Origin of the sequence: Streptomyces sp. Y2F8-2, from assembly GCF_014905555.1 — a bacterium.
Classification (GTDB): domain Bacteria; phylum Actinomycetota; class Actinomycetes; order Streptomycetales; family Streptomycetaceae; genus Streptomyces; species Streptomyces cynarae.
Map to the genome: position 1 here is coordinate 908,658 of NZ_BNGS01000002.1, position 115,343 is coordinate 1,024,000.

The 115,343-nt window shown below is 71.4% G+C and carries 95 protein-coding genes (2 of these 95 cut by a window edge); 28 read left to right on the plus strand and 67 right to left on the minus strand.

Annotation, left to right across the window (positions count from 1 at the left end; translation table 11 throughout):
* Both SY2F82_RS09435 and SY2F82_RS09440 read left to right on the plus strand, forming a co-directional pair.
* Positions 1-631, plus strand: the final stretch of a protein-coding gene (locus SY2F82_RS09435; protein WP_200418501.1) for a sensor histidine kinase. It extends 1,091 nt beyond the left edge of the window; the window shows 631 of its 1,722 coding nt (coding positions 1,092-1,722); its start codon lies beyond the left edge, outside the window; it ends in the stop codon at positions 629-631.
* Positions 628-1,317: a response regulator gene (locus SY2F82_RS09440; protein ID WP_200418502.1), complete on the plus strand. Its 690-nt coding sequence runs from the start codon at positions 628-630 to the stop codon at positions 1,315-1,317. Before SY2F82_RS09435 ends, SY2F82_RS09440 begins: the two co-directional genes overlap by 4 nt.
* Before the next feature lie 16 nt (positions 1,318-1,333).
* Here the strand turns inward: SY2F82_RS09440 and SY2F82_RS09445 are convergent, their stop codons facing one another.
* From SY2F82_RS09445 to SY2F82_RS09455, 3 genes are all read right to left on the minus strand, one after another.
* Positions 1,334-2,395 (minus strand): ABC transporter substrate-binding protein, encoded by a 1,062-nt coding sequence (locus SY2F82_RS09445; RefSeq protein WP_200418503.1) that lies wholly within the window; start codon positions 2,393-2,395, stop codon positions 1,334-1,336.
* Positions 2,396-2,477: 82 nt separating this feature from the next.
* Positions 2,478-3,341, minus strand: coding sequence for an ABC transporter permease (locus SY2F82_RS09450; RefSeq protein ID WP_200418504.1), 864 nt, complete (start codon positions 3,339-3,341; stop codon positions 2,478-2,480).
* Positions 3,331-4,146 carry an ABC transporter ATP-binding protein gene (locus SY2F82_RS09455; RefSeq protein WP_200418505.1) on the minus strand — a complete coding sequence of 272 codons (816 nt, stop codon included), beginning with the start codon at positions 4,144-4,146 and terminating at the stop codon, positions 3,331-3,333. The genes SY2F82_RS09450 and SY2F82_RS09455 overlap by 11 nt, the downstream gene beginning before the upstream one ends.
* 161 nt (positions 4,147-4,307) lie before the next feature.
* Here SY2F82_RS09455 and SY2F82_RS09460 point away from each other — a divergent pair, with 161 nt between their 5' ends.
* Complete coding sequence (locus SY2F82_RS09460; protein WP_200418506.1) at positions 4,308-5,000, plus strand: response regulator; 693 nt, start codon at positions 4,308-4,310, stop codon at positions 4,998-5,000.
* A 68-nt stretch (positions 5,001-5,068) separates the two neighbouring features.
* Here the strand turns inward: SY2F82_RS09460 and SY2F82_RS09465 are convergent, their stop codons facing one another.
* The 6 genes from SY2F82_RS09465 to SY2F82_RS09490 form a co-directional block, all read right to left on the minus strand.
* A complete protein-coding gene (locus SY2F82_RS09465; protein ID WP_200418507.1) occupies positions 5,069-6,661 on the minus strand; it encodes a cation acetate symporter in 1,593 nt (530 codons plus the stop codon).
* Positions 6,658-7,221 carry a DUF485 domain-containing protein gene (locus SY2F82_RS09470; protein ID WP_200418508.1) on the minus strand — a complete coding sequence of 188 codons (564 nt, stop codon included), beginning with the start codon at positions 7,219-7,221 and terminating at the stop codon, positions 6,658-6,660. Before SY2F82_RS09470 ends, SY2F82_RS09465 begins: the two co-directional genes overlap by 4 nt.
* Positions 7,222-7,289: 68 nt before the next feature.
* On the minus strand, positions 7,290-7,973 hold the full coding sequence (locus tag SY2F82_RS09475) for a response regulator transcription factor (protein WP_200418509.1): 684 nt from the start codon (positions 7,971-7,973) through the stop codon (positions 7,290-7,292).
* On the minus strand, positions 7,970-9,121 hold the full coding sequence (locus SY2F82_RS09480) for a sensor histidine kinase (protein ID WP_200418510.1): 1,152 nt from the start codon (positions 9,119-9,121) through the stop codon (positions 7,970-7,972). Before SY2F82_RS09480 ends, SY2F82_RS09475 begins: the two co-directional genes overlap by 4 nt.
* Positions 9,118-9,642, minus strand: coding sequence for a CcdC protein domain-containing protein (locus tag SY2F82_RS09485; RefSeq protein ID WP_200418511.1), 525 nt, complete (start codon positions 9,640-9,642; stop codon positions 9,118-9,120). Before SY2F82_RS09485 ends, SY2F82_RS09480 begins: the two co-directional genes overlap by 4 nt.
* A gap of 247 nt (positions 9,643-9,889) precedes the next feature.
* Complete coding sequence (locus tag SY2F82_RS09490; protein ID WP_200418512.1) at positions 9,890-12,013, minus strand: type IIA DNA topoisomerase subunit B; 2,124 nt, start codon at positions 12,011-12,013, stop codon at positions 9,890-9,892.
* 439 nt (positions 12,014-12,452) lie between these two features.
* Between SY2F82_RS09490 and SY2F82_RS09495 the strand changes: the two genes are divergently transcribed.
* Positions 12,453-12,683 carry a hypothetical protein gene (locus SY2F82_RS09495; protein ID WP_109495566.1) on the plus strand — a complete coding sequence of 77 codons (231 nt, stop codon included), beginning with the start codon at positions 12,453-12,455 and terminating at the stop codon, positions 12,681-12,683.
* 204 nt (positions 12,684-12,887) lie between these two features.
* Here the strand turns inward: SY2F82_RS09495 and SY2F82_RS09500 are convergent, their stop codons facing one another.
* The 11 genes from SY2F82_RS09500 to SY2F82_RS09550 form a co-directional block, all read right to left on the minus strand.
* Positions 12,888-13,706, minus strand: coding sequence for a serine protease (locus SY2F82_RS09500; protein ID WP_200418513.1), 819 nt, complete (start codon positions 13,704-13,706; stop codon positions 12,888-12,890).
* A gap of 120 nt (positions 13,707-13,826) precedes the next feature.
* Positions 13,827-15,365, minus strand: coding sequence for an RNA polymerase sigma factor (locus SY2F82_RS09505; protein WP_268980376.1), 1,539 nt, complete (start codon positions 15,363-15,365; stop codon positions 13,827-13,829).
* Between the two features lie 607 nt (positions 15,366-15,972).
* Positions 15,973-16,860: a FadR/GntR family transcriptional regulator gene (locus SY2F82_RS09510; RefSeq protein ID WP_200418515.1), complete on the minus strand. Its 888-nt coding sequence runs from the start codon at positions 16,858-16,860 to the stop codon at positions 15,973-15,975.
* A 162-nt stretch (positions 16,861-17,022) separates the two neighbouring features.
* The gene (locus SY2F82_RS09515; RefSeq protein ID WP_200418516.1) at positions 17,023-18,762 is read right to left on the minus strand and encodes an ATP-binding cassette domain-containing protein; all 1,740 of its coding nucleotides are present in this window, start codon (positions 18,760-18,762) and stop codon (positions 17,023-17,025) included.
* A gap of 216 nt (positions 18,763-18,978) precedes the next feature.
* A complete protein-coding gene (locus SY2F82_RS09520) occupies positions 18,979-19,737 on the minus strand; it encodes an NUDIX domain-containing protein (RefSeq protein ID WP_200418517.1) in 759 nt (252 codons plus the stop codon).
* Between the two features lie 128 nt (positions 19,738-19,865).
* Positions 19,866-22,007, minus strand: a complete 2,142-nt coding sequence (locus SY2F82_RS09525) for a glycogen debranching N-terminal domain-containing protein (RefSeq protein ID WP_236041294.1) — start codon at positions 22,005-22,007, stop codon at positions 19,866-19,868.
* Positions 22,008-22,207: 200 nt separating this feature from the next.
* Entirely contained in the window at positions 22,208-23,749 is a 1,542-nt protein-coding gene (locus SY2F82_RS09530; protein ID WP_200418518.1) for a DUF4192 domain-containing protein, read from the minus strand.
* A gap of 205 nt (positions 23,750-23,954) precedes the next feature.
* Positions 23,955-26,711 (minus strand): bifunctional YncE family protein/alkaline phosphatase family protein, encoded by a 2,757-nt coding sequence (locus SY2F82_RS09535; protein ID WP_200418519.1) that lies wholly within the window; start codon positions 26,709-26,711, stop codon positions 23,955-23,957.
* A gap of 4 nt (positions 26,712-26,715) precedes the next feature.
* On the minus strand, positions 26,716-28,080 hold the full coding sequence (locus SY2F82_RS09540; RefSeq protein WP_200418520.1) for an ABC transporter permease: 1,365 nt from the start codon (positions 28,078-28,080) through the stop codon (positions 26,716-26,718).
* Positions 28,077-29,018, minus strand: coding sequence for an ABC transporter ATP-binding protein (locus SY2F82_RS09545; protein ID WP_200418521.1), 942 nt, complete (start codon positions 29,016-29,018; stop codon positions 28,077-28,079). The genes SY2F82_RS09540 and SY2F82_RS09545 overlap by 4 nt, the downstream gene beginning before the upstream one ends.
* Before the next feature lie 328 nt (positions 29,019-29,346).
* Positions 29,347-31,506, minus strand: a complete 2,160-nt coding sequence (locus SY2F82_RS09550) for a RecQ family ATP-dependent DNA helicase (protein WP_200418522.1) — start codon at positions 31,504-31,506, stop codon at positions 29,347-29,349.
* Positions 31,507-31,881: 375 nt separating this feature from the next.
* Here SY2F82_RS09550 and SY2F82_RS09555 point away from each other — a divergent pair, with 375 nt between their 5' ends.
* Positions 31,882-32,517, plus strand: coding sequence for a hypothetical protein (locus SY2F82_RS09555; protein ID WP_200418523.1), 636 nt, complete (start codon positions 31,882-31,884; stop codon positions 32,515-32,517).
* 455 nt (positions 32,518-32,972) lie between these two features.
* Here SY2F82_RS09555 and SY2F82_RS09560 read toward each other — a convergent pair whose 3' ends face one another.
* From SY2F82_RS09560 to SY2F82_RS09570, 3 genes are all read right to left on the minus strand, one after another.
* Positions 32,973-33,575: a hypothetical protein gene (locus tag SY2F82_RS09560; RefSeq protein ID WP_200418524.1), complete on the minus strand. Its 603-nt coding sequence runs from the start codon at positions 33,573-33,575 to the stop codon at positions 32,973-32,975.
* Positions 33,576-33,644: 69 nt separating this feature from the next.
* The gene (locus tag SY2F82_RS09565) at positions 33,645-34,346 is read right to left on the minus strand and encodes a ribonuclease HII (protein WP_200418525.1); all 702 of its coding nucleotides are present in this window, start codon (positions 34,344-34,346) and stop codon (positions 33,645-33,647) included.
* A 139-nt stretch (positions 34,347-34,485) separates the two neighbouring features.
* Positions 34,486-35,109 (minus strand): TetR/AcrR family transcriptional regulator, encoded by a 624-nt coding sequence (locus SY2F82_RS09570; protein WP_200418526.1) that lies wholly within the window; start codon positions 35,107-35,109, stop codon positions 34,486-34,488.
* 174 nt (positions 35,110-35,283) lie between these two features.
* Between SY2F82_RS09570 and SY2F82_RS09575 the strand changes: the two genes are divergently transcribed.
* Positions 35,284-36,831, plus strand: a complete 1,548-nt coding sequence (locus SY2F82_RS09575) for an MFS transporter (protein ID WP_200418527.1) — start codon at positions 35,284-35,286, stop codon at positions 36,829-36,831.
* A gap of 146 nt (positions 36,832-36,977) precedes the next feature.
* Here the strand turns inward: SY2F82_RS09575 and SY2F82_RS09580 are convergent, their stop codons facing one another.
* The 3 genes from SY2F82_RS09580 to SY2F82_RS09590 all read right to left on the minus strand — a co-directional run bounded on the left by SY2F82_RS09580 (position 36,978) and on the right by SY2F82_RS09590 (position 39,275).
* Positions 36,978-37,883, minus strand: coding sequence for an ADP-ribosylglycohydrolase family protein (locus SY2F82_RS09580; RefSeq protein WP_200418528.1), 906 nt, complete (start codon positions 37,881-37,883; stop codon positions 36,978-36,980).
* Positions 37,884-37,895: 12 nt separating this feature from the next.
* Positions 37,896-38,555, minus strand: a complete 660-nt coding sequence (locus SY2F82_RS09585; RefSeq protein WP_200418529.1) for a histidine phosphatase family protein — start codon at positions 38,553-38,555, stop codon at positions 37,896-37,898.
* Positions 38,556-38,669: 114 nt separating this feature from the next.
* On the minus strand, positions 38,670-39,275 hold the full coding sequence (locus SY2F82_RS09590; RefSeq protein WP_200418530.1) for a YdbC family protein: 606 nt from the start codon (positions 39,273-39,275) through the stop codon (positions 38,670-38,672).
* A 152-nt stretch (positions 39,276-39,427) separates the two neighbouring features.
* On the opposite strand from SY2F82_RS09590, the gene SY2F82_RS09595 reads away from it, so the two are divergent.
* A complete protein-coding gene (locus SY2F82_RS09595; RefSeq protein ID WP_236041295.1) occupies positions 39,428-39,958 on the plus strand; it encodes a TerD family protein in 531 nt (176 codons plus the stop codon).
* Positions 39,959-40,016: 58 nt separating this feature from the next.
* Here the strand turns inward: SY2F82_RS09595 and SY2F82_RS09600 are convergent, their stop codons facing one another.
* On the minus strand, positions 40,017-42,905 hold the full coding sequence (locus SY2F82_RS09600; protein WP_200418532.1) for a vitamin B12-dependent ribonucleotide reductase: 2,889 nt from the start codon (positions 42,903-42,905) through the stop codon (positions 40,017-40,019).
* 147 nt (positions 42,906-43,052) lie between these two features.
* The gene (nrdR, locus tag SY2F82_RS09605) at positions 43,053-43,613 is read right to left on the minus strand and encodes a transcriptional regulator NrdR (protein ID WP_200418533.1); all 561 of its coding nucleotides are present in this window, start codon (positions 43,611-43,613) and stop codon (positions 43,053-43,055) included.
* A 524-nt stretch (positions 43,614-44,137) separates the two neighbouring features.
* Here nrdR and lexA point away from each other — a divergent pair.
* Positions 44,138-44,917: a transcriptional repressor LexA gene (gene lexA / locus SY2F82_RS09610; RefSeq protein WP_200418534.1), complete on the plus strand. Its 780-nt coding sequence runs from the start codon at positions 44,138-44,140 to the stop codon at positions 44,915-44,917.
* A gap of 272 nt (positions 44,918-45,189) precedes the next feature.
* Here the strand turns inward: lexA and SY2F82_RS09615 are convergent, their stop codons facing one another.
* The 4 genes from SY2F82_RS09615 to SY2F82_RS09630 all read right to left on the minus strand — a co-directional run bounded on the left by SY2F82_RS09615 (position 45,190) and on the right by SY2F82_RS09630 (position 51,705).
* Positions 45,190-47,163, minus strand: a complete 1,974-nt coding sequence (locus SY2F82_RS09615; protein WP_200418535.1) for an ATP-dependent DNA helicase — start codon at positions 47,161-47,163, stop codon at positions 45,190-45,192.
* 144 nt (positions 47,164-47,307) lie between these two features.
* Complete coding sequence (locus SY2F82_RS09620) at positions 47,308-48,096, minus strand: GNAT family N-acetyltransferase (protein WP_200418536.1); 789 nt, start codon at positions 48,094-48,096, stop codon at positions 47,308-47,310.
* Positions 48,097-48,166: 70 nt separating this feature from the next.
* A complete protein-coding gene (locus SY2F82_RS09625; protein WP_236041327.1) occupies positions 48,167-50,050 on the minus strand; it encodes an IucA/IucC family siderophore biosynthesis protein in 1,884 nt (627 codons plus the stop codon).
* 311 nt (positions 50,051-50,361) lie between these two features.
* On the minus strand, positions 50,362-51,705 hold the full coding sequence (locus SY2F82_RS09630; protein WP_236041331.1) for a diaminobutyrate--2-oxoglutarate transaminase family protein: 1,344 nt from the start codon (positions 51,703-51,705) through the stop codon (positions 50,362-50,364).
* 423 nt (positions 51,706-52,128) lie between these two features.
* Here SY2F82_RS09630 and SY2F82_RS09635 point away from each other — a divergent pair, with 423 nt between their 5' ends.
* Positions 52,129-53,355, plus strand: a complete 1,227-nt coding sequence (locus SY2F82_RS09635) for a serine protease (protein ID WP_200418538.1) — start codon at positions 52,129-52,131, stop codon at positions 53,353-53,355.
* 99 nt (positions 53,356-53,454) lie between these two features.
* On the opposite strand, the gene hflX is transcribed toward SY2F82_RS09635, so the two are convergent.
* From hflX to miaA, 6 genes are all read right to left on the minus strand, one after another.
* Entirely contained in the window at positions 53,455-54,945 is a 1,491-nt protein-coding gene (gene hflX / locus SY2F82_RS09640; protein ID WP_200418539.1) for a GTPase HflX, read from the minus strand.
* A 176-nt stretch (positions 54,946-55,121) separates the two neighbouring features.
* Positions 55,122-56,624, minus strand: coding sequence for a M1 family metallopeptidase (locus SY2F82_RS09645; protein WP_200418540.1), 1,503 nt, complete (start codon positions 56,622-56,624; stop codon positions 55,122-55,124).
* Positions 56,625-56,869: 245 nt separating this feature from the next.
* Positions 56,870-59,053 carry a bifunctional (p)ppGpp synthetase/guanosine-3',5'-bis(diphosphate) 3'-pyrophosphohydrolase gene (locus tag SY2F82_RS09650; protein ID WP_200418541.1) on the minus strand — a complete coding sequence of 728 codons (2,184 nt, stop codon included), beginning with the start codon at positions 59,051-59,053 and terminating at the stop codon, positions 56,870-56,872.
* Positions 59,054-59,555: 502 nt separating this feature from the next.
* On the minus strand, positions 59,556-60,425 hold the full coding sequence (gene dapF, locus SY2F82_RS09655) for a diaminopimelate epimerase (RefSeq protein ID WP_200418542.1): 870 nt from the start codon (positions 60,423-60,425) through the stop codon (positions 59,556-59,558).
* A 110-nt stretch (positions 60,426-60,535) separates the two neighbouring features.
* The gene (locus SY2F82_RS09660) at positions 60,536-61,024 is read right to left on the minus strand and encodes a hypothetical protein (protein ID WP_200418651.1); all 489 of its coding nucleotides are present in this window, start codon (positions 61,022-61,024) and stop codon (positions 60,536-60,538) included.
* Between the two features lie 107 nt (positions 61,025-61,131).
* A complete protein-coding gene (miaA, locus tag SY2F82_RS09665; protein WP_200418543.1) occupies positions 61,132-62,070 on the minus strand; it encodes a tRNA (adenosine(37)-N6)-dimethylallyltransferase MiaA in 939 nt (312 codons plus the stop codon).
* A 278-nt stretch (positions 62,071-62,348) separates the two neighbouring features.
* On the opposite strand from miaA, the gene SY2F82_RS09670 reads away from it, so the two are divergent.
* Complete coding sequence (locus SY2F82_RS09670) at positions 62,349-62,531, plus strand: gliding motility protein (RefSeq protein ID WP_308437754.1); 183 nt, start codon at positions 62,349-62,351, stop codon at positions 62,529-62,531.
* Between the two features lie 25 nt (positions 62,532-62,556).
* On the plus strand, positions 62,557-62,808 hold the full coding sequence (locus tag SY2F82_RS09675) for an antitoxin (protein WP_200418545.1): 252 nt from the start codon (positions 62,557-62,559) through the stop codon (positions 62,806-62,808).
* 122 nt (positions 62,809-62,930) lie between these two features.
* On the opposite strand, the gene SY2F82_RS09680 is transcribed toward SY2F82_RS09675, so the two are convergent.
* From SY2F82_RS09680 to SY2F82_RS09720, 9 genes are all read right to left on the minus strand, one after another.
* A complete protein-coding gene (locus tag SY2F82_RS09680) occupies positions 62,931-63,641 on the minus strand; it encodes a class III extradiol dioxygenase subunit B-like domain-containing protein (RefSeq protein ID WP_200418546.1) in 711 nt (236 codons plus the stop codon).
* A 50-nt stretch (positions 63,642-63,691) separates the two neighbouring features.
* Positions 63,692-65,221, minus strand: a complete 1,530-nt coding sequence (miaB, locus tag SY2F82_RS09685) for a tRNA (N6-isopentenyl adenosine(37)-C2)-methylthiotransferase MiaB (protein WP_200418547.1) — start codon at positions 65,219-65,221, stop codon at positions 63,692-63,694.
* A 106-nt stretch (positions 65,222-65,327) separates the two neighbouring features.
* Positions 65,328-66,143 carry a carbohydrate ABC transporter permease gene (locus SY2F82_RS09690; RefSeq protein WP_236041296.1) on the minus strand — a complete coding sequence of 272 codons (816 nt, stop codon included), beginning with the start codon at positions 66,141-66,143 and terminating at the stop codon, positions 65,328-65,330.
* 11 nt (positions 66,144-66,154) lie between these two features.
* Complete coding sequence (locus tag SY2F82_RS09695) at positions 66,155-67,111, minus strand: carbohydrate ABC transporter permease (RefSeq protein ID WP_200418548.1); 957 nt, start codon at positions 67,109-67,111, stop codon at positions 66,155-66,157.
* Entirely contained in the window at positions 67,083-68,213 is a 1,131-nt protein-coding gene (locus SY2F82_RS09700; RefSeq protein ID WP_236041297.1) for a sugar ABC transporter substrate-binding protein, read from the minus strand. Before SY2F82_RS09700 ends, SY2F82_RS09695 begins: the two co-directional genes overlap by 29 nt.
* 330 nt (positions 68,214-68,543) lie before the next feature.
* Positions 68,544-69,308, minus strand: a complete 765-nt coding sequence (locus SY2F82_RS09705; RefSeq protein ID WP_236041298.1) for an alpha/beta fold hydrolase — start codon at positions 69,306-69,308, stop codon at positions 68,544-68,546.
* Between the two features lie 194 nt (positions 69,309-69,502).
* Complete coding sequence (locus tag SY2F82_RS09710; protein ID WP_200418550.1) at positions 69,503-72,250, minus strand: LuxR family transcriptional regulator; 2,748 nt, start codon at positions 72,248-72,250, stop codon at positions 69,503-69,505.
* 230 nt (positions 72,251-72,480) lie between these two features.
* Entirely contained in the window at positions 72,481-73,500 is a 1,020-nt protein-coding gene (locus SY2F82_RS09715) for a helix-turn-helix domain-containing protein (RefSeq protein WP_200418551.1), read from the minus strand.
* A 539-nt stretch (positions 73,501-74,039) separates the two neighbouring features.
* The gene (locus tag SY2F82_RS09720) at positions 74,040-75,032 is read right to left on the minus strand and encodes a helix-turn-helix domain-containing protein (protein WP_200418552.1); all 993 of its coding nucleotides are present in this window, start codon (positions 75,030-75,032) and stop codon (positions 74,040-74,042) included.
* A gap of 196 nt (positions 75,033-75,228) precedes the next feature.
* On the opposite strand from SY2F82_RS09720, the gene SY2F82_RS09725 reads away from it, so the two are divergent.
* Positions 75,229-77,997: an AAA family ATPase gene (locus tag SY2F82_RS09725; protein WP_200418553.1), complete on the plus strand. Its 2,769-nt coding sequence runs from the start codon at positions 75,229-75,231 to the stop codon at positions 77,995-77,997.
* Between the two features lie 42 nt (positions 77,998-78,039).
* Here the strand turns inward: SY2F82_RS09725 and SY2F82_RS09730 are convergent, their stop codons facing one another.
* From SY2F82_RS09730 to SY2F82_RS09740, 3 genes are all read right to left on the minus strand, one after another.
* Positions 78,040-78,654, minus strand: a complete 615-nt coding sequence (locus SY2F82_RS09730; RefSeq protein WP_200418554.1) for an FMN reductase — start codon at positions 78,652-78,654, stop codon at positions 78,040-78,042.
* Positions 78,651-79,736: an LLM class flavin-dependent oxidoreductase gene (locus tag SY2F82_RS09735; RefSeq protein WP_200418555.1), complete on the minus strand. Its 1,086-nt coding sequence runs from the start codon at positions 79,734-79,736 to the stop codon at positions 78,651-78,653. Before SY2F82_RS09735 ends, SY2F82_RS09730 begins: the two co-directional genes overlap by 4 nt.
* A gap of 223 nt (positions 79,737-79,959) precedes the next feature.
* On the minus strand, positions 79,960-80,796 hold the full coding sequence (locus SY2F82_RS09740) for an alpha/beta fold hydrolase (RefSeq protein ID WP_200418556.1): 837 nt from the start codon (positions 80,794-80,796) through the stop codon (positions 79,960-79,962).
* 267 nt (positions 80,797-81,063) lie between these two features.
* On the opposite strand from SY2F82_RS09740, the gene SY2F82_RS09745 reads away from it, so the two are divergent.
* Positions 81,064-81,858 (plus strand): SGNH/GDSL hydrolase family protein, encoded by a 795-nt coding sequence (locus SY2F82_RS09745; RefSeq protein WP_200418557.1) that lies wholly within the window; start codon positions 81,064-81,066, stop codon positions 81,856-81,858.
* Between the two features lie 102 nt (positions 81,859-81,960).
* Positions 81,961-82,191, plus strand: a complete 231-nt coding sequence (locus SY2F82_RS09750) for a hypothetical protein (protein ID WP_200418558.1) — start codon at positions 81,961-81,963, stop codon at positions 82,189-82,191.
* Positions 82,192-82,203: 12 nt separating this feature from the next.
* On the opposite strand, the gene tatA is transcribed toward SY2F82_RS09750, so the two are convergent.
* From tatA to SY2F82_RS09770, 4 genes are all read right to left on the minus strand, one after another.
* The gene (gene tatA / locus SY2F82_RS09755) at positions 82,204-82,461 is read right to left on the minus strand and encodes a Sec-independent protein translocase subunit TatA (protein ID WP_200418559.1); all 258 of its coding nucleotides are present in this window, start codon (positions 82,459-82,461) and stop codon (positions 82,204-82,206) included.
* A 156-nt stretch (positions 82,462-82,617) separates the two neighbouring features.
* On the minus strand, positions 82,618-85,179 hold the full coding sequence (gene mgtA, locus SY2F82_RS09760) for a magnesium-translocating P-type ATPase (RefSeq protein WP_236041299.1): 2,562 nt from the start codon (positions 85,177-85,179) through the stop codon (positions 82,618-82,620).
* A complete protein-coding gene (locus SY2F82_RS09765) occupies positions 85,169-85,525 on the minus strand; it encodes a metalloregulator ArsR/SmtB family transcription factor (RefSeq protein WP_200418561.1) in 357 nt (118 codons plus the stop codon). The genes mgtA and SY2F82_RS09765 overlap by 11 nt, the downstream gene beginning before the upstream one ends.
* A 107-nt stretch (positions 85,526-85,632) precedes the next feature.
* Positions 85,633-86,037, minus strand: coding sequence for a MazG nucleotide pyrophosphohydrolase domain-containing protein (locus SY2F82_RS09770; RefSeq protein WP_200418562.1), 405 nt, complete (start codon positions 86,035-86,037; stop codon positions 85,633-85,635).
* Between the two features lie 95 nt (positions 86,038-86,132).
* On the opposite strand from SY2F82_RS09770, the gene SY2F82_RS09775 reads away from it, so the two are divergent.
* Complete coding sequence (locus tag SY2F82_RS09775; RefSeq protein WP_200418563.1) at positions 86,133-87,131, plus strand: TAXI family TRAP transporter solute-binding subunit; 999 nt, start codon at positions 86,133-86,135, stop codon at positions 87,129-87,131.
* A 120-nt stretch (positions 87,132-87,251) separates the two neighbouring features.
* On the opposite strand, the gene SY2F82_RS09780 is transcribed toward SY2F82_RS09775, so the two are convergent.
* A complete protein-coding gene (locus SY2F82_RS09780) occupies positions 87,252-88,673 on the minus strand; it encodes a HAMP domain-containing sensor histidine kinase (protein WP_200418564.1) in 1,422 nt (473 codons plus the stop codon).
* Positions 88,674-88,682: 9 nt separating this feature from the next.
* On the minus strand, positions 88,683-89,369 hold the full coding sequence (locus SY2F82_RS09785; RefSeq protein WP_103843240.1) for a response regulator transcription factor: 687 nt from the start codon (positions 89,367-89,369) through the stop codon (positions 88,683-88,685).
* A 360-nt stretch (positions 89,370-89,729) separates the two neighbouring features.
* Between SY2F82_RS09785 and SY2F82_RS09790 the strand changes: the two genes are divergently transcribed.
* The 8 genes from SY2F82_RS09790 (at position 89,730) to SY2F82_RS09820 (ending at position 96,270) form a co-directional block, all read left to right on the plus strand.
* On the plus strand, positions 89,730-90,506 hold the full coding sequence (locus SY2F82_RS09790; RefSeq protein ID WP_200418565.1) for an amino acid ABC transporter ATP-binding protein: 777 nt from the start codon (positions 89,730-89,732) through the stop codon (positions 90,504-90,506).
* Between the two features lie 139 nt (positions 90,507-90,645).
* Entirely contained in the window at positions 90,646-91,485 is an 840-nt protein-coding gene (locus SY2F82_RS09795) for a glutamate ABC transporter substrate-binding protein (RefSeq protein WP_200418566.1), read from the plus strand.
* Positions 91,486-91,561: 76 nt separating this feature from the next.
* Positions 91,562-92,227 (plus strand): amino acid ABC transporter permease, encoded by a 666-nt coding sequence (locus tag SY2F82_RS09800; RefSeq protein WP_200418567.1) that lies wholly within the window; start codon positions 91,562-91,564, stop codon positions 92,225-92,227.
* Entirely contained in the window at positions 92,224-93,108 is an 885-nt protein-coding gene (locus tag SY2F82_RS09805; RefSeq protein WP_200418568.1) for an amino acid ABC transporter permease, read from the plus strand. The genes SY2F82_RS09800 and SY2F82_RS09805 overlap by 4 nt, the downstream gene beginning before the upstream one ends.
* A gap of 192 nt (positions 93,109-93,300) precedes the next feature.
* Positions 93,301-94,983 carry an FAD-dependent monooxygenase gene (locus tag SY2F82_RS09810; protein ID WP_200418569.1) on the plus strand — a complete coding sequence of 561 codons (1,683 nt, stop codon included), beginning with the start codon at positions 93,301-93,303 and terminating at the stop codon, positions 94,981-94,983.
* A 189-nt stretch (positions 94,984-95,172) separates the two neighbouring features.
* Positions 95,173-95,259, plus strand: a complete 87-nt coding sequence (locus SY2F82_RS39845) for a putative leader peptide (protein WP_315986099.1) — start codon at positions 95,173-95,175, stop codon at positions 95,257-95,259.
* A 70-nt stretch (positions 95,260-95,329) separates the two neighbouring features.
* Entirely contained in the window at positions 95,330-95,872 is a 543-nt protein-coding gene (locus SY2F82_RS09815) for a cysteine dioxygenase (RefSeq protein WP_200418570.1), read from the plus strand.
* Entirely contained in the window at positions 95,869-96,270 is a 402-nt protein-coding gene (locus SY2F82_RS09820) for a rhodanese-like domain-containing protein (protein WP_200418571.1), read from the plus strand. Before SY2F82_RS09815 ends, SY2F82_RS09820 begins: the two co-directional genes overlap by 4 nt.
* 108 nt (positions 96,271-96,378) lie before the next feature.
* Here the strand turns inward: SY2F82_RS09820 and recX are convergent, their stop codons facing one another.
* Positions 96,379-97,137, minus strand: coding sequence for a recombination regulator RecX (gene recX, locus SY2F82_RS09825; RefSeq protein ID WP_200418572.1), 759 nt, complete (start codon positions 97,135-97,137; stop codon positions 96,379-96,381).
* A gap of 3 nt (positions 97,138-97,140) precedes the next feature.
* Positions 97,141-98,271 (minus strand): recombinase RecA, encoded by a 1,131-nt coding sequence (recA, locus tag SY2F82_RS09830; RefSeq protein WP_200418573.1) that lies wholly within the window; start codon positions 98,269-98,271, stop codon positions 97,141-97,143.
* Positions 98,272-98,669: 398 nt separating this feature from the next.
* On the opposite strand from recA, the gene SY2F82_RS09835 reads away from it, so the two are divergent.
* On the plus strand, positions 98,670-99,404 hold the full coding sequence (locus tag SY2F82_RS09835) for a hypothetical protein (protein WP_200418654.1): 735 nt from the start codon (positions 98,670-98,672) through the stop codon (positions 99,402-99,404).
* A gap of 10 nt (positions 99,405-99,414) precedes the next feature.
* Here the strand turns inward: SY2F82_RS09835 and SY2F82_RS09840 are convergent, their stop codons facing one another.
* Together SY2F82_RS09840 and SY2F82_RS09845 are read right to left on the minus strand one after the other, a co-directional pair.
* The gene (locus SY2F82_RS09840; protein WP_200418574.1) at positions 99,415-100,629 is read right to left on the minus strand and encodes an AI-2E family transporter; all 1,215 of its coding nucleotides are present in this window, start codon (positions 100,627-100,629) and stop codon (positions 99,415-99,417) included.
* A gap of 59 nt (positions 100,630-100,688) precedes the next feature.
* Positions 100,689-100,883, minus strand: coding sequence for a DUF3046 domain-containing protein (locus SY2F82_RS09845; protein ID WP_200418575.1), 195 nt, complete (start codon positions 100,881-100,883; stop codon positions 100,689-100,691).
* A gap of 79 nt (positions 100,884-100,962) precedes the next feature.
* On the opposite strand from SY2F82_RS09845, the gene SY2F82_RS09850 reads away from it, so the two are divergent.
* The 4 genes from SY2F82_RS09850 to SY2F82_RS09865 all read left to right on the plus strand — a co-directional run bounded on the left by SY2F82_RS09850 (position 100,963) and on the right by SY2F82_RS09865 (position 108,805).
* Complete coding sequence (locus tag SY2F82_RS09850; RefSeq protein WP_200418576.1) at positions 100,963-101,907, plus strand: hypothetical protein; 945 nt, start codon at positions 100,963-100,965, stop codon at positions 101,905-101,907.
* A gap of 267 nt (positions 101,908-102,174) precedes the next feature.
* The gene (locus SY2F82_RS09855; RefSeq protein ID WP_200418577.1) at positions 102,175-107,127 is read left to right on the plus strand and encodes an ATP-dependent helicase; all 4,953 of its coding nucleotides are present in this window, start codon (positions 102,175-102,177) and stop codon (positions 107,125-107,127) included.
* A gap of 24 nt (positions 107,128-107,151) precedes the next feature.
* On the plus strand, positions 107,152-107,994 hold the full coding sequence (locus SY2F82_RS09860) for an Fpg/Nei family DNA glycosylase (RefSeq protein WP_200418578.1): 843 nt from the start codon (positions 107,152-107,154) through the stop codon (positions 107,992-107,994).
* A gap of 49 nt (positions 107,995-108,043) precedes the next feature.
* On the plus strand, positions 108,044-108,805 hold the full coding sequence (locus SY2F82_RS09865; RefSeq protein WP_200418579.1) for an SDR family NAD(P)-dependent oxidoreductase: 762 nt from the start codon (positions 108,044-108,046) through the stop codon (positions 108,803-108,805).
* 592 nt (positions 108,806-109,397) lie between these two features.
* Here SY2F82_RS09865 and SY2F82_RS09870 read toward each other — a convergent pair.
* From SY2F82_RS09870 to SY2F82_RS09900, 7 genes are all read right to left on the minus strand, one after another.
* Positions 109,398-109,868, minus strand: a complete 471-nt coding sequence (locus SY2F82_RS09870) for a Dps family protein (RefSeq protein WP_200418655.1) — start codon at positions 109,866-109,868, stop codon at positions 109,398-109,400.
* A gap of 200 nt (positions 109,869-110,068) precedes the next feature.
* Entirely contained in the window at positions 110,069-110,446 is a 378-nt protein-coding gene (locus tag SY2F82_RS09875; RefSeq protein ID WP_103845022.1) for a helix-turn-helix domain-containing protein, read from the minus strand.
* Between the two features lie 109 nt (positions 110,447-110,555).
* Complete coding sequence (locus tag SY2F82_RS09880) at positions 110,556-111,101, minus strand: CinA family protein (protein WP_200418580.1); 546 nt, start codon at positions 111,099-111,101, stop codon at positions 110,556-110,558.
* Positions 111,098-111,925, minus strand: coding sequence for a CDP-diacylglycerol--glycerol-3-phosphate 3-phosphatidyltransferase (gene pgsA, locus SY2F82_RS09885; RefSeq protein WP_200418581.1), 828 nt, complete (start codon positions 111,923-111,925; stop codon positions 111,098-111,100). The genes SY2F82_RS09880 and pgsA overlap by 4 nt, the downstream gene beginning before the upstream one ends.
* Positions 111,922-113,403, minus strand: a complete 1,482-nt coding sequence (gene rimO, locus SY2F82_RS09890; protein WP_200418582.1) for a 30S ribosomal protein S12 methylthiotransferase RimO — start codon at positions 113,401-113,403, stop codon at positions 111,922-111,924. The genes pgsA and rimO overlap by 4 nt, the downstream gene beginning before the upstream one ends.
* A 107-nt stretch (positions 113,404-113,510) precedes the next feature.
* Entirely contained in the window at positions 113,511-114,380 is an 870-nt protein-coding gene (locus SY2F82_RS09895; protein ID WP_200418583.1) for a helix-turn-helix domain-containing protein, read from the minus strand.
* 290 nt (positions 114,381-114,670) lie between these two features.
* Positions 114,671-115,343, minus strand: partial view of a DNA translocase FtsK gene (locus tag SY2F82_RS09900; RefSeq protein WP_200418584.1) — the 3' end only. 2,030 nt of this gene lie beyond the right edge of the window; the window shows 673 of its 2,703 coding nt (coding positions 2,031-2,703); the start codon falls outside the window, past its right edge — the gene reads right to left on this strand; the stop codon is at positions 114,671-114,673.

Below are 115,343 nucleotides of genomic sequence, written 5' to 3' on the forward strand. Positions count from 1 at the left end.
CGTGGAGTTCGTCGGCGAGGTGGTGGGCGACCACAGGGCCACGGCGGAACAGGTCACCGAGAAGATCCACGATCCGCTGCTCGCGGCCCTGTTGGTGGGCAAGGCGACGGTCGCCGCCGAGCGCGGGGTGGCCCTGTGGATCGCCGACCGGACACTGCTGCCGGACCGGTTGATCGACCCCAGAGGTCTGGTCACGATCGTAGGGAACCTGGTCGACAACGCACTCGACGCCGTGGCGGGCACTCCGCACGCGCGCGTGGAGGTCGAACTGCGTGCGGAGGGGCGCACGGCTGTCCTCAGGGTGCGTGACACAGGTCCCGGAATACCCGCCGAGCGCCGGGAGCTGGTCTTCACGGACGGATGGTCCACCAAGCAGCCCCCGGCGCACGGCAAGCGCGGCATCGGGCTGTCCCTGGTGCGCCGTCTCGCCGAACGCCAGGGAGGCAGCGCCCGGGTGACCGAGGCGGAGGGAGGAGGCGCGGAGTTCGTCGTCGTCCTCCCCGAGGCTCTCGAGGAACCGGAGCCGGCCGCCGCAGACCGCGGGGCCCTGGTCCCCGCCCGTCAGGCACCGGCGGACACGGCGCCGGCCCCGGACACGCCCGCCCCGATCCCCGAGGAGGAGTCGCGATGACCCGGCCGATCGACGTACTGGTCGTGGACGACGACCCCCGGGTCGCCCGGGTCAACGCCGCGTATGTGGAGAAGGTCGCCGGCTTCCGGGTGGCCGGCCAGGCGCACAACGCGGCCGACGCGCTGCGGCAGATGGAGACGCTGCCCCACCTCGACCTGGTCCTGATGGACCACTACCTGCCCGACGACACGGGACTCGCGGTCGTGCAGGAGATGCGCCGACGCGGCCACCAGACCGATGTGATCATGGTGACGGCGGCCCGCGACATCCAGACCGTCCAGGCCGCGATGCGGCACGGCGCGCTCCAGTACCTGGTCAAGCCGTTCGCCTTCGCGGGCCTGCGCGCCAAGCTGGAGGCGTACGCCGAGTTGCGGCGCACCCTCGACGGCGGCGGTGAGGCCGAACAGGCAGAGGTCGACCGGATCTTCGGCGCCCTGTCGGCGGGTTCGGAGCCGGGGCTGCCCAAGGGGCACTCTGCGACGACGGCGGATCTGGTACGCCGTGCCCTGCTGGACGCCTCGGGGCCGCTGTCCGCCCAGGAGATCGCCGAGCGGACCGGGCTGAGCCGCCAGACCGCCCAGCGCTATCTGAAGCTCCTGGAGCGCACGGGACGGGCCACGCTGACCCTGAAATACGGCGACGCGGGCCGCCCCGAACACCGCTACGTGTGGGCGACCCGCGCCTGAGGCACGGCCGTCGGGCTCAGCCCGCGGCCTTCTTCACGAACTCCGTGGTGTACGTCTTGCCGAGGTCGATCGTGGCGTTCTTGATGTTGGGGTTGAACGCCTTGAGGACCTTCTCGACGGTCTGCGGGCCGTCCTCGGGCATCACGCCGTCCTTGGTGAACATCGGCAGCGTGCTCTTGATGGCACTCGCGTAGAGCGTCTCGTTGCCCTTCGAGTAGTCGGCCGGCATCTTGGCGGCGATCTCGTTCGCGGAGTGTGTGGACATCCACTTGAGGGTCTTGACGAACGCGTTGGCGAGCTTCTGGACGGTGTCCTTGTGACTGTTGACCCAGTCCGTCTGCATGTACAGGCTCGACGACGGGTACGGGCCGCCCAGTGCCTCCTGCGACCCCTGCGGTGTCCGCATGTCGACGAGCACTTGGCCGAGGTTCTTCTGCAGGACCGTGGCGACGGTCGGGTCCGTGGTCATGCCGGCGTCGATGGAGCCCTGCTGGAGGGCGGAGATGAACGTCGGACCGGCGCCGACGGCGACCGGGCTGAACTCGCTGACCTGCACACCGTTCTTGACCGCGAGGTACTTGGTGAGGAAGTCGGTCGAGGAACCGAGGCCGGTGACGCCGAGCTTCCTGCCCTTGAAGTCCTTGGGCGAGGTGATGTCCTTGGCGCGCTTGTTGGAGACGATCTCCACCTCGCCGGGCGCGTGCGAGAACTGCACCACGGACTCGACGTCCTTGCCCTTGGTCTGCAGGTCGAGCGTGTGGTCGTAGAAGCCGACGGCCCCCTGGACCTGGCCGGAGACGAGGGCCGTCTCGGCCTGCACGCCGGCCGGCTCGCTCAGCAGTTCCACGTCGAGCCCCTCGGCGTCGAAGTAGCCGAGCCGCTGGGTGAGCATGGCGGGCAGGTAAATGACCTTGTCGAGGCCACCCACCATGATCTTGACCTTCTCGCCCTTGCCGTCGCCCTTGCTGCCGGAGTCCGACGAGGCGGTGGTGGCCGCGTCGTTGGCGCAGGCGGTGAGCGAGGTGGCGGCGAGCAGGCCGGCCGCGGCGAGGGCGGCGATTCTGGCGGACTTGCGCATGGCGGTTCACGTCCTTGTGAGAGGGCGGTGCGGGAGGAAACTGCAGGGGGACGGGGTCGTTGACCAGAGCCTTCGGGGGACGTCAGTGCCCGGAGTCCGACGGCTTCCAGCGGAAGATGCGGCGCTCGGCGAAGGTGAGCAGCCCCTCGGCCACCAGCGCGACGACCGCGAGGATGACCATCGCGGCGTAGACACCGGCCGCGTTGAAGGTGCCCTGGGACTGGGCGACGAGCAGGCCGATGCCCTTCGTCGCACCGATGTACTCGCCGACGATGGCGCCGATGAGCGCGAAGCCGAAGCTGACATGGAGGCTGGTGAAGATCCACGAGGTGGCCGACGGGATGACGACCTGGAGTGTCACCCGGCGGTCGCTGGCGCCCAGGATGCGGGCGTTGGCGACGAGGTTGCGGTCGACCTCGCGGGCGCCCTGGAAGGCGTTGAAGAAGACCGGGAAGAAGACCAGGACGACGGCGGAGGCGATCTTGGAGGACGGTCCGAGCCCGAACCAGATCACGAAGATCGGGGCGAGGACGATCCTGGGAATGGAGTTGAGCACCTTGATGTAGGGACCGAGGATGTCGGCGAGGAAGGCGATCCGCCCGAGCGCGATACCGAAGACGACACCGGCTATGACGCCGATGATCCAGCCGAGCAGCGCCTCGTGGAGCGTGACCCAGATCTGTTCGCCGAGCGCTCCCTGCGCGGTGCCGTGCATCACCCAGGTGGAGATCTGGTCCCAGATCTTCGACGGCATCGAGAAGTTGAACGGGTCGATGACCTTGCTCCGGGAGAGCGCCTCCCAGAGGCCGAGCACGGCGACCAGGAGCAGCACGCGGACGAGCAGGACGACGGCCTTGCGTCTGCGGGCGGCACGCGCGCGTGAGTGGGCGCGGTCGGGCTTGGAGGTGTCGACGGGCGTGGGCGCGGAGATGACCTCAGGCGACATGGGCGGCGCCCCTCTCGCGCGTGATGCGGACCTCTTCCCCCAGGGACTCCCAGATCTCGCGGTAGATCTCGATGAACCGCGGCTCCAGGCGCACCGACTCGACCTTGCGCGGCCGGGGCAGGTCGATGTCGAAGACCTGCTTCACGGTGGCGGGTCCGGCGGTCATCACGACGACCTTGTCGGCCAGCGCGATCGACTCCTCCAAATCGTGGGTGACGAAGACGACGGAGGCGCCCGTGCCCTCCCACAGCTCCAGCAACTCGTCCGACATCAGCGCCCGGGTCTGCACGTCGAGCGCCGAGAACGGCTCGTCCATCAGCAGGATCTCGGGGTCGTTGACGAAGGTGGCGGCGAGGGCGACACGCTTGCGCTGGCCGCCGGAGAGCTGGTGCGGGTAGCGGTCCTCGAAGGCCGCGAGCCCCACCCGGGCCAGCCACTCACGGGCCTTCTGCCTGGCCTCCGTCTTGGGCACGCCGCGGAAGCGCGGACCCGCCATGACGTTGGACAGGACCGTGCGCCAGGGGAACGTGGCGTCCTGCTGGAAGACGAAACCGACCTTGTCGCCGACTCCCGAGACCGGCTCGCCGGCCACCATGACCTCACCCTCGGTGGGCTCCTCCAAGCCGCTGACCAGGGTCAGGGTCGTCGACTTGCCGCATCCGGTGGGTCCGACGACGGCGACGAACTCGCCGCGCCCGACGGTCAGGTCCAGGTTCCTGACAGCCGTGTGCAGACCCCCTGACGGGGTCCGGAAGGTCTTGCTCGCGCCCCGTAGCTCGATGGCGGGGCTGGTGTCTGCGCTCATGGCCCGGGACGGTAGGTGTGGCGCGGGCCACGGCAGGAGTCTTCTGGGCGCAACCTCGACTTCTGCTTGCAAGAGTCTGTTGTGCTCTTTTTGCTCGCGCTACAACTGCGGAGCCGAAACACGGGCGTAACGCCCGCATGGCCTTGGGAGAAAGAGGCCCGATGATTGACGTCCTGGTCGTGGACGACGACTTCCGTGTCGCCGAGATAAACGCCAAGTACGTGGGAAAGGTTCCCGGTTTCCGGGTCGCCGCCCGCGCGCACAGCGCCGCCCAGGCGCTCGCCGCGGTGGAACGCGCCCCGATCGACCTGGTCCTGCTCGACCACTACCTGCCCGACCAGACGGGGCTCGAACTGGTGCACCGCATGCGCGAACGCGGCCACGGCACCGACGTCATCATGATCACCGCGGCCGGCGACGTGGCGACCGTCCAGGCCGCCATGCGTCTGGGCGCCCTGCACTACCTGGTCAAACCGTTCACGTTCGCGGCCCTGCGCACCCGCCTCGACTCCTACGCCGCGCTGCGCCGCACCGTCGACCGCGTAGGCGGCCGGGGCGTGGCCGGCCAGGAGCAGGTGGACCGGATCTTCGGTGCCCTGCGGACCACCCCCGTGGTCTCCTCACCGAGGCTGCCCAGCGGCCACTCCGAACCGACGACGGACCTCATCTGCGAGGTGCTGCACCGAGCCGGCCAGCCGCTCTCCGCGCACGAGGTGGCGGCCAGGACGGGCCTGAGCCGCTCCACCGCACAGCGTTATCTGCGGCACCTTGAACAGGCGGGCCGGCTGCGCCTGTCCCTGAAGTACGGCGACACGGGGCGGCCCGAGCACCGGTACGCATGGGTGGCGCCTTAGCAGTCCTTGCAGCTCCGAACACGATGGGCGCCCCGGCCCGCGGGTACGTCGGCGGGGGCGCCCGTCGATCACACCGCTCCGGCGCCCGTCAGTGACCGCACCTCGGTCTCCGCGTACTTGGTCTCGTCCGGCCCCTCAGGCGAGGTGACCGTGCCGAGCCAGCCCGCGAGGAAGCCGAGCGGGACGGAGACGAGGCCCGGGTTCTGCAGGGGGAAGTACTGGAAGTCGACTGCCGGGAACAGCGATCCGGGGCTTCCCGAGACGACCGGGGACAGCAGCACGAGCCCCAGTGCGGGCACGAGGCCGCCGTAGACCGCCCAGACGGCCCCGCGTGTGGTGAAGCCGCGCCAGAAGAGCGTGTAGATCAGTACCGGGAGGTTCGCCGACGCCGAGACCGCGAAGGCGAGTCCCACCAGGAACGCCACATTGAGGTCGCGGACCAGCAGGCCGAGGGCGATCGCGACCACGCCGACACCGACAGCGGCGGCCCGCGCCACCTTGACCTCGCTGCGGGCCTTGCGGCCACGGCGCCGCAGTGAGGGATAGAGGTCGTGGGCGACGGCGGCCGAGGCGGCGAGGGTGATGCCGGCGACGACGGCGAGGATCGTGGCGAAGGCGATCGCGGCGACCATGGCGAACAGCACCGTCCCCCCGGTGGTGTCCGCACCGCCGCCCAGTCGCTGCGCCAGCAGCGGTACCGCCGTGTTCCCGGCCTCGTTCGACGCGCGCACGGCGTCCGGTCCGACGACGGCGGCCGCGCCGAAACCCAGCACGATCGTCATCAGGTAGAAACCGCCGATGAGCCAGACCGACCAGACGACCGAACGGCGGGCGGCACGCGCGGTCGGCACGGTGTAGAAGCGGGAGAGGATGTGCGGCAGCCCGGCAGTGCCCAGCACCAGCGCCAGGCCCAGGCTGACGAAGTCGATCCGGGCGGTCCAGTCCCCGCCGTACTTCAGCCCCGGGGCGAGGAACGCGTCCCCGTGCCCGCTGCGCTCCGCCGCCGTGCGGAGCAACGCGTCGACGTCCCCGTGGAACCGCGCCAGCAGCGCAGCGGTCAGCGCGACCGTGCCGCCCAGCAGCAGGACCGCCTTGACGATCTGGATCCAGGTGGTGGCCCGCATTCCGCCCAGCGCCACGTAGATCACCATGAGCGCGCCGACGACGACCACCGTCCAGGCGCGCGCCGCCGTGCTCGTCCCCCCGAAGAGCAGCGCGACGAGGCTGCCCGCGCCCACCATCTGCGCCACCAGGTACAGCACGGACACCGTCACGGAGGACGTCCCCACCGCGATCCGCACCCTCCGCTCGCTCATCCGTGCCGCGACGACGTCGGCAAGCGTGAACCGCCCGCAGTTGCGCACCAGTTCGGCGACGAAGAAGAGCACCACCAGCCAGGCGACGAGGAAGCCCACCACATACAGAATCCCGTCGTACCCGAAGAGTGCGATGAGCCCCGTGACGCCGAGGAAGGAGGCCGCCGACATGTAGTCGCCCGCGATGGCAAAACCATTCTCCATCGGAGAGAACAGCCGCCCGCCCGCGTAGAACTCCTCCGCCGATCCGTGCCGGTCACGGCTCACCCAGGTGGTGATCGCCAGGGTGATCGCGACGAACACGCCGAACAGGAGCAGCGCCGGCATCTGATGGTGACCGCTCACCGCTCGCCACCCCTGAGCGGGCGAGTCAACTCCTGGGTGTCCCAGCGCAGATCGAGCGCGGCGCGGTCCCTGCGCAACCGCGCGTGCCGTGCGTACGCCCACGTCAACAGGAACGTCGTCAGGAACTGCCCGAGCCCTGCCAGCATCGCCACGTTCACGGCTCCCGCCACCGGCCGCGCCATCAGCCCCGGAGCCGCCTGTGCGGTCACCACATAGCCCACGTACCAGGTGAAGAAGACCACAAGACCCGGAACCACGAACCTCCGGTACCGGCTGCGCACCTCCCGGAACGCCGCGCTGCGCTGCACCTGCAGATAGACGTCGGCCACGCGGTCGGCGCCTTCGCCCTCCCGGCGCGCGGAGGGCACGACCGGGGCGGGGGCACCCGTCCCGTCCAGCTCGCCCCAGCCGGACGCCAGCGCGTCGTACCAGGGGTCGTCGTACTCCGCCCGCCCGGCCGCTCCCGCGCCCGCCGAGGCCGGATCACAGCCGTGGTACTTCTCAACCGAACTCTCGGGACCGTCCCCGCCTCCGCGGGAACGATCATGGTTTGACCTCATGCCCAAGCATGGACAGAGCGGGAAGATCCCAGACCTTCTTCTCCCCGCGCTTCACCCCATCAGGTGACTCACTGCGAGGGGGGCCGGACCAGCCCCGTCGCATACGCGTAACCCACCGCCCGCGCACGGTCCTTGAGCCCTGTCTTGGCGAAGAGATTGTTGATGTGGGTCTTCACAGTGGCCGTGGAAACGTGCAGCCTGCGCGCGATCTCCTGGTTGGTCAGCCCCTCGGCGATCAGTACGAGTACCTCGGTCTCCCGTGCGGTGAGCCCGTCCGGCGGCCGGGAGGCCGCTACGGGTTCCCGCTCCGGCTCCGCCAGCCGCTCCAGCAGGCGCCGTTGGATGCTCGGCGACAGCCCCGCCTCCCCGGACAGCACGCTCCGCACGGCCCGTACGATCTCGTCGCCGCCCGCGTCCTTGGTGAGATAGCCACGCGCCCCGGCTCTGATGGCCGGGAACAGCGACTCGTCGTCCCCGAAGGTGGTCAGCACGACGACCTGGGTTCCGGGGTGCTCCGCACGGATGCGCCGCGTCGCCTCGACGCCGTCGCAGCGCGGCATGCGCAGGTCCATCAGCACCACGTCCGGGGCGAGCTCGGCGACGAGCCGGACCGCCTCCTCGCCGTCCCCGGCGGCGCCGACGACCTCGATCCCGGGCAGCAGACCGAGCAGCATCACGATGCCCTCGCGCACCACCGTCTGATCGTCCGCCACCACCACCCGGGCGGGCTCCGCGCTCTCCTCCCCCGTCATACGGGCACCTTCAACGTCACCACGAATCCCTCCTCACCGGCCCCTGCATGCAGTGAGCCGCCCAGCAGCTCGGCACGCTCCCGCATGCCCAGCAGACCGTACCCGGCCCCCGACCCGGCCAGCCCGCCCGGCGAACCGCCCGAATCGCGGACGTCCAGCGTCACTTCGTGCTCGGCGTACTCCAGCCGTATGCGCACCTTGGCGCCCGGAGCGTGCTTGCGGACGTTGGTCAGGGCCTCCTGAGCGACCCTGCGGACGGCCTGGGAGGCCTCGGCGGGCAGCGGTCGACGCTCACCCGAGAAGGTGATGTCGGCACCGTCCGACGCGGAGACGAGCTCGCTGAGGAAGTCCTCGAGCGGGGACATCTCCCCGCGCAGCGCGGAGAGCGCCTGCCGGGTCTCGGCAAGCCCGTCCCGGGCCATCCCCCGCGCCGCCACGACCCGCTCCAGGATCGTCTCCCGTTCGGCCCCCGCCTCGATCAGCAACCGGGCCGCCTCCAGATGCACCAGCTGCGCCGAGAGGCTGTGCGCCAGTACGTCGTGGATCTCCCGTGCGATCCGCGTCCGCTCCGCCAGGGCCGCCGACTCCGCCTCGGCCGCCCGCGCGGCCCTCTCCTGGGCGAGCAGCCGCAGGGCGCTGCCGCGTGCCTCGGCATCGAGGCGCAGGACATAGCCGGCGAGCGCGATCCCGACGACGGTGACCGCCGTGTTCAGCCAGGCGTCGTCGGTGGCGGCCGCGTACGCCCCCAGACCGAGGCCGGCGGCGGGTGCGGCGGCCGCGAGGGGCAGCCGCTCCAGGGCGCCGATGGCACAGCCGCACCACAGGACCATGGCGGGCACGCGCAGATCCGCCACGTACGCCGTCGCACCCATCCCGAGGAGCGCGACGAGCAGGGCGACCGAGGGCAACAGCCGGTGGTGGAAGGTGGCCCGGAAGAAGGCCCACGCCCCTGCCGCGCACACCAGGACTCCGAACGCCGCCGCGGCGATGCCCCACGAACGCAGGCTGCCATCCGTGAACGTCGTCCACAGGAGCATGCCGAGGGCGACGAGCCGTGCGATCCGGGCGAGCCCGCGCCGGGCGGCGGAGACACCGGCGCGGGACAGGGCCTCTCGGGAGGGCCAGCGTGTCCACACGTACTCCGTCACATGGACCCCTTCCTCGAGGGCGAGGTCACGCGGTCACCGTACGCCGGACCCCGCAGTTGGGCGGTGGAGAGGGAACGCGACCGCCAGACCAGGATCCCGCTGCGCACCAGCAGGGTGGCGGCGAGAGCGAGGAACAGGGCGGAGCTGTCCTGGTGGACGCCGAGGACCGCGCCGATGGCGAAGAGACCGACGCGCAGGCCTATGCCGACGATCCACACCGCGACGCTTGCCTTGGTGCCGCGGCTCCAGACCGTGCCGTCCGGCTCGGTCCATATGCGGGTGGTCCAGGCCCAACCGGCGCCCGTGGCCAGCCCGATGAGCAGCTCGGCCGCGATGAGGAGGGCGGACTCGGCGTGGTGGTGGGGGTCGAGCACGTCGGGCTCGCGCACGGCCAGGAAGGCCAGGACGGCAGGCATGACCCACCAACGGCGGTCGGCCGAGATCCGGCGCGCTCGGAACTGACGCACGAGGATCAGGACGACTGCGGCGGTGATCAGCAGGGCGTCGGTGGGCCCGGACATCGTGGCCTCCGTGGGCGAGGAAGGGCGCTGTCGCGGCGGGTGCCGTCGACGCCTTCGACGCTACGGAAGCCGGCGGGGCGGTGGATCGGAGCCGGGGTGGATGGTGGGTGGATCCTCGGGCCTGCCCCGGCTCCACCCAGGGGTGGAGAGCCCGGGCAGGCACCGGTCAGAAAACGGATGCGGCCGGGAGGGACGCGAAGGCGCCTCTCCCGGCCCGCCGGGCCACTTGCCCCAGACGCCGCAGCGGCTACGCGTCGATGCGGGACCTGTCCAGTGTCGCCGCGGAGCTGGAGATGAACTCCTTGCGCGGTGCCACGTCGTTGCCCATCAGGAGGTCGAAGACCTGTTCGGCGGCTTCCAGGTCGGAGAGGTTGATCCGGCGCAGGGTGCGATGGCGCGGGTCCATCGTCGTCTCGGCCAGCTGGTCGGCGTCCATCTCGCCGAGGCCCTTGTAGCGCTGGATGGAGTCCTTGTACCGGATGCCCTTGCTCTGGAACTCCAGGAGCTTGTCGCGCAGTTCGCGGTCCGAGTACGTGTAGACGTACTTGTCCTGGCCCTTCTTCGGCTGGATCAGCTCGATGCGGTGCAGCGGCGGCACCGCGGCGAACACCCGGCCCGCCTCGACCATGGGCCGCATGTAGCGGTGGAACAGGGTCAGCAGCAGGGTGCGGATGTGGGAACCGTCCACGTCGGCGTCGGTCATCATGATGATCTTGCCGTAGCGGGCCGCGTCGAGGTCGAAGGTCCGGCCGGACCCCGCTCCTATGACCTGGATGATCGCTCCGCACTCGGCGTTCTTCAGCATGTCCGTGACGGACGACTTCTGGACGTTCAGGATCTTGCCACGGATCGGCAGGAGCGCCTGGAACTCGGAGTTCCGCGCGAGCTTCGCCGTACCGAGCGCGGAGTCGCCCTCGACGATGAACAGCTCGCTGCGGTCGACGTCGTCGCTGCGGCAGTCGGCGAGCTTGGCGGGCAGCGAGGAGGACTCCAAGGCCGTCTTGCGGCGCTGGGCGTCCTTGTGCTGGCGCGCCGCGATACGCGTGCGGGCGGCGGCGACGGCCTTCTCCAGGACGACCCTGGCCTGCTGGGCGGCATCACGCTTGGTGGACGTCAGGAATGCCTTGAGCTCCTTGGAGACCACGTTCGCCACGATGCGGCGCGCCGCGGACGTCCCGAGGACCTCCTTGGTCTGCCCCTCGAACTGCGGCTCGGCCAGACGCACCGTGACGACCGCGGTGAGCCCCTCGAGCGCGTCGTCCTTGACGATGTCGTCCTCGGCGACGCGCAGCATCTTCTTGGCGCGCAGGACCTCGTTCATCGTCCGGGTGACGGCCTGCTCGAAGCCGGCGACGTGGGTGCCGCCCTTGGGGGTGGCGATGATGTTCACGAACGACCTGAGCGTCGTGTCGTAACCGGTGCCCCAGCGCAGCGCGACGTCGACGCCGAGCTCCCGGGTGACCTCGGTGGGCGTCATCTGGCCGTGGTCGTCGAGGACGGGGACCGTCTCCTTGAAGGTGCCCTGTCCGGAGAAACGGAGGACGTCGCACACCGGCTTGTCGCTCGCCAGGTACTCGCAGAACTCGCTGATGCCACCGTCGAAGCGGAAGGACTCCTCGCCCTTGCTGCCGCCCTCTCCGAGCCCGTATTCGTCGCGGACGACGATGGTGAGCCCGGGTACCAGGAACGCGGTCTGGCGGGCGCGCTGGTGCAGCGTCTCCAGGGAGAGCTTGGCGTCCTTGAGGAAGATCTGGCGGTCGGCCCAGTAGCGCACCCGCGTGCCGGTGCGGGTCTTGGGGATCTTCTTGGTCTTGTGCAGGCCGCCCTTGGCCTCGAACTTCGCGTCCGGGCCGTCGGCGGCGAAGACGCCCGGCACGCCGCGCCGGAAGCTGATCAGGTGGGTGTGGCCGCCACGGTCGACCTCGACGTCCAGACGCGCGGAGAGGGCGTTCACCACGGACGCCCCGACGCCGTGCAGACCGCCGGACGCCGCGTAGGAGCCACCGCCGAACTTGCCGCCGGCGTGCAGCTTGGTCATGACGACCTCGACGCCGGACAGGCGGGTCTTGGGCTCGACGTCGACCGGGATGCCCCGGCCGTTGTCCCGTACCTCCACCGAGGCGTCGTCGTGCAGGATCACCTCGATGTGGTCGCAGTAGCCGCCCAGTGCCTCGTCGACGGAGTTGTCGATGATCTCCCAGAGGCAGTGCATCAGGCCCCGGCTGTCGGTGGAGCCGATATACATGCCGGGGCGCTTGCGCACGGCCTCGAGGCCTTCGAGGACGAGAAGGTGCCGCGCGGTGTAGTTGGAACCGTCCCGGTCTGCTCCGGTCAGCAGCGCAGTGGACGGCACGGACGTCTCGGCGGTCACGCGGTTCGCTCCTCGCTGAATTTCAGATGGGACCCCCTGGGGTGAGGGTCGGCTTCGGTCGCCGCTCCGAGGGTACCGAGGCCTGGTAGAGCCGTTGTAACGCATCCCTCGTCGGCACCTCAGAGTAATCCAGAGTCGTACGGACGTTCGATCCCTCGTGGGGGTGAAGTACATATCACGTTCCCTTCGAGGCATGAACCATTTAGCCTCGGGGCACGTCCTCATCCACAACCGGCAACCCGCCGGGAGGACGGACAACCGACACACAGCGCGAACCCGTACGACACAAAAGACGTAATACGGCACATTCGCCGCCAACCGGCAGCAGACAGCCGGCTCGGAAAGATTTTTTCGAGGAGAAGCCGCGAGCGGGAACGTTTTCGGCCTGGTTGGATGTTGACCCTGGTACGACAGCTCGTCGAGCTAGAGAAGAGGCGACGTGACTACTGTTCTGACCCCCGCGAGCCCGCTGACGGCCGCTGACCGCTGCGACCGTTGCGGCGCCCAGGCGTACCTGCGCGTCGTCCTCCTGAGCGGCGGAGAACTGCTCTTCTGCGCCCACCACGGCCGCAAGTTCGAGCCGGAACTCAAGAAGATCGCCGCTGAGATACAGGACGAGACGGAACGGCTCACCTCCGTTCCCGCGAGCGCGTCCGAAGAGGAACGCTGACCTTTCGCGTCCCCGACGAGCCGACACCGGCAGCGCCGCCGGTGAACGGGCGGCCACCCCATCCGGGGAGTGGCCGCCCGTACTCGTAGGACGCGAAGGGCCGGCGCCCTCGTGACGCGCACCGACCGCACGCCCCGTGCCGGCGACAGCCCGCACCGGCGTGCCTTTTCCCGCGGCGCGAGGCTGCGCCCGGTGGCGCCGCCCTCAGCGGCCGCCTCCCAGCGCCTTGACGGCCTCCGAGACCCGTGTGTAGACACCAGGGCGCCCCGGCTGCCCACAGCCGCTCCCCCAGGACACCACCCCGATCAGGCGCCCATTGGCGACCAGCGGCCCTCCACTGTCCCCCTGACAGGCGTCATGGCCGCCTTCGGGCGCTCCGGCGCACAGCATGGAGGACGCGACGTATCTGCCGTCCAGACCACCCGGATACGCCCTTTCACAGGTCACATCCGTCAGGACCTGAAGGCTGGCGGCCCGCAGGCTGCTCGTGTAGGTGGCATTCCCCGTGACGTCCCCCCAGCCGTACACCGTCGCCGGCGTGCCTGGCGTATAGGCCGGATCCCCGGCGGGCGCCATGGGGATGACCGAGCTGGCGGGCAGCGGGGTGGCGAGGGTGAGCACACCGAAGTCCCCGGTGTTCGTATAGCTGTTGTACTGCGGATTGACCCATGTCGACGTCACGGGGATCTCCTTGCCCTGGCTGGACGTGAGGTCCGTGCGATCCGCGATCACCTTCAGATCCCGCACCCGCCCGGGCGGCGCTCCGAGGACGGCCGCGCTCAGACAGTGGGCGGCGGTCAGGACCATGGAGCGGCCCACCACCACGCCTCCGCAGAACTGCCCCGCCCGGGTACCTCCGAACCGGTCACGGCTGGACAGGGCGACCGTCCACGGGCTCTGTGAGATGTCGACCGGAGACCCTCCGATGACAACGCTGTCTGCCGTCGCCGGCGCGGGTGCCGTCAGCTGTATCAGGGCTGCTGCGGCCGCCAGCGCCAGGGATCGGACGTAGGGGCGAGGCATGCGCTCTCCTCACTGTCGGATGGTCGTAGAACACCCACAGTGATTCAGCTCGCCGCATCCCGCACACGCAAAGGGGCCGCCTCCCGTAGGAGACGGCCCCTGATGACGTACGGCCGAGGGCTAGTCGAGGTAGTCGCGCAGTACCTGCGAGCGCGACGGGTGACGCAGCTTCGACATCGTCTTGGACTCGATCTGGCGGATGCGCTCACGGGTGACGCCGTACACCTTGCCGATCTCGTCGAGGGTCTTCGGCTGACCGTCGGTGAGACCGAAACGCATGGAGACCACGCCCGCCTCACGCTCGGAGAGCGTGTCGAGCACGGAGTGCAGCTGTTCCTGCAGCAGCGTGAAGCTGACCGCGTCGGCCGGGACGACCGCCTCGGAGTCCTCGATGAGGTCACCGAACTCGCTGTCGCCGTCCTCGCCGAGCGGGGTGTGCAGCGAGATCGGCTCCCGGCCGTACTTCTGGACCTCGATGACCTTCTCCGGGGTCATGTCGAGCTCCTTGGCCAGCTCCTCCGGGGTGGGCTCCCGGCCCAGGTCCTGGAGCATCTGCCGCTGCACGCGCGCGAGCTTGTTGATGACCTCGACCATGTGCACCGGGATACGGATGGTGCGGGCCTGGTCGGCCATGGCGCGGGTGATCGCCTGACGGATCCACCAGGTGGCGTACGTGGAGAACTTGTAGCCCTTGGTGTAGTCGAACTTCTCGACCGCGCGGATCAGACCGAGGTTGCCCTCCTGGATGAGGTCCAGGAAGAGCATGCCGCGCCCTGTGTAGCGCTTGGCCAGGGAGACCACCAGACGGAGGTTGGCCTCCAGGAGGTGGTTCTTGGCGCGGCGGCCGTCCTCCGCGATGATCTCGAGCTCACGCTTGAGCTTGGGGGCGAGCTTGTCGGCGTTGGCCAGCTTGTCCTCGGCGAAGAGGCCGGCCTCGATGCGCTTGGCGAGCTCGACCTCCTGCTCGGCGTTGAGCAGGGGGACCTTGCCGATCTGCTTCAGGTAGTCCTTGACCGGGTCGGCGGTGGCGCCGGCCGCGGCGACCTGCTGCGCGGGCGCGTCGTCCTCGTCCTCGTCGGAGAGCACGAAGCCTGCGTTCTCCGCGCCCTCGGGCTCCTCGCCGGCCTTGACGGGGGTGTCCTCGAGGACGTCCTCGTCGAGCAGCTCGACGTCGTCCTTCTTGGCGGCGGTCGTCTTCTTGGCCGCCGTCTTCTTGGCGACGGCCTTCTTCGCGACCGTCTTCTTCACTGCCGCCGCCTTCTTGGCCGCGGTCTTCTTGACGGGCGCGTCCTCAGCCGGATCGTCGGCGACCGGCACCGCCGGGGCGGCGGGAGCGGTGGCCTTCTTCGTGGTCACCGCCTTCGCCGGGACGGCCTTGGTGGCGGTGCGCTTGGCCGGACTCTTCGCTGCGACGCTCTTGCGGGTGCGCTTGGGCTCTGCGGCACTGACCATCAGCGTCACACCCTCTTCCTCGAGGATCTGGTTGAGGCTGCGCAGTACGTTCTTCCACTGAGTGGCCGGAATCTGGTCAGCTTCGAAGGCCCGACGCACATCGTCGCCGGCGATCTGCCCCTCAGCCTTTCCCCGCTCAATGAGAGCCATGACAGAGACGGACTCGGCGATCTCCGGCGGGAGCGTACGGGATGTGCTGGCCGACACGAACAACCTCTCGGAACGTTGGAAAACGGCTTCCGGCCCCATCCACAACGGACAGGAGCCGACCGCCGGCTTGGGGATGGGCCGACGGCGCGGGCGGGGGCCGGGAAGATGCACAGCGCCGCGAACGGCGTCCGTATTCCCTCCTCGGCTGTCACCTCTTAGGTCATCGCGCAGCCCCGCAGAGCGTTACGCCCAATCTACGTGGCCCGGATCACACCCCGTAACCGTTCAAAAACGTCCAGATACGGGCAGAGGTGATCGGTCGACGCCACTGCCGACGCTCGGCCGTCGACGGTTCTCCACCACCGCGTATCCCGGAAGCCGCGTTTGACACAGGGAATCCGTATCCGGCACCGGGAATCCGTCGCCGCCGGCTCCGAGGACTCCGGTCGCCACCGGATCACTCGAGACCGGCGCCGGATCCCCGACGGCTGAGTCACCCCGGCTCGGGGCGGGGTCGCCGGTCTCCGTCGGGCTCCGCCGGGTCCCGGGAGGATCCGACGGAGTCCGACGGCGGGCGTACGGCTCTCCGCGGCCGGCGGCCGCGCCGGCCGGGTGCCGCCCGATGCGGGCACCCACCCCTGGTCGCATCGCCGACGGTGTGCGGTCAGTGCTCGCGCGGCGCGGGCACCACGCGCTCGACCTCGGGGTGGACGGTGAGCAGTTGCCGCATGGCGCCCTCGGCGGCCGCGCCGTCACCCGCGGCGAGGGCGTCCACGATGCGGGCGTGCTGCGACAGTGCCGTCTCGGTCGGGCGCTCGCACCCGGTGACCGGGCCGCCGGAGACCTGGAGGGCGGCAGAGACGATCCCCGAGAGGTGCTCCAGCATGCGGTTGCCGGCGACCTGGATGAGCAGCGAGTGGAACTCCGCGTCGGCACGCGAGAAGGTCAGTGAGTCGCCCTGCCCCATGGCGTGGCCCATGATCTCGACCATGTCGCCGAGCCGCTGCTGCACCTCCTCGCGCCCGTGCCCGGCGGCCAGGCGCGCGGCGAGCGGCTCGATGGTCCAGCGCAGTTCGCTCAGCTCGCGGCGCTGGTCGTCGCGCTGCGGCCCGAAGGCACGCCACTCGATGATGTCCGGGTCCAGGAGGTTCCAGTCGCTGACGGGGCGTACGCGTGTGCCGACGTTCGGGCGGGCGCTGACCAGGCCCTTGGCCTCCAGGACGCGCAGCGATTCACGGACCACGGTCCGGGAGACCTCGAAACGCTGCCCGATCTCCTCGGGCACCAGTGGGCGGTCGGCACCCAGGTCCCCGGAGACGATCATCTGGCCCAGCTGCTGGACGAGTTGGCCGTGCAGTCCGCGTCCGCGGCTGCCCGCGGCGCGTCGGCCGACGCGGCCCAGTTCCGGCTCCCCGCCCTCCCACGAGGGGGCGCCGACGCGGTCGGCGGCGGGCGCCTCGGCGTAGGGGTAGCGGTCGAGTTCGCCCGGTCCGGCCAGGCCGGAGTCTGCTGAGCGGGCGGCGGTCATCATGGTGTGCGCAAGGGTACTCACGGATCCTTTGTCGGCGCCCTCTCCAACTCCCTTGAGGTCTTTGGTGAAAAGCACACGAAAGGGTGATCGCTCACAGCGTCGCAATTGACGCCTTATCGGAAAGAAATGGGCGCTTTTCAGGGGAGTTGCGACACAGGGGGACCGGATCGGCACGGACTGTAGTCATCGGACTCTGCTGCGCAGGGTTGTGATCAGGTAGGCGCACAGCAGGGCGGACAGGGACAAGGTCAGCGCCCCGCCCACAGGTTGGGCGATCATGCGCGCCGCCACGGCCAGGTACCTGTCCCCGCCGAAGGGCCAGCGCAGCAGCGTCAGGGCGGGCATCCGCTCGGCGAGGCCCGTCGCGGTCCGCACGGACGGCCCCGCCAGCGCCTTCTCGACCAGGGGTACGACGACGACGGGCACCGCGAGGACGGCGGCGAGCCCCGCGGTCGTGGACCGGAAGATACCGGCGGCCAGCACACCGGCCCAGGCGCATCCTGCGACCAGCCCGCACCAACTGGCCGCGAGCGGAAGCCAGTCGGCGGGAACCTGGGCGGCCTCCCGCCCGTAGAGGATGTGGAGCGACACCAGGTCGCAGACGGCGGCGAGGGTGGCCAGGGCCAGCGCCGTGGCCCCGGCGACGAGGAGTTTGGCGGCGAGCAGCCCCAGGCGGCGGGAGACGGTCCCGCGGGCCGCCGCCAGGGCGGGATGTCGGAACTCGTCGCCGAAGGCGTGGGCACCCAGCAGTCCGGCGCCGAGCGCCGCGGGCGGCAGCGGGAGCTGTTGCGGCCAGGCGGCCAGCAGGCGGTGCTGCGGAGTGTGCCCGGCCCGGGCGAGAAAGACGGAGAGCAGAACCGAGGTGACGAGGACGGCGGCCGCGGTGGCGTAGCCGGTGCCGATCCCGGCGGCACGGCGCAGTTCGTAGCGCAGCGGACGCAGCGGGCTCGGGACGGACCGGACGTCGACGGGCGGTGACAGCGGGGGCAGGTCGCCCGGTTCGGGCGTCCCGGCGGACAGGGCCGCGGCGGTCTCGACACCGACGGTCGGCCCCATGTCACCGATCTCGTCGGCAAGTTGGTGAACGAGAATGCCGTGCCGGAAGGCGGCCTCGCCGATGTCGGCACACGTACTGCCGTACACCGACAGCCGGTTGCCGTCCTCCTGCACGATCTCCACCGAACGCTGCGCGGTTCTGGCCTCCTTGGCGAGCAGGGCGCCCAGGCGGGCGGCGTGCGGGCTGCGAACGGCCACGCGGGGGCGCAGCCGGGTACGGGCGAAGTCCGCGGCCGGCTGGTCGGCGACGAGACGGCCCCGGTCGAGGGTGACGACGTGATCGGCGGTGCGCGCCGCCTCCTTCGGGTCGGCCGTGGTGAACAGGACGGTGCCGCCCTGGGCGGCGTGCGCGCGCAGGGCGCCGTGCAGCCAGCGCCCCTCACGGGCGGAGAGACCGGCCGCGGGGTCGTCGAGGACGAGCGCGTGCGGGTCGGCGAGCAGGGCGCAGGCGAGGCCCAGGCGACGGTCCATGCCGCGCGAGAGGTTGCCCAGGCGCTCGTCGCGCAGGCGGACGAGTCCCACGGCCTCGAGGACCTCGTCGGCGCGCCGGGCCGGCACGCCCGCGGCTGCGCACAGCATGCGCAGTTGCCCGCGGACCGTGCGCGCGGGATGACCGGGGACATCGCCGAGCAGCACGCCCACTTCACGGGCGGGGTGGGCGATGCGGTGCAGCGGGCGGCCCCGGAAGTAGGTGATGCCGCGGCCCGATTGAAGTTCGAGCATGAGCCGGAGCGCCGTCGTCTTGCCCGCACCCGAGGCTCCCAGAAGCGCGGTGACATGGCCCGCGTGAGCCTCGAAGGACACGTCGTCGACGGCGGGCGGAAGGTCCTTGCGGGGGGTGCCGGTCAATCCGATCGCCTGGATCACTCGAAGCAAGATAGCGCGATATGCCCAATTTGTCGGGAACCTTGCGGACAGACAGGCTCTTCCATTGATCAGACATAACGCGATCGGACATATGTCCGGAGCTGGTGTCGGCGACCGGAGGTCCACGACCGACACCCACGACGCCGGGGAGCTCGCAGACGGCGGCCGGCTTCCCGCAGCCGTCGTGGGTCGCGTTCACCCCCGTGACGCCGCCGGTCAGACCTCAGGACGCAGCATCGGCGGGTTGAGCAGCGTGGCGCCGCCCGCGCGGAAGAGCTGTGCGGGGCGGCCGCCCTGGCGGGTCGTCGTACCGCCCGTGGGGACGAGGAAGCCGGGCGTACCCGTCACCTTGCGGTGGAAGTTGCGCGGATCGAGCGCCACACCCCACACGGCCTCGTAGACCCTGCGCAGCTCGCCGACGGTGAACTCGGGAGGGCAGAAGGCAGTGGCCAGCGAGGAGTACTCGATCTTGGACCGAGCGCGCTCGACACCGTCCGCGAGGATCTGCGCGTGATCGAAGGCGAGCGGAGCCACAGGTTCGCCGGCGCGGCCGTACCCGCCCTGCTGCAGCAGCTCCTCGACCGGCGCCCAGCGTACGTTGCTGGCGTCACCGCCGGGCCGGGGCGCGGGCAGGTCGGGGGCGAGCGCGAGATGGGCGACGCTCACCACCCTCATCCGCGGATCGCGCTTCGGGTCGCCGTACGTGGCCAGCTGCTCAAGGTGGGCGCCGTTGTCCTGAGCCGGCGCGGACGGGTCGTGGGCCCGCAGCCCCGTCTCCTCGGCCAGCTCGCGTGCGGCGGCCTGCGCCAGGTCCTCGTCAGCCCGGACGAAGCCGCCTGGCAGTGCCCACCGGCCCTGGAAGGGCGGCTCACCCCTGCGCACCGCCAGCGCACACAGGGCGTGGCGGCGCACGGTCAGCACGACCAGATCCACGGTGACGGCGAAGGGCGGGAAGGCTGACGGGTCGTAGGGCATGCCGCGATCATAGTCGTCTGCCTGACGATAAACACTCCCTTCCGCGACCGCGGCGGCTGATCCACTTCTGTCCGACACAGGTCTCATCGGCACTCGGCCTCCGTGCTGCCGCGCTACGTCATCCGAGATCACACCCCCAGCTGCAGCCCGTCGGCGGCCTCCTCCACCATGGCGAGGCCGAGCCGGCCCACGCGCACGGAGAAGGGGGCGCCGGCCAGCCTCAGTCCGGTCAGGACGATCTCACCGAGCGGGGCGCTGCGCACCGGACACAGGGTCACCGTCCCGGCGGGCGCGTCGGGACGGATTCCGACGAGCGCGGTGAGCAGCAGCACCCCGGCGGCGGCCGCCGTGGCGGCGGGCCGGCAGGCCGCCGGGTGCGGAAGCGGCGCGCTCCCCTCCGTCCTCGGCTCGCCGGCGAACATCTCGGGCAGCCGGTATCCGAACGCCTCCGCCGCCGTCAGCATCCCCCCGAGCAGGCCGCCCGCCTCCTTCTCGTATCCGGCGGCGGCCAGTCCCGCGACGGCGACTGCCGTCTCCTGGACGCGCACCGCTCCTCCGCGGTGTCCGAACGGGTTGTACGCCGCCTCCCTGGCCGCCAGGCCGCGCAGTCCCCAGCCGGAGTCCATGGCGGGGCCGCCGAGCAACCGCGCGAGCTGCTCGGTGCGCACCTTGTCCAGCAGGCCGGGCGCCAGGGTGCCGCAGCCGAGCAGCCCGGTGTCGAGGAGGTGGGCGGCGCCCGCGCCGAGGTGCGGTACGAGGCGTCCGTCGCGGATGCGGGCGGCCGCCGGTCTGCCCCCCGACCGGTCCTCGATCCAGAAGTCCTCGCAGAACGCGTCGCGCAGCTCCTCGGCCCATTCGCGCAGCTCGGCCCCGCCCGGTCGCCCGTATGCGTCGAGCAGGTCGGCGCCGACCACCGCGGCGCGGTGGGCGTACGCCTGGGTCTCGCAACGCAGCGGCCCGGTCGGCTGCGGGTCGGGGAGGTAGACGCCGTCACCGACGGTGGTGCGCAACCACCGCAGACAGTGCTCGGCCGCCGGCAGCAGCTCCTCCGTCGCCTGCTCGGGAAGCCCCCAGCGCCAGGCTTCCGCGAGGAGCACGGGGAACAGCAGGGTGGCCTCGGTGCCCGTGCAGCCCGGTGGCAGATGCGCGCCCGCGTCCCGGCGGGGCCCCGGGATCATGCCCGAGCGGAGGCCCGGGCCGCCGATCTGGGTACGGGCGAGGATCCGCAGCGTGCCCGCGGCCAGCCGGGTGCCGAGCGGCAGCGTCATCCGGGCCGCCGCCAGGGATTCCGCGGGCGCCGGGCCGCAGCGCCACGGCGCTCCGGCCGCCAGCTGGATGTCGGAAGGGTGCGCGGGGTCCCGGAGCAGCAGGGCCCTGAGGTCCTCGACACAGGTGTCCAGCAGCGGCTGGACGCGGGGGTCGTCCCCGGTGGCCCGCGCCTGTGCGAGCGGGCTCGCCGCGCCGTGTCCCACCGCTCTGACCGGAGCCGCGCCGTCCGGCCGCAGCCGCAGTTCCACGGTCCGCGTCCCGCCGGGCGGCAGTTCCAGCTCCCAGCGCAGGAGCCCCGCCGAGGCGAGGGCGTCCGTGGGGGGCGGCGCGGCCGTGACCGCGCAGTCGCCCTTCTGACAGGACCAGCGCAGCCCGGAATCATGGACGGTGGCGGGGACTTCGGATCCGGTACTGCCCGAGGCGATCTCTCCCAGTTCGGCGAAGTCGGTGCCGAGGGACACCTCCAACGGCAGCCGCAGCGGGCGCGGGGCCGCGCTGTGCAGGGTGATCCGCTCGGTGCCGTCGGCGAACCGAACGCGCTCCACGACGACGTCCGGATCCGGTCCCGCGTCGGGGGACGCGTGCACCGTCCCCACGAAGCGGGCCCGGTCGGCCGCGACCATGCGGGCCTGAACGGGAAGCGGCTCCCGTCCGGCCACCCGCACCTGGCAGCGGGAGAGCACGCGCCGGCCCGCTCGGTAGAACCCCTCCAGGCCCTGTCCCGTCAGCTGTCCCTGATCCGTGGAGATCACCAGGCCGGGCAGGGCGACGCAGATCAGCGCGGTGTGGGCGGGCGGCAGGTCGGCGACTCGGCGCGGCGCAGCGGGCAGAGGCGGAGGGCATGCCCGGGGCCGGTCGACGTGCGGCGGGACGGGTGCCGGTGTGCCGCCCGGCATCCTGGACGCGGCCGGTGGGGCGCCCCGGGAAGGCCGGGGCTCCGAGGGGCCGTGGCGGGGACGCCGGTTGCCGTCGGAGGCGGAGAACGGTGCGGGCAGGGGCATGGGGCGGCTTTCTCTGCGCTCGGTACGCCTGGGGTGCGCCCGGAGCCGGGTGGGCGGCTCCGGAGAGGGTCGTGAGCGGTGCGGCGGCGCGACCCGAGCACGGGTTCCGCCACTCAGGTGAACGGATCGCGCCTGCCAGGGGTCACGCCCGTGGGAGGGGAAGCCGACCGAACGGCGGTACGCCGCGCGGCAGGACGGGTTCATGTGCCGCCCTCCTCCGTACACCGGCCGGGACGGCGGCGGGCACCGGACCGGTCGGTCGTCTCCTCCGTCGCCCGCTGCCCTTCGCCACCAGGTGGGAGGTCGGCGGGACGCCGATGACGGGCCCTGGCCGCCTCGGCGGGACCACGGGTCGGCCGGCTGCCGCCGCTCGCCGGGCGGACCGTGCGCCTCCGCCGGGGAGCGCCAGGGGCACGGGAGGGCTGCCGCGGGGTGGGCGCCCCGGACGCGGCGGGAGGCGGGGTACCGGCCGAGAGCTCGGCCGTGTCATCCGGCATCGTGGCGGGCGCCCCGTGCTTCGCTTCGCGGCCCGCCCGTTCCGCACGCAGGCAGCGGCGGACGGTCTCCGGGTCGAGGCCCTCGTTGCAGGCCTGGTGCAGGAGCCGGGCGAAGAGGTAGTCCGGGTCCGCGCCCAGGGCCATGGCGAGGGCTTCCCGCGCCTCCAGCTCGTCGCCGGTCGACCAGGCCACCCACCCGGCGAGCGTCAGCGGCGCCGCGGCGTGCTCGCCGTACGAGCCGACACAGCGACGGGCCAGGGCGCGCCACAGCCGCAGCGCCGCGGCGGCCTCCGCGCCCTCCATCCACTCCGCCGCACGGTCGCGGGTCATGCGGTCCTGGAGGCCGACGATCAGGGCCGCGGCCTCGTCGTGCCCGAGCAGCTCGTCGTCTCGCCGGTCCGCCGCCGGGGCTGCGGACGCCGGCGGGGCTGCGGCGAGCCGTGCCATGACCCGCTCGGCGAGTGCGAGCGTCTCGGCGGCGACCCCGTCGCGGGTGCCGTCGTCCAGGATTCTCCGGACGAGCGCCATGCTCGCGGCGTCCAGCGCCGCTTCCTGATCGAGAGCGGCCGCCGTCTCCCAGGGACTGAGCCTCGCCCGGAACTCCTTGAGCGTGCCGCGCACCTGAAGGCCCGCGTAGGTCGCGGCGGCGGCCAGGACGGAGGTGCCGGGCAGGCCCAGCGGCTGCCCCTCGGAGGGACAGCAGCCGGGGCTGGGGCACACGTACGACCAGAAGCGGCCGTCGGAGAGGCACAGGGCCTCCACCACCGGCGCGTCGAGGCTGCCGCAGGCCGTGCGCAGCGACTGGGCCAGCGGCCGGAGGCGCTCCATGACATCGCGTCCGGTCTCACCGCTCGACGGTTCCTGGACCAGATAGGCGACCATGCTTTCCGGCCGGGCACCTCTGCGCTCGCTCCCTGTCACCAGGCCGCGCGCCAACTGCTGTGCCGCGGACGGCCAGTCGCCGGGCTGGGCAGGGATGCCGAGCCGTGCGCGCCCGCCGAACCTCCCGCGCCCGTCCCGGTCGTGCAGTGCCACCAGCACGATGCTGTCCTCCGGGCGGTACCCGAGCAGGTACGGCAGGGCGTCGGCCAGTTCGGCCGGGGTGCGCAGCGTGACCTGGGTTTCGGCCGGGCCTCCAGCCGGGCGGCCGTGTCCTGTGTACGCGGTGGGCTCGCCGCCGTGGTGTGCGGATCCGTGCATGTCTCCGATGCCGGAGGGGCCGGCCGCTTCGTCGTGGTTCGTCATGCCGCGACCATCTCGCGGTTCTTGGAATTCCGGTTGGCCTGTGGACAACCATGACCATGGGCACGCCAGGAGTTGTCCACAGGCAGCCCGGCTCGCTCGCACGATGTCCGACCGATCGGGTTGCCTGGACGCCATGGACCACAAGGGAAGGGGCCCCGAGCCGGCGTTGATGCCGGCCCGGGGCCCCTCGGTGCGGACAGCTGTGTCAGCCGTCGGACTCCGACGACGGGATGTAGGCGCCGGGCACGTCGTTCGGCGCGTAGATCTTGCTGTCACCGGGGTACGGCTTCGACCAGTTGTGCGTCTCGTACCACGTGAGACGGTTCATCTGCTCGGGGTTGGCGAAGTCGGGCACCGCCTTGGTGCCGGTCAGCCGCTGCCGCGACTCCCAGGCCTTCCACTGCGCCGCGACCTTCTGCTCGGCCGGCGGCACCGTCACCGACGTCTGCGCGGGCGCCGCCTTGGCGTCCTGCGGGGCCGGGGTGTCCGGGCCGCAGGAGGGCTGGGTGCTCAGGCCGAGGGTCAGCGAGGTCCGGTTCGGCTGCGCCTTGAACGGCGTGTAGTTCGGCTTCTGGGTGAACGCCCCGAACATCGGGGTGGCCGCGCTGTCCATCTGGTTCATCGGGTGGATCCCGAGGATCTGCTCGATGGTGCGGACCATTGTGATCTGCGAGTAGTAGTGGTTGTCGACGGTGCCGTGCTTGGCCCAGGGGCTGATGACCTGGACCGGGGCACGGTGGCCGTCGACGTGGTCGAGGCCGGCCTGGGAGTCGTCCTCGACGACGAAGATCGCCGAGTCCTTCCAGTACTTGCTGTGCGTGATCTCGTCGACCATCTTGCCGACCGCGAGGTCGTTGTCCGCGACCTCGGCGGCCGGGCTCGGCGGACCACCCGTGTGGTCGTTGGAGAACCAGAACATGTTCAGGTTCGCCGGACCGTTCTTCTCGAAGTCCTGCTTCCAGATCTGTTCCTTGTAGACGTCCGGAACGCTGAGGTCGAACAGCGGGAAGCCGGGCACCGACACCTTGTTGAGCGAGGGGATCGCCGAACCCGTCTGAATGGGGTAGGCGGTCTTCTGCCCGGTCGCCTCCATGTTCTTGGCGTCGCAGTACAGGTTCTGCCAGGTGGCGCCGGACGGCTTGCTCTCGATCGACTGGAACTCGCCGTAGTCCTTGACGGACTTGCCGGCCGCCTGGGCACCGGTCCAGATGAAGCCGGTCTTCTGGTGGCCGAGAACGTCGTCCTCGGTGTCGTAGCTGCGCGTGTACTCACCGGCCGACGACTCGGTGTACTCCGGGTTGTCGGACTGCATCAGCCAGTTGTGGCCCTCGGCGGAGTTGGTGCCGACGTCGTAGAAGTTGTCGTACAGCCCGAACTGCTGCGCGAGCGCATGCTGGTTCGGCGTCACATTCTCGCCGAACTGCGTGAGCGTCGGGTCGCCGTTGCCCTGCTTCATGTCACCGAAGACCTGGTCATAGGTCCGGTTCTCCTTGACGAGCAGGAAGACGTGCTTGATCGTCGAGGGGTCGCCGAGCCGCACCGGAACCGGCACCGGCTTCGCGTGGCTGTTGCCCTTCGTCGACTTCACCGAGCCGGGGGTCCAGCCGTTCTGCTTGAAGACCTTCGCCGTCTCGGACCTGATGACGCTGTCGTCCGGCAGCGTGAACTGCGTCAGGCTCGACGTGGTGTCGTGGGTGCCGTGCCCGGCCTTGGTGGTGGGGCGGCGGGCGTCGATGCCACGGGTGTTGGAGACGACGACCTGCTTGCCCACGGTGGCGATCTCTGCGGGGAAGTAGTCCGTCGGGAGGAGTCCGACGAAACCGGCCGGCTGCTGCGGGGCGGTGTAGCGGTAGACGGCGACCGCGTTGGCGCGGCCGAGCGTCACCAGCAGGTGACCGTCGTCGGTGAGCGTCACCGCGTTGGGCTCGTAGCCGACCGATGCCTCCGGCCACGGCTGCGTGGAGATGGTCTGGACGACCTTGTCGTTGGCGGTGTTGATGACCGACACGTTGTTGTCGGCGGTGTTGGTGACGAACACCGCCCCTTTCTTGGCGTACACCGCGGTCGGGTGCAGACCGACGTCGATGGACCCGACGGCGGCGGACGGGTCGGCCACGTTGATGACGCTGACCGTGCCGGTGGTGGCGGCACCGGTGTTCGGGTTGGCCGGCACCTGGGTGCCGTAGGAGTTCATCGTGGTGTCGCCGGCCTTGGCCGGACGCCCGCCCTCGTTGCTGACGTAGAGCTTGTCGCCGACCAGGGCGATGCCACGGGGGGCGTTGCCGACGGCCCAGCTCTGCTTGATGGTCCCCGTCGCCGCGTCGATGGCGACCACCCGGTTCTGGCCGTTGACCGCGGAGTACACGGTGGAGCCGTCGGCCGAGAACACCGCCGCACCCACCAGCGCGTGCTTGGAGCCGTCGGCCGGTATGGAGATGGTCGTCGGGTTGGAGAGGGTGCCGTCCGCGTTCACGGTGAACTTGGTGTAGCCGTCGCTCTGGCCCAGCCACAACTGCTTGCCGTCGGGCGAGTACGTCGGACCCTCCTGGCCGACGGAGCCGCTGCTGATGCGAAGGTCGTCCGCCTTGTTGCTGCCGACCTTCTGCTTCACCTGCCCGGTCTTGAGGTCCATGATGACCAGCGCCGCATCGCCGTCGGCGATCGAGGCCGCGAGACGGGTGCCGTCCGGACTGACCGAGGACGACATGATCTTGCCGTCGTTGATGACGGTGCGGCTGCCGTACGGGGCGATGTACTGGTCGGCGGAGACGACCTGGCCGTTGGCGGTGACCTGGCCGACCTGCTGGGTGCCGAACTGGTGGGTCTGGGCGACAGCGGTGCCCGTGACGGCGAGGGCGACAGCGATGCCCGACGTCACCAGCACAGTCCGGCGGCCGACACGTCTACCGAAAAGGCTGAGCTGCTCCTTCTCGTTGATTCGACGCTGCCGTGTTACCTGCATGGAACTATCCCTTCGAGGAGGTGTCGAGCAGCTCGACGTTGCCGTCGAACTGCCATAGGGGATTCGGGGCGTCCCCGGTGGGGGTACGGACCAGGAAGTAGCCGTTCACTTCCTTCGGTCCGTCGCCGTCGGCCACGAACCGCCCGTCTGAGGCGACGTCAAGTTGGTAGATGGCCGTCCCTGCGGCCGTGACGCCGGGAAGGTGCCAGGTGACGACGCAACGCCAGTCGTTGCCCGCACCCTGGGGGGCGACCTGGCCGTCGCCCTTGTTGCACGCCGCCGTGGCCTTCAGTTGCGCCTCGGTGACGGCCGGCCGGTGGAGCTGCTCGGTCTGCATGCGGTAGAGGTGGGCGAACGCCGTAGCGACCGACCGCTGGACCTTGTCCTGCTCGATCCCGGAGCCCATCGACGGGGTCGCCACCACCACCGCCGCGACGGTGAGGGCGGTCAGTCCGACCAGCGGCAGCAGTCCGGCGGTGACCGCGCGGCGCCCGGAACCGTCATAGGCCGGGTTGGTGAAGTCGCGCCGCAGGAACAGCAGGTACGCCAGCCCTGTCGCGAGCACGGCCCACACCAGGCTGACCCCGATGCCGATCAGGAGCGGACCGACCTGCGCCGGGTTGGTGAACAGACCGTTCCAGGAGATGAAGGCGTAGCCGGGCAGGGCGAGGCGCACGGCGACGGGCAGCGGCAGCATCTGGGCGACCTGCATCGCGAGCGCGACGATCGGGGGCAGCAGCAGCCCCATCGGCGACCGCCCCAGGGCGACCGAGCCGAGCAGTCCGATCGCGGCGAGGGCCAGGGTCGGGGCGAGGGCGCAGACCCAGGCGAGCAGGACCTTGCCCGCGGCGTCCCCCGGCGCGAGCAGGTGGCCGTCGAGGCCGACGAGCGGCTGGTTGCCGACCGCCACGATCCCGCCGACCGTGCTGGAACAGGCCAGCCCGGCCACGAGCAGCAGGATGACGGTGAGGCTGGCCAGCGCCTTCGCCGCGAAGATCCGCCTGGGCGACCGGACGGCCACGAGCAGGTGGCGCCAGGTGCCGAGCCGGTCCTCGGAGGCGAACACGTCGCCGGCGACCACCGAGGTCAGCAGCGGCAGCGCCCAGGTACCAGCGAAGCCGAGCATCACCAGCGGTCCCGCCCACCCGGTGGCGTGCATCCAGCGACCGAAGAGGGTGTCGGCGGGAAGCGTGCTTTGCCGGCTCACCCCGGCGACGAAGAGCGCCGGCGCGATCCAGCAGGCGAGGACCAGCAGGCGGATCCGCCATTGCGAGACCAGCTTGACCAGCTCGAAGCGGTAGCCGCGCACCACCGAGACGCGGGGGGCACGGGCCACGACGACGTTGTCATCGACGATGGTGGCGGTCATCGGGCGGCCTCCTGCTGCTCGGTGAGGGCGAGGAACGCGGCTTCGAGCGGCGACACCAACGGGGCGAGTTCGCGTACCGCGACGCCTGCGTGCACGAGCCCCACCACCAGTTCGTCGAGGGCGGGGACCAGCGCGCGCACCACGACCACCTCCGCGTCGTGCCGTGCTCCGGCGTCCTCGACGACCCGTATCCCGGCGGTGTCGGCAGCCAGCCGGCGGGCGGCCTGCGGGTCGGAGGTCCGCAGCCGGTAGTCGAGTTCACGGTTTGCGGCGGCCAGCTTGCCCAGCGGACCGGAGAAGACGACCCGTCCGGTGGCGATGATGGTGACCTCGGAGCACAGTGCCTCCAGGTCGTCCATGCGGTGGCTCGAGAGCACGACGCTGGTTCCGTCCGCCGCGAGCCGGGTGAGGACGCCGTGAACGTGTCTTTTGCCGGCGGGGTCCAGGCCGTTGGAAGGTTCGTCGAGCACGAGCAGCCGGGGCTTGGTGAGCAGGGCGGCGGCGAGCCCGAGCCGCTGACGCATGCCGAGGGAGAAGCCGCGGGCCCGGTCGTCGGCGACATCGGTGAGTCCGACCTGGTCGAGTACGTCGTCGATCGCCGTCGTCCGGGCGTCGTGGCCGCGCAGAGCGGCCAGTGCGGCGAGGTTCTGCCTGGCGGTGAGCGAGGGGTAGAGACCCGGCCCGTCCACGAAGCCGGCGACACCGTCGGGAGCGGCGAACGCCCGCCCGACCGGCGTACCCAGGATCTCGAGGCGGCCGCTGTCGGCGACGGCCAGGCCCAGCAGGAGGCCGAGCAATGTCGTCTTGCCGGCGCCGTTGGGTCCGACCAGTCCGTGGATCTGACCCTGTGTCACATCCAGGTCGATTCCGTCGAGTGCGACGACGTCACCGAAACACTTGGTGATGCCGCGAGCCCGGACTGCGAGGAGTCTGCCCATGGGTCCCTTCTTTCGAGTCCGCAGGGACCCTAGGACGACACACAACCCAGACGCGGACGGCTGGCTGAACGTTCGCGGAACGAATCGTCAAGGCGTCGGCAAGTCGTGTGCGGGAGCAGCCGGCGTCGAGCCGGGCTCGGGCAACGCCTGGACGCACCGCGTCCGTACGAAGTACGGTGGCGCGCTTCAATGCGCCGTCGGCGCGAATCAGGCGCCCGCGGAGCACTCCAGTTCACTCTCCGTCAGACACGCTGAAGCAGACTCTGCCGGAAGCTGAGCGTGCTGCGACCGGGCGCAGCCGGGGAGAGTGGACGCGGGCCGGGGAAGCTCAGCCTGCGACAGCGAGGACCAACGGAAGGACCTGTTCGCTGCCTGCCCGGCGGAGGAGGCGGGCGGCGACTGCGAGAGTCCAGCCGGAATCGGTGTAGTCGTCCACGAGCAGGACGGGGCCGGGAGAGCCGGCCAGGGCACCGGCCAGTTCCTCAGGGACGGTCAAGGCGCCGGACAGCGCCCTCAGCCGCTGGGCGGAGTTGCTGCGGCGTGCCGCGTGCGCGCCACTCGGCCCGGTGTAGGACAGGGTGCCCAGGAAGGGGAGGCGGCCGATGTCCGCGATGCCCTGGGCGAGGGAACCCACCAGTTGCGGGCGGCTCAAGGACGGCACGGCGACGACTCCCACCGGCCGGGCGGAGGCATCCGGGGCGTTCGGCGCCCAGCCGCCCGCAGAGCGCGCCCAGTCGGCCAGGACCGCCACCGCCGCCCGCAGGACGTCGTCGGGGACCGGCCCGTCGGGCGCGTTCTCGGCCAGCAGCGGACGCAGACGGTTGCCCCAGCCGATGTCCGAGAGCCGCCCCAGGGCACGCCCGGTGGAGCACTGCTCCGTGGCCGGGATGCGCCCCTTGAGGTCGATGCCCAGTGCGGGCATCCCCGTCGGCCACATGCGGCGCGGCTCGACCTCCGCCCCCGGGCGGTCCAGTTCCTTGACCGCCCCGGTCAACGTCTCCGTCGAGACAGCGGAATCCGCCCAGGGCCCTGCGCAGTTGTCGCACCGCCCGCACGGGGCCGCCCCCTCGTCGTCCAGCTGCCGGCGCAGGAACTCCATCCGGCACTGGGACGTGCTCACGTAATCGCGCATGGCCTGCTGCTCTGCAGCCCGCTGCCGCGCCACCCAGGCGTACCGCTCGGAGTCGTAGACCCACTGCTCGCCGGTGGAGACCCAGCCTCCCTTCACCCGCTTGACCGCCCCGTCCACGTCGAGCACCTTCAGCATCGTCTCCAGCCGACTGCGCCGTAGATCCACCGACGCCTCCAGTGCGGGCACGGACAGCGGCCGTCCCGCACCGGCGAGGGCGGAGAGGGTCTGTCGGACCTGCGCCTCGGGCGGGAAGGCCGTATCGGCGAAGTAGCGCCAGATGGCCTCGTCCTCCTTGCCCGGCAGCAGCAGTACATCGGCGTGGGCCACGCCGCGCCCCGCGCGTCCCACCTGCTGGTAGTAGGCGATCGGCGAGGACGGCGAGCCGAGGTGCACCACGAAGCCCAGGTCCGGCTTGTCGAAGCCCATGCCCAGCGCCGACGTCGCCACCAGCGCCTTGACCCGGTTCTCCAGCAGGTCGGCCTCGGCCTGCAGCCGGTCGGCGTTCTCCGTGCGTCCCGTGTAGGAGGCCACGCGGAAGCCGCGCTGCCGCAGGAAGGCGGTCGCCTCCTCGGCCGCGGCCACTGTCAGCGTGTAGATGATCCCGGAGCCCGGCAGCTCGTCGAGATGCTCGGCCAGCCAGGCCAGGCGGTGCGCGGCGTCCGGCAGCTGGACCACTCCGAGCCTCAGGCTCTCCCTCTCGAGCGGGCCGCGCAGCACCAGGGCCTCACCGGCGCCGGTACCCAACTGCTCGGCCACGTCCGCGGTGACCCGCGCGTTGGCCGTCGCCGTGGTGGCCAGCACCGGCACGCCGGGGGCGAGCTCGGCGAGCATCGCCCGCAACCGGCGGTAGTCCGGCCGGAAGTCGTGCCCCCAGTCGGAGATGCAGTGCGCCTCGTCGACCACCAGCAGACCGGTCGTGGCCGCGAGCTTGGGCAGCACCTGATCGCGGAAATCAACAGAATTGAGACGCTCCGGGCTCACGAGGAGAACGTCGGTCTCGCCCCGCTCGATCTCCTCGTGGATGGTGTCCCACTCCTCCAGGTTGGCCGAGTTGATGGTGCGCGCCCGGATACCGGCCCGCGCCGCCGACTCCACCTGGTTGCGCATGAGCGCCAGCAGCGGCGAGACGATCACCGTCGGGCCGGAGCCGCGCCGGCGCAGCAGAGCGGTGGCAACGAAGTACACCGCCGACTTGCCCCAGCCGGTGCGCTGCACCACCAGGGCACGCCTGCGCTCCCGCACCAGAGCCGCCACCGCCTGCCACTGGTCCTCCCGCAACCGGGCCGAGCCCCCCGGGTCCCCGACGAGCTCGGCGAGGATGGCGTCGGCTTCAGCGCGGAGCTCGAGTTCGTCCATGCCCCCATGCAACCCGATGGCACTGACAATCGGCCACCTCACCCAGCGTGACCAGCGGCTCGCGAACGGTCCACGGACCACGCACCGAAAGGCGCTCGCCGGAGGGAGAGGGTGTTGCCGCTGGTCCTCCCGTGCGGGAGTGACCCGCCCCTTCGCTGGGAACACACTGAGCAGAGAGGTAGAGGGGATATAGGCCACACATCACCAAGAACCGGTCGGCGGGCCCAATTGCTCATTGCCGCAACCCAGTTCGACGGGAAGAATTGAGGTCCGCTCCCCGCACGGCTCGTCCGTGATCCGGCAGGGCTCTGCCGCGGTGTGCGACCCCAGTCCCACCCCGCCCGCACTGTGGGCGCGTCAGCCGAAGGGAGGATCGTGACCTTCGGATTCGCTCCGTCCTCGGCGGCATCCCTGGCAGGTTCCGCCGCCCCGTCCGCCGTTTCCGCCCATCCCGTGGCCCGGCTGCTCGAGCCGGCGGAATGGGCAGCCGCCGAGATCCCCCTGCTGCGCAACCCCCGGGAAGTCGTCAGCGGGCTGCACGCCCGGCACCGGCCACGACCCTCCACGGCCGTGGTGGCCGTCCTGGATCCTGAGGAACGACTCTGCGCGAGCGCGTCGTTCACCCGGCGTCCCGCCCCTGCGGACGGATGGGTGTTCCGTAACGCGCTGCTTGCCCAGTTGCGCCGGGTCATCCCCCACGACCTGCGACGCCGGACGCCGGTGCGGACGGCGGTGCTGCTCTACTGCCGTGAGGGCGACACACGGTGGACGGAGGAGGACGGCGCGTGGATGTGGGGCCTGCGCGACGCGTGCACGTTGCACGGGCTGCGCTGTGGTGCGTACATCACGCTGACGCGCGGTGGCTGGCAGGTTCTCGGTGAGGACCGCGGAGGCCGCCGCCCCAACGCCGAGTCGACTCCCGAGGAGTTCGATCCGGCGGGCATACCGCTGCACCAGCCTCGCACCGGGGGCGCTTCCTCGGACCTGATGCGCCGGGCCGCCGCCCGCTGAGCGGCACGGCACCGTGGCAGCACCGCCGGGAGCGGCGACTACGACGGCGGAAGGCCTCCGCACCACCAGCTCGCGCGTCCTCACCTGGAGGCGGCGGCCGCTCGCGGCGCCCGTGTCCGCGAGCGGCCGCGCACCGGAAGAGCAGGAAGTCGCCCACCCCAGTAGCCTGAGGAAACCGTTCGCTCTACGACGGCACTGCCCCATCGGCATCGTCATTGCCCACCCCCGTGCCTCACCGCCCTGACGGCATGCGTCAACGCCGACCGATATGCGTCAGTGAGTGACCACCGACACCGGGAACCCGACCGCAGCAAGGCATGGCGAAGAGAGCGCCGGGTCGGGGATCCGTCGGCGCTGCACTCACCGGCCGCGGTGGCCGAAGCCCGAACCGGCTGCCCGGCTCGGTCCCCGGCGCGAAGGGCGGGACGCGAGCGGACCGGGCCGAGCCGGACCGCTCAGACGCCCGCGCCCAGCACCGAGTTGATCTGCTTCGGGTCGCCGCAGACGATCAGCAGGGCCCCGGACCGGCTGAGCGCCAGCGGAAGCGTGGCGGCGACAGTGGCGTCGGCACCCCCGTTGACGGCGACCACGACCACCGGTCGGGCGGCGGCACGGGAGGCCGCCGAGGCGTCGGCGTAGAAGACGTCGTCACCGGCGTCGTGCTGCGCCCAGTAGGCGGCCTCACCGAAGGACAGTTCGTGCGCGGCCCACGGGTGCGGCTCGCCGGTGGTGATCACCAGCACGTCGCCAGGGGCGCGACCGGACTCCAGCAGCAGGTCGACGGCTTCCTCGGCGGCATCCAGCGCACCCTCGGCGGAGGCCGGGATCAGCTGGATCTGCGGAGTGGAGGCGGAAACGGACGGTCCGGGCTTGGCCGGCTCGCGCGGGGTGCGCTGGGCCGGCATCGGCCGGATGGGCCCCGGACGTCCGGGGCGGGCAGGGGCCGCGGGGCGGGGGCCCGGTACGGGACGGGGGGTCGGCGCGGTACGGCCGCCGGCCGTGGCGCGGGGACCCTGGGCACTCTCGTGAATCTGAGGCTCCTCGGGAATGAGAGGCATGAGCTGATTTTTATCAAACGCCGAAGCGACCGGCGTCGGCGGGTGGCACGTCAGTGCGACCGGAACCGGTCAGAAGTCGAAGCCGAGCTGGCCCTCGATTTCCGGAACGCTTCCGTCCGCCCAGCTGCGGACCTTCTTGAGGTGCCGCCACTGGGGCAGCGCATCAAGATACGCCCACGACAAGCGGTGGTACGGGGTGGGGCCCCGTTCCTCCAGTGCGGCCTTGTGCACCGGTGACGGATAACCGGCGTTGGCCGCAAAACCGAAGTCTGCATGGTCGATACCCAGTTCGGCCATCATTTTGTCGCGGTGAACCTTGGCTATCACCGAGGCCGCCGCGACCGCCACGCACGACCGGTCGCCCTTGATCACCGTACGGACGTTCCAGGGCGCGCCCAGGTAGTCGTACTTCCCGTCGAGGATGACCGCGTCGGGGCGGACGGGCAGCGCCTCGAGGGCGCGTACCGCCGCGAGCCGCAGGGCGGCCGTCATCCCGAGGTCGTCGATCTCCTCGGGGGAGGCATGGCCGAGGGCGTAGGCCGTGACCCACGTCCGCAGCAGCTCGGCGAGTTCGGTGCGCCGCTTGACGGTCAGCAGCTTGGAGTCGGTGAGGCCCTCGGGCGGTCGGCGCAGACCCGTGACCGCCGCGCAGACGGTGACGGGACCGGCCCACGCACCGCGCCCCACCTCGTCGACACCGGCGATGACCTTCGCTCCGGTCGTTGCGCGGAGGGAGCGCTCGACGGTGTGGGTAGGTGGTTCGTACGGCATGGCGCACTTAGCGTACGCCGCCGGGATCACCGTGCGACACCCCGGTTTCCCGGGGCATCGCCACACGCGCCGACGGCCGCCCGGAAGGACGGCGGCAGCGCCCCCGCAGCCGGGCCGTCGCGGCGTCCCGGGAGCCGGATCAGTCCCCCGCCGGACGCAGCAGCGGGATCATCAGCCGGTCGACCATCTCCTCGATGTCCTGGTCATTCCATTCGCAAGCGCTAATCTTCGTGCGGTACATCATCATCGCCGGCATGACGTCGAAGACATATCCGTTCGCGGCGTCGGGCCGCACCTCTCCCCGTTCGATTCCATGCGTGATGACCTGGCGCAGGAGCCTGACGCTCGGCTCGATGACACCCTCATAGATCACGCCCTGGAAGCGCTCCGCCTCCTGGGTGTCGCATTCGTGAATGACTGAGCGCAGGGCGAATCCGGGGCGTGAGTACATGGCGTCGCGGGCCTGTCGGCACAGGGCCAGCAGGTCCTCCCGCAGGGTCCCGAGGTCGGGCGCCTCGTCGAAGCGCGGCAGTCCGGCCTGGAGCGCGTCCGCGACGAGGTCCTCCTTGGACGGCCAGCGGCGGTAGACCGCCGCCTTGCCGGTCTGCGCACCGGCGGCGACGCCCTCCATCGTCAGACCCTTCCAGCCGACCGTGCTGAGCTGCTCGAGCGCGGCGTCGAGGATCGCGCGTTCGAGCACGGCACCACGCCGGCGGAGCGAGGCCGGTCGGGGAGAGGCGGCCGTCCAGGACGAAGTACCCATCTGTGTGTCTCCGTTGAGCAGCGGAAGCGGGGATTCCGAGGATAGGGCGAGCATCCGGGCGGCGCAGCACGGCAACGAAGCCAGTGAACGCTTGCGTTCACTGACGGGGACTCACTACCGTGTGGCGGGAAAGTGAACGCGATCGTTCACTAACGCATTCGTGGGGGACCCATCGTGACAACCTCTCCATTGATCGAAGACCAGAAGCCCAAAGCCGCCCGCCGGGAGGGGCGTCCCGGCATCGCGCTCACCGTCATCGCGGCCTGCCAACTCATGGTGGTACTCGACGCGACGATTGTGAACATCGCGCTCCCGCACATTCAAGACGCGCTGAAGTTCAGCACGACCGACCTGACATGGGTCGTCAGCGCCTACACCCTCACCTTCGGTGGCCTGCTGCTTCTCGGCGGGCGGGCCGGTGACATCCTCGGCCGGCGCCGGGTGTTCATGACGGGCATCCTGCTGTTCACCTTCGCCTCGCTGCTCGGCGGACTCGCCCAGGAGCCCTGGCAGTTGCTGGCCGCGCGCGCCCTGCAGGGCGTGGGTGGCGCGATCGCGTCGCCCACCTCGCTCGCGCTGATCACCACCACGTTCGCGGAAGGCCCGGAGCGCAACCGGGCGTTCGGCGTGTTCGCCGCGGTCTCGGCCGGAGGCGGCGCGATCGGTCTGCTGACCGGCGGCATGCTCACGGAGTGGCTCGACTGGCGCTGGGTCCTCTTCGTCAACGTGCCCATCGGCGTGCTGATCGCCGTGCTCACACCCATGTACATAGGCGAGTCCGAACGCCATCCGGGCCGCTTCGACATCGCGGGCGCCCTCACGTCGACTGCGGGCATGGCGTCGCTGGTGTACGGCTTCATCCGCGCCTCCGAGGACGGCTGGCGGGACAGCGTCACGATCGGGTCCTTCGCGGCGGCCGTGGTGCTGCTGCTGGCGTTCGCCCTCATCGAGAGGCGGGCCAGGGAGCCGATCACGCCGCTGCGGATGTTCGCCGACCGCAACCGCTCGGGCACGTACGTGATCATGCTGAGCCTGGCCGCGGCGATGTTCGGCATGTTCTTCTACATCGTGCTCTTCGTGCAGAACGTGCTGGGGTACACGCCGATCTCGGCGGGCGTGGCCTTCCTGCCGGTGACCGTGGCGATCGTGATCGGCGCCGGCCTGTCGCAGCGGTTCCTGCCGGTGCTCGGCCCCAAGCCGTTCATGATGGTCGGCGCGACGCTCGTGACGATCGGGCTCGGCTGGCAGACGTTGATCAAGCCCGACAGCTCGTACGCGGGCGGTGTGCTCGGCCCCATGCTGGTGTTCGGCTTCGGGATGGGCCTGAACTTCGTGACGCTGACGCTCACCGCGGTCTCGGGCGTCGCCCAGCACGAGGCGGGGGCGGCCTCCGGTCTGCTCAACGCCACACAGCAGGTGGGCGGTTCGCTCGGTCTGTCGATCCTGACCACGGTGTTCGGGACGGCGAGCAGGGACGAGGCGAGCAAGCAGCTGCCGAAGTTCCTGGCGAACGGCACGGCGGAGCAGAAGGCGGAGTTCGCCAAGACGCACCAGTTGCCGGCTCCGTGGGGGAACGAGGTGCTCGCCCACGGCATATCGACGGCCTTCGTGCCGGCCGCCGCGATGGCGATCCTGGCCCTCGTCACGGCCTCGGTGGTCATCCGGGTACGCAAGAGCGACCTGGAGGCCCTGGCGGGCACGGCGGGCCCGGCCGCCGGCTGAACGTCCCCACCGTCGTTGTCCTCCCCTCCACACCCGGAGGACAACGACGGCCGGGCGCCCGGAGCGGCGACAGTGAGGGAGCCGGTCCGGCCGCCGGGCAGCGGGCCGGTCCCGATGGCGGGATTCCGCTCAGCGGTCCCCGCCGGCTACGAAAGCGACGGCGCCCACTCCGGCAGCCGCTCCGTGCGCTCCAGCCACTCCCCCGGCGGAGCCCCCGCCTTCCCGGAGGCCACCACTCCGCCGACGATCGCGCACGTCGTGTCCATGTCGCCGCCCACCTGGGCGGTGGTCCAGAACGCCTTCGGGTAGTCACCGAGGGCGCGCGCCGCCGACCACAGCGCGAACGGCACCGTGTCGTGCGCCGTCGTACGCCGCCCGCAGCCGAGCACGGCCGCGACCGTCGTCGCGTCGCCGTAGTCCAGCATGTCCCGCGCCCGCCGCAGCCCCGCCGCGACGGCGCTCCTCGGTATCAGCGCGATCACCCCGTCGAGCAGGGCGTCGGCACTCGGCGGCCCCGCCGGATCAGCGGCGAGGGCGGCCGCCGCAGCCACGGCCATGGCACCGGCCACGGCCTCCCGGTGCTGGTGCGTCGTGTACGCGGAGATCTCCGCCTGATGGGTCGCCTGCTCCGGGTCGTCGGCGTACCAGGCACCGAGCGGCGCGATCCGCATCGCCGCCCCGTTGCCCCACGATCCCTGCCCCTTGAAGAGCGCCGCGGCCAGCTCGCGCCAGTCGCCGCCCTCCCGGACGAGCCTCAGCAGGCGGCCCACCGCCGGCCCGTACCCGCGGTCGAAGTCGTGGTGCTCGGCGAAGGAGCGGGCCAGCTCGTCCTGGTCGATGCGCTGGTGCGTGGCCAGCACGGACACCACCGAACAGGCCATCTCGGTGTCGTCCGTCCACTGCCACACACCCGGCGGCAGCTCGCGGCGCTGGAGGAGCGGGTAGTTCGCGGGAACGAAGAACTGTGAGCCCAGCGCGTCCCCCACCGCGAGTCCGCGCAGACAGGCGAGCGCGCGTTCCAGGCGCCCGAGGGGAGAGAAGTCAGAGGTCATCGCCCTGCCACTCTAACCGTTGACCCAGTACGGATCCGGGTCGCGCCAACGGTCGAAGGGCCGGTCGAGCCTGTACTTGCCGTTCTCCTGCAGCAGGAGCATGCGCGTCTCGCCGTTCCCGGGGTTGGACAGCGACTCGAATTCCGCGACCGTCCAGTGGAACCAGCGCATGCAGAACAGCCGCATGGCGAGCCCGTGGGTCACCAGGAGCACGTTCGGCGGGTGGTCGGGCTCCTCGAAGCTGCGGAACAGGCTCTCCAGGAAGCCGCCCACCCGGTCGTACACGTCGGCGCCGGACTCACCCTGCGCGAAGCGGTAGAAGAAGTGCCCGTAGGCGTCGCGGTACGCCTTCTGCAGCCGTACGTCCTCGCGGTCCTGCCAGTTCCCCCAGTCCTGCTCACGCAGCCGGGGCTCCTCACGCACCCGGACGAGATCGGGGTCGAGGTGGAAGGCGCGGAGCGTCTCATGGGTGCGGCGGTACGGGGAGACGTACACGCTGACGCGTTCCCTGCCGAAGACCTCCCGCAACCGCTTGCCCGTCTCCTCCGCCTGCCGCCAGCCCCTCTCGGTGAGCGGCAGCGCGTGGTCGGGCTCGCGCTCGTACACGGAGTCATCGGCGTTCCCCACCGACTCGCCGTGCCGGACAAGGACGATGCGCCGTGGTCGTGCCATGCCAAAACCCTAGATCGAGTGACGGCCGAACGGGCACCCGAGGGCCTCCATAAGGCGCAGGTCACACCTGATCCGCACCCGGAGGTCCGTCCGGATTCCAAACGGTGGGGGGCGTCAGACCGTCCACGTCGACTCCAGCTCCACGATGTCCCCGGTGAGCGCCGCGACGTCCGCCTCCGTCTGTGCCCGCAGCGCCAGCCGCTCCACGCGCTCCTCCCGGTACTTGCCGTGCTCCGCCGCCGACTGCCACATGGACAGGATCAGGAACTCATGGCCCGGCGCCTCCCCGAAGAGTCCGCGGATCATGCCGGGTGAACCCGCCATGGCCGGGTTCCATACCTTCTCCTGCATCAGCGCGAAGTGCTCGGCGCGCTCCTCGTGGACCCGGCAGTGCGCGACACGCACCAGGTCGGCGTCGGTGAAGCGGGGCTCGAAGCCGGTTTTCACATCGAAGCGGTGGTCGAAGAGCCGGACCTGCTGATCCTTGAACGTGCCCGCCTGCGCGGCTGCCAGCCTGTCGTGCGAGCGCGCCATGAACGAGTCGTAGAAGGCGCGGCTCTCCCAGAACGCGAAGATGTGCGCCACGCCGGGCCTGACCCGGCTGAAACCCCCGCCCTGTCCCCGGAAGCCCGGCTCCCCCAGAAGCCCCGCCCACTTTCGCTGCCCCCGTTCGAAACCGCGGCGGTCGACCACGGTGCAGCGAATCCACTTGACCAGCACCGCGCCATCGTAAGGCCAGCTTGCGTGGCGTTGGTCACGCTCACGCGGAGTGCACCCGAGCGAGCGCCCCGCGCGCGAGGCACAATGGACAACTGGCCCTCATGGAACGGTAGTTCCCACAAGGGCGGATGACAACGGGGAGGGAATGGGAGATGACCGGTCTCAACAAGGGCATCCGCAAGGTCGAACTGGCTGTGAAGTGGGACCCGAGTCCCTCCGACCAGCCGCCCACCGACCTCGACATCGTGGCCGCGACCTATCTGGCGGATGATCCCTATGGGGCCCCCGCCTATGTGGTGCACTTCGACAGCCGCTCCCCCGACGGCACGATCTACCTCAACCGCGACAGCCTGGACGGCAAGGGCTTCGGCTGGGACGAGGTCATGACCGTGGAGCTGTACCGGCTCGACAGCCGGTACGCGCGCGTCGTGGTCGGCGTCACCATCCAGCAACGAACCGGGCACAGGACGTTCGTCGGCGTCCTGAACCCGGCGCTGCGGGTCCGCGAGGACTACACCGTGCTCGCCGAGGACGACTTCGGGGGCGTCCTCGGCGCCACATCGGCGAGGGTCGCGGAGTTCGTGCGCGACTCCTCCGGGGAGTGGACGTTCCACCCGGGCGTCCACGGCTTCGACACGGACCCGGAGGGCTTCGCCCGGGTCATGGGCCGGCCGCTCTCCTAGAGCCTGTGCACGCCGAAGGGCGGCACGACCACCGGTCGTGCCGCCCTTCGGGTGTCGGTCAGCTGCAGCCGCTCGTCGAGCCGCAGCCCTCGCAGATGTAGCAGGAGCCCGCCCGCTGCATCTTCGTGCCGCAGGAGAAGCACAGCGGGGCGTCCGCCTGGATGCCCAGCTGCATCTCCACCAGCTCGGCGCTGGTGTGCGCCTGCTGCGGGGCCGGCTTGGCCGCGGCGGACTCCGTCCTCGGCGTGGCGACCGCCTTCAGCTCCTGGGTCCGCGGGGCCGACTGGGCCAGGCCCTCGACGTCGACCTCCTCGTCGTCGATCGGCTCGTAGGAGCCGGTCTCCAGGTGGCGCTGACGCTCCTCGGCGGAGTGGATGCCGAGCGCCGAGCGCGTCTCGAAGGGCAGGAAGTCCAGCGCCAGACGGCGGAAGATGTAGTCGACGATCGACTGCGCCATCCGCACGTCCGGGTCGTCCGTCATACCGGCCGGCTCGAAGCGCATGTTGGTGAACTTGGAGACGTACGTCTCCAGCGGCACGCCGTACTGCAGGCCCACCGAGACGGCGATGGAGAAGGCGTCCATCATGCCCGCGAGGGTCGAGCCCTGCTTGGACATCTTCAGGAAGACCTCGCCGAGACCGTCGTCCGGGTAGGAGTTGGCGGTCATGTAGCCCTCGGCGCCGCCGACGGTGAAGGAGGTGGTGATGCCGGGACGGCCCTTCGGGAGGCGCTTGCGGACCGGGCGGTACTCGACGACCTTCTCGACCGTCGGCTCCGCGGCGGGCTGCTCGGCCGGCTTCTCGGCGCTCTCCTTCTTCTTGGCGGAGAGGGGCTGGCCGACCTTGCAGTTGTCGCGGTAGATCGCGAGCGCCTTGATGCCCAGCTTCCAGGCCTCGAAGTAGATCTCCTCGACGTCCTCGACGGTGGCCGACTCGGGCATGTTGACCGTCTTGGAGATGGCGCCGGAGATCCACGGCTGGATCGCGGCCATCATGCGGACGTGGCCCATCGGGGAGATGGCGCGCTCGCCCATGGCGCAGTCGAAGACCTCGTAGTGCTCCGGCTTGAGGCCCGGCGCGTCGATCACATTGCCGTGCTCGGCGATGTGGGCGACGATCGCCTCGATCTGCTCCTCCTGGTAGCCGAGGCGGCGCAGCGCCTGCGGCACGGTGCCGTTGACGATCTGCATCGAGCCGCCGCCGACCAGCTTCTTGAACTTGACCAGCGCCAGGTCCGGCTCGACACCGGTGGTGTCGCAGCCCATGGCGAGACCGATGGTGCCGGTCGGGGCGAGGACGGACGCCTGGGAGTTGCGGAATCCGTTCTTCTCGCCGATCCGCAGCACGTCCTGCCAGGCCTCGGTGGCCGCGGCCCACACCGGGGTGTCCAGGTCGTCCATGCGGACGGCGGTGGCGTTGGCGTCGGAGTGCTGCTTCATGACGCGCAGGTGCGCCTGCTCGTTGCGGGCGTAGCCGTCGTACGGGCCGACGACCGCGGCGAGTTCGGCGGAGCGGCGGTAGGCGGTGCCGGTCATCAGGGAGGTGATGGCACCGGCGAGGGCGCGGCCGCCGTCGGAGTCGTAGGCGTGGCCGGTCGCCATGAGCAGGGCGCCGAGGTTGGCGTAGCCGATGCCGAGCTGGCGGAAGGCGCGGGTGTTCTCGCCGATCTTCTGGGTCGGGAAGTCCGCGAAGCAGATCGAGATGTCCATCGCGGTGATGACCAGCTCGACGACCTTCGAGAAGCGCTCGACGTCGAAGGACTGGTTGCCCTTGCCGTCGTCCTTCAGGAACTTCATCAGGTTCAGCGAGGCGAGGTTGCAGGACGTGTTGTCCAGGTGCATGTACTCGCTGCACGGGTTCGAGCCGTTGATACGGCCGGACTCCGGGCACGTGTGCCAGTGGTTGATCGTGTCGTCGTACTGGATGCCCGGGTCGGCGCAGGCCCAGGCGGCCTCGGCCATCTTGCGGAACAGGGTCTTGGCGTCGACCTCCTCGATGACCTCGCCGGTCATACGGGCGCGCAGGCCGAACTTCTCGCCGTTCTCGACGGCCTTCATGAAGGTGTCGTTGACGCGGACCGAGTTGTTGGCGTTCTGGTACTGGACGGAGGTGATGTCCTCGCCGCCGAGGTCCATGTCGAAGCCCGCGTCGCGCAGGGCGCGGATCTTCTCCTCCTCCTTCACCTTGGTCTCGATGAAGTCCTCGACGTCCGGGTGGTCGACGTCCAGGATGACCATCTTGGCGGCGCGGCGGGTGGCGCCGCCCGACTTGATCGTTCCTGCGGAGGCGTCGGCGCCGCGCATGAAGGAGACCGGGCCGGAGGCGTTGCCGCCGGAGGAGAGCAGTTCCTTGGAGGAACGGATGCGGGAGAGGTTCAGGCCGGCGCCGGAGCCGCCCTTGAAGATCATGCCCTCTTCCTTGTACCAGTCGAGGATCGACTCCATGGAGTCGTCGACGGACAGGATGAAGCAGGCGGAGACCTGCTGGGGCTGGGCCGTGCCGACGTTGAACCAGACGGGGCTGTTGAAGCTGAAGATCTGGTGCAGGAGGGCGTACGCCAGCTCGTGCTCGAAGATCTCCGCGTCGGCGGGCGAGGCGAAGTACTTGTGGTCCTCGCCGGCCTTCCGGTAGGTCTTCACGATGCGGTCGATCAGCTGCTTGAGGCTGGTCTCGCGCTGGGGGGTGCCGACGGCACCGCGGAAGTACTTGCTGGTGACGATGTTGACCGCGTTCACCGACCAGAACTCGGGGAACTCGACGCCACGCTGCTCGAAGTTGACCGAGCCGTCGCGCCAGTTGGTCATGACGACGTCACGGCGCGCCCACTCGACCTCGTCGTACGGGTGCACGCCCGGGGTCGTGTGGATGCGCTCGATACGCAGCCCCTTGGTCGCCTTGGCGCCCTTCGCTCGGGAACCTCGTGCCGGACCGCTCGCCGTCTCTGTCATGCCGCCTCCCTGTACGGGCGAAAACGCCCTGAAGTGCCCTTTTCTTCCCATGGCACGGTGTTGTGTCTGCTTGTCACGCGCGTCCTGCGGGCGCGCGTGACGGGTCTGTGTGCGCCGCCGACGGGGCCGACCGGGTCGGCCCGTCCGTCAGTCGGCGGCGGTGGCGGGCAGGAGGGCGTCGGCCGCCCCTCCGGACCCGCGATCGGTTCCCTGGCGCTCCGCGTCAGTGATCTCGTGGTCGTCTTCGTCCACGGCGGTGCGCTCCCGCTGCTGCCTGAGTTCCGCGATGGCGGCCTCGAAGTCCTCCAGCGAGTCGAACGCCCGGTAGACGGACGCGAACCGCAGGTAGGCGACGAGGTCGAGCTCCTGCAAGGGGCCGAGTATGGCCAGACCCACGTCGTGGGTGGTCAGCTCGGCGCTCCCGGTGGCCCGCACGGCCTCCTCGACCCGCTGGCCGAGCTGGGCGAGTGCGTCCTCGGTGACAGGCCGCCCCTGGCATGCCTTGCGCACGCCGTTGATGACCTTGGTACGACTGAAGGGCTCGGTGACTCCGGACCGCTTGACCACCATCAGCGAACAGGTCTCCACGGTCGTGAATCGACGGGAGCAGTCGGGGCACTGGCGGCGCCTGCGGATCGACGTGCCGTCGTCGGTCGTACGACTGTCGACGACGCGGCTGTCGGGGTGCCTGCAGAAGGGGCAGTGCATGGCTCCATCCCTCCTTTTCAGCACGACGCATAGACCTCATGGGTCTCACCGGCCCCACGAAGCAGCCACAAGCATAGGCGATCTCGGTGACCACGAAGACCGGGGGGACCACAACTTGTGGGTCACTACTGCAATCCAACCACTACATCTAGCGATTGGCTCGTACATTCGGCGGCGACACGCAAACCGAGGCCGTCTTGGCATGTGCCGCACGGTCATACCCATTCGGGCCATGCACGGATACGGTGGACGCCACATGGAGAAGCGGGGCTGATACCCGGCCTGCGGTGCGTCGGATGGCAGACTGGGCGCCGTCCGTGGCGGCCCACAAGGCCCTCGCCCCGGCGGTGAAGAGTACAGCAGGGGACACTTCCGCCCAGCGGAAGCGGCGTCGGCTCAATACACCCGGAGACCTGATCACGTCAGGCAATTCCCGGTTTTTCACTCGAACGTGTGTTTGGCGCAACCTTTCGAAAGCAACTACCGTTGTGCTGCACGGGAGACCATCGAGAGGGGCCGACGACGTGACCACCACCGCAGACAGTGCCACCATCACTGCCCAGGACCGCTCCCAGGGCCGACTCGAGCCGGTGCATGCCATGAACGAAGCCACGAGCCCTGAGGGGCCGAAGAGGTCCCTGCCCGGCCGACCTCCAGGCATCCGGGCGGACAGCTCCGGGCTGACCGAGCGGCAGCGCCGGGTGATCGAGGTCATCCGGGACTCGGTACAGCGGCGCGGCTACCCGCCGTCGATGCGGGAGATCGGCCAGGCCGTCGGCCTCTCCAGCACCTCATCGGTCGCTCACCAGCTGATGGCACTGGAGCGCAAGGGTTTCCTGCGCCGTGACCCGCACCGTCCGCGCGCCTACGAGGTGCGCGGCTCCGACCAGGCGTCCTCCGTGCAGCCCACCGACACCGCGGGCAAGCCCGCCGCGTCGTACGTCCCCCTGGTCGGCCGGATCGCGGCCGGTGGCCCGATCCTCGCCGAGGAGTCGGTCGAGGACGTCTTCCCGCTCCCGAGGCAGCTCGTCGGTGACGGTGAGCTCTTCGTCCTGAAGGTCGTCGGCGACTCCATGATCGAGGCAGCGATCTGTGACGGCGACTGGGTAACGGTCCGCCGCCAGCCCGTCGCGGAGAACGGTGACATCGTCGCCGCGATGCTCGACGGCGAGGCCACCGTGAAGCGGTTCAAGCGCGAGGACGGCCACGTCTGGCTGCTGCCGCACAACTCCGCGTACCAGCCGATCCCGGGCGACGAGGCGACGATCCTCGGCAAGGTGGTGGCGGTACTGCGGCGGGTGTGACCCTCCGCGGCGGGCGCACGGACGCCCGCCCCTGATCCGGGCCCCGGGACCCCTGCGCCGGTTCCGGGGCCCCATGCTGTCCGCGGCCGGGCACGCCGCGCACTCCGCCTTCCCTTCACCACCACTGCGCCGGCGCGCACCGCATTCATCCCTCCCCGCCTCCCCGCCTCCCCGCCGCCGCGACGGCGCGACGGCCCGGGGCCCCGCCGCCACTGCGCCGACGCATGGCCCGGCCCTCGCCGGCGCTGGGGGCGACGCACGCGGACGGGGAGCTACGCTCCCTGAGCCTTCGCCGCGGCGTCGATCGCCGCCAGGGACTTCCGGACCTGGTTGCGGTCCGTCGTGTACCAGAAGTCGGGCAGGGACGCCTTCAGATAGCCGCCGTAGCGGGCCGTGGCGAGCCGCTGGTCCAGGACGGCGACGACACCTCTGTCGCCTGACGCCCGTACGAGTCGGCCGGCGCCCTGTGCCATCAACAGCGCGGCGTGCGTGGCCGCGACGGCCATGAAGCCATTGCCCCCGGCTTCCTCGACGGCCTTCTGCCGGGCGCTCATCACCGGGTCGTCGGGGCGCGGGAAGGGGATCTTGTCCATGACGACCAGCTGGCAGCTGGGCCCGGGGACGTCGACGCCCTGCCAGAGCGACAGTGTGCCGAACAGGCACGTCCTCGGGTCCGCCGCGAAGTTCTTGATCAGCTCCCCCAGGGTCTCCTCGCCCTGGAGAAGGATCGGGAACTCGGGGATACGGGTGCGCAGCTCCTCCGCGGCGAGCTGAGCGGCCCGCATCGACGAGAACAAGCCCAGGGCGCGGCCACCGGCCGCCTGGATCAGCTCCGTCAGCTCGTCCAGCATGTCCGTGCGCTCGCCGTCCCGCGCGGGGCGTGACAGGTGCTTCGCGACATACAGGATGCCCTGCTTCGGATAGTCGAAGGGGGATCCGACATCCACCCCCTTCCACTTCGGCACGTCGTCGCCCTCCGTGCCCTCGGGGGCCAGTCCCAGGGACGCCCCGACGCCGTTGAAGTCGCCGCCCAGCTTCAGGGTGGCGGAGGTGAGGACGACCGAGCGGTCCGCGAACAGCTTCTCCCGCAGCAGTCCCGACACCGACATGGGGGCCACACGCAGGGAGGCACCGAAGCGGTCATGGCGCTCGTACCAGACGACGTCCCACTCGGAGCCGTTGGTGACCCGCTCCGCCACGTCGTGCACGCTCTCCACGGAGGCCAGCGCCTGCTTGCGCACCGCGTCCTCGTCCTGGACGGACTTGTCGCGGGTGGCGCCGATCGCGGAGATCACCGTGCGGCAGGCGTCGCGCAGCGCCATCAGTGCGTAGGCGAGGTCCTCCGGAATCTCCTCCAGACGGCCGGGCAGGGCCAGCTCCATCAGCCGCTCGAAGCCCTCGGCCGCGGTCTGGAGCTGGTCGGCGGCCTTCTCGTTGACGAGTTTCGCCGCGCGGCGCACCGCACGGTTGACCTGGCCGGGGGTGAGCTCTCCGGTGGCGACGCCCGTCACCCGGGAGACCAGCTCGTGGGCCTCGTCGACGATCAACACCTCGTGCTGCGGGAGGACCGGGGCGCCCTCGATGGCGTCGATCGCGAGCAGCGCGTGGTTGGTGACGACGACCTCGGCGAGCTTGGCCCGCTCACGGGCCGTCTCGGCGAAGCACTCGGCGCCGTACGCGCACTTCGAGGCGCCCAGGCACTCCCGGGACGACACGGACACCTGGGCCCAGGCGCGGTCGGAGACGCCGGGGGTGAGGTCGTCGCGGTCGCCGCTCTCCGTCTCCTGGGACCAGTCGCGCAGCCGCAGCAGGTCCTGGCCCAGCTTGCTGGTGGGCGCCGCGGCCTCGAACTGGTCGAAGAGGCCGTCCTCCTCGTCCTGCGGCACGCCCTCGTGCAGTCGGTGCAGGCACAGGTAGTTCGACCGGCCCTTGAGCATGGCGAACTCCGGGCGGCGGCGCAGCAGCGGGTGCAGCGCCTCCACCGTGCGCGGCAGGTCCCGCTCGACGAGCTGCCGCTGCAGCGCCAGGGTGGCGGTCGCCACGACCACGCGCTCCCCGTGCGCGAGCGCGGGCACCAGATAGCCCAGCGACTTTCCGGTGCCGGTGCCGGCCTGGACCAGCAGATGGGAGCCGTCGTCGATCGCCTCCGCGACGGCCTGGGCCATGGCCACCTGGCCGGGGCGCTCCGTGCCGCCGACGGCTGCGACGGCTGCATGGAGGAGTTCGGGGAGTGAGGGCTTCGTCATAGCGCGACCACCCTACGGTGCGGCACTGACAAACGGGCGCCGCATCCCTCGGCGCATGGAAGGCTCATGTGTGGTGCGGGGGTGCCGGGGTGGTGTGATGCGGGACGAGCATCGTTACTCACAGTGATGACGCTGCGGAGGACGCTAAAGCAGATGGCGCAGGGCCCGGTCCCGGACCATCAGGGCGGCCCGCTTGTCGGGCAGGTCGATCTCGGCGGAGAACCGGAAGCCGGCGCTCAGGAACGCGGCGACGGAGGGCGTGTTGCGCAGATCGGGTTCGGCGACGACGCGAGCGCAGGAGGGACGCCGGTCGAGGACGAGGTCGGCGACGCAGCGGAGCAGTGCGGAGCCGAGGCCGCGCCCGCGGTCGGCGACACCGCCGATGAGGAGGTGGACTCCGGTGTCATGGGGACGGGCGGGGTAGTTGCGGGCCAGGGGGTCGAGGTCCGCGCGGTAGATCTCCCAGTAGCTCATGGGGGTGCCGTCCAGCACGCCGAGGCAGGGGACACTGCGTCCGTCACCGGCCAGTTGGGCGCGCAGGTGCCGCTCGGTGACCGATGCGTCTCCGGCGAGTTCCCAGAAGACCGCCACGGCGGGGTCGTTCATCCAGCGAACGATCAGCGGGAGATCGCGGCCGAGGTGGACCGGCACGAGGTGGAAGACACCCACGGGGGTGGACGTGGCTCCCCAGTCGGCGACATGGTCCAGGAGGTCGTCGTCCGGCGGAGGCTCCGACGTGCCCTGCTCCTCCTGGACGCGGAGCGCCAGGAACTCACCGGGCAGCCGTAGATCGAGGGTTTCCTCGCAGTCGGGGCCGGAGTCCGGACCGGTGCCGGAGGGAGCGCCGGCTCCCGGGCCCGGGGCGGTGACGGGCTCCACGGAGGCGGTGCCGGTGTCGGTGCCGGTGCCGGTGCTCGCGTCGGTGGGAGACACGGCGACGCTCCTCTCAGAAGACGGGACGGGTCATGTTCCTCGGGGATCAGGGCGGTGCGTGACGGCCAGGTCAGGGATGGAGGGGGTTGGTGATGGTGACGTAGACGGACTGGGTGTCGACCGGGCCGACGAGTTCGTCCAGGCCGTGCAGCCGGGTCAGCAGATTGGCCTTGCACCTGAGGACGGGTGAGTCGAGCAGACGCGCCGGCAGGGTCGTGCGCAGCCGGCCCGGACCGGTGGCGGCGTCGGCGAGGAAGCCGCGGAAGGCGGCGAGCAGCAGCCGTTCGTCGGCGAGGCGTTGGGAGCCGAACGCTCCGATGAGACCGAGGACGTTGTTGATGCCGAGGTAGTAGGCGAAGCGCTCGTCGGTGACCTCGTCGGAGACGAACGTGTCGCTGAGCTCGCCGATGCCGGGCAGTCGTGCGTCGAGTTCGGCGCGGCGGGACGCGCGGAAGTAGTACCCCTGGTTGTCGCGGTAGCGGCCGCCCGCGGGCCAGCCCTCGGCGTCCAGCAGGAGCACGGTGTTCTGCTGGTGTGCCTCCAGGGCAATGCCGGCCTCGCTGTCCAGCCAGAGCACCGGGCGGACCACGTGGTGGAGGTAGCGCAGGAACCACTCGGTGGCGACGGCCCCGCGGGAGCGGCCGGTGCGCCCGGCGAGACGGGTGACGATCTCGGCGAGCCGGGAGCACATGACGGGACGCCGCTGTCCGTCGGGGTGCGGGCGGGGCCTGGGCGAGACGAGTCCGGCGACGCAGGAGGCGTCGTCGACGGGGGCGAAGGGGTTGTGGCGGATCACCACGTCCAGTCCGGCCACGGGGTTGCCGTCCTGGCCGTCGACGGCGACCCAGGCGGGGTCGCGGACGATGTCGAAGCCGGGGTGCGCTGCGCGCCACTGCGTGCCGAGGCCGCCGCGCAGCAGGCGGTGCACCTCGACGCCCCGGTGGAGTTCCTTGCGGAGGTTCTCCCGCCGGGAGTTGGTGATGCGCAGGCCCAGCGACAGCTTGAGCATCGCGGGGGCGCCCGAGCGGTGGACGGTGCGGACGGAGGAGGTCGGGTGCCAGGGCGTGCCGTGGGGGCCGAGGTCCCTCAGGAGTCCGGCGTCCAGCAGGGCGGCCGCCTCGGGGCGGTGCCGGATCTCGCGCGCCTGCCAGGGGTGCAGCGGCAGTGCGGTGAAGCCCTGAGGCAGCGGGAGGTCCGGGCCGGCGAGCCGTTCGGTGAGCCGGTCGGCGGGCAGGGGCCGGCCGCCTTCCGTCCATGCCGAGTCGGCCGCACACACCGAGGGCGCGACCGCGAACCAGTGCAGCGGGAAGGAGCCGCGCAGCTCGGGTGAGTAGAGCCGGGCCTCGGTGTCCGAGAGGCCCTCGCGGCTCTTGGCCGTGGGGTGCATCGGGTGCCCGAGCAGCAGGGCCTGTTCGGCGGAGAGGAAGAGGTCCGCACCGTCCGCGGGACGCTCACAGCGGTCGGCGAGGAAGGTGGCGGTGCGGCGTGCGGAGTCGGCGACGCGGGCCAGCAGGTCGGTGACGTGGTTCGGCACGGCGCCCGGCTCCGGTGCGGCCCCGGCGGGGGCTGGGGCCGGTGCGGCCCCGGCGGGGGCGGTGGCCGCTGCGGCCCCGGAGCCCGCCGTCTCCCGTGCCAGCAGTGCCGCCACCGTCACCGCGTCCACGGGCGGGGCCTGCTCCGGTGCGCCGGCCAGGCGGGGCAGGCCGAAGCGGTGCCAGCCGGTGGGGGACCAGTGGTGGACCGGGACGAGGAGGGCCGTGCCGCCGGCGCGGAGCGGGATGCGCAGGGTGCCGTCGGCGGGAGCGGCGAGGTCGTGCTCGCGGACCCAGCAGCGCAGCAGGTTCTCCACGGTCGCGGCCTGGGCCGCCGTGTGCGGGTCCGGGTGGTCCAGAGGGTCGGCGGCGGTGCCGTGCGGCTCGTCGGCCTCCGGTGATGGCGGCTGCTGCGCAGGCAGCGTGTGGAGTCCCGTGGGCACGGTGGCCCGCGCGCGGACGGCGCTCCGCGCGGGGGCGGGGCCGTGACCGCCGGAGGCGGGGCGGCCCCCGTCGTGGGCGGGACCCTCGGGTGCGGGAGTCGCGTGGGCGGGGGTGGAGTTCAAGGGCGTACCTCGTGAGGTCGTTCCGGCTCGTACGGCGACGGGCCAGGCGCGGGTGCGGGTGCGGGTGCGGTGACCCCGGGACCGGTGGAGGACGGACCGGGTCGACGGAGGTCGTGTCCGGCCGCCGGCCGGTCCTCGTGCCCGTGCCGGCGAACGGCGGGGCGGGCTCAGGGATGGACCACCGACCCTGCGGCCACCGCGGCCACCGCGTCGGCGAGCCGGTCCAGAACCGCGTCCGTCTGTTCGTCGGTGATCGTCAGCGGCGGCAGCAGGCGGACCACACTCGCGTGCCGCCCGCCCAGCTCCACGATCAGACCGCGCCGCAGGCACTCCCGCTGCACGGCCGCGGCCAGCGCGGGCGCGGCGGGGCGTGGTCGGATGCCCCCGGTCAGGAAGGCCGGGGAGTCCTGGGGCGCCGGGTCGGATGCGGACTCGGGGTTCACCAGCTCGATGCCGATCATCAGCCCCCGGCCGCGTACGTCCCCGACGCACGGGAACTCGGCGGCGAGGCCCCGGAGTCGGTCCAGCATGCGGGCGCCGAGCGTGGCAGCGCGCTCGGCGAGGCGGTTCTCGCGGACGTAAGCGAGGGTCGCGGTGCCGGCGGCCATGGCGAGCTGGTTGCCACGGAACGTGCCGGCGTGGGCGCCGGGTTTCCACACGTCGAGGTCGTCGCGGTAGACGACGACGGCGAGCGGCAGGCTGCCGCCGATCGCCTTGGACAGGACCATCACGTCGGGCACCACCCCGCTGTGTTCGACCGCCCAGAAGCGTCCGGTGCGGCCCACGCCCGTCTGCACCTCGTCCGCGATCAGCGGGATGGCCCGGGCCTCGGTGATCCGCCGCATACGGCGCAGCCACGCGTCCGGCGCCGGGTGCACCCCGCCCTCGCCCTGGACCGGTTCGAGGATCATCCCGGCGGGCAGGGGCACCCCCGACTTGGTGTCGTCGAGGAGGGACTCCGTCCAGCGGGCGGACAGTTCGGCGCCGCGCTCGCCGCCGACCCCGAACGGGCAGCGGTAGTCCTGGGGGAACGGCAGACGGGTGACGCGGACGTCGCCCGCGCCCCCGGACGCCTCGAGCGCCCCCGCGGTCATGCCGTGGTAGGCGCCGGTGAAGGCCAGGATGCCCCTTCGCCCGGTGGCCGTGCGCACCAGTTTCAGTGCCGCCTCGACGGCGTCCGTCCCGGCCGGTCCGCAGAACTGCACGCGCGCGCGGTCGGCGAGTGCGGGCGGCAGGGTGCGGAACAGCTCCGTGGTGAAGGCGTCCTTCACGGGCGTGGCCAGATCCAGGACGTGCAGCGGCGCACCCGAGTCGAGGACCTTCCGGATCGCCTCCAGGACCACCGGGTGGTTGTGGCCGAGGGCCAGCGTGCCCGCGCCGGAGAGACAGTCCAGGTAGCGGCGTCCGTCGGCGCCCTCGATGGTGAGCCCGCGCGCCCGCACGGGCACGATCGGCAGGGCACGCGCGTAGGTGCGCGCCGCGGACTCGCGCGCCGACTGCCGCCGCAGAATGCCTTCGTGCGCCCCGCGCGCACGCTCGGGCTCTGAGGCCCCCTCGCGCCCCTCTTCGGCTCCCGCGCGCCCCTTCGACGCGCCCTCCACCGGCACCACCGCAGTCTCCGTCACGGTCACGGCGTCAGTTCCTCCCGCTGTTCAGAGGCGATGGTCGAGGGCCCGGGCCGGGACGGCAGGCCCCCGCACCTACAACGACCCGAGCGGCGCGGGGAAGCGGGCGGGCGGAAGATCTTCGGGCTCCGGACGATCGGCCGGATCAGGCGGCTTGTAGCCGAACCGTTGCCGTTCCGCGGGAACTCCCTCACAGCGAGCGCATAGTGTGTGATGCCGTTCAGCGGAAGAGGATGATCATCCGTTGCCTACCGCCGTCTCGGCGGCAGGCCACTGCCCGACACCGTTCCTTCCAGGGGGAGTTCCACCATGCGACCGATACGACCGCTCTTCGCCGTCCGCTCGGAAGGCGGTGCGCGCCGCAGAACCTCCCCGGTGCCGGCGGCGGTCGGCCTCGCCGTGGCGCTGGCGCTGACCGCGACCGCGTGCGACGCGGGCGGTGGCGGCGATGCGCATGCGGGGGCGAGCGCGTCCGCGTCCTCCGCGGGCGACGGCAAGATCAAGATCCCGGACGACATCAAGCAGAAGCTCAAGAAGCACGGGATCGACATCGACAAGTGGAAGAACGGCGCCTGGAAGAACTGGAACAGGGACGACTGGCTGCGCGAGGCCGACGACTACATCAACCCGATCATCAAGGGTCTGTGGAACCCGGACCGGATGCGCAAGGCCAATGACCCCGCCAAGAAGGTCGACTCGGGCGACCTCTCGGGCGACCAGGGCGTCACGGACCCGACCCCGGCACCGGTGAAGGCGCAGGCGGTGCCGACCGCGTACCACGACAACGCGCCCACGGCGGGGAAGGTGTTCTTCGACTCCCCCAAGGGCACGATGGTCTGTTCGGCAACCGTGGTGGAGGACCCGGCGCACCCCGGGAAGTCCAACCTCGTGTGGACGGCGGGCCACTGCGTGCACGCGGGCAGGAACGGCGGCTGGTACCGCAACATCGCGTTCGTGCCGGCGTACAACAACTCCGGGCTGACGGCGGCCGAGTTGAGGAACGCGACGCGGCAGGAGATCGCCCCGTACGGTGTCTGGTGGGGTGACTGGGCGCAGACCTCCGAGCAGTGGATCGAGCAGGGCGGCGAGACGGGCGGCCAGGGCGCGTCGTACGACTTCGCCGTCATCCACGTGACGCCGGAGCAGGGCAACGGCGGCAAGTCCCTGGAGGAGACCGTCGGCTCGGCGCTCCCGGTGAACTTCGACGCGCCGGCCATTCCGAAGGTCGACAGCATCACCGCGACCGGCTACCCGGCCGCGCCTCCGTACGACGGCCAGACGCTGTACCGGTGCCAGGACAAGCCGGGCCGGCTGTCGCTCGCGCGGACGGACCCGACGATGTACCGCATCGGCTGCACCATGACGGGCGGTGCGTCCGGCGGCGGCTGGGTGGAGACGGGGGCGGACGGCAAGCCCGCCCTGGTCTCCAACACGTCGATCGGCCCGGTGACCACCGGCTGGCTGGCCGGGCCGCGGCTGAGCACGGTGGCCAAGGGCGTCTACGAGGGGGTCAGCAGGAAGTTCGCGGACCAGTGACGCGCCCCGCCTCGCCGTCGTCCGTCCCCGGACACCCGTGAAGAAGGCGAAGCCCGCTCCCTGTCGCAGGGAGCGGGCTTCGCACCTTCGCGCCGAGGGTCAGAGCGCGGGCGCCGGCGCGTACGGCGCCAGTTCCGCCGCCAGTTCCTCGTGCACCCGAGCCTTGAGCACGGTGCCCTCCGGGGTGTGCTCCTCGGAGATCACCTCGCCGTCGGAGTGGGCGCGCGCGACCAGTCGGCCGTGCGTGTAGGGCACCAGGGCCTCGATCTCGACCGACGGCCTCGGCAGCTCGTCGTCGATGAGCGCGAGCAGTTCCTCGATGCCCTGGCCGGTGCGGGCCGAGACCGCGATGGCGCGGTTCTCGATCCGCAGCAGCCGCTGGAGCACCAGCGGGTCCGCCGCGTCCGCCTTGTTGATCACGACGATCTCCGGTACGTCGGTGGCGCCGACGTCCGTGATCACCTCGCGCACGGCGGCCAGCTGCTCCTCCGGGTTCGGGTGCGAACCGTCGACCACGTGCAGGATCAGGTCGGAGTCGCCGACCTCCTCCATCGTGGAGCGGAACGCCTCGACCAGGTGGTGCGGCAGGTGCCGTACGAAGCCGACGGTGTCCGCCAGCGTGTACAGCCGCCCGCTCGGGGTCTGGGCCCGGCGCACGGTCGGGTCGAGGGTCGCGAACAGTGCGTTCTCGACCAGGACGCCCGCGCCGGTGAGGCGGTTGAGCAGGGAGGACTTGCCGGCGTTGGTGTAGCCCGCGATGGCGACCGAGGGCACCTTGTGGCGCCTGCGCTCCTGGCGCTTGATCTCGCGGCCGGTCTTCATCTCCGCGATCTCCCGGCGCATCTTCGCCATCTTCTCGCGGATCCGCCGCCGGTCCGTCTCGATCTTGGTCTCACCGGGGCCGCGGGTCGCGAGGCCGCCGCTGCCGCCGCCCATCTGCCGGGACAGCGACTGACCCCAGCCGCGCAGCCTCGGCAGCATGTACTGCATCTGGGCGAGCGCGACCTGCGCCTTGCCCTCGCGGGACTTGGCGTGCTGGGCGAAGATGTCCAGGATCAGGGCCGTACGGTCGATGACCTTGACCTTGACGACGTCCTCGAGGTGGATCAGCTGGGCCGGGCTCAGCTCACCGTCGCAGATGACGGTGTCCGCGCCCGTCTCGAGGACGATGTCGCGCAGCTCGTTCGCCTTGCCGGAGCCGATGTAGGTGGCCGCGTCGGGCGTGTCACGGCGCTGGATCACACCGTCGAGCACGAGGGCACCCGCGGTCTCCGCGAGGGCGGCCAGCTCGGCGAGGGAGTTCTCCGCGTCCTGTGCGGTCCCCGACGTCCACACCCCGACGAGCACGACGCGCTCCAGCCGCAGCTGCCGGTACTCGACCTCGGTGACGTCCTCGAGCTCGGTGGACAGGCCCGCGACACGGCGCAGGGCCGCGCGCTCGGAGCGGTCGAACTGGTCGCCGTCCCGCTCTCCGTCGATCTCGTGGCTCCAGGCGACGTCCTCTTCCATCAGGGCATCGGCCCGAAGACCTTCGGCGTAGGCGTGTGCGAGGCGCTTGGCGTCCTGGGAAGGGGAAGAAGAGGAGGTCATTGGGTCCTTACGTCGATGGGAATCCGGTTGCGGTGACGGAGTGGCGGCCGTGCAGGGCCCGTCACAGACGTCGTCAGCGGTCACAACGCTCGAGTGCCCCGGAAGATTCCCGGTCACCCGCCCCGGGAGGGCCGCGCCGCCGACCTGATGATGGTCCCACGGCACGGCCCGTCCCGTCATCCGACTTGTTCGGCGCCCTGGGCGTTCTCGGCGGGCTGGCTCCTCCAGTCCGGGTGGCCGGGCATCGGCGGGGTCTTCTCGCCGTGGAGCCACCCCTGGAAGAAGGCGCTCAGATCACGTCCGGCGGTGTCGGACGCCAGGCGTTCGAAGTCGGCCGTGGTCGCCGTGGAGTCGTGGTGCAGTGCCACCCAGGCCTGCTCCAGGCGTTGGAATGCGGTGGCGCCGATCTCCTGGCGCAGGGCGTACAGCACCAGGGCGGCTCCGTCGTAGACGTTGGGCCGGAAGAGGCTGATCTTCTGGCCGGGCTTCGGGGGCTTGGGCGCAGCGGGCGGGCCGTCGGAGGCGCGCCAGCCGTCGGAGAGGGTGTACGCCGCCTTCATCCGCGCCTGAAGGGACCGGTGCGCCGTCTCGTCCGCGTACAGGGCCTCGTACCAGGTGGCGTGTCCCTCGTTGAGCCACAGGTCGGACCAGGTGCGCGGGCTGACGCTGTCGCCGAACCACTGGTGGGACAGCTCGTGCACCATGATCGACTCGATGTACCACGCGGGGAGGGCGGGCTCGGTGAAGATGCGTTTCTCGAAGAGGGACAGCGTCTGCGTCTCCAGCTCGAAGCCGGTCTTGGCCCGGGCGATCAGCACCCCGTACGTCTCGAAGGGGTAGGGGCCGACCTTCTTCTCCAGCCAGGCGATCTGGTCGGGCGTCTTCTCCAGCCAGCGTCCGAGCTCCGCCTGATCCTCGGCCGGGACCACGTCGCGGACGGGAAGGCCGTGGGGTCCCGTGCGGTGCAGGACGGCGGTGCGGCCGATGGACACCTGGGCGAGTTCCGTGGCCATGGGGTGCTGGGTGCGGTAGGTCCAGGTGGTGCTTCTTCCGCTTCGCCGCGTGCTCACCGGGACGCCGTTCGCCACGGCCGTGTAGTCGTCCGGCGCGGTCACGTGGATCGTGAACATCGCCTTGTCGGACGGGTGGTCGTTGCACGGGAAGACCAGGTGGGCGGCGTCGGCCTGGTTGGCCATGGCGAGCCCGTCGTCGGTGCGCACCCAGCCGCCCTGCCGGTCCTTGCCGGAGACGGGGTCGCTGGTGTGCCGCACGGTGATGCGCAGCAGGCTCCCCTTGGGGAGCGGGACGCCCGGAGTGATCACCAGGTCCTCCCCCGTGCCGGTGAAGTCCGCGCGCAGTCCGTTGACGTCGACGGACTCGACCGTGCCGTGCGCGAAGTCGAGGTTGACGTGCTCCAGCCGCTGGGTGGTGCGGGCGTTGATGGTGGTGACGGCGGCGAGCGGCTTGCTGTTGTCGCCGGTGTAGGTGAAGGAGAGGTCGTACGACCGGACGTCGTATCCGGGGTTGCCGAGCGTGGGGTAGAGACGGTCGCCGACGCCGAGGGGGACGGCGGGCGAAGGGGCGCTCGCGGCGATCAGACAACCGGAGACGGCACAGGCGAGCACGGCCGCCTGGGCACGGTGGACACGTGGCGTGACGGAACGAAGGCTGAGCGGCATGGACCACCGCTATCAGCGCGCACTCCCCGGACGTGTCCGACGCGCATCCGTCCCACCCGAACGGGTTCAGCCGGGGGACGGCTGACGGAGCAGGGGGCCGACTCGCGGGATCCGGCGGCGGCCGTACGGGGAGGATCAGGCAGCGGCCGTGCGGGAGGCCGGCCGGGGCGGCTGTAGGGGGACGCGGGCCGGCGGCCGAACGGGGACGGCCGGCCCGCACCGGACAGGCAGCCGGGGGGGCACTGTCAGTGCACGGTCGTCGCCGGGTGCTGGGCTCTGCTCACGTCGTACACCCCCGGCACGTTCCGCATCGCTCTCATCAGGGACGGCAGATGGGAGGCGTCCGGGAGCTGGAGTGTGTACGTGTGGCGTACGCGCTGCTGGCTCGGGGGCTCGACCGTGGCCGAGACGATGGCGACGCCTTCCAGGGCGATGGCCTCGGTGAGGTCCGCGAGCAGGTGCGGGCGGCCGAAGGACTCCGCGACGAGCGTGACCCGGCACTCGGTGGTGTCCCCCCAGCGCACCCCGACCTCCTCGCGCCCGGCGCTCTTCATGCGCTCCACTCCGGCGCACTCGACGCGGTGCACGGTCACCACGCCCCCGCGCACGGCGAAGCCGGTGACCTCGTCCGGCGGCACCGGCGTACAGCAGCCCGCGAGGCGCGCGGTAGCGCCGGGCAGGTCCACGACGGCGTTGGCGTCGCGCACGCCGGGCGTGTCCGTGGTGGGGCGCGCGGGCAGGGCCGGCGGGCGTGCGGCGGTCCCGAGGCCGGTGGCGTGCGCTCCGGCGACGTCCAGCGCGCCCCGGGCGCCCGGCGCCGACGCGCCACCGAAGGTCTCGGCGGACACCGGATGCGCCGCCAGCCATCGCTGGATCGCGATCCGCGCGGCCGGCGTGTGGGCGTGCTCCAGCCACTCCCGGGACGGCTCGGAGGCCGGGTCCTGGCCCATGAGGAGCTGCACGGTGTCGCCGTCCTTCAGGACCGTGCTCAGCGTCGCCAGCCGGCCGTTGACCCGGGCGCCGATACAGGCGTGCGCGTCCTCCCCGTACTGTGCGTACGCCGCGTCCACGCAACTGGCGCCCTCCGGAAGCCCCAGCGCGCCCCCGTCGGGGCGGAACACGGTGATCTCCCGGTCCTGGGCGAGGTCCTCGCGCAGCGACGACCAGAACGTGTCGGTGTCCGGCGCCGCCTGCTGCCACTGAAGCAGCCGGGAGAGCCAGCCGGGCCGGGTGGGGTCGGCGCGCTCGCCGTCGGCCGGATCGTCGGAGGCGGGGGCGTAGGGATTGCCGAGCGCGATCACTCCGGCCTCGGCGACCTTGTGCATCTGGTGGGTGCGGATGAGGACTTCGGCGACCTCGCCGTCCTCCCGCGTGACCGCGGTGTGCAGCGACTGGTACAGGTTGAACTTGGGGACGGCGATGAAGTCCTTGAACTCCGAGACCACCGGAGTCATGCAGGTGTGCAGTTCACCGAGGACCGCGTAGCAGTCGGCGTCCTCGTTCACGAGCACCAGCAGGCGCCCGAAGTCCGCGCCGCGCAACCGGCCCCGCTTGCGGGAGACGCGGTGGACGGAGACGAAGTGCCGTGGCCGGATGAGGACTTCGGCCGGGATCCCGGCCTCGCGCAGCACCGTGCGCACCTGGTCGGCCGTCTCGGCGAGCGGATCGTCGCCGTGCGCCGCGTTCTCGGCGATGAGTTCCCTGGTGTGCTCGTACTCCTCCGGGTGCAGGACCGCGAAGACGAGGTCCTCGAGTTCGGTCTTGAGCGCCTGGACGCCGAGGCGCTCGGCGAGCGGGATGAGCACGTCCCGGGTGACCTTGGCGATGCGTTCCTGCTTCTCCCGGCGCATCACGCCGAGCGTGCGCATGTTGTGCAGCCGGTCGGCGAGTTTGATCGACATCACGCGGACGTCGTTGCCGGCCGCGACGAGCATCTTGCGGAAGGTCTCGGGCTCGGCGGCCGCTCCGTAGTCGACCTTCTCGAGTTTGGTGACACCGTCGACGAGGTAGCGCACCTCCTCGCCGAACTCCTCGCGCACCTGCTCGAGCGTCACATCGGTGTCCTCGACGGTGTCGTGGAGCAGGGAGGCGGTCAAGGTCGTCGTCTCGGCCCCGAGTTCGGCGAGGATCAAGGTCACGGCGAGGGGGTGTGTGATGTACGGCTCGCCGCTCTTGCGCATCTGTCCCCGGTGCGAGGACTCGGCCAACAGGTAGGCGCGGCGCAGTGGTTCGAGGTCGGCGTCGGGGTGGTGGGCGCGGTGGGCCTCGACGACGTGACCGATGGCGTCGGGCAACCGGTCGCGGGTGGCGGGGCCGAGCAGTGCGGCCCGGCCCAGCCGGCGCAGGTCGAGCCGGGCGCGGCTCTTCCTTCGGTGGGCCCCGGGCGTTGCAGGGGCGGGGTCGGCAGGGTTCGTGGCCTCCGCACTCATTGGGCACCTCCGGCTGCGTCGACCGGCGGACGGAGTGCCTGCTGGCGTTCGCGGCGCAGGGGCTCGCGACGGTCCCCCGTCCCGGCCGGTGCTTGATGCTATCGAGCCCACCACGCCTGCCCGACCGGCTCTCGCCGAGCGTGAAGCGGATCACCCATTCGAGCGATGCCCTGAAGGTTTACGCGTTTCCGCCAGGGGAATCTGCTCCGGCCGTCGATTCCGGCGTTTCCACCGGCCCGAAGCTGGGGATCGGAGCGCCGGAAGCGGCTGGGGCTGTGATCCGGAGCCGTACGGCGGCAAGGGTGAGCGCCTTCTTTCGGCCACCGCGCGGTGCGCAATGTCACCGCCCGCGTGCCACGCCGTGCTTCGGCGCGCCGTCCGTTCGCCCCTCAAAGGGCAGAGTGGAGGCGCGAGTTCGGAAAGCCGCAGGAGCGGCAGGAGACTCCCCGGCCCGTTCGCCCGGGGACTTCCGGTCCGCGCGACGGCGTCGTCGAGGTGCGCGTCAGCGGGCCGCGGTCCGGAGCCACTCGGCGTCGATCTCGCCCTCGGCGACGATCACCGCCGGGCCGGTCATCTCGATCTCGCCGTCCGGGCGCTCGGTGATCACCAGGGTGCCGCCCGGGACGTCCACGGTGTACGTCACGGGGTTGCCCGTCACGGCCGGGTCGGCGCCGTCGCGGCGGGCCGTGGCGACGGCCACCGCGCACGCGCCCGTGCCGCACGAGCGGGTCTCCCCGGAGCCGCGCTCGTGGACGCGCATCGCGACGTGGCGAGGAGCGCGGTCGACCACGAACTCGACGTTCACCCCGTCCGGGTAGGCGGAGGCCGGGCTGAAAGGGGGCGGGGTGAACAGGTTCCCCGCGTGCGCGAGGTCGTCGACGAACGCGACCGCGTGCGGGTTGCCCATGTTCACGTTGCGCGCGGGCCAGCTGCGCTCGCCGACGCTGACCGTGACGTCCCCCGCGGGCAGGACGGCCCGGCCCATCCCGACGGTGACATCGCCGTCCTTCGCGACGTGGACGGTCTTGACACCCCCGCGCGTGGCGATCGCGAGATCGCCCTCGGTCACGTGACCGGCGTGCTGGAGGTAGCGCGCGAACACCCGTACGCCGTTGCCGCACATCTCCGCGACCGAGCCGTCGCTGTTGCGGTAATCCATGAACCACTCCGCCTCACCGGCCATCTTCTCGGCCTCGGGGTGCGCGGCGGAGCGCACGACGTGCAGCAGACCGTCGCCGCCGATGCCCGCGCGGCGGTCGCACAGGGCGGCGACGGCGGCCGGGGGCAGGTCGATGACGTTCTCGGGGTCCGGGATGATCACGAAGTCGTTCTCCGTGCCGTGGCCCTTGAGGAAGGCGATCCGCGTGCTCATCCCTCGATCGTACGGGGTCGGTACGACAGCGGCGTACGGCGAGGCCATGGGGCAGCGGCGTACGGCGAGGTCGGTACGGCAGCGGGGTCAGCCGCGTCCGGCGAGGGTGCTCAGCGCAGCCGGGCCACGCGCCACACGGCCAGCGCGACGACCGCGACGACCACCACGACGTACCCGAGGACGACACGCCAGTCCGGGCGCCGTCCGGAGCCGCGCTGCGGCAGGCCGGGCCACGTGTAACCGACGCGCCGCGCGGCCATCATGCCCCAGCCGGCCGCGCACGAGCAGATCAGCAGGCCGAGCATGGCGACCACGGCGCCGCCGTCACCGAACTCGAACGCCAGCGGGAAGGCGAACATCAGGGAGCCGACCGCGGCCAGCCCCACGATCGGGGCGAGCTGCCAGATCCGCAGCCGACGCTGCGGGCGCAGCTCGACCTCGACCTCGAGCCCGGTGGACAGCTCGTCCACGTCCGGCCCGTCGGCGGTCACACCGCCCGGCAGCTGCTCGTCGGGACCGTCGGAACTGAGCCTTGGGTCCTCGTCCTGCGCGGCCCCGTGCTGCGCGCCTTGTGCGGTGTCGCGAGGGCCGGCCTCCATCGCCACGCGCCCTCCCAACTCGGACTCACTTGGTCGATCGAAGCTCGATGATGGCATGCCGGATGAGGCCCGGATGACGGCCGGAGCGTCCCGATGCCATCACGTGATCAGGCTGTAACCGGTCGTTCGATCAACGCCAGCGCGAGATGCGGAAGTTCCCCGAGGTCGTCCGCGGCGCCGCTGAGCCAGTGCACGCGCGGGTCACGGCGGAACCAGGAGTCCTGACGGCGCGCGAAGCGCTTGGTTGCGCGTACGGTCTCCGCGCGCGCCTCTTCCAGCGTGCACTCCCCCGCGAGCGCCATGAGCACCTGCTGGTATCCGAGCGCGCGTGACGCCGTACGCCCCGCGCGCAGGCCCTGCGCCTCCAGCGCCCGCACCTCGTCCACGAGCCCCGCCTCCCACATCCGGTCGACCCGGCGTGCGATCCGTTCGTCCAGCTCGGGCCTGCTGACGTCGACGCCGATCTGGACGGTGTCGTAGACCGAGTCGTGACCCGGGAGGTTGGCGGTGAAGGGCCGGCCGGTGATCTCGATGACCTCCAGGGCCCGGACGATCCGTCGGCCGTTGCCGGGCAGGATGGCCCGGGCGGCCTCCGGGTCGGCGGCGGCCAGGCGCGCGTGGAGCGCTCCGGAGCCGCGCAGGGCGAGCTCCTCCTCGAGCCGGGCGCGCACCTCGGGGTCGGTCCCGGGGAACTCCAGGTTGTCGACCGCGCCGCGCACGTACAGCCCCGAGCCGCCCACCAGGACCGGCCAGCGGCCCTCGGCGAGCAGCGCGTCGATACGGGCGCGGGCGAGGCGCTGGTACTCGGCGACGGACGCCGTCACCGTCACGTCCCAGATGTCCAGCAGGTGGTGCGGAACGCCGCCGCGCTCCTCGGGCGTCAGCTTGGCGGTGCCGATGTCCATCCCCCGGTAGAGCTGCATGGAGTCGGCGTTGACGACCTCCCCACCGAGCTGTTGGGCCAGGAATACTCCCAGATCGGACTTTCCGGCCGCGGTCGGTCCGACGACGGCGATGACCCGCGGCGCGGGGGCTGCACTACTCACCGCAACAGTCTCGCAAACCTCCGGACCCCGCCTCGAACGAGTTACGTGACGCCCCGAGTGGGGGGTCGTTGCCTGTTGCGTGGTTCCGGTCACCGGTTCGAGAACGGGTGACCCGGGGCGACGCAATGGGACGCACCGGGCTACGCGGTATTTCGCCCGCACGAGTAACGTATGGAGTGGATATGGGCGTTTTTGCACGGCTTCTCCGGAGGTCGAGGACGACTGAGGAGGACCGGTCGGCCGCGGCGGAGGCCCCACAGGCGGTGGAGGGTGCCGAGATGGGGGCGCCGGACGAGGCGAAGGAAGCGGACGCGGGCGCGGCCGAGCCCGACGGGAAGGCGGAGGGCGCGTCGCCGCACAAGAGCGCCGATGCCGCCGCCGACGACGGGGTCGGGATCCCGAAGCAGCAGTCCGCCGAGGAGGTCGCCGACAGCGAGGCCGACGAGGGCGCCCGTACGTAACCGCTTGAGCCAGGGAAGGTGGACCATGGGCCTCGTGGACAACCTGAAAGCCAGGGTCTCGGGCCTCGCGCAGCAGCACGAGGACAAGGTCGACCGCGGCCTCGACAAGGCCGCGAAGATGATCGACGAACGGACCAAGGGCAAGTACAGCGACAAGATCCACACGGGCACGGACAAGGCGAAGAACGCGGTGGAGCGCCTCGCCCACCGGGACACCGGCCCGTCGACCGGCGAAGCGGCGCCCCCGGAGACACCACAGCCGCCTTCGGCCTCCTGATCACGCTCCGGACAGCGCGTCACCCATCGGCGGACGGCCGCGGGGCCACGGCCTCCCGGCCGTCCGCCGTGTCGCGGTACCCGGCAGGAGCTTCCCGAGCTCGGGTCACCCTCACAGGACCGCTACGACCAGGCGGCCACCATGTACCCCACGCCGTACGGCGCCTCGTCGTACAGCAGGTTGCCGGCCAGGCGTACGCCTTCCGCCGCGCCCGCGAGGATCTGCCAGGGGGCCCGGCCGCGGGCCTGCAATGCGTGGGCCAGGGCCGGGTCAAGGGATCTCAGGGCCGTCACGTCCGCCGCACCCAGCGCCCGCGCGACCTCCGCGTCGAAGCCGGCCGCGCGCTCGTCCAGGTAGCCCGGCGCCCTCACCGAGCGGCACGCGCTGCCGTCGCCCATGATCAGCAGGGCCGTCCGCCCGGCCTGTGCGGCCAGCCCGGATCCGACCTCGGCGCACCGCTCGGGAGCCAGGAGTTCCGGTACTCCCAGGCCGTCCACGGGCGCGCCGGCCCAGCGCGTGCGCTCCAACAGCCACGCGGCGACCGCGAGCGACGGCGGAAGCTCTCGCTCCTGAGCCGTGCCGCCCGCACCCAGGCGTACGTCGACGTCCACACCGAAGCCCCGGAACGACCCCCGCGCGCCCTCCGCGTAGGCGCCCTCCCCGCCCTCCCCGGCAGGCCCGACGACCACCAGCCGGTCGGGGCGGGCGGCGGCGAGCACGCCCAGCGCGTCCTTGCAGGCGGCACGGGCGCCGTCCAGTTCGGGCGCCGCACCCGCGGCGACCTCGGGCACGAGCAGGGGCGGACAGGGACAGACGGCGGCGGCGACAAGCATGATCCGCAGCCTAACCGGGCCGGACGCCGCGTACGGCGGTGACGGTGGCGTCAGTCGCAGCCGCAGGCGCCGGCGGTGGCCACGGGCAGCGGCGCCGGCACTCCGACCTTCGGCAGACCCAGCATCACACCGGCCGGCTCGGCGGCCTCCGCCGCGTTCCGCTTCGCCCACGCGTCGCCCGCGCGCGTGCGGCGCACGTCGAGGACGGGCCCCTCGGCGAGGAGGTGGTGCGGGGCGGCGTACGTCACCTCGACGGTCACCACGTCACCGGGGCGCACCTCCTGGTCCGGCTTGGTGAAGTGGACCAGGCGGTTGTCGGGGGCGCGGCCGGACAGCCGGTGGGTGGCCCCGTCCTTGCGCCCCTCGCCCTCGGCGACCATCAGCTCCAGGGTGCGGCCGACCTGCTTCTTGTTCTCCTCCCAGGAGATCTCCTCCTGGAGGGCGACGAGCCGCTCGTAGCGCGCCTGGACGACGTCCTTGGGGATCTGGTTCTCCATCTCGGCGGCCGGGGTGCCGGGCCGCTTGGAGTACTGGAAGGTGAAGGCCTGCGCGAACCGCGCCTCGCGCACCACGTGAAGCGTCTGCTCGAAGTCCTCCTCGGTCTCCCCGGGGAAGCCGACGATGATGTCGGTGGTGATCGCGGCGTGCGGGATGGCGGCGCGCACCTTGTCGATGATCCCCAGGTAGCGCTCCTGCCGGTAGGACCGGCGCATCGCCTTGAGCACGGCGTCCGAGCCCGACTGCAACGGCATGTGCAGCTGCGGCATCACGTTCGGCGTCTCGGCCATGGCCGCGATGACGTCGTCGGTGAAGTCGCGCGGGTGCGGGGAGGTGAAGCGGACGCGCTCCAGGCCCTCGATGTTCCCGCAGGCACGCAGCAGCTTGCTGAAGGCCTCGCGGTCGCCGATGTCGGAGCCGTAGGCGTTCACGTTCTGCCCGAGCAGCGTGATCTCGGAGACGCCTTCGGCGACCAGGGCCTCCACCTCGGCGAGGATGTCGCCGGGGCGGCGGTCCTTCTCCTTGCCGCGCAGCGCCGGGACGATGCAGAAGGTGCAGGTGTTGTTGCAGCCCACGGAGATCGACACCCAGGCCGCGTACGCGCTCTCGCGCCGCGTCGGCAGGGTCGACGGGAACGCCTCCAGCGACTCGGCGATCTCGACCTGCACCTCCTGCTGCACGCGGGCGCGCTCCAGCAGAACGGGCAGCTTGCCGATGTTGTGCGTACCGAAGACGACGTCCACCCAGGGCGCCTTCTTCACGATGGTGTCGCGGTCCTTCTGCGCCAGGCAGCCGCCGACGGCGATCTGCATGCCGGGCCGGACTGCCTTCTTCGGCGCGAGGCGGCCGAGGTTGCCGTAGAGCCGGTTGTCGGCGTTCTCCCGCACGGCGCAGGTGTTGAAGACGACCACGTCCGCGTCGCCGTCCGCCCCCTCGGGCGCCCGCACGTACCCGGCCTCTTCGAGCAGCCCGGCCAATCGCTCGGAATCGTGGACGTTCATCTGGCACCCGTAGGTGCGGATCTCATAGCTCTTGGGTGCGTGAACGTCCACTGCGGGGCTCCGGTCGCTGCTGCTGGTCATGGAACAAGGGTAGGCGGTACTCGAAGAGCCCTGTCCCGAAGAGCCCTGTCCGGCCATGGGCCGGAGCGCACTGCTTGGACGGACCGGACGGGGACGGGACCGTCCCTCACTTGACGGCCCCGCTCGTGGCGCCGGCGGCGACGTGGCGCTGGGCGATGACGAGCAGCACGGTCGCCGGGGCGGATGCCAGGACCGCGGTGGCCATGATCGCGTTCCACTGGTTCGTGTGCGCGCCGATGTACTCGTAGATGCCGAGGGTGATCGGCCGCACGGTGTCCGTGGTGGTCAGCGTGAGGGCGAAGAGGAAGTCGCTCCAGGCGAAGAGGAAGGTGAAGAGCGCCGCCGTGATCAGCGCGTTGGTGCTCAGCGGGAGTATCACGGAGCGGAAGGTGCGCAGCCTCCCGGCCCCGTCCACGCGCGCGGCCTCGATGATCTCCCTGGGAATGCCCTGCATGAACGAACGCAGAATGATGATCGCGAAGGGGACCCCGGCGGTGGAGTCGGCGAGGATCAGTCCGAGGGAGGAGTTGAGGAGCCCCAGGTCGTTGTAGGCGTTGTAGAGCGCGTTGGCCACGGCGATGCCCGGCACCATCTGTGTGATCAGGACGCCGAAGAGCACGAGGTTGATGCCCCGGAGGGGGAGGTGGGCCAGCGCGTAGGCCGCCGGCGCGGCGAGCGTGAGGCTGAACGCCACGCTGCCGAGGGCCACGACGAGACTGGTGACGAGGTTGCGTCCCTGATCGCGCAGTGCCGTGGCGTACCCGCCGAGGTCCGGGTGGAGCGGGAACCAGCCTCCCCGTAGTGGGTTGCCTGCCGGCTGCAGGGAGGCGTTCACCATCCAGTAGACGGGAAACAGCATCACCGCGAGCAGGACGATCCCGACGAACGTGGACACCAGGCCACGACTCGGTGCGCGCTTCACGGGATCCCCTCTCAGATGTGCCGGGCGCGCCGGTGGGCGCGCAGATGGACGAAGGCGAAGACGAGCGAGACGGCGACGAGTACGTTGCTCATCGCGGCGCCGCGCCCGAACTCGAACTGCTGGAAGGACAGTTCGTAGGACCGGGTGGCGAGGGTCTCGGTGGCGTCGGCCGGTCCTCCGCCGGTCACGATGAGGATGAGGTCCAGCACCTTGACGGTGTAGACCACGCCCAGCACCAGGACGACGTTGACCACGGGGCGCAGCAGTGGCCAGGTGACATGGCGGAACGACGCCACCGCACCGGCGCCGTCCAGTTTCGCCGCCTCGTACAGATGCGCGGGAATGTCCTGCAGGCCGCCGTACAGGATCACGGTGTTGAACGGGATGCCCACCCAGATGTTGATGAGAATCACCGACACGAGCGCCTGTGAGGTGCCGGTGAGCCAGGGTATGCCGGACGACAGCAGGTGGAGCTCGCGCAGCGCCTTGTTGACGACTCTGTCGTCGGTGTCGAGCATCCACCTCCACGTCGTCCCGGAGACGACCAGCGGCAGCAGCCACGGCAGCAGCAACAGCGACCGCAGAACGCCGCCGAGCGGGAATCGGCGCTGGAAGAACAGGGCGAGGGCCAGGCCGACCAGGAACTGTCCGGCTATCGACCCGGCTGTGAACAGGACCGTCGTCAGCAAGGCCTTGGGGAACAGGTCCGAGGACAGGATCTTCGTGTAGTTCTGCAGCCCCGCGAAGGGCGCGGCACCGGTGTAGAAGGTGGTGGTCGTGTACTGCTGGAAGCTCATCACGACGTTCTTGACGATCGGGTAGCCGAAGAACAGCAGCAGGTACGTCACCGCGGGCACGAGGAACATCCACTGGGAGACCGGCTCCCAGAAGCGGGCCCGGGCCGCAGCCCGGGCCCTGCCGTGCGCGGCCTCTTCCGCGTCAGGAACCGGTCGCGATCTGCTGCGCATGCCGAAGTGCTTCCTGCGGTGTCTGCTCGCCGGTCAGAGCGGCCTGGATCGCGGTGTAGATCCCGGTCGCCGCCTTGGGCCACTTGACGCCGAGTTCGCCGGTACGGGCTCGGGCCTTCTCGACGCTCCGGGCGAAGGGGGCCATCGACGGGACCTGCTCGGCGTACCGGGACGCCACCGCGGTGCGGGAGGGCACGGTGAAGTACTGCTCGGCCAGGGCCAGCATGTTCGCTGAGTCGTTCAGGCAGGCGAGTACCTGGGCGGCCTTCTGCTGCCGGGCCTTGGACGCGGTCTGCGGGACCGTCCACACCTCGCCGCCGAGCGGTGTGACAAGGGTCTGCCCCGCCTGACGGACGGGTATGGGGACCACACCCCAGTGCAGGTTCTTGTCCTGGTTCAGCTCGGAGATCCGCCAGGGGCCGTTGACCATCATGGCCGCCCTGCCCGCGACGAACTGGTCGTGGACATCGGCCTGCGTCCAGTTCAGTACGGACTTCGACATGGATCCGCTCTTCACCAGGTCGACCCACAGCTGGAGTGCCTGCGCGGCCTGCGGGGTGTCCAGTCGCCTCTCGTCCCCGCCGTTGGACCACAGGAAGGGCAGGAACTGCCAGGTGCCCTCGAACGTGGCGTTCGCGTCGACCGCCATCCCGTAGCGTCCCGGGCGGGTCAGCTTCGCCGCCGCCGCCTTCAACTCGTCCCAGGTCTTCGGCACCGCGACACCCGCCTCGGCGAGCATGTCCTTGTTGTAGAAGAGGGCGATCGTGCTGACGGTGGGCGCCAGTCCGTACACCTTCCCCTGGTAGGTGCCCGCCGACAGGATGCCCTTGGTGAAGCCGCCGGAGTCGATGCCGTACCGGTCCAGGGGGGTGAGCGCGCCGGTCTGCGCGATCTGCTGAAGGTCGGGGTTGTCCAGCATCAGCAGGTCGGGAAGGGTCCGCGACGACGCCTGCCGCAGCACCTTGGGGACGAGCGACGCCCCGGGGACGCTTCTGTGCTCGACCGCTACGCCGGCGGCCTTGCCGCAGGCGGTGAGGCGCTCGCCCCATTGGGCGTGTTCGGTCGTGTCGGTGTAATAGTCGAGCGCGGTGATGGAGGCCACCTTGCCCGCGGCGGTTCCGGATCCGGATCCGGATCCGGAACCGACGGCACACCCGGTGGCAGCCAGAGCGAGAGCGACCGTTCCCACAAGGGCGGTGATCCGCCGTGCCGACGTTCTGGCGGGTGAAACCATGGTGGTGCCTTCCGAGTGACATCTGTCGCCGGAGTTTCGTCCTCGGGAGGCGAAGGCGGAACCAAGGCACCCCCGGCGACTCGGCCGGTGGGAGCCTGGGGGCGAAGGCCAGGCGTCCGCGTCGCCGAGGAGAAGGTCCGTTCCGGCGACTTCCCGTTCGAGCGGGGACATTACCTCATTGACCTGGTCTTGACCTGATCAGAAGGTACGCCGAGGTTTTCGGCCGTCGTCGCGATCAGTGCTGTGTCCTGCGGCTTCCCGGATCATCGCCGCCACGGCGCCGGGCTGTGAGAGAGCCGCGGCGTGCGAGGCGTCCAGTAAGTATTCGGTGGCCGCCATGCGCTGTGCCATGAAGCGCTGAGCAGTGGGGTTGAGCATTCGGTCGGCGGCCGCGATGGCGTACCAGGACGGCTTGGAGGCCCATGCCGGCGGGCCCGATCTACCGGTCAGGGCGCTACGGGCGATCGGGCGCTGCGTCACGGACAGCACGCTGGTGACGCGGGGCGGCAGGTCGGCGGCGTACAGCTGCGGGAAACGTTCCTTGCGGATGTACAGCTCGCTCTCCTGGCCGGCGCCGAGCAGGGCGGGGAGAGCGGCGGTCGAGGTGGCGTCGGTCGACGGCATGGGGGCGAAGCGGCCGGTGATGTCGAGGAGGCACTCTCCGGCGTCGAGGCCGAACGCCGCGACGTAGCACAACGCCACGGTGTTGTCGGTGTCGGTGGCGGCCTCGGTGATGACCGCGCCACCGTAGCCGTGGCCGACGAGCACGACCGGTTCCTCGATGTGGCGCACCGCGCTCCGGATGTAGGCGGCGTCCTCCGCCAGGCCGCGCAGCGGGTTCGCCAGGGCGCGCACGGTCAGTCCGGCGGCGTGGAGGAGGCTGATGACCCCCGCCCAGGACGAGGCGTCGGCGAACGCACCGTGCACGAGCACGACGGTCGGCGGTGCCAGGGTGTGTCGCACGTGGGTGGCCTCCGAGTGGGTCTGGCCCCAGCCAAGCGCGTTCGGGCGGCGCCGGCATCGCGTGAACGTACCAACAGGCCCGTTCCAGGTGCCTCCAGTGGTGCCCGGTCGTCTCCGTCTCCGTCTGTGGTGGTACTCAGTCGTCTGCAGGGTCTTCCGTCTGGACCAGGCCGGATTGATCCAGACGAGAGGCCCTAGTCGTCGCGCAAGGCCATCACCATGTTGGCAAGCTGGACGCGGGAGTTGACCGACAGCTTCCGGAAGACGGACGTCAGATGAGTGTTGACCGTGTGCGGGGAGACGACGAGCAGGTCTGCGGCCGACCGGTTGGTGTGGCCCTCGGCGATCAGGCGCGCGACCTTCTTCTCCGAGGCCGTCAGCGCCTCCCATCCCTGGACGGGCCGCTGCCTGCTCGCCGCCCTGCGGCTTGCGGCCCCCGCACCCTCGAGATCCCGCAGTACGCGTGCCGTCGCGGCGTGCGCGCCTGACGCTGCGAACGCGGCACGGGCCTTGGTCAGGACGGCCACGGCCTGCGGTTTCCGGCCCACTGCCAGCAGCGCCTTTCCGAGGTCGGCGCAGGCGGCGGCCCGTACCAGCGGGCGAGGGGATGCCTCGAGCAGATCGACGGACCGCTCCAGCAGGGCGAGATCGCTTTTCAGGAGCCCGAGGGCCTGCGCCGCGACACCCGTGGCGGTGGGCACGGCCGGATTGCGCTCGGCGTGGGCTTCGGCCTGCGCGGCCAGATCCTCGGCGAGTCCGTGGTCCGCGCCTCGCAGGGCCATGCGTACCGCCGAGTCGACCCAGGTGCGCAGCAGCCGCCAGCGCATGAAGGGACCTTCCTGCTGCACCTGCCTGATCTTGTCGACGGCGAGCGCGATGTCCCCGTCGTCCTCGGCGAGGACCGCTTCCAGGAAGCGCACCGCGGCCGTGTTGCCCGGATTCGGCTTGGTCGCCAGTCTTTCCCGTGCCGCCGCCAGGTGCTGCCGCGCCGCGTCCCCGTCGCCGCGCAGCAGCGCGATACGGGAGCGGATCACGCGAGCGTTCACCTGCTGGACGGGGACCTGCACTTCGTCTTCGAGGCGCTCCATGGTCACGAAGTCGGCTTCGGCGTCGTCGAGCCTGCCGAGGCCCAGATGCTGCTGAGCCTGCGCCCACAGCAACATGGCCTCACGGGAGGACCCGGCATCGTCCGCCGCCCGCAGAAGCAGCCGCTCACCGGACTCGTAGTCGTCCAGGTGCTGGTACGCCACGATCTCTTCGGGAAGGAACGCGGAGTCCACGGCGCTGAGCGCGGTGAAGCGCTCCAGTGCGACGGCGTTCTCCCCCGCGTTGAGCGCGATCTCGCCGAGCCCGAACAGGGACAGGACGTGCGCCTCCCGGTCACCGATCGCGATGGCCGCACGCAGCGCGTTCTCGCCGGCCTCACGCGCTCCGCCGAGATCATGGCTCCGGGACAGGGCCAGCGCACGCAGGGCGGCCAGCCTGGCCTCCACCTCGGGGGCGGCGCCCCCCACGGCGAGGGCCGTTTCGGCCCGGCGGCGCAACTCCTCGGCGAGATCCAGGTTCCACAGCGTCCCGCCGAGGGCGGCCTGCAGCCGGCCGATCGCCTCCAGGGGTGGCCGGCCGGCCAGCAACCGGTCGCCGGTCGAGAGTGCCTCACGGTTCCTGCCGGCCCGCGTCAGGCACATGAGCGCCTGCTCCCCCACGTCGAACCTCAGCGGCCGTGTGGCCGGTACCAACTCCAGGGCCCGCGTCATCAGGTCGGCCGCGAGGCCCGGCGTGACGGGCAGTACGTCGTCAGCGGCCCGCCGCAACAGCGCCACCGCTTCCTCGTCCCCGGGCTGTGCGCTCCTGAGGATGTGCGACACCGCGTCGATGGGCTGGTGGCCCGTGGCGACGAGGCGGTGGGCGGCCTGCCGGTGCAGAGCCTTCCGGGCCGACGGCGAGATGTCCACGTAGACCGCCTGGCGCAGCAGATCATGCCGGAAGACCAGTTGGTCGCCGTCGTCGTCCAGGAGTCCGGCGCGCACCACCTCCTCGAGCGCCCCGATCAACGTGGCGGACGGCCGGCCGTGGAGCGCTGCGGCGTCCTCGAAGCCGAATCTGCGCCCCAGCACCGCTCCCACCTGCAGGAAGCGCAGTGCTTCGGGCCGCAGGGACCTGAGTCTGCCGCGCACACCCACCACGAGCCCCGGGGGCACGGACTCGCCCGAGGCATCGGCGGTCCGCAGTCCGACGAGCATCTCGACCGCCAGAAACGGGTTCCCGCCGGCTCCGTCGAGCAGCTCCCGCACCCGCTCGTCGACGGCTGCTCCCAGGGTGTCGCCGGCCAGTTGGCCGATGGCCGCTCCGGACAGCGGGCCCAACGGAACCGTCACCGTGGGGAGTTCGTCCCCCGCGGCCGCGACGATCTCCTCCACCGGACCGGGAGGGCCCTGCCGCCCGGTCAGCATCCACAGAACCGGCGAGGTCCGCAGGCGGGCCGGAAGCTGCTTCAGGGCGAACAGGCTGAGCGGGTCGGCCCACTGCACGTCGTCCAGGGCGATGAGCACCGGCACGCTGCCGGCTCTGACTTCGATCGCCTCCGCCAGGCGCTCCACCAGCCAGATCCGCCGGTCATGATGGCGCGCGAGATCGGCAAAGGTGTCCCCGGACAGCAGCGGCTCATCGCCGTGCAGCACGCAGGCGGCCAACGACGAGAGCGGCACGATGTGATGCAGTTCATCGGCTTTGCCGAGGCCGGCCGAGAACCCTGCCGCCCTGGCCGTGGCGACCGCCTCGAGCAGCAGCGTGGTCTTGCCGATGCCCGGTTCCCCCCGGATCAGGGTCAGCGCGCCGCTTCCGGTGCGGGCCACCGAGGCGATCAGTGTCCGCAGCTCTTCGAGCTCTGCCTCTCGGCCGCGCAGACCGCTTCGGGACAGCGATCCGCCTGACCCCGCCACGCACGCCCCTCCAGTCCGCACCCGCCGGCCGAAGCCGGGCTCGTCCCACGCCGACCGGTACCTCCGCACCTTCGGCGTCGGCTGCCGGTTCCGTCACGACGGCTCCGGCAGGCGCGGACGACGAGCCGGAAGGCCCACTATCGCAAAAACGACAGCTCAGTGCATCTGGTACAGGGAACGAGTGACGTCGGCCACGCGGCCGGCGAAAGCGTCGGCAGGGCCGGGCGGAGTCACGCTGCCGGCACGCCGATACGAGGCGCCCTCACCGCGGAGTCCCGCCACTCGACGGGTGACATCCCGTAGACGTCCCGGAACACCCGGCTGAAGTGGGCGGGGCTGGTGAAACCCCACTGCCGGGCCACCGCGGCGATGGTCCGGCCCGCCGCATCCCGGCGGGCGAGGACACGTCGGCACTCCTGCAGCCGGCGGCGCTGGATCCACCGGCTGACCGTGACGTCCTCGGCCTGGAACAGCTTGTGCAGGTAGCGAACGGAGATCTGGTGGGCGCGGGCTATGGTCTCCGGCGCCAGATCCGGATCGGCGAGGTGCCGGTCGATGAACACCTGGATGCGCGCCAGCATCTCCCCGGCCGCGCCCGGCGCGTCACCCGCCTGCTGATGAAGTCGCTCTTCGATCAGGACGGCGAGAAGGTCGACGACGTGGCGGGCCAACGCCACGCCGGTGGCCGACGGGTACGTCGCCGCACCGTCGACGAGCTGGGCCAGAAAGGGTGCCAGCAGCGAGCCCGCCGTCGTGTCGGGGCGGATGGGTGTCGCGGTGAGCCGTCGCAGGTCGGACTCCTCCAGGCCCAGCAGCCGCCGCGGCACGACAAGGGATTTCGTCTGGAACGGATGCGGGAACTCCATCCGTAGCGGCCGTGCCGTGTCGCAGAGGACGATCTCCCCGGGATGCACGTGTGCCTCGCGGGCGTCCTGCAGGACTCCGGCGACACCCCGCACCACGAGCGTGACGACCAGGTGCTCCTCCTGGTCCGGTGCGATCAGCTGCGGAGTCCGCCGCACCGACATGGGATCGCCGTCCACCGTGGCGACCCGCAGATGACCCAACCGGGACGTGCGGATGGTTCCCGAGCAGCGCTCGTCGGGGACGGCGACGGCAACCGGGGCGAACGTCTGGGACAGCGCTGCGCGCCAGTACGCCGGTCTTTGGCCGGTGGGCACCGCATCGGTGGTGTGGACGGTGTCGGAGACCTGCCCCCCGGGTCTCGGTGTCGATGGGTCCGTCGACATGATCTCCGCCCTTCCGCCGGTGTGCTCTATGCACACCCTGCCGACGGGCGTCGGTCGGCACATCGCGTGAATCCGCTAGATCCGGGGTGCGGAGACGGAGCCGAAGATGCCCGCCCACGGTGGCTGCGACCAGGCAGGGCGGCCGCTCACTCAACGAACCCCTGGCCGACCGGGACTGACGCGCCCTCCCCGGGCAGCGCGGACGGCCGGTCACGCGCCACTTCGTGCTGCCGCCGGAAAAGGACGGTCAACATACTGATGCCTCTGAGCAGGCTGCTTGCCAGGGTGGCGGGGTGAGGCCGCCTACGCGGCACGTCATGCACATGGAAGAGGCAGCATGTCCCCCGTCAAGCCGGTCCCGGAAGCGGCCGCGCAGGCCTTCGCCGACGCGACGGCGAACCCTCCGTTCCTCCACGACATCGACCCGGTCGAGGGGCGGAAAGCCGTCGACAGCGTCTACGCGGCCAGACTGCGCGCCGCAGTGCCGACCACGGCCGTGCTCGACCAGGGCGTCGTCCACGACTTCGTAAGGGGCGCGACTACCGCCTCTGGCTTTCGCGCCACTCGCTGGGAGACATTCCGTAGGCGGCCCGGAACACCCGGCTGAAATGGGCGGCACTGGTGAAACCCCACCGCTGGGCCACCGCGACGATGGTGAGATGTGCGGCCTCCCGGCGCACCAGATCCTGCCGGCACGCCTCCAGGCGGCGGCTCTGGATGGAGCGGCTGACCGTGGTGTCCTCGCCCTCGAAGATCTTGTGCAGGTAGCGCACGGAGATGTGGTGAGCGCGGGCGATGACCTCCGGGGTCAGGTCGGGATCGGCAAGGTGCCGGCCGATGAACTCCCGGATCCGCAGCAGCAGCGCCGCATCGCCGCCAGGTGTCTCCTCGCAGCTCCTGCCGAGTCGTTCATCGGCCAGGACCCTCAGCAGGTCCAGGACGTTACGGGCGAGCAACTCGCCCGTGTGCGGCCGGTACGATCCCGCGGTGTCCGCCAGCCGGGACACCAGGACGGACAGCAGTCCGCCGAGTGCCGTGCCGGAGCGGAGGGGAGACGCCGTCATCTGCCGCAGGTCCGACTCGGTCAGGCCCAGGATCTGGCGCGGCACCACGAGTGACTTGGTCTGGAAGCGCTCGGGAAGGATCAGCCGGACCGGGCGGGCCATGTCGTAGATGAAGACCTCCCCGGCTCGCAGGGCCACGTCGCGGGTGTCCTGCTCCAGTCGGGCGCCCCCTCTGGTCAGCTGCTTCACGACCACGTACTCGTCCTCGTCACCCCGGGCGATGAGCCGCCGTGTCCGCCGGGCCTCCAGCGGATCGCCGTCCACCGTGGTGACCTGAAGCCGGCCCAGGGGTGCCGTGCGGATCGTGCCCGAGTGCACCTCGTCGGGGACCGACATGTCCACGGCGCCGAAGGTACGGGACAGGGCCTCGCGCCAGTAGGTCCGTCGTTGCGGGGTAGGCACCGTAGTCGTGGTGAGCACGTGGCCGGCGAATCCGTCCTCGCCGGCTTGCGGTGCGCCTGCCGTCATGGTTCAGACCTTTCAAATTTTCAAACACTTGCTCATCGAGGCTCCGATCGTCTTTCTCTGGCGGCATCGGCACAATGACTGCGAACTGACTGTGATCGAGGGGCTCGGCGTACGCGGGGTTCTCCCCGCCCGGCCCCGCCCCCATGTCCCACCTAGAATGTTTTCGCTGATCAGACGCGCTGCTGGGGGTTACCGGGTGTCGGACAACGAACTGTTCGGCAGGAGCAACGAACTGGTGGCTCTGGGCGCGCTCGTCGACGGCCTGCCCGAGGAGGGCGGGGCGCTCGTGGTGCGCGGCGCTCCCGGCATCGGCAAGTCCGCGCTCCTGTCGTGGGCCGCGCACCGGGCGGAGCGCTCGGGTGTCACCGTACTCACCGCGTCAGGGGTGGAGGCCGAGACCCATCTGCCCTTCGCCGGGCTGTACCAGCTGACGCGGACGATGCTCGACCGGGTTCCAGGTCTGCCGCCGGTACAGGCGGAGGCGCTCCTGGGTGCCTTCGGAATGACCGAGGCGCCCCCCACGGGGCATGCCCCACAGCTTTTCATGATCGCCCTGGCTACGCTCGACCTGCTCGGCGAAGCGGCCGCCCATGCGCCCGTGCTGCTCATTGTCGACGACGTGCAGTGGCTCGACCCGCCGACCCTGGACGTTCTCGCGTTCATCGCCCGGCGCCTCGGCCGTGAGCCCTTGGGGATGCTCCTGGCCATCCGCGACGGGCACCCGACATGCCTGGACACCCTCGCGCTGCGCGAGCTCCGGCTCCACCCCCTCACCACGGTCGATGCCGGGGCGCTCCTGGACGCCGTGGAGCCGCGGCTGGAACCCCCGCTCCGGCACCGGGTGCTCGACGCGGCCGCGGGCAACCCTCTGGCCCTCATCGAACTTCCTGCCGCGCTGCGCGAGCGCGAAGCCTCGGCCGAGGCCCTGACCTCCTCAGCCGTTCCCCTCACCTCACGTCTGGAACGCGCATTCGCCTCCCGGCTGCTCGACCTGCCGTCCGACACGCGGAGCGTGCTGCTGGTCGCGGCCTCCGACGACGACGGCGCGCTGGGCGAGGTCCTCGCGGCCGCTTCGGTACTGGCGGGCTTCGACATATCGCCGGAATCCTTGTCTCCCGCGGCGGACATCGGCCTGGTCACGGCGGACGAATACCGGATCCGGTTCTGCCACCCGCTCGTGCGGTCGGCGGTGCTGCAGGCCGCCTCGCTCGCCGAGCGCCTCGCCGCGCACGACGCACTGGCCGCGGTCCTGGACGGTCAGTCCGACCGCCGGACCTGGCACAGGGCCGCGGCCACGGGCCGACGGGACGAATCCGTAGCCGTGGAACTGGACCGGACGGCTGCCGGAGCGGAGGCACGGGGTGCGCCGGCCGTGGCCCTGGCGGCCCTCGAACGGTCCATCGCGCTCGGCGAGAACCCGTCGCGCATGGGAAAGCGCCTGGTCAAAGCGGCGGAACTGGCCCTCGAACTCGGCAGGACGAATCAGGCTGCGGCCCTTGTGCAGTCGGCGGCACCGCTTGCGGCCGACGTGCCGGAGCGGGCGCGCACGGTACTGGTGGGCGAGGGCTTCGACATCGATGTGTCGACCAGCGTGCCGCGTCTGCGCCTGCTCATCACCACGGCGGAGGAGGCGGCGTCCGCCGGTGATCCCGAACTCGCGCTCCGGCTTCTGCGGGCCGCCGCTCGACGATGCTGGTGGTTCGACCCGGGGGTTGCTCTGCGCGAGCGTGTGGTGGCCGCGGCCGAGCGGCTGCCGGTGCCGGAACTGCACCCCGACCTCCTGTACGTCCTGGCCTTCGCCACCCCGCTGGAGCGTGGCGCGACGGTGATCGAGCGGTTCGAGCGGCTGGAGAGCGAGGGCGGCTACGACGCCCTGGCCGCCGCCACGCTCGGTGCCGCGGCCACGGCCATGGGCGGATACGACCACGCGGTGCGCTTCCTCCGGCACGCGGCGGCCGGTCTGCGGGCCCAGGGGCGGCTGGGGCTGCTGGCGCAGACCCTGGTGTCGCTGTCGTTCGCCTCGGCGCACATCGTGGACCGGGAGTCGGGCCTGCCGAGCGTGGCCGAGGCCATCCGGCTCGCGGAGGAGACCGTCCAGGCCCGTTGGCTCACCGGTGCACTCATCGCGAAAGCGCACTTCTCGGCGGTGCTCGGTGACCTGGAGACGGCGCAGACCGCCATCGAGGAGGCCGAACGCCAGACACTCGCCCTGGCGAACCCGTCGAACCTCGCCTTCATCCAGATCACGCGAGGGCTGATCGGGCTCGCGGCCGGCCGTCATGCGGAGGCGTTCGCCTGTGTGTGGCGGGTCTTCGACCCCGCGGACCCCGCGCACCATCCATATCTCCAGACCGTAGCGATCCCGGTGCTCGCCGAGGCCGCCGTGAGCGACGAGAACAGGGCCGCCGCGCGCGGCGTCCTCCGTCCTCTCGCCGCGGCGGCCGCGGCCACCACGGCGCGGATGATCCGGGCGAACCTCGGGTTCGCGCACGCCCTTCTGGCCGACGACGAGGACGCCGAGGCATCGTTCCGGTCGGCGCTCGCTCTGGACCATTCCGTTGATCCCTTCACGCGGGCCCGCCTCCTGCTCGCCCACGGCGCATGGCTGCGTCGTAGGCGCCGGGTCATGGAGTCCCGGGTACCCCTGCGGATCGCCAGGGAGTGCTTCGCCTCGCTGGGGACCCGACCGTGGTACGAGCGGGCCTGCCAGGAACTCCGTTCCGCCGGCGAGGCGGGTGTGCCCGACAAGGGGGGCGCCCAGAGCGATCACGCCCCCTGGGAGCTGCTGACGCCGCAGGAACTGCAGATCGCGCAGCTTGCGGCGACGGGGCTCTCCAACCGGGAGATAGGCCAGCAGCTCTACCTCTCCCACCGCACCGTCGCAGCGCACCTGTACCGGATCTATCCGAAGCTGGGGATCACCTCCCGTGGCCAGTTGCGGGAGAAGCTCCAGCCGGACGGGTGAGCCCCGGACGCCGGCGGCCGCGGACCGCACCCCCGGTCCGTCTCAGTCGAAGCGCAGGTCGGAGAGCTGCCGTTCGAGCGCGGTGATGTCGTCCTCGGGTGTCTTCTCGGCAGGGCGGGCGGCCACCAGGGCGGCCAGTTCGCCGGCCGCCCGCCGTACGCGCGCGGGCAGTCCCTCGGTGTACTCGTCACCGCTGGACCCCCAGTCCTCGGACGCCGCGTACACCGCGGTGGGGACGACGGCCGCGCGCAGGTAGGCGAAGAGCGGGCGCAGGGCGTGCTCCAGGACCAGGGAGTGGCGGGCCGTGCCTCCCGTCGCCCCGATCAGGACCGGCTTCCCGGTGAGGGCGTCCGGGTCGATCAGGTCGAAGAAGGACTTGAACAGCCCGCTGTAGGAGGCGGTGAACACGGGGGTCACGGCGATCAGGCCGTGGGCGCCCGTCACCGCGTCGACGGCGGTGGCCAGTTGGGGCGACGGGAAGCCGGTGACGAGGTTGTTGGCGACGGCGACGGCCAGTTCCCGCAGCTCGATCACCCCCGTCTCCACCTCGTGGCCCAGGGCGGCGAGTTCACCGCGGGCCGACTCGGCGAGCCGGTCGGCGAGCAGGCGTGTGGACGACGGGGTGCTCAGCCCCGCGGACACGGCGACGAGCTTCATGCGGCGGACACCTCCTGGACGGAACGCAGGGACTTGTGGGTGGGAGCGTCCGGCACGTCGGCCGGGCGGCCGATCGCGAACTCCTTGCGCAGCACGGGCACCACCTCTTCACCGAGGATGTCGAGCTGCTCCAGCACGGTCTTCAGGGGCAGCCCCGCGTGGTCCATCAGGAACAGCTGCCGCTGGTAGTCGCCGACGGTCTCACGGAAGGACAGCGTGCGTTCGATGACCTGCTGGGGAGAGCCCACCGTCAGCGGGGTCTGCTCGGTGAACTCCTCCAGGGACGGCCCGTGCCCGTACACGGGCGCGTTGTCGAAGTACGGCCGGAACTCCCGTACGGCGTCCTGGGAGTTCTTCCGCATGAACACCTGCCCGCCGAGACCGACGATGGCCTCCTCGGGGCGACCGTGCCCGTAGTGGGCGTACCGCCGCCGGTAGAGCTGGACCATGCGCCTGGTGTGGTCGGCGGGCCAGAAGATGTTGTTGTGGAAGAAGCCGTCGCCGTAGAAGGCGGCCTGCTCGGCGATCTCCGGGGAGCGGATGGAGCCGTGCCAGACGAACGGCGGAACGCCGTCCAGCGGGCGGGGCGTGGACGTGAAACCCTGCAGCGGCGTGCGGAACTTGCCCTCCCAGTTCACCACGTCCTCGCGCCACAGCCGGCGCAGCAGGGCGTAGTTCTCCTTGGCGAGGTTGATCCCCTGCCGGATGTCCTGCCCGAACCACGGATACACCGGGCCGGTGTTGCCGCGCCCCATCATCAGGTCCACCCGGCCGTCCGCGAGGTGCTGGAGCATCGCGTAGTCCTCGGCGATCTTCACCGGGTCGTTGGTGGTGATCAGTGTCGTGGCGGTGGACAGGATCAGCTTCTCGGTACGGGCGGCTATGTGGCCGAGCATCGTCGTCGGCGAGGACGGCACGAACGGCGGGTTGTGGTGCTCGCCCGTCGCGAAGACGTCCAGGCCGACCTCCTCCGCCTTCAGCGCGATGGCGACGATCGCCTTGATGCGTTCGTGCTCCGACGGAGTACGGTCGTTGGTCGGATCAGGGGTGACGTCCCCCACCGAGAAAATTCCGAACTGCATGGGGGCCTCTTCGTTCCGGCAACTGTGTGGGTTCCAGAAATGTAGGCACCGGTCGGACGGTCGCCATGCCTGTGCGTGCAGGGGAGCTTGCCCACCAGCGCCCACTCCGGCCCGACGTGGGCGGGCCGCGCTCCGTCCGACCCCGAGTGGGCAGCGTCGGACACCGGCCGGAGACATGCGTGAGCCGGGCCGCCTTCGTCACGGCGGCCCGGCTCACGTCGGGTCACTTCGCCAGGAAGGCGAGGAGGGCCTGGTTGACCTCCTCGGCGTGGGTCCACAGCAGGCCGTGCGGGGCGCCCTCGATCTCGACGTAGTCGGCGGACGGGAGCGCCTTGTGGAACGGCCGCGCGGTCCCCTCGACGGGCAGGATGCGGTCGCCCGTACCGTGCAGGATCAGGGCAGGCACATCGATGGCCGGGATGTCGGCCCGGAAGTCGGTGTACCAGGTCGACGGCGCGGCGGCCGCGGCGAAGAAGCCACCGCCCGCGGCGACGTTCCAGCTGTTGCGGACGGCCTCCTCGCTGATCCTGGTGCCGAGGTTCTCGTCGAGGTTGTAGAAGTCCTTGTAGAAGTCCGTGTAGTACGCGTAGCGGTCCGCCTTGACGGCCGCGACGACGCCGTCGAAGAACTCCTTCGGGGCGACACCGTCCGGGTTGTCGTCGGTCTTGAGCAGGCAGGGCTCCAGCGAGGCCAGGAAGGCCACCTTGGCGACCCGGGCGGAACCGTAGGTGGACACGTAGCGGGCGACCTCGCCGGTGCCCATCGAGAACCCGACGAGGACGGCGTCCCGCACGTCGAGGGTTTCCAGCACGGTGTTCAGGTCGGCGGCGAAGGTGTCGTAGTCGTAGCCGGTCGTCGGCTGGCTTGACTGCCCGAAACCACGGCGGTCGTAGGTGATCACGCGGTAGCCGGCCTCGAGCAGCACGGCACTCTGCCGCTCCCAGGAGTGGCCGTCGAGCGGGAATCCGTGGATGAGGACGACCGGCTGTCCGGATCCGTGGTCCTCGTAGTAGAGGTCGATGTCGGTGGAGTTCTCCTGGCCCACGGTGATGTACGGCATGCGTTGCTTCCTCGTTTCGGGATGGCCGGGTGCACGACTGAACGCGGTCACGCTAGGGCGGGTGCCCCGCCGGGGATTGCCGCCGAGTGCACGACTGCTTGCCCAGGGGCGCAGAGCCACGGACGAAGAACCGGGCATCTGCATCCAAGGCCCCCTCAAACCCTGAACGTCACACCTATACGGGGAGAATTATTGACATGGACACTTCCCATGAGTGGTTGCCCGCTGTACCACATGAGAGCCGGCTTTCCCGCTCTGGGAGGTTTCGTGAGACGCATCAAGTCGCTGTCAGCCCTTGCCACGCTGAGCCTCGCGATCATGTTCAGCCTGGTACTCACCGGTCCGGCGCATGCCGCCGGACCCGCGTACGTCGCGCTGGGAGACTCGTACTCGGCGGGCAACGGCGCGGGAAACTACGACAGTTCGAGCGCCGGCTGCCACCGCAGCTTCAGCGCCTACCCCTACCTGTGGAAGAACGCCCACGCGCCGTCCTCGTTCGCCGACACCTCCTGCTCGGGCGCGGCCACCACGGATGTGACGGGCGGCCAGCTCGGCCCGCTGAACTCCGGCACCGGGCTCGTCTCGCTCACCGTGGGCGGCAATGACGCGGGCTTCTCGGACGTCATGACCACCTGTGTGACCGGCTCGGACGCCGACTGCGTCAACCGCGTCGACCAGGCCGAGAGCTACGCCCGGAACATCCTGCCCGCCCGCCTGGACGCCACCTACGACGCGATCCGCGCCAAGGCGCCCAACGCCAAGGTGGTCGTGCTGGGTTACCCGCACATGTACACCCTCGACGTCTTCTGCGTCGGCCTCAGCGACACCAAGCACCGCAAGATCGACGAGGCCGCGGACGTCCTGGACGGCGTCATCGCCGGCCGGGCCGCCGCCCACGGCTTCGTCTTCGGCGATGTGCGCACCACCTTCAAGGGCCATGAGCTGTGCTCCGGCGACGACTGGCTGCACTCCCTGGTGGCCTCACCGAGCTGGGAGTCGTACCACCCGACCGCCACCGGGCACGCGAACGGCTACTACCCCGTCCTCAACGCCAACAGCTGATCGCAGGCGAGCCGCCCGAGCGTCCGGCGCCGGACGGTCCGGCGCCGGACCAGTGGCGCACCTCACAACACTTCAGCGGTTGCGCAACTCTAAAGTTCAGGCATGGATCTTCATGTCGCTACGAAGTGGGAGACGGCGGTGCTCGCCGGAGGGCCGGCCGACGGCCTGCGCATGCAGGTCGCGGGCCGGCCCTCGGTGCTGCAGGTGACGTACCCATGCCGGGTGGAGTCCCCGGCGGACGGCGTACGCGTGGAGGCGCTGTACGTCTACCGGCGCCAATTGGGTGTGAACAGCGAGCCGCTGGCCTACGGCTACGACAGCGCCAGCCCCTGACGGGCGCGGCCTTCAGCCGGCAGCGGCCGACGGCCGCTCCGTGGCCGTCTCCGCGGAGGTCCGCACGGCCGTCGGCTCCACCGGAGTGGGCGCGGAGGCGGCGGGCGCGGACGCGTTCTCGTCCTTCATCGCCTTCGCCTCGCTCTTGAGGATGCGCATCGACTTGCCGAGCGCCCGGGCGGTGTCCGGGAGCTTCTTCGAGCCGAACAGCACGATGACGACGATCGCCACGATCAGCAGGTGCCAGGGTTCCAGTCCGTTACGGAGCATGACGCGCCCGCCCTTCCTCGCGTCGGCCGAGGACGCCTCTCGCCGCTCGCCCGTGCCATGTTGGTTGCTACGTTGCGCAACTGTACAACCCGCGGTCGGCGGCGAAACCGATCCGAAGACGGATCGCGCGGAAACCGACAGAACCCGACCGGCCGGTCAGCGCTGCGCGCCGGACCGCCGTTCGTAGCGCGCTTTGACCGCCCACAGGGCGAGCGCGTACAGGGCGAGGACGGCGGCGAGCAGCAGGTGGTACGTCACCGGCAGCGCGGTCAGGCCGAGCAGGGAGCCCAACGGGGACAGCGGCAGAAGCAGCCCCACGGCGACCAGACCGGCCGCGGCCCGTCCGAGCGGGCCCGGCGCGCGCCCCTCCGCGACACGCCGGCCGGACCTCAGCAGCACCATCACCAGGGCCTGGGTGAGCAGGTTCTCCGTGAACCACGCCGAGTGGAACACCGCGTCGTCGTCGAGCGCGTCCGGCCCGTGCAGCGCGAGCGCCAGGACGCCGAAGGTGGCGAGGTCGGCGACCGCGTTGAGCAGTCCGAAGCCGGTGATGAAGCGCAGGAAGTCACGCGGTCGCAGCACGGTGGGCCGGGCGAGGGCCCGAGCCGCGGGCCGGTCGTAGGCGAAGGCGAGCTGGGCCGCGTCGAAGCACAGGTTCTGGGCGAGGACCTGGGCCGGGAGCATCGGCAGGAAGGGCAGCAGCAGGCCCGCGGCGAGCATCGCGACGACGTTGCCGAGGTTCGAGGAGAGCGTGACGCGCAGATACGAGGCGATGTTGCCACTGGCGCGACGGCCGGCGGCGACGGCGTGGTCGATCGCGGTGAGGTCCTTGTAGGCGAGGACGACGTCCGCGCTCTCGCGTGCCACGTCGACGGCGTCGCGCGGGGCGACGCCCACGTCGGCGGCGTGCAGCGCGGGCACGTCGTTGACGCCGTCGCCGAGGAAGCCGACGGTGTGCCCGGCCGCGCGCAGGTCGGTGACGATCCGGGCCTTGTCCTCGGGGGTGCAGCGGGCGACGACGGTCGCGGCGGCGTCGTCCGGGGCGCCCGCGGCCCGCACCCGGCCGGGGTCGAGGCCGAGGTCACGGCAGACGCGGACCGCGGTGCCGGGGTGGTCGCCGGTGAGGATCCGCACGGTGACGCCGCGGGCGGCGAGGTCCTTGAGGGCCCGGGCGGCGGTCGGGGCGAGGGCGTCGCGGAAGGTGACGAAGCCGCGGAAGGTCAGGCCGCGTTCGTCGGCGGCGGTGTAGGGGCGGGTGCGGGCGGGGCGGTCGGCGGTGGCGACCGCGAGCACCCTCAGGCCGTCGCCGGCCTCGCGCGCGGCGTGTGCCAGCAGGCGCTCACGTTCGGCGGGCTCCAGCGCGCAGCGCTCCAGTACGTCCTCGGCGGCGCCCTTGACGACGAGGACGTGCCTGCCGAGGCCGCCGCGGACCACGGCGGTGGCGCGTCGGCGGACCGGGTCGAACGGCAGCGCGGCCACGCCCTCGCAGTCCTCCCAGGCGCCGTCGGCCGCGTCCAGGATCGCCTCGTCCAGGGCGTCCGGGGCGGGCAGGTCGGCGAGCTGGAGGGTCCACCAGGCGCTGACGGCCGCCCAGCGCAGCGCCTCGGGCGCGTCCTTGCCGTCGCCGTCCAGGGCGCGTTCGACCACCGGCCGGTCCTGGGTGAGGGTGCCGGTCTTGTCCAGGCACAGCACGTCGACGGCACCGAGGTCGTGCAGCGCCGGCAGGCGTTTGACGATCACTCCTTGGCTGCGGGCGAGCAGGGAGGCGCCGCGGGCCAGGCAGGTGGTGACGATGACCGGCAGCATCTCCGGGGTGAGGCCGACGGCGACCGCGACGGCGAAGGGCAGCGTCTGCAGGCCCCGGCCGCGCAGCGCCGCGCCCGCCATGAGGACCAGCGGCGGGGTGAGCAGCATGAACCGGATCAGCACCCAGGAGATGCCGTGCACGGACCGGTCGAAGGCGCTCGCCCCCCGCGCGGCGGGCGTGCCGTGGGCCCGCGCGAACCTGGTCCGGGCGCCCGTGCGGAGGACGAGCGCGGTGCCGCTGCCGGAGGCCACGCTGCTGCCCTGGAAGCAGAGATGGGGCTGGGCGAAGGGTCCGCCGCCGAAGGCGCCGGGGACGTCGGGCGCGCTCTTGGCGACCGGCGCCGACTCGCCGGTGAGCGCCCCCTGGTGCACGGTCAGGCCGCCGGCGCGCAGCAGCCGTACGTCGGCGGGGACGAGGTCGCCGGGCGCGAGCCGGATCACATCGCCCGGCACCAGTTCGGCGGCCGGTATCTCGCGCTCGCGTGGCGCGCGGTCCGCGTCCGGCCGGCGCACGACGGTCGCGGTGGTGGCGACCAGATCGCGCAGCGCGGCCATGGAGCGGTCGGCCCGGTGCTCGCCCGTGGCGCGCAGGACGCAGCTGACCACGACGAGGGAGAGGATCACACAGGCGGTGCCCCAGGCGGTGACGGTCGCCGAGACCAGGCCGAGGCAGAGCAGCACACTGGTGAACGGGTCGCGCAGCCCGCGGACGAAGCGCCGGGCCCAGGAGGCCGTACGGGCCTCGGGGAGCACGTTCTCCCCGGCCTCACCGAGCCGGGCCTCCGCGTCCGCCTCGGTGAGCCCGCGCAGACTGCTCTCCAGGCGGCGCAGCTCCTGAAGGGACGTGGGGCCGGCGGCGCCGGGGTCCGGGCCGGGCGGGGGTGCCGGCGCCGCGGCGGTCTCAGAGGCCACGGAGCCGGGGTGCCGGGACGTCGGCCGGGGCGGCACGGTCGGTCAGCCGGCCGACCAGGAGGCGCACCACGGTCACGACGTCCGCGTCGTCGACGAAGTACACCTGGCGGCGGCCCTCGCGGCGGGAGCCGACGAGTCCGGCGAGCTTGAGCTTCGTCAGGTGCTGGCTCACGGCGGGCAGCGCGCCGCCGACCCGCTCGGCGAGCCCGGTGACATCGCTCTCGCCCTGCGCGAGCGCCCACACGATGTGCAGCCGCGCGGGCGAGGCCAACAGCCCGAAGGCGGCGGCCGCCTGGGACAGCACCTCGGCGGACGGATCCTCGAAACCACCGCCGACTGCCGTCACCGTGGGCCTCCTGTTCACACCGGGTCGTCTCGTCCTTGCAAGGGGTCAGTTTAGGCGGGCTCGTCGGGCCCCGGTCGCAGAGCCGTACGCCGGGGGCGGTGCTGTCCCTACCCCTCCGCGGGCGACCAGCCCTGGCGGCGCAGGACCGCCGAGACGTCAGGGGCGCGGTAGTGGTCGCCCTTGAGCACCTTGCCGTCGGCCCGGCGCGACACCGTGCCGTCCGGGCCGACCTTCGTCATGTTGGCGCGGTGGATCTCGGCGATGACGGCGTCGAGGTCGATGCCGTGCACCAGGGCCGTCCCGTACGCCACGTACACGAGGTCGGCCAGCTCGTGCGCCAGCCGGTCGAGCGGGCCGGTGACGGACACCTCGGCGACCTCCGCCGCCTCCTCGGCGAGCAGCTCACCCCGGTGCGCGGCCAGTTCCGGGGAGACCTCCGTCGGCTCGGAACGCACATCGAGACCGAAGGCGAGGTGGAACTCACGGACGAGGGAGGCGGGGGAAGGACGCATCCGCCGACCCTACCGTTCGCAAGCAGCCGTCCTCGGCCCTCCCCCTGTCGGTCCCGGCCTGGTCAGAGGGGCCGCGGCCTGGCAGGATCGCGCGCATGCTTCAGGCACTCCCCCGTATCGGCAGACGCCGCGCGCTGCTGGGCTCGGCGGCCGCGTGCGCGGTCCTCGGACTGCTGCTGTGGTGGCTGCTGCCGATCGGCGAGGAGTCCCCGAGCGGCACGGTCACCTTCAGTACGGGCACCCCGAGCGGCGTCTACGAGAAGTACGGCACCCTGCTGCGGCAGACGATCGCCCGGGACATGCCGCAGCTGGACGTACGGCTGCAGAACAGCGACGGGTCGCAGGAGAACGTGCGCCGGGTGGCCACCGGGAAGGTGGACTTCACGATCGCGGCGGCCGACGCGGTGGAGACGTACCGGCTTCAGAACGGGCCCGGCTCCGGCCGGCTGCGCGGTTGCGCCCGGCTGTACGACGACTATGTGCACCTGGTGGTACCGCGTTCGTCCCCCGTGCGGTCGGTGGCGGACCTGAAGGGCCTCACGGTCGCCGTCGGGCCGGGCGGCTCCGGGGTGCGGCTGATCGCGGAGCATGTGCTGAAGGCGGCCGGGCTGGATCCTCAGAAGGACATCACGTCGCTGTCCGACGGCATCGGGACGATGCCCGGGCTGCTGAGGCAGCACCGGATCGACGCTTTCTTCTGGTCGGGCGGGCTGCCCACCGGGGCGATCACGGATCTGTCGCAGCACTTCCCGGTCCGGCTGGTGCCGATCGGCGGCGACCTGGTGGCGAAGCTGCACGCGCAGGGCGGCGCCTCCCGCTACTACCGGGCCGCGGTGATGCCGGCCGACGCCTATCCAGAGGCGCAGCAGGGCGTCTCCGTGCAGACCGTGGCCGTCGCCAACCTCCTGGTCACGCGTCAGGACATGAACCCCGACCTGACCGACGAGCTGACCCGCGTGGTCATCGACAGCCGCGACCGCATCGGCGCTCAGGTGCACGCGGCGCAGCTGGTGGATCTGCGCACGGCGATCTACACGGACCCGCTGGAACTGCACGAAGGCGCGCGGCGGTACTACCGGTCGGTGAAGCCGTAGTTCCCGCCACCCGGTGGCGTACCCCCCTGGGGGCTTGGCTCCGCACCCCGATCGGCCCGAACGACCCCGTCCTGGAACGCCGGACAGGCTGATGGCGCCCTGCCCCGGCCGCGAAGTCCCTCAGACCCCGGCGTGCCCGGCCCCCGTCGCCGTCCGCGGAAGCGACACCGTCACCCTCAGGCCGTGCGGCTCGTGGTGCGCGTACGAGATCGAGCCTCCACCCGCCGCCAGCAGCGTCTGGGTGATCGACAGTCCGAGACCCGAGCCCTTGACGTTCTGGTGGGCGGGGCTGCGCCAGAAGCGGTCGCCGACGCGGGAGAGTTCCTCGTCGCTCAGGCCCGGGCCGCCGTCGGTGACCACCACCGTGGCGGTGTCACCGGCGGCCGCGACCTCCACTTCCACGCCCTGGCCCGCGGGAGTGAACTTCACCGCGTTGTCGATGACCGCGTCCAGCGCGCTGGACAGGGTCACGGGGTCCGCCCAGGCCGTGGTGGCCGGGCAGGTTCCGGTCAGTCGTACCCCCTTGGCCTCGGCGGCCGGCCCCCAGGCCGCGACCCGCTCGGCGGTCAGCGCGCCGATGTCGGTGAGCCGCAGGTCCGCCTCGGCGTGCTCGGCGAGCGCCAGGTCGAGCAGGTCGTCCAGAACCTGCGCGAGGCGCTTGCCCTCGGTCCGCACCGAGGCGATCTCCTCGTTGCCCTCCGGCAGTTCCAGCGCTAGCAGTTCGATGCGCAGCAGCAGCGCGGCCAGCGGATTGCGCAACTGGTGCGAGGCGTCGGCGACGAAGGCACGCTGCTGCTCGAGGACCTCTTCGACGTTGTCCGCCATCTCGTTGAACGACCGGGCGAGGCGCCTCAGCTCCGGCGGCCCGCCCGCCGCCGCGACCCGGGACTTCAGGCGTCCGGTCGCTATGTCGTGGGTCGTCGCGTCCAGGACCCGTACCGGCCTGAGCACCCATCCGGTCAGCCGCAGCGCCGCGCCGACGGCGAGCAGCATCGCGGCGACCTCCCCGGCGCCGATGAACAGCCAGCCGTGCAGGATCCTCGACCGCATCTGCCCGGTGGGCGAGTCGGTGACCACGACCGCGACGACGTCACCGTCGCGGATGACCGGCGAGGCGACCACGAGCCGGCTGCGCTGCCAGGGCCAGACCTGCTCGGGATCGTGGCTGCGCCGCCCGAGCAGCGCCTCGTTGAAGGCGTCACGGCCTTCGCCCTTCTGCGGCAGGAACCAGTCCCCGGGCGCGTTGGCCATGGGCGTGTCGTCGCGGTAGAAGACGCCGGCGCGGATGCCGTACACGCCGTAGTACATGCCGAGTTCCTTGGCCAGGGTCTCGCCGCGCTCGTCGGTGACTTCGGCCCGGGAGCCGGTGGGCCGGTCGGTGACGAACTGGGCGAGGGCGGCGAAGCGCGCCGTGTCGTCGATGCGGTCGACGACGACCCGCTGCTGCTGTGCCGCCGCGAGGCTCACCGCGAGCGGCACACCGAGCGCGAGCAGCACGGCCGCCATCAGGACGATGAGCAGCGGAAGGAGACGTGTGCGCACCCGTGCCCGCTATGCGGCCGGGGCGACGAGCCGGTACCCGACGCCGCGTACGGTCTCGATCAGCGCGGGCATGCGCAGCTTGGAGCGCAGGGAGGCGACGTGCACCTCCAGGGTGCGCCCGGTCCCCTCCCAACTGGTCTGCCACACCTCGCTGATGATCTGCTCGCGGCGGAACACCACCCCGGGGCGCTGGGCCAGCAGGGCGAGCAGGTCGAACTCCTTGCGGGTCAGCTGGACGACCGAGCCGTCGACGCTGACACGGCGGGTGGGGAACTCGATGTGCACGGGCCCGAGGCGCAGCGCGGTCTCGGTGGCGCCGGTGTCGTCCAGGTGCGGGGTGCGGCGGCTGACCGCGTGGATGCGCGCGAGCAGTTCCCCGGTGTCGTACGGCTTGACCACGTAGTCGTCGGCGCCGAGGTTCAGGCCGTGGATGCGGGACCGTACGTCCGAGCGCGCGGTGACCATGATCACCGGGGTGCCGGTGCGCTTGCGGATCTTGGCGCAGACCTCGTAGCCGTCCTGGTCGGGCAGGCCCAGGTCGAGGAGGACGACGCCGAAGCCGGCGCCCTCGGGGACCAGCGCCTGGAGCGCCTCCTCGCCGCTGCGGGCGTGCGTGACCTCGAAGCCGTGCCGGGCCAGGACCGCGGACAGGGCGGCCGCGACGTGGTTGTCGTCCTCGACGAGAAGCAGTCTCATGCCGGCCCCCTCCGGTTTCTCGGTCCTACGGTCTGTTCGGCCTTACGGTCTCTGTGCGCTCTCGGCGTGCGCAAGGGCGTCGTCCCCGCGCCGCACCGGAAAGACGTCATCCATCCGAACGCGTGGGCACGCGCGCGTGCACCAAGGAAGTCACGCCGATGAACGAGGACGTCGTCAAGAGACTTCGGGGTGCGGGCGGCTTCCGTTACCCAGCCGGTACGCGCTCCGCCGGATTCACTACCACTCGTGTCCGGCCGCTACCGGATTGTGATGCTCAGATCTCCCTCAGATGTAATGACGCTGGTCGTGCGGTCTCACTACTGTCCTCCGAAACCGAGCTAGGACGGAGCCAGTGAGCACATGACCGAAGTATCGGTGGCCAAGGACTCGGTGGCCGCGACCGACGAACTGGTCGTCCTGAAGAGCGTCAACAAGCACTTCGGCGCGTTGCACGTGCTCCAGGACATCGACCTGACCATCACGCGTGGTGAAGTCGTCGTGGTCATCGGCCCCTCCGGGTCCGGCAAGTCCACCCTGTGCCGCACCATCAACCGTCTGGAGACCATCGACGCGGGCGAGATCCTGATCGACGGCAAGCCGCTGCCCCAGGAGGGCAAGGAGCTGGCCCGGCTGCGCGCCGACGTCGGCATGGTCTTCCAGTCCTTCAACCTCTTCGCGCACAAGACGGTGCTCGAGAACGTGATGCTGGGCCAGATCAAGGTCCGCAGGACCGACAAGCAGAAGGCCGAGGAGAAGGCGCGCGCGCTGCTCGACCGGGTGGGCGTCGGCAGCCAGGCGGACAAGTACCCCGCCCAGCTCTCCGGCGGCCAGCAGCAGCGTGTCGCGATCGCCCGCGCGCTGGCGATGGACCCCAAGGTCATCCTCTTCGACGAGCCGACCTCGGCCCTGGACCCCGAGATGATCAACGAGGTGCTGGAGGTCATGCAGCAGCTCGCCCGGGACGGTATGACCATGGTGGTGGTCACCCATGAGATGGGCTTCGCCCGTTCGGCCGCCAATCGGGTGGTCTTCATGGCGGACGGGCGCATCGTGGAAGAGGCCACGCCGGAGCAGTTCTTCAGCGCCCCGCGCAGCGACCGCGCGAAGGACTTCCTGTCGAAGATCCTGCACCACTGAGGTTCCGCCCCGGGCGCCATCCGTCCGCGTCCTCAAGTCCGCTCACCCCGAGCGTCCCACCGCCGACACCGCGCACGGCCCGCCTCCCGGGCGCCGGTCCCCGGTCCGCATTCTCTTCACCACGCAAAGGATGTTCACCATGAAGCTCCGCAAGGTCACTGCGGCCACGGCCGTCGCCCTCGCCCTCGCCACCGCCGCCACCGCCTGCGGGTCGGACAAGAAGAGCGACGGCGGCTCGTCCTCCGGCGGCGGCAAGACGATCAAGGTCGGCATCAAGTTCGACCAGCCGGGCATCGGCCAGAAGACGCCGCAGGGCTACTCCGGCTTCGACGTGGACGTCGCCACGTACGTCGCCAAGCAGCTCGGCTACAACGCCGACCAGATCGAGTGGCACGAGTCGAAGAGCGCCGACCGCGAGACCATGCTGCAGCGCGGCGACGTCGACTTCATCGTCGCCTCGTACTCGATCACCCCGAAGCGTCAGGCGAAGGTCGACTTCGCCGGCCCGTACCTGCTCGCCCACCAGGACGTGCTGATCCGCGCCGACGACAACTCGATCAAGTCGCCCTCGGACCTGAACTCCAAGAAGCTGTGCTCGGTGACGGGCTCGACCTCGGCGCAGAACGTCCACGACAAGCTCGCCCCGAAGGCCAACCTGCTGCAGTACCCGACGTACTCGGCCTGCCTGACGGGTCTGCAGAACGGTGCCGTCGACGCGCTGACCACCGACGACTCGATCCTCGCCGGTTACGCCTCGCAGGCCGCCTTCAAGGGCAAGTTCAAGCTCGGCGGCTTCAAGATGACCAACGAGAACTACGGCATCGGCGTCAAGAAGGGCAGCGACCTCAAGGCGAAGATCAACAGCGCCCTGGAGAAGATGGTCTCGGACGGTTCGTGGAAGACGGCCGTGGAGAAGAACTTCGGCCCCGCGAACTACAAGTACGAGCCCGCGCCGAAGATCGGCAACATCGTCAAGTAAGCAGGGCCTCCGGGTGCGCCGCCCACGGGGGAGCGGCGCACCCGGGCCTGTCCGACACGCGGAAGCGCGGGACCTCATGTTCGACTTTCTTGATCACTACGACGTGCTGGGAGCGTTCTGGACGACGGTGCAGCTCGCCGTCCTGTCCGCGATCGGCTCCCTGATCTGGGGCACCGTGCTGGCCGCCATGCGGGTCGGCCCGGTCCCGGTGATGCGCGGTTTCGGCACCGCCTACGTGAACATCGTGCGGAACATCCCGCTGACGGTGATCATCCTGTTCACCTCGCTCGGTCTCAACCAGACCCTGCAGGTCCAGCTCGGCGCGACCGACTTCAAGGTCGTCAACTTCCGGCTCGCCGTGCTCGGTCTGATCCTCTACACCGCGGCGTTCGTGTGCGAGGCGCTGAGGGCGGGCATCAACACCGTGCCCGTCGGGCAGGCGGAGGCGGCCCGCGCGCTGGGGCTGAGCTTCCGTCAGGTGCTCACGCTGGTGGTACTGCCGCAGGCGTTCCGCTCCGTCGTCGGCCCGCTGACGAACGTCCTGATCGCGCTCATGAAGAACACCACGGTGGCGGCCGCGATCGGCGTCACCGAGGCGGCCCTGCTGATGAAGGAGATGATCGAGAACGAGGCCCAGCTCCTGCTGATCTCCGCGGTGATCGCCTTCGGGTTCGTGTGTCTGACGCTGCCGACCGGCCTGATCCTCGGCTGGGTGGGCAAGAAGGTGGCGGTGAAGCGATGACGTCCGTCCTCTACGACGCCCAGGGCCCCCGGGCCAAACGGCGCAACGTCGTCTACACGGTGGTGTTCCTGCTCGCCGTGGCCGGGCTCGGGTGGTGGGTGTTCACCAGTCTCGACGACAAGGGCCAGCTCGACTGGGAGAAGTGGAAGCCCTTCTTCGGTGGTACGGAGGCCTGGTCGACCTACATCTGGCCCGGGGTGCAGAACACGCTGAAGGCCGCCGCCCTCGCGATGCTCATCTCCCTGCCACTGGGCGCGGTCCTGGGCATCGCACGGCTCTCGGACCACGCCTGGGTGCGGATCCCGGTCGCGATCGTGGTGGAGTTCTTCCGGGCCATCCCGGTCCTCGTCCTGATGATCTTCGGCCTCGCCCTCTTCTCCCAGTACACAAACGTCAGTTCGGACGACCGCCCGCTGTACGCGGTGGTCACCGGCCTCGTCCTCTACAACGCCTCCGTCCTCGCGGAGATCGTCCGCGCGGGCATCCTGGCCCTGCCGAAGGGCCAGGGAGAGGCGGCACTGGCGATCGGTCTGCGCAAGAACCAGGTGATGCGGTTCATCCTGCTGCCGCAGGCGGTCACCGCGATGCTGCCGGCGATCGTCAGCCAGCTCGTGGTGATCGTGAAGGACACGGCGCTGGGCGGCGCGGTCCTCACCTTCCCCGAACTGCTGGCCTCGGTCTCGCCGATGAGCTCCTACTACGGCGCCAACACCATCGCCAGCTTCACGATCGTGGCCGTCATCTACATCGTCATCAACTTCGCCCTGACGACGTTCGCCGGCTGGCTGGAGAAGCGGCTGCGGCGGGGCAAGAAGTCGACCGGCGCGGTGCTGCCCCCGGCGGCGGTCGGGGCGGCCGAGTCGACGGGCGCGGCCGTCTGACGGCTCCCGCGGCCGCCTGACGGCTCCTCAATCCCTTGGGGCTCAGAGGGCAGTGGCGTCACGCCACTGCCCTCGTCGCTTGACGGGCGCTGCGGCAGTGGGTTGCATACGGTGTGTGATCGTGCACCCTGCTCCACCTGCCTGTTCCCCAACGTTCCTCCACACACCACGCAGGGCGGGGGGCGCCACACCGTGGACCCGGTGATCATCGTGGGAGCGGGGCCCGTCGGGCTCTCGCTCGCGCTGGCTCTGGCACGGCAGGAGGTGCCGTCCGTGGTCCTCGACGAGGGCCCGGGCAAGGACGAACAGCGGGCCGCACGCACGGTCGTGCTGCGCGAGGACACCGCCGCCCTGATGGAACGCCTGGCCGGAGTACCGCTCACCGGAGCCGGGCTGCCGTTCACCGGCTGGCGGTCGATGCGGCGCAGGCAACTGACCCGGAAGGTCGTCTTCGAGCCGGACGGCACGGCGCACGGGCGTGGCGGCGCATACGGCCCCACGGCCGAGCGGGCCGCCGAGGGACGCAAGGGCACCGTGGAGGAACCCGGAGGGCCGGCCCCGCTGCACATCGCCCAGCATGTGCTGACCGGAGCCCTGCGCACCGCCATCGCCGGACAGCCGCTGGTCAAGGTCGCCGTCGAGAGCCGCCTCGACGCCCTCGAACAGGAACCCTCCGGCGTCACCGCGCACACGCGCGGCCCCCGGAGCACCTGGTGGCGCGGCAGCCACCTGGTCGGCTGCGACGGGCCGCGCTCGACGGTGCGCAAGCTCCTCGACATCCGCTTCCCCGGCCGTACGGCGGTGGAACGGCACGCCGTGGCCGCCCTGCGCGCAGAACTGCCCTGGCCCGGCGAGGCTTTGCTGCACCGCATGCCGCCGTGGCGGGCGTCCGGCCCCTCGAGCGGCGAGGTCACGGCACGCCCCCTGCCCGACGGGGTGTGGCGCCTGGACTGGCTGCTGCCGCCGGGCAAGGACCTGGTCACGCCCGAACTGCTGGTGACCCGCATCCGGGAGACCCTCGCCGGATGGAACGGGGGCACCACCCCCGCCTACGACCTGCTGGACACCGGTGTCCACACCGTCCACCACCGGCTCGCCCGCCGCTGGCGCGCCGGCCGGGTCTTCCTCGCCGGGGACGCCGCGCACCTGCTCGGCGCGCTCGGGACGCAGGGCCTCGACGAGAGCCTGCGGGACGTCGACAACCTCGCCTGGAAGCTGGCACTGGTCTGGCACCACGGGCCGCACGAGGCGCTGCTCGACAGCTACCAGGCGGAACGCCGCGCCGCGGTCGCGGCCCGGCTGCGCGCCGCCGACCAGGCGCTGCCGCTGCTGCGCGGCGGCGGGGGCCTGCGGTCCTTCGTACCCGGGTCCGCCCGCGGCCATGACGCGCTCCTCACGGACGGCCACCTGGGGCGGGGCGCGCTGGGCACGCCGGCGACGTACGCCGCCTCACCGCTGGCGGCGGAGGACGGCGAGTCGACCGCGTTCGTGGGCACGGAGCCCGGAGCGCCGGTGGTGGACGTGCGGGTGACGGCGGAGGACGGGGCGTCCGTACGGCTGCGGGACCGGCTCGGCCGCGGAACGCTGCTGGTGGTGCTGGTCGCGCCGGGCACCGGCGTATGGGAGCGCAAGCACTGGGTGTCGGCCGGGATCATGCCCCGGCTGGCGGCGGCGGTGACGGCCCTGCCGCACCCCGCGGAACTGCTGGTCGCCGAGAGCTACCCGGGCGCCGCCGCCCACACCGTCCTGCTGATCCGGCCGGACGGCCATCTGGTGACGGCGCTCGCCGGGGTGCGCCCCGCGGACCTGTACGCGGCGGCCGAGGCGGCACTGGGCGGCCCGGCGAAGACACAGGCGACGGCGAGCGCGCGCTAGTGCTCCGACAACAGACCGCACGCCTGCCTGCTGGCCCGCAAGCCCGAAAAGCCCTGACGGGGCTTGATCCTGCGGTGAGGCGCAGCGCCATGCGGAGGGGAACTCCGTTGCCCGCACTCACGGTCACCTTGAGGTCCACATGGTGACCGTGAGTTGACCGGTCGACACCGCCATGGTCTACTCCGGACCATGACCGACACGTATGCGCGCCTGTGGCGGAGGGTCCATATGGACCTCGTCCGCTATGCGGGCTGCGTGTGTCGCCCGTCCTGTTGATCTCGCTTCCTTCACCGCGCGCAGTGCCCCTGCCGCCGCGCGCTCCGGCGAACTCTCAGGACGGTACCCCTTGTCTGTCTCCCCTTCCGTGCCCCTGTCCGCGAACTCCGCCCGGACCGAGGCTCCCACCCAGGCCGAACTCCTCGCCTTCGCGCGCCGCACGGCCGCCGACGCCGAGCTGATCGCCTCACTCCCGCTGGATCCCGAGGGCCGTACCTGGGTACGGCTCGAGGGTCCCGGCGGCAGCGAGGCCTGGCTGATCGGCTGGCCGCCCGGCACGGGCACCGGCTGGCACGACCACGCCGAGTCGGTCGGCGCCTTCGTCACCGCATCGGGCGAACTGAAGGAGAACTCCCTCACGGTCCGGCTGCCGTCCGACGGGTGGAAAACCCTGGAACTCACCGACGGAGTCGACCGTGAGCGGCGACTGCCGGCCGGTAAGGGCCGCTCGTTCGGCCGGCACCATGTGCATGAGGTGCTCAACGAGTCCACCGAGCGACACGCGGTCTCGGTGCACGCCTACTACCCGCCCCTGCCGCAGATCCGCCGCTACAGTCGCACGGGGCAGGTGCTGCGTCTGGAGCAGGTCGAACGCCCGGAGGACTGGCAATGAGTTCCGCACCCGAACGCCCTGTGGGCATCGACGAGTTGCTGGAGCGGGTCCGCAAGGACCTGGACCGGGTGCAGCCCGCGGAGGCCCACGAGGCCGCACAGGCCGGCGAGGCCCTGCTCGTGGACATCCGCTACGCGGCGCTGCGGGACCGTGACGGGCTCATCCCCGGCGCGCTGGTCGTCGAACGCAACGAACTGGAGTGGCGCCTGGACCCGCAGGGCAGCCACCGCCTCCCCGAGGCCACCGGCCACGACCTGCGCGTCGTGGTCGTCTGCAACGAGGGCTACGCCTCCAGCCTGGCCGCCGCATCCCTCCGCCAACTGGGCCTGCACCGCGCCACCGACCTGGTGGGCGGCTTCCAGGCCTGGAGAGCGGCGGGGCTGCCGGTGGCGCTGTAGGGAGGTCTTTGCCGGGGTGGGCGTTGGGGGCCATGGGCTTGTTGGGGGCTTGGGCTTCGTGACCAGGGGGGAAGGGCCCCTCCCCCCTCCCCTCCCCCTCCCCCGGTTTCAGGCCCCCTCGTCCCCCAGCCCCTCCGTGTCCTCCCCCTCCTCCGCCAGGGCCTGGCGGACCACGCGCAGGGCCATCCCCTCGGGGTAGCCCTTGCGGGCGAGCATGCCCGCGAGGCGGCGCAGGCGTTTGTCGCGGTCGAGGTCCCGCGTGGCGCGCAGTTTGCGGGCGACGAGCTCGCGCGCGGTGGTCTCTTCCTGCTCGGCGTCCAGCTGTCCCACCGCCGCGTCGATCAGCGCGGAGTCCACGCCCTTCGTCCGCAGCTCCTGGGCGAGCGCCCGGCGGGCCAGGCCCCGGCCGTGGTGCCGGGATTCCACCCAGGCGTCCGCGAAGGCGCTGTCGTCGATCAGGCCGACCTCCTCGAACCGTGACAGCACCTCGTCCGCGACGTCCTCGGGGATCTCCCGCTTGCGCAGGGCGTCCGCGAGCTGTTTGCGCGTGCGCGGAGTTCCGGTGAGCAGACGCAGGCAGATCGCCCGCGCCTGCTCAACCGGGTCCGCCGGGTGCTCCCCCGTCCCGGCCCTCGACGAGAAGGAAGAGCCTCCGTCCTGTGGGGCGTCGGCCGGTCCCCCGCCACCGCGCCGCCGTCCTCGCCCGCGTCCGCCGCGTGGAGCGTCCTCGCCGTGCGCGTCCGCGTCGCCGCGCACGTCGTCGTACGCCCCGTCACCGCCCCCGACGAACCCCGTGTCGCGCCCGCTTCCCCGCCGCTGCGGGGTCCCGGGGTGGGCGTACTCGGCCCAGTCGGTTCGTCGTGTCATGGGCTAGCTCTTGGCCGCCGGGGCCTTGGCCTTGGCGGTCTTGGCCGCCGGTGCGGGCGCCGTCTTGGCGGTGTCGTCGGCCGCGGGAGCGGCGGCACTCGCCGCGTCCGTGCCCGGCTCGGCGGTGGGCTCCTCCGGCCGGACTCCGACGCCCAGCTTCTCCTTGATCTTCTTCTCGATCTCGTTGGCCAGGTCGGGGTTGTCCTTGAGGAAGTTGCGCGCGTTCTCCTTGCCCTGTCCGAGCTGGTCGCCCTCGTACGTGTACCAGGCGCCGGCCTTGCGGACGAAGCCGTGCTCGACGCCCATGTCGATCAGGCCGCCCTCGCGGCTGATGCCCTGGCCGTAGAGGATGTCGAACTCGGCCTGCTTGAACGGCGGCGCGACCTTGTTCTTGACGACCTTGCAGCGGGTGCGGTTGCCGACCGCCTCCGTGCCGTCCTTCAGGGTCTCGATGCGGCGGATGTCGATGCGCACCGAGGCGTAGAACTTCAGCGCCCGGCCACCGGTCGTGGTCTCCGGGGAGCCGAACATCACGCCGATCTTCTCGCGGAGCTGGTTGATGAAGATCGCGGTGGTCTTGGACTGGTTGAGCGCGCTGGTGATCTTCCGCAGGGCCTGGCTCATCAGGCGGGCCTGCAGACCCACGTGACTGTCGCCCATCTCGCCCTCGATCTCCGCGCGCGGGACGAGCGCGGCGACGGAGTCGATGACGATGAGGTCCAGGGCGCCGGAGCGGACGAGCATGTCCACGATCTCCAGGGCCTGCTCGCCGTTGTCCGGCTGGGACAGGATCAGGTTGTCGATGTCGACGCCGAGCTTGCGCGCGTACTCGGGGTCGAGGGCGTGCTCCGCATCCACGAAGGCGACCTGACCGCCGGCCTTCTGGGCGTTGGCCACCGCGTGCAGGGTCAGCGTGGTCTTGCCGGAGGACTCCGGTCCGTAAATCTCCACCACGCGGCCGCGCGGCAGGCCGCCGACACCGAGGGCCACGTCGAGCGCGGTCGAGCCGGTCGGGATGACCTCGATGGGCTCCTTGGACCGCTCGCCCATGCGCATGACGGCGCCCTTGCCGAATTGTCGTTCAATCTGTGCGAGGGCGGCGTCGAGGGCCTTCTCGCGGTCGGTACCTGCCATGGGTTCCACCCGGTTTGCTTGAGTCGATCGCTTCACGTCAAAGACGCTAACGCCTGCCACTGACAATGCGCCCCGACGCTCGTCCGGCTGTGGATAACTCGGGTACTTCTCCGTCAAAACCGTGTCGAAATCCCCGCCGTGAGCCCGCCGGAGCCTCCATAAGAATGGATGTTCGATTTTTGTGTCAAGCGGGCCGACAGGCACCTGCGAGCGTACGGTCGCGCGCTGGCAGCGGCCCGGTGCCGGGCTACTCCCCGCGGGGTACGGCGGGTGTCTTCGGCCGGAGGACGACGGGCCGAGGCCGCTCCCGGGAGCCTTGCCCCATGGAGATCGAGAGCCTGTCGGGGACGTCCACCGCCGCGGCGTTGCCGCCACTCCCGCCGCAACGGCGATCCGCCATGCGCCCGGTCGAGCGTCTGTGCCATGCCACCGGTGCCTTACTGGTCCTTTCCGGTCTGGCGCACCTGGTGGTGTTCCTCGTCGACGGCGGCCCCTGGGACGGTCCCGTCTCGTGGCGCAAGCCCTTCACGTTCGGGCTGTCCTTCGGGGTGACGCTGATCGCGCTCACCTGGGTGACGTCGTACCTCCGCGTCCGGGCGCGGCTCCGCGCGGTGCTGCTCGCCGTGTTCGCCGCCGACTGCGTCGTGGAGGTCGCCGGGATCACCCTCCAGGCGTGGCGGCGCGTGCCCTCACACCTCAACACCGAGACGCCCTTCGACACGGCGGTGGCGATGACGCTCGCGCTGGGCGGCGCCGTCCTCGTCGTCGTGCTCTCGGCGTTCACCGCCGCCGCGTTCCGGCACCGGCCGGGCGGCCCCCTCGGCATGGCGCTCGCGCTGCGCTCCGGGTTCGCGATCCTGATCGTGGCGCTGCTCTCCGGCGCCGCGATGATCGCGCGCGGGACCGTGCTGTCCCGCACCGGACACCAGCAGGCGGCGTACCACTCCACGGCGCCGCTCAAGCCGCTGCACGGGGTCAGCCTGCACGCCGTGCTGGTGCTGCCGGCGCTGGCCTGGCTGCTGTCCCGCACGTCCTGGCGCGAAGCCACCAGACAGAGGGTCATGTACGCGGCGGTCGGCGGCTACGCGGCCGTCGTGCTCGGCGCGGGGGTCTGGGCGGCCCTGTCCTGGTGAGCGGGCGCCCTCAGCGCTCGAACAGCCTCCGCACGCGCGCCGTGAGACTGCCCGAGCCGCGCGTGCGGTGCCCGTGGACGCGGGGGTCGTCGGTGACGTCGTACCGCTTCACGTACGCCCCCAGGAAGGCCTGCAGCGTGGCGACCGCGGGGATGGCGATCAGCGCGCCCACCGCGCCGAGGAGGGCGGTGCCCGCTATGACGGACCCGAAGGCGACCGCGGGGTGGATGTCCACGGACCGCGCGGTCAGCTTGGGCTGCAGCATGTAGTTCTCGAACTGCTGGTAGACCACGACGAAGATCAGCACCCACAGCGCGTACCAGGGTTCCACGGTGAAGGCGATCAGCATCGGCAGGGCACCCGCGAGATAGGTGCCGATGGTGGGGATGAACTGGGAGACCAGGCCGACCCACACCGCGAGCACGGGCGCGTACGGAACGCCCAGCGCCTGCAGCAGGACGTAGTGCGCGATGCCGGAGATGAGGGCCATCAGGCCGCGCGAGTAGAGGTAGCCGCCCGTCTTGTCGACGGCGATCTCCCAGGCGCGCAGCACCTCGGCCTGCCGGGCGGGCGGCAGCACCGAGCACAGCGCACGCCGCAGCCTGGGCCCGTCGGCGGCGAAGTAGAACGAGAACAGGCCGATCGTCAGCAGCTGGAAGAGGCCGCCCAGGACCTGGGCGGAGACGTCCAGGACACCGGTGGCGCTGTTCTGGACGTACTTTCTGAGCCAGTCGGAGTGGACCAGGCTGTCCTGCACGTCCACGCGTCTGACATGGGTGTGGAACGTGGTGTTGATCCAGTTGATCACCGAGTCGAGGTAGCCCGGGAAGCCCTCGACCATCTTGATGATCTGGCCGGCGAGCATGGAGCCGAGCAGTGTGACGAACCCGGCGACGGCGATCGCCAGGCCGAGGAACACGAGGAAGGTGGCCAGCCCCCGGCGCATGCCGTGGGCCGCCATCCAGCTGACCGCGGGCTCGATGGCGAGCGCCAGGAAGAACGCGATCAGGATGTTGATCAGCAAGCCGATGAGCTGGTGGAACGCCCAGCTGCCCAGTTGGAAGACGGCGATGAGCGCGAGGGCGAGCACCATGGCGCGCGGCAGCCAGCGCGGCATACGGGCGCCCGGCGCGGCGCCGTCGCCCGACGGGGGCGGCTGGGGCGGTGTCGTGCCGAGCGGTGCTGCCTGCTGGGGGACCTGTGCGGTCTCGTCTGTCGGGGCCACGGAGCAAGTCTCGCCCACACCGGCGGCATCCGGGGACCCCTGTGGATCTCGGCGCTTCTTCAGCGCTTCTCCCGCGGAACGTCCACGGCCGTGCACACGGCGCGCCACACGTCCTTGGCCTCCCAGCCGGCTTCCAGCGCCTGGTGCACGGTGCGCCCGCCGAGTTCCGACATCACGTGGTCGCGCGCGAAGGTGTCGGCGTAGCCCTCACCGAAGTGATCCGCCATCCGCTGCCAGAAGACCGTCAACCGCATGACACCAGTATCCCGCCCTGAGAGTGGGGCCGGACCGGGACGGCTTGCCGAGAACGCTTTCCGTCCTACGGTCTGATCCATGGCCGAAACCGGAGCATCCCCACTCCCTCCCGCGCCCTCGGCGCGCACCCCGCTCTCCCGCGCCGAGCACTTCGTGTGGCTGACCGCGCGCTTGCTGGAGCAGCGCCGTTTCGCGTACCACTTCCTGGGCGGCGGCGCCGACCCCGTGGAGGCCGCGCTGGCCGCCTACCGCAACGAGGACGAGGGGTACGGTCACGCCCTCGAACCCGATCTGCGCGGCCCGGTCAGCCAGCCCCTGCACACCGCCCACGCCCTGCGGGTGCTGGACTCGATCGGCCGTTGCGGCGGCCAGCGGGTGGAGCGCGTGTGCCGCTATCTGACCGCCGTGTCGACGGCGGACGGCGCTCTTCCGGCGGTGCATCCCGTGCAGCGCGGCTATCCGGCCGCGCCCTTCGTGCCCATCACCGACAACCCGCCGAGCGATCTGCTCGCCACGGGCCCGGTGGTGGGCCTGCTGCACCGCAACGAGGTGTGGCACGCGTGGATGTTCCGGGCCACCGACTTCTGCTGGCAGGCGGTCGAGTCCCTGGACAAGTCGCATCCGTACGAGGTCGAGGCGGCCGTGGCGTTCCTGGACTCGGCGCCCGACCGCCCGCGCGCCGAGGCCGCGGCCCACCGTCTGGGCCGCCTGGTGCGCGAACAGCGGCTCGCGGTCCTGGACCCGGACCGTCCGGGGGCGTATCCGGTCGCCTCCGGGTACGCACCGGGCGAGCACCACTTCCCGTACGACTTCGCGCGTACCCCGGACTCCCTCGCTCGGGCGTGGTTCACCGACGAGGAGATGGCGCGCGCCCTGGACTTCCTCGCGGCCGAGCAGCATGAGGACGGCGGCTGGCCGGTCCGGTGGCGCCAGTGGGCTCCGGGCACCGCCCTGGAGGCCCGCCCCATGGTGACCATCGACGCGCTGCTCACCCTCAGGGCGTACGGACGGCCCATCGGCTGACGGAGGGCGGCCCCACGCCCGCGTGCCGCCCCGGGAAGCCGCCCGGCCCGCGTCCGGAGCGGGCGGTCCAGGCCGACCGGCCGCCGACCGCCGAGCCGTCACCTCTGGCATCCTGGCCGTCATCGGGCCCGAACCGAACCCGCCACGGCTCCTTCCGCGTGGCAGGTCGGCCCTGCGCACGATGGCCGCCCTGCCCCGGGCGGGTCGCCTTGTCGTACGTCTCCGCAGGTCACGGGCATTGTCAGTGAGCGGGTGCAGGATGGATCCATGGTCAGCTCCGCACACCCGGCCCTCGACGGCTTCTCACCCGCGACCCGAGCCTGGTTCACGGGGGCGTTCTCCGCGCCCACCGCGGCCCAGGCCGGGGCGTGGCGTGCCATCGCCGCGGACTCGGACGTGCTCGTGGTGGCGCCGACCGGCTCCGGCAAGACGCTGGCCGCCTTCCTCGCCGCGCTGGACCGGCTGACGTCCACACCGCCGCCGGCCGACCCCAGGAAGCGCTGCCGGGTGCTGTACGTGTCCCCGCTGAAGGCCCTGGCGGTCGACGTGGAGCGGAACCTGCGCAGTCCGCTCACCGGCATCCGCCAGGAGTCGGTCCGGCTCGGCCTGCCCGAGCCGGAAGTGAAGGTGGGCATCCGGTCAGGCGACACCCCGGCCGCCGAGCGCCGCGCCCTGGCCACGCGCCCGCCGGACATCCTGATCACCACTCCGGAGTCGCTGTTTCTGATGCTGACGTCGTCCACGCGCGACGCGCTGACGGGCGTGGAGACGGTCATCCTGGACGAGGTGCACGCCGTCGCGGGCACCAAGCGGGGTGCGCACCTGGCACTCTCACTGGAGCGGCTCGACGAGCTGCTGCCGAAGCCCGCGCGCCGCATCGGCCTGTCCGCCACCGTGCGCCCGGTGGACGAGGTGGCCCGCTTCCTCTCCCCGCGCCGCAAGGTGGAGATCGTCCAACCCGAGTCGGGCAAGGAGTTCGACCTCTCGGTCGTCGTGCCCGTCGAGGACCTCGGCGAGTTGGGCGGCTCCCCGGTCTCCGACGGCACCGAGGGCGCGGAGCGCCCGTCCATCTGGCCGCACGTCGAGGAGCGCATCGCCGACCTGGTCCAGGCGCACCGCTCCACGATCGTGTTCGCCAACTCGCGCCGCCTCGCGGAGCGACTGTGCAACCGGCTGAACGAGATCGCGTACGAGAGGGCCACAGGCGAGACGCTGGAGGAGCACCACGCGCCCGCCCAGCTGATGGGGGGTTCCGGCGCGGCACAAGGGGCACCCCCGGTCCTCGCCCGCGCCCACCACGGGTCGGTCTCCAAGGAGCAGCGCGCTCTCGTCGAGGAGGACCTGAAGGCGGGCCGGCTCCCGGCGGTGGTCGCCACCTCCAGCCTCGAGCTGGGCATCGACATGGGCGCGGTGGACCTCGTCGTCCAGGTCGAGTCGCCACCGTCCGTGGCGTCCGGGCTGCAGCGGGTGGGCCGGGCGGGACACCAGGTCGGCGCGGTCTCCACCGGCGTGGTCTTCCCCAAGTACCGCGGCGACCTCGTACAGGCGGCCGTGGTCACCGAACGGATGCGCACGGGCGCGATCGAGTCTCTGAAGGTTCCGGCGAACCCGCTGGACGTGCTCGCGCAGCAGCTCGTCGCGATGACGTCGCTCGACACCTGGCAGTTCGACGACCTCCTCGCGCTGGTGCGCCGGGCGGCGCCGTTCGCCTCGCTGCCGGAATCGGCGTTCACGGCGGTGCTGGACATGCTCGCGGGCCGCTACCCCTCCGACGCGTTCGCGGAGCTGCGGCCGCGCGTGGTGTGGGACCGGGTCGCGGGCACCATCACCGGCCGCCCCGGCGCCCAGCGGCTCGCCGTCACCTCCGGAGGCACCATCCCGGACCGCGGGCTGTTCGGGGTGTTCCTCGCCGGTGCCGATCCCAAGAAGGGCGGCGGCCGGGTCGGCGAGCTGGACGAGGAGATGGTCTACGAGTCCCGGATCGGAGACGTGTTCACCCTCGGTACCAGCTCCTGGCGCATCGAGGACATCACCCGCGACCGCGTCCTGGTCTCCCCCGCACCCGGCGTCCCCGGCAGGCTGCCGTTCTGGAAGGGCGACCAGCTGGGCCGCCCGCTGGAACTGGGTCGCGCGGTGGGTGCGTTCCTGCGCGAGGTGGGCTCGATGCCCAAGGACGACGCGCGCCTGAGGCTGCTGGCGGCGGGCCTGGACGCCTGGGCCGCGGACAACGTGCTGTCGTACCTGGACGAACAGCGCGAGGCCTGCGGCCACGTCCCCGACGACCGCACGATCGTCGTCGAGCGGTTCCGCGATGAACTGGGCGACTGGCGGGTCGTGGTGCACTCCCCCTTCGGCGCCCAGGTGCATGCCCCGTGGGCGCTCGCGCTGGGCGCCCGCCTGTCCGAGCGCTACGGCATGGACGCCCAGGTCATGCACGCCGACGACGGCATCGTGCTGCGCCTGCCGGACGCCGACCTGATGGGCCTGGACCTGCTGGACCAGGAACCGATGAAGGGCGGCACTCACTTCAACACGGCCGACGCCGAGCAGGCGCCCGTCGGTGCGGCCGACGTCGCCTTCGACAAGGGCGAGGTCGACCAGATCGTCACCGACCAGGTCGGTGGCTCGGCGCTGTTCGCGTCCCGGTTCCGCGAGTGCGCGGCCCGCGCACTGCTGCTGCCGCGCCGCAACCCGGGCCGGCGCACCCCCCTGTGGCAGCAGCGCCAGCGCGCGGCCCAACTGCTGCAGGTGGCGAGCGAGTTCGGCTCGTTCCCGATCGTCCTGGAGGCGGTGCGCGAATGCCTGCAGGACGTCTTCGACGTCCCGGGCCTGATCGAGCTGATGGGCGACCTCGAGTCCCGCAAGGTGCGGCTCGTCGAGGTGACCACCCCCGAGCCGTCGCCGTTCGCCCGCTCGCTGCTGTTCGGGTACGTCGCCCAGTTCCTCTACGAGGGGGACTCTCCGCTCGCCGAGCGGCGCGCCGCGGCGCTGTCGCTGGACTCCCGGCTGCTGGCGGAGCTGCTGGGCCAGGCGGAGCTGCGGGAGCTGCTCGACGCGGAGGTCCTGACCGAGCTGGAGCGGGAGCTGCAGTGGCTCACCGAGGATCGGCGCGTCAAGGACGTCGAGGGGGTCGCGGACGTGCTGCGGGTGCTGGGGCCGCTCACCGACGCCGACCTGGTGGCACGGGGAGCCGACCCGCAGTGGGCCCGTGAGCTGGCGGCGGCCCGGCGCGCGATCAAGGTCCGGATCGCGGGCGCCGACCACTGGGCGGCGGTCGAGGACGCGGGCCGGCTCCGCGACGCGCTCGGCACGGCGCTGCCCGTCGGCGTCCCGGAGGCGTTCACCGAGCCGGTCAAGGACCCGCTCGGCGATCTCCTCGCCCGGTACGCGCGCACCCACGGCCCCTTCACATCGGCGACGGCGGCCACGCGGTTCGGACTCGGGGTCGCGGTCACCGAGGGCGCGCTGCAACGGCTGGCGGCGTCCGGGCGGATCGTCCAGGGCGAGTTCCATCCGGCGGGCATCGGCCAGGAGTGGTGCGACGCAGCGGTACTGCGCCGGTTGCGGCGCCGTTCACTGGCGGCGCTGCGGCACGAGCTCGAGCCGGTTCCGGCACCCGCCCTGGCGCAGTTCCTGCCGCAGTGGCAGCACGTCGGCAGCGGGCACGGACTACGGGGCGTGGACGGACTGGTGCGCGCCATCGAGCAGTTGCAGGGCGTGTCCGTGCCCGCGTCCGCCCTCGAGAAGCTCGTCCTGCCGTCCCGTGTCGCGAACTACACCCCGGCGATGCTGGACGAACTCACGGCCGCCGGCGAGGTGGTGTGGGCGGGCGCGGGCGCGCTGCCCGGAAAAGACGGCTGGATCTCCCTCTACCTCGCGGACGCCGCCCCCCTGCTGCTGCCCGCCCCGCACCCCCTGGAACTGACCGCCCTGCACCAGTCGATCCTGGACGCCCTCTCGGGCGGCTACGGACTGTTCTTCCGGCAGATCGCCGACCAGGTCCGCGCCACCGCCCACCCGGACGTCACCGAGCCCCGACTCGCCGACGCGATCTGGGACCTGGCGTGGTCCGGGCGGCTCACGAACGACACGCTGGCGCCGATGCGGTCCCTGCTCGGCTCGGGCCGCACCGCGGGGGCCACGGCCCACCGCGCCAAGCGTGCCGTCCCGCGCGGACGCTACGGCTCACTGACGGCCGCCGCCCGGCCCCAGTCCCGTACGGGTCCGCCGACCGTCGCGGGCCGTTGGTCCCTGCTGCCCGCACACGAGGCCGACCCCACCGTCCGCGCCCACGCCCTGGCCCGGACGCTGCTCGACCGGCACGGCGTGGTGACTCGGGGGGCGGTGGCCGCGGAGGGGGTGGAGGGCGGCTTCTCGGCCGTGTACCGGGTCCTGTCCGCCTTCGAGGAGAGTGGTCAGGCGCGGCGCGGTTATGTCGTCGAGGGGCTGGGCGCGGCACAGTTCGCGATGGACGGCGCGGTGGACCGGCTGCGCGCGGTGGCGAACGCCCGCGAGCGGGGCGAACCGCTGCCGGGCGTCGGAACGGCACCCGACGCGGGGAACGGGTTCGCCGGAGATCCCACAGATCCGTTCGCCTCCAGTGCGGGCCCGGGCGGTCCGGGCGGCGACGGCCCCGAGGACCCGTTCGACATCGACTTCGCCGACACCTTCGGCATGGGCCCGGCCGCCCAGGACCCGCTGTCCGCCCCGGGCTTCGGAGGCCCCCGTTCGGGGCCCGGCTTCTCCTCCGGGGCTCCCGCCTCCCGGTCCCTCCACGGGCAGCACGGACGCGGGGGCCTCCCGCCGAACCGCACGCGCACGTCCGGGCCGGCCCGGGCCGTGGTCCTGGCCGCCGCCGACCCCGCGAACGCGTACGGCGCGGCGCTCCCCTGGCCCGAGCCGCCGACGGGTGCGGGGCACAAGCCGGGGCGGAAGGCGGGTTCGCTGGTGGTCCTGGTCGACGGCGAGCTGGCGCTCTACGTGGAGCGGGGCGGCAAGACCGTGCTGGCCTGGCCCTCCGAGCCGGAGGCCGGGCCGGCCGAGGACGAGCGTCTGCGCATGGCCGCCGAGGCCCTGGGGACGGCCGCCAAGGCGGATTCCCTCGGCACCGTGACGGTGGAACGGATCAACGGAGCCTCGGCCCTGTCGTCCCCCTTCGGCGTCCTCCTGGAAGGAGCGGGCTTCATAGCGACACCACGGGGACTGCGGATCCGTGCATGAGCCCCCACGTGCCACCCTTGACCCATGCCCGAAGGTGACACCGTCCACCAGGCCGCGAAGCGTCTGCACGGCGCGCTCGCGGGCAAGGTGCTGACGCGTTCCGACCTCCGGGTGCCCAGGTACGCGACGGCCGATCTCACCGGCCGTACCGTCCTGGACGTCACCCCGCGCGGCAAGCACCTGCTGACCCGTATCGAGGGCGGGCTCACGCTGCACTCGCACCTGATGATGGACGGGGCGTGGAAGGTGTTCGCGGCGGGGCAGCGCTGGAGCGGCGGTCCCGCCCACCAGATCCGGGCGATCCTCGGCACCCTCGACCGCACGGCGGTCGGCTACCGCCTGCCCGTCCTGGAACTGCTGCGCACCGCCGACGAGCACCGCGCCGTGGGCCACCTCGGCCCGGACCTCCTCGGCCCCGACTGGGACCCCGGCGCGGCCCTGGAGAACCTGCTGCGCGACCCCGCCCGCCCCCTCGGCGAGGCCCTGCTCGACCAGCGCAACCTGGCCGGCATCGGCAATGTCTACAAGAGCGAGCTGTGCTTCCTGCTCCGGGTGACCCCGTGGCTGCCCGTCGGCGAGCTCCCGGCCGGGCACGCCGCCCACCTGCCCACCCTCGCCAAGAAGCTGCTGGAGGCGAACCGCGACCGCCCGGCCCGCAACACCACCGGACGGCGCGAACAGAACCTCTTCGTCTACGGTCGCGCGCCCCGCCCCTGCCTGCGCTGCGGCACCCCGGTCCAGGTGGCGGAGCAGGGCGACGGCTCGCGGGAGCGGCCCACCTACTGGTGCCCGGCCTGCCAGTGGGGCCCGGCTCCCGCCCCGGGGGCGGCGGACCACCGCCACAGCCGCCCGCCGGCAGCCGATTGACGAACCGACCAATTGACGGACCGTCAGGTACGCTCGTAGCGTCGCTGTCATGCCCGTCACGGCGTACGACCTCAGCGAACGCACCGTCTTCGTCACCGGCGCCGCGAGCGGCATCGGCCGGGCCTCGGCCGTGCTGCTCGCCGAGGCAGGCGCGACCGTGCACTGCGCCGACCGCGACGCGCCGGGGCTGCGCGAGACGGCGACTCTGATCGCAGACCGGGGCGGCACGGCACACACCCACCACCTCGACGTGACCGACCGGGTCCGGCTCGAGCAGGCGGTCGCGTCCTGCGAGCGCCTCGACGCGATGGCGGCCGTCGCCGGGATCATGCACAGCAGCCCCCTGCTCCAGACACGGGACGAGGACCTGGACCGGGTACTGGCCGTCAACTTCAAGGGGGTCCTGTACGCCTGCCAGGAGGCGGCGCTCCGGATGATCGAGGACGGGACCCGCGGCAGCATCGTCACGATGGCGTCGAGCGCCGTCGACACCGGCGGCCCGGGGCTGCTCTGCTACGGCGCGGCGAAGGCCGCCGTGGTGCAGCTGACGAAGACCCTGGCGACCGAGGTCGGGCCGCACGGCATACGGGTCAACGCCGTGGCGCCGGGCTGGACCCGTACGCCGATGACCGACCGGCACGGGGAGGCGCAGGAGCGCACGGAGGCGTTGATGGCGCGACTGTCACCGCTGGGCCGGACCGGCGAACCGCAGGACGTCGCGCACGCGGTGCTGTACCTGGCCTGCGACGCCTCGTCCTTCGTCACGGGGCAGATCCTCCGCCCGAACGGCGGCGTGGCCATGCCCTGGTGACAGCTACGGCCCCGGCCGCAGCGACCGGTGGCGGCCACACCGACAGGGCCCCGGGGGCGGGCGCGGCCGGGCCGGTCACGGCACGCCCTCCAGAGGTCCCCTGAACACCCCCGGACGCCGTCGTACCGGCCCCGCACACTCCCCCTGCGTCCCGCCCCCTCACCCTGGTTGCGCGCCCCTCCCGCGCCCCCTCACGGTCTGCCACCGCCGCCAGGACCGAGCCCACTGATCCGACCCGGCCGCCCCCACGGCCCGGGCCTTCGGCACACAGTGCACCGGCAGCAGACTCAGTCCCCATCCCCCGATGGCGACCGCACCTTCCAGCACCCCTGCGTCGGGTGCCAGCACGAGTCGGAGCACCCCCCACCACCACAGCGCACCCAGCGCCAGCGCAGCCCCCCAGCGCGCCGTGCGCCCCGCCATGGCCGTCACCTCCAACCCGAGGAACCAGACCCTAGACCGGGCCGTCACCGCCAGGGAGGGCGCACCAGCGGCACACAGGCGCACCGGACCCAGCGCATGCCCCCGGCATCTGGCGCACGCGGCGCACCCCGCGCACACCCCGACCGGACCGCCCCGGGTCGCTGTGCGCTCACGCGTTCTCAGCCTGGAACATCCAGTGATGTTTCTCCAGCTCCGCGGTGACGGCGATGAAGATGTCCTGGCTCACCGGGTCGGCGTCGGCGGTCGCCTGCACCCGTTCCCGCATCCGCGTGATGACCGCGCCGAGGGCGGACACGAGGGTTCCCACCGCGTCCGTGTCCTTGACCCAACCCTGGGGCACGGAGCCGATGCCGCTGCTCTGGGCGACCGTCGCGGCGCGCCCGTCCGGCGGGACGCCGAGCGCGGAGGCCCGTTCGGCCACGGTGTCGGAGTGCCGCCGTGCCGTGTCGACGACCTCGTCGAGCTGGAGGTGGATGGAACGGAAACGCGGCCCGATGATGTTCCAGTGGATCTGCTTCGCCACCAGCGAGAGGTCCAGCAGGTCGACCAGCGCACCCTGCAGCGCCCCGGAGACGGTCTTCAGATCCGTGTCGGGCAGCGGGCTCTTCACGACGTACATCGGCATCCTCTCGAGCGTGCGTACGACCCCGAGCCCCCGCCCCTCCACCATGACGGCCCCACCCGAACCCGGCAAACGGGAGTCACGCCGGCGCCGGGAGCACGCGAGAGCCCCGGCCGTGCCCCTCCAGGTCTCCCCGGAGAAGCCCCGGCCGGGGCTCTCGTACAGCTTGCCGCCTCACCCGCTCCCGCGCGTGAGGATCAGGCGGCCACCACGTCCACTGCCTCGGCGGGGGCCTTGATCGTGACCCGTTCCGGTGGGACACCGGTGACGGACACGGAGTTGAGCATCGGGCGACGCACCGGTGCGGGCACCGGCTCGGTGGCCGCCGCCGACTGTGCCAGCTCGGCGAGCGCGAGCTCGTCGCTCACTTCCCGCATGAGCTCGGACATCCGTACGTCCAGCGCGTCGCAGATCGCGGAGAGCAGTTCGGAGGACGCCTCCTTCTGCCCCCGCTCCACCTCGGAGAGATAGCCGAGCGAGACTCGGGCGGTCGAGGAGACTTCGCGCAGAGTACGGCCCTGGCGCTGGCGCTGCCGACGCAGCACGTCACCCAGCAGGCGACGGAGCAGAATCATCGGTGGCTCCCTCCTCGGACCGCGTAGCCGCATCCTTCTCGCCCCACCGTACCGCCTTGCGCCGCGGCCGTGCGGGGAGCGCTGTTGTGTTCACTGAAAGCTGCAAACATCAAGTCCCCCCGTTCTGTTCCGTATCCTGTGCCCGCTCATTCCCGGTCTGTTCGCCCGCAAGCTGCTCCAGGAGCAGTGCGAGCACGCTCCGTACACTCTCCATACGGATTTCCGTCCGGTCGCCGTTCAACCGCAAGGAGGCCACTTTCTCGCCACCAAGTTCGTCGGAAACCTCTTCGAAGGGCCCGGCGACGGCCACGAAGACCGTGCCGACGGGCTGTCCGTCCTGTGGGTCGGGGCCGGCCACTCCGGTCGTGGCGAGTCCCCAGTCGGCGCCGAGCGCCTTGCGCACGCCGGTCGCCATCTGTCCCGCGACCTGCGGGTCCACCGCACCGCGGGTATCCAACAGGGTACCGTCCACACCGAGCAGATCCCGCTTGAGATCGGTGGCGTACGCGGTCACTGAGCCGCGGAAGACCGCGGAGGCCCCGGGCACCGCCGTGAGCTCCGCGGCCACCAGGCCACCGGTCAGCGACTCGGCGACGGCGAGGGTCTCGCCTCTCACCGTGAGTAGTCGCAGCAGCTCGGCGGCCATGGAATTCACCGTTCCGCCTCCTCGGCGGCTGCCCCGCGCTCGGCGATACCGCGCCTGCGCAGCACAATGGCCTGTCTCACATAGTCGAGCCCGGTGACAACGGTCAGCACGATGGCCACGGCCATCACCCAGAACCTCAGGGTCGCCAGCCATCCCGTGAGCGCCAGCACATACATGCCGACCGCCACACCCTGAGTCAGCGTCTTCAGTTTGCCGCCCCGGCTCGCGGGGATCACCCCGTAGCGGATCACGAGGAAGCGCAGAAGGGTGATACCGAACTCACGGCCGAGTATGACGGCCGTCACCCACCACGGCAGATCGCCGAGCCAGGACAGACAGATCAGCGCCGCACCCATGATCGCCTTGTCGGCGATGGGGTCGGCGATCTTCCCGAAGTCGGTGACCAGGTTGTAGGTGCGGGCCAGGTGGCCGTCGAACAGATCGGTGATCATGGCGATGGCGAAGGCCGCCCAGGCGAGCGAGCGCCACGCCGGGTCATACCCGCCGTCGGCCAGCATGAGGGCGACGAAACCCGGGACGAGGAGCAGGCGGAGCATCGTCAGGAGGTTGGCGACGTTCCAGACACTGGCCTGGTTGACCGCGGCGGCCGTCAGCTTGCCGCCCCGCGCCGACCGTGCGCCCTCCTGCCCGTCGGCAGGGCCGGAACCGGAGGGTGCGTCCGGGCCGCTGCCCGACTTGGCGACCGAGGCACCGGCCTGCCCTTTGGCCGGCTTGGCCCCTGACCTGCCGGTCGCGCCAGAGGCGCCCGGCGTGGACGCCGCTCCGCGCGCACCGGAGGAGCCACCCGCCGCGGAGGCTGGGATTCCGGTCATCTGCCCGCCTCCTCAGGACACCCGAGCGCCCCCGCGAGGGGCTCGGCCACCAGATCGACACCTTCCGTACCGACCACCTTCGCCTCGACCATACGGCCGACGCCCAAGCCCTCGCCCCTCGTGAACAGCACCTGGCCGTCCGTCTCGGGCGCCTGGTGCGCGGCTCGGCCGTACACGGCGACCTCGTCGTCGTCCTCGTCCACCGACTCCACGAGCACGTGGACGGTCTCGCCGACGCGCTCCTCGGCGCGCTGGGACACCAGTTCCTCGGCGAGCCGGGAGATGTGAGCCAGCCGCTCGGCGACGACGTCCTCGTCGAGCTTGTTCTCGTACGTGGCGGCCTCCGTGCCCTCCTCGTCGGAGTAGCCGAAGACACCGATCGCGTCCAGCCGGGCGCCGTTCAGGAAGCGCTCCAGTTCGGCCAGGTCGGCCTCGGTCTCGCCGGGGAAGCCCACGATGAAGTTGGAGCGCACGCCCGCCTCGGGTGCCTTGCCGCGGATCGTGTCGAGCAGCTCCAGGAAGCGGTCGGTGTCACCGAAGCGCCGCATGGCGCGCAGCACGCCGGGCGCGGAGTGCTGGAAGGACAGGTCGAAGTAGGGCGCGACCTTCGGGGTCGAGGTGAGCACGTCGATCAGGCCCGGGCGCATCTCGGCGGGCTGGAGGTAGCTGACGCGGACCCGCTCGATGCCGTCCACCTCGGCCAGCTCCGGCAGCAGGGACTCCAGGAGGCGGATGTCGCCCAGGTCCTTGCCGTACGAGGTGTTGTTCTCGGAGACCAGCATGATCTCCTTCACGCCCTGTTCGGCCAGCCAGCGGGTCTCGTTCAGCACGTCGCTCGGGCGGCGTGAGATGAAGGAGCCCCGGAAGGAGGGGATGGCGCAGAAGGAGCAGCGCCGGTCGCAGCCGGAGGCGAGCTTGACCGAGGCGACGGGCGAGCCGTCGAGCCGGCGGCGCAGCGGCGCCCGGGGGCCCGAGGCCGGGGCGACGCCCTCCGGGAGGTCCGTCGGGGCACCGTGCCCGGGCAGGGCCACGTCGGCCGCCGACTGCCGCTCCGCGGGGCTGATCGGCAGCAGCTTGCGGCGGTCGCGCGGGGTGTGGGAGGCGTGGATGCCGCCGGACAGGATGGTCTGGAGCCGGTCGGAGATGTCCGCGTAGTCGTCGAAGCCGAGCACGCCGTCGGCCTCCGGGAGGGCCTCGGCCAGCTCCTTGCCGTACCGCTCGGCCATGCAGCCGACCGCCACCACGGCCCGGGTTCTGCCGTGTCCCTTGAGGTCGTTCGCCTCCAGGAGGGCGTCCACGGAGTCCTTCTTGGCGGCCTCGACGAAGCCGCACGTGTTCACCACGGCGACGTCGGCGTCCTCGGCGTCCTCCACGAGCTGCCAGCCGTCCGCCTCCAAACGGCCTGCGAGCTCCTCCGAGTCCACCTCGTTACGGGCGCAGCCAAGGGTGACGAGTGCGACGGTACGGCGTTCAGGCATGGGCTCAAGACTACTTCGTCCCGCTGACAGCCCACGTCGACGGGGTTGGCCGATCTTGGCCAACCCCGTGTGTCCGTGCCCCTTGAGTCCCGCTGGGTGCCGCCCGGTCAGCCGGTGACGGGGTCGCCCTTGGTGTAGGTCAGCCGCTCGACCTGGCCGGGCCGGAAGTCGTCCTGGATCTTCTTGCCGTTGACGTAGAGCTGGATGGCACCCGCGTCGCCGAGGACGAGGTCGATCCTCTCCTTGTCCTGGAAGGTCTGCGAGTCGCCCTTCTCGAGCAGCCCGTCGAACAGGGTGCGGCCGTTGTGGTCCTTGGCGGAGATCCAGCTGCGGCCGTCGGTGGCGCTCACCTGGACCGTCACCTTGTCCCGGGGCGCGGCCGCGATGGCGCTCTCGGACGGGTCGGGTTTCTGTGCGGCGGGCGTGCTGCTCTTGGGCGTGGGCGAGGCGGGCTTTTGGGTGGTCGCCGCGGGGCCCTTGGCGACCGGCGTGTCGACGGTGTCCGAACTGCCGGTCCCCTTGATCAGGGTGAATCCGACGAAGCCGATCACCACGACTATGGCGGCGACCATGGCCGCGGTCCAGTTGGGCGCCCGCCGGTCGGGCCGGATGCGCTCCGCCTCGAAGAGCGGGGCCGCCGGGGTCGGGGCGGGCCGTGCGCCGTGTTCGGCGGCGTACTGATCCAGCAGCGGGGCCGGGTCGAGGTGCACCGCACGCGCGAGCGTGCGGATGTGACCGCGGGCGTAGACGTCGCCCCCGCAGGGGGCGAAGTCGTCCTCTTCGATCGCGTGCACGATGGCGACACGGACCCGGGTGGCGTTGCTGACGTCGTCGACGGTCAGCCCGGCCGCGATCCGCGCGTGTCGCAGGGCCCGGCCGATCGAGGGGCGATCCGACGCGGAGGCGTCGTCCCGGCCGTCTTCGAACGGACGAGCGTCCTCAGGGGAGTTGCCGTCAGGGGAGTTGCCGATGGACACGGGGGCGCCTTTCGAGCGTGTAGCCACCTGTGCTGGAAGTTCAGTCTAGGAGGGGTGCGAAAGGGTGGGGCAACCGGGCGGTAGGACTTTGTACGCCATCAGAATGGCCGGTCATCCTGATGCCGGGGAGACAGGTCTGTTCTCTCTCAACTTGACGTCCGATGGCGGGAAACGGTTGCTCACGGAACACTTACGAGTGGGTCACGGCCGAGCGTCCGAGCGCACCGCCGGGCGCGCCCGGACCCGCTCGGCCGACCCTCTCGCGGGGCGGCCCGGGACCGTCCGGATCCCTATGGTTGAGACTCCCCACGGATGAGGGCGAGCACGCCGTCCAACTCGTCGGGTTTCACGAGAACGTCACGTGCCTTGGACCCCTCGCTGGGGCCGACGATGTTCCGCGACTCCATGAGGTCCATCAGCCGCCCCGCCTTGGCGAAGCCGACGCGCAGTTTCCGCTGGAGCATCGAGGTGGATCCGAACTGGGTGGAGACGACCAGCTCGGCGGCCTGGCACAGCAGGTCGAGGTCGTCGCCGATGTCCTCGTCGATCTCCTTCTTCTGCTTGCCGCCGACCACGACGTCGTCCCGGAAGACGGGCGTCATCTGGTCCTTGCAGTGCCGGACGACGGCCGCGACCTCCTCCTCGGTCACGAACGCGCCCTGCATGCGCACTGGTTTGTTCGCGCCCATCGGCAGGAACAGCCCGTCGCCCTTGCCGATCAGCTTCTCGGCGCCGGGCTGGTCGAGGATGACGCGGGAGTCGGCCAGGGAGGAGGTGGCGAAGGCGAGTCGGGAGGGCACGTTCGCCTTGATCAGGCCGGTGACGACGTCCACGGACGGCCGCTGTGTGGCGAGCACCAGGTGGATGCCGGCGGCACGCGCGAGCTGCGTGATGCGCACGATCGCGTCCTCCACGTCCCGGGGCGCGACCATCATCAGGTCGGCCAGCTCGTCGACGATCACC

Bases quoted from the DNA above. Each gene is read 5' to 3' on its own strand.
- SY2F82_RS09440 (WP_200418502.1), top strand. From the start codon at position 628: ATGACCCGGCCGATCGACGTACTGGTCGTGGACGACGACCCCCGGGTC.
- SY2F82_RS09445 (WP_200418503.1), bottom strand. From the start codon at position 2,395: ATGCGCAAGTCCGCCAGAATCGCCGCCCTCGCCGCGGCCGGCCTGCTC.
- SY2F82_RS09450 (WP_200418504.1), bottom strand. From the start codon at position 3,341: ATGTCGCCTGAGGTCATCTCCGCGCCCACGCCCGTCGACACCTCCAAG.
- SY2F82_RS09455 (WP_200418505.1), bottom strand. From the start codon at position 4,146: ATGAGCGCAGACACCAGCCCCGCCATCGAGCTACGGGGCGCGAGCAAG.
- SY2F82_RS09460 (WP_200418506.1), top strand. From the start codon at position 4,308: ATGATTGACGTCCTGGTCGTGGACGACGACTTCCGTGTCGCCGAGATA.
- SY2F82_RS09470 (WP_200418508.1), bottom strand. From the start codon at position 7,221: ATGAGGTCAAACCATGATCGTTCCCGCGGAGGCGGGGACGGTCCCGAG.
- SY2F82_RS09475 (WP_200418509.1), bottom strand. From the start codon at position 7,973: ATGACGGGGGAGGAGAGCGCGGAGCCCGCCCGGGTGGTGGTGGCGGAC.
- SY2F82_RS09485 (WP_200418511.1), bottom strand. From the start codon at position 9,642: ATGTCCGGGCCCACCGACGCCCTGCTGATCACCGCCGCAGTCGTCCTG.
- SY2F82_RS09500 (WP_200418513.1), bottom strand. From the start codon at position 13,706: ATGCCTCGCCCCTACGTCCGATCCCTGGCGCTGGCGGCCGCAGCAGCC.
- SY2F82_RS09520 (WP_200418517.1), bottom strand. From the start codon at position 19,737: ATGCCCTACGACCCGTCAGCCTTCCCGCCCTTCGCCGTCACCGTGGAT.
- SY2F82_RS09525 (WP_236041294.1), bottom strand. From the start codon at position 22,007: ATGCCCCTGCCCGCACCGTTCTCCGCCTCCGACGGCAACCGGCGTCCC.
- SY2F82_RS09530 (WP_200418518.1), bottom strand. From the start codon at position 23,749: ATGACGAACCACGACGAAGCGGCCGGCCCCTCCGGCATCGGAGACATG.
- SY2F82_RS09535 (WP_200418519.1), bottom strand. From the start codon at position 26,711: ATGCAGGTAACACGGCAGCGTCGAATCAACGAGAAGGAGCAGCTCAGC.
- SY2F82_RS09540 (WP_200418520.1), bottom strand. From the start codon at position 28,080: ATGACCGCCACCATCGTCGATGACAACGTCGTCGTGGCCCGTGCCCCC.
- SY2F82_RS09545 (WP_200418521.1), bottom strand. From the start codon at position 29,018: ATGGGCAGACTCCTCGCAGTCCGGGCTCGCGGCATCACCAAGTGTTTC.
- SY2F82_RS09550 (WP_200418522.1), bottom strand. From the start codon at position 31,506: ATGGACGAACTCGAGCTCCGCGCTGAAGCCGACGCCATCCTCGCCGAG.
- SY2F82_RS09560 (WP_200418524.1), bottom strand. From the start codon at position 33,575: ATGCCTCTCATTCCCGAGGAGCCTCAGATTCACGAGAGTGCCCAGGGT.
- SY2F82_RS09565 (WP_200418525.1), bottom strand. From the start codon at position 34,346: ATGCCGTACGAACCACCTACCCACACCGTCGAGCGCTCCCTCCGCGCA.
- SY2F82_RS09570 (WP_200418526.1), bottom strand. From the start codon at position 35,109: ATGGGTACTTCGTCCTGGACGGCCGCCTCTCCCCGACCGGCCTCGCTC.
- SY2F82_RS09580 (WP_200418528.1), bottom strand. From the start codon at position 37,883: ATGACCTCTGACTTCTCTCCCCTCGGGCGCCTGGAACGCGCGCTCGCC.
- SY2F82_RS09585 (WP_200418529.1), bottom strand. From the start codon at position 38,555: ATGGCACGACCACGGCGCATCGTCCTTGTCCGGCACGGCGAGTCGGTG.
- SY2F82_RS09595 (WP_236041295.1), top strand. From the start codon at position 39,428: ATGACCGGTCTCAACAAGGGCATCCGCAAGGTCGAACTGGCTGTGAAG.
- SY2F82_RS09600 (WP_200418532.1), bottom strand. From the start codon at position 42,905: ATGACAGAGACGGCGAGCGGTCCGGCACGAGGTTCCCGAGCGAAGGGC.
- nrdR (WP_200418533.1), bottom strand. From the start codon at position 43,613: ATGCACTGCCCCTTCTGCAGGCACCCCGACAGCCGCGTCGTCGACAGT.
- SY2F82_RS09615 (WP_200418535.1), bottom strand. From the start codon at position 47,163: ATGACGAAGCCCTCACTCCCCGAACTCCTCCATGCAGCCGTCGCAGCC.
- SY2F82_RS09635 (WP_200418538.1), top strand. From the start codon at position 52,129: ATGCGACCGATACGACCGCTCTTCGCCGTCCGCTCGGAAGGCGGTGCG.
- hflX (WP_200418539.1), bottom strand. From the start codon at position 54,945: ATGACCTCCTCTTCTTCCCCTTCCCAGGACGCCAAGCGCCTCGCACAC.
- SY2F82_RS09645 (WP_200418540.1), bottom strand. From the start codon at position 56,624: ATGCCGCTCAGCCTTCGTTCCGTCACGCCACGTGTCCACCGTGCCCAG.
- SY2F82_RS09650 (WP_200418541.1), bottom strand. From the start codon at position 59,053: ATGAGTGCGGAGGCCACGAACCCTGCCGACCCCGCCCCTGCAACGCCC.
- dapF (WP_200418542.1), bottom strand. From the start codon at position 60,425: ATGAGCACGCGGATCGCCTTCCTCAAGGGCCACGGCACGGAGAACGAC.
- SY2F82_RS09660 (WP_200418651.1), bottom strand. From the start codon at position 61,024: ATGGAGGCCGGCCCTCGCGACACCGCACAAGGCGCGCAGCACGGGGCC.
- SY2F82_RS09670 (WP_308437754.1), top strand. From the start codon at position 62,349: ATGGGGGCGCCGGACGAGGCGAAGGAAGCGGACGCGGGCGCGGCCGAG.
- SY2F82_RS09675 (WP_200418545.1), top strand. From the start codon at position 62,557: ATGGGCCTCGTGGACAACCTGAAAGCCAGGGTCTCGGGCCTCGCGCAG.
- SY2F82_RS09680 (WP_200418546.1), bottom strand. From the start codon at position 63,641: ATGCTTGTCGCCGCCGCCGTCTGTCCCTGTCCGCCCCTGCTCGTGCCC.
- miaB (WP_200418547.1), bottom strand. From the start codon at position 65,221: ATGACCAGCAGCAGCGACCGGAGCCCCGCAGTGGACGTTCACGCACCC.
- SY2F82_RS09695 (WP_200418548.1), bottom strand. From the start codon at position 67,111: ATGCGCAGCAGATCGCGACCGGTTCCTGACGCGGAAGAGGCCGCGCAC.
- SY2F82_RS09715 (WP_200418551.1), bottom strand. From the start codon at position 73,500: ATGTCGACGGACCCATCGACACCGAGACCCGGGGGGCAGGTCTCCGAC.
- SY2F82_RS09720 (WP_200418552.1), bottom strand. From the start codon at position 75,032: ATGACGGCAGGCGCACCGCAAGCCGGCGAGGACGGATTCGCCGGCCAC.
- SY2F82_RS09730 (WP_200418554.1), bottom strand. From the start codon at position 78,654: ATGAAGCTCGTCGCCGTGTCCGCGGGGCTGAGCACCCCGTCGTCCACA.
- SY2F82_RS09735 (WP_200418555.1), bottom strand. From the start codon at position 79,736: ATGCAGTTCGGAATTTTCTCGGTGGGGGACGTCACCCCTGATCCGACC.
- SY2F82_RS09740 (WP_200418556.1), bottom strand. From the start codon at position 80,796: ATGCCGTACATCACCGTGGGCCAGGAGAACTCCACCGACATCGACCTC.
- SY2F82_RS09750 (WP_200418558.1), top strand. From the start codon at position 81,961: ATGGATCTTCATGTCGCTACGAAGTGGGAGACGGCGGTGCTCGCCGGA.
- tatA (WP_200418559.1), bottom strand. From the start codon at position 82,461: ATGCTCCGTAACGGACTGGAACCCTGGCACCTGCTGATCGTGGCGATC.
- SY2F82_RS09770 (WP_200418562.1), bottom strand. From the start codon at position 86,037: ATGCGTCCTTCCCCCGCCTCCCTCGTCCGTGAGTTCCACCTCGCCTTC.
- SY2F82_RS09775 (WP_200418563.1), top strand. From the start codon at position 86,133: ATGCTTCAGGCACTCCCCCGTATCGGCAGACGCCGCGCGCTGCTGGGC.
- SY2F82_RS09785 (WP_103843240.1), bottom strand. From the start codon at position 89,369: ATGAGACTGCTTCTCGTCGAGGACGACAACCACGTCGCGGCCGCCCTG.
- SY2F82_RS09790 (WP_200418565.1), top strand. From the start codon at position 89,730: ATGACCGAAGTATCGGTGGCCAAGGACTCGGTGGCCGCGACCGACGAA.
- SY2F82_RS09795 (WP_200418566.1), top strand. From the start codon at position 90,646: ATGAAGCTCCGCAAGGTCACTGCGGCCACGGCCGTCGCCCTCGCCCTC.
- SY2F82_RS09800 (WP_200418567.1), top strand. From the start codon at position 91,562: ATGTTCGACTTTCTTGATCACTACGACGTGCTGGGAGCGTTCTGGACG.
- SY2F82_RS09805 (WP_200418568.1), top strand. From the start codon at position 92,224: ATGACGTCCGTCCTCTACGACGCCCAGGGCCCCCGGGCCAAACGGCGC.
- SY2F82_RS39845 (WP_315986099.1), top strand. From the start codon at position 95,173: ATGACCGACACGTATGCGCGCCTGTGGCGGAGGGTCCATATGGACCTC.
- SY2F82_RS09820 (WP_200418571.1), top strand. From the start codon at position 95,869: ATGAGTTCCGCACCCGAACGCCCTGTGGGCATCGACGAGTTGCTGGAG.
- recX (WP_200418572.1), bottom strand. From the start codon at position 97,137: ATGACACGACGAACCGACTGGGCCGAGTACGCCCACCCCGGGACCCCG.
- recA (WP_200418573.1), bottom strand. From the start codon at position 98,271: ATGGCAGGTACCGACCGCGAGAAGGCCCTCGACGCCGCCCTCGCACAG.
- SY2F82_RS09835 (WP_200418654.1), top strand. From the start codon at position 98,670: ATGCGCCCGGTCGAGCGTCTGTGCCATGCCACCGGTGCCTTACTGGTC.
- SY2F82_RS09845 (WP_200418575.1), bottom strand. From the start codon at position 100,883: ATGCGGTTGACGGTCTTCTGGCAGCGGATGGCGGATCACTTCGGTGAG.
- SY2F82_RS09850 (WP_200418576.1), top strand. From the start codon at position 100,963: ATGGCCGAAACCGGAGCATCCCCACTCCCTCCCGCGCCCTCGGCGCGC.
- SY2F82_RS09855 (WP_200418577.1), top strand. From the start codon at position 102,175: ATGGTCAGCTCCGCACACCCGGCCCTCGACGGCTTCTCACCCGCGACC.
- SY2F82_RS09860 (WP_200418578.1), top strand. From the start codon at position 107,152: ATGCCCGAAGGTGACACCGTCCACCAGGCCGCGAAGCGTCTGCACGGC.
- SY2F82_RS09865 (WP_200418579.1), top strand. From the start codon at position 108,044: ATGCCCGTCACGGCGTACGACCTCAGCGAACGCACCGTCTTCGTCACC.
- SY2F82_RS09870 (WP_200418655.1), bottom strand. From the start codon at position 109,868: ATGTACGTCGTGAAGAGCCCGCTGCCCGACACGGATCTGAAGACCGTC.
- SY2F82_RS09875 (WP_103845022.1), bottom strand. From the start codon at position 110,446: ATGATTCTGCTCCGTCGCCTGCTGGGTGACGTGCTGCGTCGGCAGCGC.
- pgsA (WP_200418581.1), bottom strand. From the start codon at position 111,925: ATGACCGGAATCCCAGCCTCCGCGGCGGGTGGCTCCTCCGGTGCGCGC.
- rimO (WP_200418582.1), bottom strand. From the start codon at position 113,403: ATGCCTGAACGCCGTACCGTCGCACTCGTCACCCTTGGCTGCGCCCGT.